We start from the raw sequence: 113,509 nt of genomic DNA on the forward strand, positions 1-113,509 counted from the left end.
CAGCGGTACGAACGTGTCCCCCAGGGCTGATGTTTCACTCAGACCAAGGATGTCAGTACACCAGTCGCAAGTTTCAAGAAGAACTGACCCGCCACGGCATTGTGCAAAGCATGAGCCATCGGGGACAGTGCTGGGACAACGCTCCAACAGAGCGTTTTTTCGGCACGCTGAAGTCAGAGTGGGTACCTCGCAATGGCTACAGCCTGATCGAGGAGGCAAAAACGGACATGGTGCGTTTCTTCATGTACTACAACCGCACCAGGCTCCACAGCTACAACAACTACCTGTCGCCAATAGCCATGGAGCAAAAAGCGGCATAAACACCGTAATCGGTGTCCGGGATTACTTGACCAGTTCAAGCTCGCTCCCACAGGTTCTTGATCGTTCTCCAAATGGAACGCTAAGGCCGGTTTTTGCCGTCTAGTGCTTCAAGGGGGTGGGTTTTAAGCTGTGTCCATTAAATCGCAGTACCTGATTTTGGAGACACGGCATGAAAAAAATCATCGGCCTCTACACCAGGCCACGGCCCCATTGGGTCGGCGACGGTTTCCAGGTGCGCACGCTGTTTTCCTACGACAACCTGGGCAAGCACATCAGCCCGTTCCTGCTACTGGACCATGCCGCTCCCACCGAATTCACGCCGACCAGCGAGCGTCGCGGCGTCGGCCAGCATCCCCATCGTGGGTTCGAAACCGTAACCATCGTCTACCAAGGCGAACTGGAACACCGTGATTCCACCGGCAGCGGCGGCAAGATCGGTCCCGGAGATGTGCAATGGATGACTGCCGCTTCCGGCATCATCCACGAAGAGTTCCACTCCGAAGCGTTTGCCCGCCAGGGCGGGTTCATGGAAATGGTCCAACTGTGGGTCAACCTGCCCGCCAAGGACAAGATGGCCCCGGCCGGCTACCAGACGATCCTCAAGGGCGACATTCCGAACATTGCCCTGAAGGACAGCGCCGGCAGCCTGCGCCTGATCGCCGGCAGTTTCGAAGGGCATCAAGGCCCGGCACGGACCTTCACCCCCATCGACGTTTGGGACATCCGCTTGAATGCCGGGAAAACCCTCACCCTTGATCTGCACGAAGGCCACAACACCGCCTTGGTGGTGCTGCGGGGCTCGGTCCAGGCCAATGGCCGCGAACGGGTCGAGGCCGGGCAGATGGCCCTGTTCGACCGGGCCGGCGACCAATTGAGCCTGCAAGCCAATAACGACGCGGTGGTGTTGCTGCTCAGTGGCGAACCGATCGACGAACCCATCGTGGGCCATGGTCCGTTCGTGATGAACAGCGAACAGGAAATCCACCAGGCCTTCAATGATTTCCACTCCGGGCGCTTTGGCCGGATGGACGATTGACGCTAGTCACGCAGGGCCAATGTGGGAGCGGGCTTGCTCGCGAAGACGGTGTGTCAGTGAAGTAAATGCCCGCTGACACTCCGCCTTCGCGAGCAAGCCCGCTCCCACAGGGAGTTTTGCGGGGATCTCTACAGCGTGTTCAATCTGTGCCAATCTTCGCCAATCGCCCTCCTGGAGCTGTCCCGATGCTGTTTCTGATCTCCGAGCACCCACTGCTCTGTGCCCTGGCGCTGCTGGTGTTCGACCTACTGATGTGGCATCTGGTCAGTGCGGATCGGATCTATTGGAAAGTCGGCGCAAGGCTGGTGATTTTTTCGTTGTTCAGCGTGCTGCTGTTCAACGAAGGCCTCAACCCCATGGTCCCGGCGCAGTGGGTCGACGATGTGCCGCGGCACCTGGCCGCTACCGGTTTGCAGATCACCTGGTGGCTGTTCGCCGCGCGAACCCTGACGGTACTGATCGTGGCGGCGATGATGCAACGGGTCGGCCACACCGGGCGGTTGTTGCAGGATTTGCTCGGTGCGGTAATTTTCCTGATCGCCGTTATCGCGGCATTGGCCTATGTGCTGGATCTGCCGGTCAAGGGCGTGCTGGCCACGTCCGGCGCCATGGCGATCATCGTCGGCCTGGCCTTGCAGAGCACCCTCAGCGACGTGTTCTCCGGGATTGTGCTCAACACCACCAAGCCCTATCAGCTCGATGATTGGATTTCCATCGACGGCACTGAAGGCCGGGTCACCGACATCGACTGGCGGGCCACGCGCTTGCAGACTGCCCAGGGCAGCATGGCGGTGATTCCCAACTCGTTGGCGGCCAAGGCCAAGGTCATCAACTTCAGTCGCCCCAGCGATGTCCATGGCCTGTCCATCAGCATCCAGGTCAGCCCTCACGCGCGGCCACAAACCGTGATCGACGCGTTGGAACGGGCCATGATCGGCTGTCGTTCCCTGCTCGCGACCCCGGCCCCCAGCGTTGCCCTCAAGAGTAGCGGCAGCGGCGGGGCGGAATATGAAATCAGCGGGTTTGTCGCCTCCATGGCCCTGAAACGCACGGTGCGCAACCAGTTGTTCGACCTGGCGTTCCGGCATTTGCAGGCGTCGGGCGTGAGCCTGCTGTCCACCAGTGAAAGCGCCACGCCCCAGGCGGTGTCGCGGCCCCGGGCATTGCTGGAAAGCTCGAGCATTTTCTCCACCCTGCGCCAGGATGAGAAAGACACCTTCAGCCAGAACATGACCCTGCAAACCTTCCGCGCCGGCGATGTGATCCTGGCGGCGGGGGAGGTCAGCGATCACCTGTTCATCATCGAGTCAGGGGTGGTCAGCGTCACCCTCATGCGCAACGGCCAGCCACTGGAGGGCGGACGCATGGGGCCGGGGGAAGTGATCGGCGAAGCCGGAATCGTCGCCGAGCAGGCGGCCCTGGCGACTTTTTCCGCCAAGACGTTCTGCACCCTGTACCGCATCGAAAACAGCTACCTCAAGCCGTGCCTCGAGGCCCGTCGCGACATCAACGACGCGATGAAAAACCTGCTGGACGTGCGCATGCACCTGGCCCAGAACCTCACCCGCGAACTGCCCAAGCCCGTCGCCAAGAAACGCTTCCTGCAGTGGCTGCGCAGCCGGGCCTGAAGCCTATCTTGAAGTCCCCATGTCCCCTGTGGCGAGGGAGCTTGCTCCCGCTGGGTCTGTAGGAGCTGACGAGCGAAGCGAGGCAGCGATCTTTCCACTGCCAATTGAGTCTGGCGCGAAAGATCAAAAGATCGCAGGCTTCGCCAGCTCCTACAAAGCCGAGCGGGAGCAAGCTCCCTCGCCGCAAGCGCCTCCAGCCCTCCTTCAGGTAAACCCCGACGCGTTCGCCATTGGCCACCCGAACTTCCCAACAATTGGCTATTTGTACCGCGCCACTGCACGGCTAACGTAGCGCTACACCTCATTGTTCTGGAGTTCACCATGCAACCGCGTATCGATTTCTACACCGCTTCCCCAGACGCTTTTAAAGCCATGCTGGCCCTGGAAAACGCCGCCTCGAACCTGGGCCTGGAGAAGTCCCTGCTGGAACTGGTCAAGCTGCGTTCCTCGCAAATCAATGGCTGCGCCTTCTGCATCGACATGCACACCGCCGACGCCCGCAAGGGCGGCGAGACCGAACGTCGCCTGTACGCCGTGACCGCCTGGCGCGAAGCGCCGTTCTTCACCGGCCGCGAACGCGCCGCACTGGCCTGGACCGAAGCCCTGACCCGCCTGAGCGACACCCACGCGCCGGACGCCGACTATGCCCTGCTGAGCGAGCATTTCAGCCCCAAGGAAATGGTCGACCTGACCGTGGCGATCAACGCCATCAATGGCTGGAACCGCTTGGCGGTGGGCTTTCGCAAGATGCCTGAGGCGTAAGCCGGGCGGCAATCAACCCAAGTAGGCTTTTGGCGTAAAGCCGGTCATTTGTTTGAAGAAGGCGATAAAGGCGCTGTCGCTGGCAAAGCCTAATTCGAAAGCGCTGTAACTCAGGCTGCGGCCGGTGGCGAGCAGTTCAATGGCGCGCATCAGGCGCCATTGTTGCCGCCACTGTTGATAACCCATGCCGGTTTCCCTTTGAAAGATTCGGCCAATGGTCCGGCCACTGGCCCCGATTTGCGCTTCCAGTACGTTCAATGTCGGCGGCAAATGCTGCAGTGCCGCGAGCAGAGGTGCCAGGCGTTTGTCCTGAGGCAGCGGCAGCAGCATCGGCTGTTGAGGTGCTTCGCGGATTTCATTCAGGCACAACCCCAGCAGATGCATGTTACGGCCTTGTGTCCAGTCGCTGTCGAACGCTGCGTCGGTGATCGGCTCAAGTACGGCGCGTAGCAATGGTGATACGTCAATGATGCACACGTGTGAAGGCAAGTCAGCGCACAGCGATGCTGTCAGGTAAATCGATCGATAGTCCACGCTCTGTTGCATCACGGCACGATGGGAGATCAACGGCGGAATCCAGGCCGCTCGCGATGGTGGCAGCAGGCACAGCTGCTGCGCCAGGGTAATACGTGTGCAGCCCTGCCGTGTGAACAGCAGTTGCCCGCGCTGATGTCGATGCACGCCGGAGTCATGGTGATCCAGCGTTGCCGCGAGACCGATCACCGGCGCGTCGTGGCGGTCGGGGTCGAATAGGGCATGAGCGTCGAGCCAGGCCATAACTTGTCCGATTTCAAGGATTATTTGTCGAGCTTCGGATAATACGACAGTCATGGCTTCATAGACTGGTCGCCCTTCTTGGAACGAGCTTGGCCTGCATGATTTCGCGACCTTCCCTTTGCCTGGCAATTGCCTTGGTAATGTTTCCGCAAATTGCCCAAACCCTCTACAGCCCAGCGTTGGCAGACATCAGCGCGAGTTTTGCCGTCAGCGCAGAAATGGCCGCGCAGCTGTCATCCACGTTTTTCTTGGGGTTCGCCCTGGGGGTAGCGGTGTGGGGACGGCTGTGTGACCGCATCGGTCGTCGACCCGCCATGTTGAGCGGGTTGGCCTTGTATGCTGCAGCGACGATGCTGGGGTTGAATGTCGACACCTTCGATGCGCTGCTGACCGTTCAGGCCCTGGCTGCGTTTGGGGCGGCAGTCGGTTCGGTGGTGACCCAGACGGTCCTGCGTGATCGCTACCAAGGCGCGCAACTGGGCCAGTTTTTTTCAGTGATCGGTATTGCCCTCGCCGCCAGCCCGGCGATTGGTTTGTTCAGTGGCGCCAGCCTGGTACGACTCTTTGGTTACCAGGGCGTACTCGGCGGCCTATTGGTGTTGTCATTGATTTTACTGGCGTGGTGCGCACGAGTCTTGCCCGAAACCCTGCCGGCCCGTCTCCCTGCACAACCCTTATTGAAGACGCTATGGCGCGTGCTCAAGGATCCATCCATCTGGCGCTCGTCGTTTCTGGTCGCCGCCTTCAACGTCGCGCTGTTCAGTTACTACAACCTCGCGCCGTTCCAGTTCGAACGACTTGGATTGAGCCCTGAGTGGTTTGGCTACAGCGGCGTGATCCTGGCACTGGGCTCGGGCTTGGGGGCTTGGCTGAACAAGCGCTTGCTGGCACAGGGGGGCGCCGGCGACCGATTATCGGCGATGGCGGCAGTGGCGCTGCTGATCGGTGGGACGAGCGTTCAGGTCTTGCTGGACAGTGGTGGTTTTGTTGTGGCGATGCTGTTGATCGTGCTGGCGTTTGGCATGGCGATACCCAACGTGCTGGGCGCCGCGCTGGTTCGCTATGGCGACTGCATGGGCACCGCTGGTGCGTTGTTTGGCTTGTTCTATTACCTGTTGATCGGCGGCGCGTTGATGCTCGCCGCCTGGTTTCAGGCGCTGGGTTGGACCTTGATCCTGTGTGGCGTTCTGGCGGTGTGCTTGACGTGCGCCAGACTTGGTCCAGCTAGAGGCCAGTCCATCTGACCTGTGGGAGCAAGCTTTGCTCCCACATAGACTTAATCCTCATCTTTAAAGCTTCGGACGACAGGCACCGTAATAGGTTTGCTTCGTATGAATAGTAACCATTACTATTCATGCCCCGTTTCCACAGCGCGCCGCGATGACCCCCAAGCTGCCCCGCAGACCCGGCTTTTTCGAGCATTACGAAGAGTTGATCGGCACCTGGACCCGTCGCCTGCGCAATCGCCAGCAGGCCGAGGACCTGGCCCATGACACCTTCGTGCGGGTGCTTGAGTCCGATTCGAGCGGGGTCGAGCAGCCACGGGCCTATTTGCATCAGACCGCGCGCAACATTGCAGTGGATGGCTATCGGCGCGAAGATCGACGGGGGGCCATGGAAGAGGCTGTCATCGAACCTGGTCAGTCGTTTTCGGGCGACCCGGAGCACTTCATGCACGCGATCCAACTGGCGGACTCGATCGAGCGGGCGCTTGCCGAGCTGCCGGCCAACTGCCGCACGGTGTTCGTCTGGCAGAAGATCGAAGGCCTGACCCAGGCGGAAATCGCCGAGCGCCTGGGCCTGTCAAAAAACATGGTGGAAAAGTATATGATCCGCACCCTGCGGCATCTGCGCGATCGCCTGGACGGACCAGGCCAATGATCCATCGTCTTCTTCCACCTGAGCCACAGGACCTTCCATGATGGATAGCCGTGAATGCCCGTGTGGGCAGGACAGGGTTCGCGATGCGGCGGCGCAATGGTTCGTGCGTTTGCAAGCGCCCGCCATGAGTGTCGAGGAGCGCCAGCGTTTCGAAGCCTGGCTGGACGAACACGCCAACCACCGTGACGAAATTCAATTGCTCCAGGGTATCTGGAGCGCCACGGACCTGCTGCCCAAGGAACGCCTGCGAGCGCTGTGCGAACCTCCCGCCGAACGTCCCAGGCGTCGGCCACTGCTGCGCTATGCCGTCGCCGCCGGACTGTTCGCGGTGGCGCTGGGGTTGGGGCTGTTCAGCGGTTTGAGTTCTTCCACCGACTACAGCGGCGAATACGCCACCGCCCTTGGCGAGCGTCGGCATATCGCCTTGCCGGACGGTTCGGTGATCGACCTCAACAGCCGCAGCCGGGTGCGTATTCAATTCGCACACCGTCAGCGCCGGGTGGAACTGGTCGAGGGCGAGGCCCTGTTCAGCGTCGAACACGATGCTGGCCGGCCATTCACCGTCAATGCGGGCAACGGCCAGGTGACGGTGACCGGGACGCGCTTCGATGTGCGCCGCGATGCCGACAAGACCCGGGTGGCGGTGGCGCAGGGCAGCGTCAAGGTCCAGGGCCGCGCCGCGCCCACGGCTCAGTCGGTCAGCCTGACAGCAGGCCTAGGCACCCAGATCGATGCCCAGGGCAAAGTCGCCACGCCTTACACGGTCAACACCGAGGCGCTCACCGCCTGGCGCCATGGCAAGCTGGTGTTCAACGACGCGCCGCTCAAGGACGTGGCTGAAGAAGTCTCCCGTTATCGCACCCAGCCCCTGCGGGTCGGCAGCGCGGCGGTGGGCAACCTGCGCCTGACCAGCGTGTTCCGCGCCGACGACCCCGAGGCGCTGCTCAAGGCGCTGCCGAACATCCTGCCGGTGGCCGTGCGTAACCTGGATGACGGCAGCCAGGAAATAATCGCACGATAGATTCAGGTTTTTTCCGAGTTCTTCGTCTTCTTGTCCAACTGCAACTGGTTTGCATTAACAGCCGCGTATTCTTGCGATCAACAGGACAAGGTTCGACGTGAAAACAACCGCCAAAAACAACAATCGTACCCACTTACGCTGGCTGGCCCGGGCCCTGACCCTGGCGGTCGGCGCCGCTGTGCCCCAGGCGTTCGCCGATCAGGCCGCCACCGCCATTCACATCCAGGCGCAACCGTTGGGGCAAGCCTTGACCCAGCTCGCCCAGCAGACCGCGTTGCAAGTGTTCTTCAGTGCCGAATCGGTGGCCGGCAAACAAGCGTCGGCGGTGGACGGCAACTTGTCCCCGGAAGCGGCCTTGCGCCAATTGCTGCAGGGCAGCGGCCTGCAATACCAGATCGATAAGGGTTCGGTGACCGTGTTGCCAGCACCTTCGGCGTCCAACGCCGGCCCGCTGGAGCTGGGGACGACTGAAATCCAGGTGGTCGGTGACTGGCTCGGCGATGCCAACGCCGAAGTGGTGCAGAACCACCCCGGTGCGCGTACGGTGATCCGCCGCCAAGCGATGGTGGAGCAGGGCGCCATGAACGTCGGCGACGTGCTGCGGCGGGTGCCGGGGGTGCAGGTGCAAGAGGCCAACGGTACCGGCGGCAGCGATATTTCCCTGAACGTCGGCGTGCGCGGCCTGACCTCACGCTTGTCGCCACGCTCCACGGTGTTGATCGACGGCGTACCGGCGGCGTTCGCGCCCTATGGCCAGCCGCAACTGTCCATGGCGCCGATTTCCCTGGGCAACCTGGACAGCGTCGACGTGGTGCGTGGCGCCGGCTCGGTGCGCTATGGGCCGCAGAACGTCGGTGGGGTGATCAACTTCGTGACCCGTGCCATTCCGCAGAAAGCCACCGGTGAAATCGGCACCACCCTGGAAACCTCCCAGCGCGGCGGCTGGAAGCACATCGACACGGCCTTCCTCGGCGGCACCGCTGACAACGGCCTGGGCGTGGCACTGTTGTATTCGGGCGTCAACGGCAACGGGTATCGCCAGAGCAACAACGGCAACGACATCGACGACGTGATTCTCAAGACCCATTGGGCGCCGACCGATGTCGACGACTTCTCGCTGAACTTCCACTACTACGACGCCAAGGCCGACATGCCCGGCGGCCTGACCCAGGCCCAGTACGACGCGGACCCGTACCAGTCCGACCGCGACTGGGACGACTTCAGTGGCCGGCGCAAGGATGTGTCGTTCAAGTGGATCCGCCAGATCAATGAGCGCACCCAGGCCGAAGTGCTGACCTATTACTCCGACAGCTACCGTGGCAGCACCATCGCCTCCCGGGACCAGCGCAACCTGGTGTCCTCCCCGCGCACTTATTACACCTTCGGCATCGAACCCCGGGTGTCCCACGTGTTCGACCTGGGCCCCACCACCCAGGAAGCCAGCGTCGGTTATCGCTACCTCAAGGAAGGCATGCACGAAGAGGCCAGCCGCCTGGCGTTGCGCAATAACGAACCGGTGGTGCGTCCGGGGGCCGATGGCCACGTCTACCAGGACCGTACCGGCGGCACTGAAGCCCACGCGGTGTATATCGATGACAAGATCGATGTCGGCCAGTGGACCATCACCCCGGGCATCCGCTTCGAAAGCATCAGCACCGAATGGCACGATCGCCCGGTGCTCGACACCGCCGGCCGCCCCGTGCAGGAGAAACGCCGCAGCATCGACAGCAACGAACCGCTGCCGGCCCTGAGCGTGATGTATCACCTGTCCGATGCCTGGAAGCTGTTCGCCAACTACGAGACCTCGTTCGGCAGCCTGCAATACTTCCAGCTCGGCCAGGGCGGCGACGGCAACAACACCGCCAACGGCCTGAGCCCGGAAAAGGCCAAGACCTATGAGATCGGCACGCGGTACAACGATGATGTGTGGGGCGGGGAAGTGACGCTGTTCTACATCGACTTCGACGACGAGTTGCAGTACATCAGCAACGACGTGGGTTGGACCAACATGGGCGCGACCAAGCACCAGGGGCTGGAGGCTTCGGTGAACTTCGACATGGCCGCGCTCGACCCACGCCTCGAAGGCCTCACCGCCAACGCCGGTTTCACCTACACCCGCGCGACTTACGAAGGCGAGATCCCGAGCTTCAAGGGCCGTGACTTGCCGTTCTATTCCCGCCAGGTGGCCAACCTGGGCCTGCGCTATGAGATCAACCGCTGGACCTACAACCTCGACGCTTTTGCCCAGTCCAAGCAGCGTTCACCGGGCAACAACGTGAACGCCGATGGCAGCTTCAGCGGCGACTACATCACCGATGGCACCGCCGATGGACAGTACGGCGACATGCCGGGCTACGTGCTCTGGAACGTGCGCGCCGGCTATGACTTCGGTGCACAGCTGTCGAACCTGAAAGTCGGCGCCGGGGTGAAAAACCTGTTCGATCACCAGTACTACACCCGCTCCAGCGACAACAACTCGGGTATTTACGTCGGCGCACCGCGTACGTTCTTTGTGCAGGCGAGTGTGGGGTTTTGATGAAAACCCAGGGTTGACGCGTATTCTTGTGGCGAGGGGATTTATCCCCGCTGGGCTGCGCAGCAGCCCAAAATCCTGCCGATGCGGTCTGTCTGGCATAGTGAGGTGACTGGTTTCAGGGCTGCTTTGCAGCCCAGCGGGGATAAATCCCCTCGCCACAGATAACCCCCCTTGTCACAGATAAATCTCCTTCCCACAAAGAGTTGTGTGGAGGCATCAGACCTTCAACACTTTGCCACTGGCCGCAACCGCCACCAGCGACAACGCAATCAACCCAAACGCAAAGCTCAGGCTGCTGCCATGGGCGACGAAGCCAATCAGCGCCGGACCGGCGAGGATACCGGCATAGCCGATGGTGGTGATGGCCGGTACGGCGATCGCTTCCGGCATCAGGGTCTGTTTGCCGACGGCGGTGTACAACACCGGTACGATGTTCGAACACCCGGCACCCACCAACGCATACCCCAGCAGCGCCGCTTGCCACATCGGGGCGAGGGTCGCCAGCAGGAATCCCGCGGCGGCGATCGACCCGCCATAGATGATCACGCGTTTGGCCCCCAGGCGATGCACCACCGAGTCGCCGGTCAGGCGGCCGACGGTCATGGTCAGCGCGAAGGCGGCATAACCCAGCCCGGCATAGGCGGTATCCACCGCGCGCTCGGTGGTCAGGAACACGGCGCTCCAGTCCAGCACCGCGCCTTCGGCCAGGAACACGATGAAACAGAGGATGCCGATAAACAGCACCACACCATGGGGAATGGCGAACGCCGGTCCCGAGCTTTCACTGCCGTAGGGCAACAGGTGCGGCGCCGCCTTGAACAACGCCACCAGCAGCACGCCATTGACCACCAGCGTCGCCCCCAGTGGCGAAAGCCCCAGGCCGAGCAGGGCGCTCACGCCGGCCGCGCCAATGATCCCGCCGAGGCTGAACATGCCGTGGAAACCCGACATCATGGTCTTGCCACTGGCCCGCTCGACGATCACCGCCTGCAGGTTCACGGTCGAGTCCACGGTGCCGAGCCCGGCGCCAAACAGGAACAGCGCCGCCACCAGCCAGGGCAGGGAAGTCATCGTCGCCAGCAACGGCAATGCCAGGCAGATCAGAATCGTGCCGCCGCTGAGTACCCGACGGCAGCCGAACCGCGTCGCCAGCGCGCCGGAAATCGGCATCGCCAGGATCGACCCGACCCCCAGGCATAACAGCAGCAAGCCGAGGGTGCCCTCATCCAGGTTCGCCCGCACCTTGGCATAAGGCACCAGCGGCGCCCAGGCGGCGATGCCGATGCCGGCGATGAGGTAGGCGATGCGGGTGGACATCTGTTCCAGGCGTCCGGGGACAAAGGTGGGCGGGGGGGTGATGGCAGTCATGAAACGTCCTTGGCTTTCGTGCAGTGCGGTGGTGCAGGCAGGGGCCTATGCTTGCATATCCACTGACCGCACCGCGACCCCCAAGGTGCCAAAGCCCTGCAGCCCCCTCCTTGGACACCGCGGGTCATTGGTCCTTGTACGGGTTCACCAGACAGTTGCGTATCTGTCGAACCTGACAGGTTACGGCGCAAAGATTTGGCTGTATGAAGCAGGCTTCGCCTAAACTATCGGCCCTTCTGGCTTCCCCCGGACCCGATGCATGGCACCGTTCTACGACGCACGCGGAAATCTCTATGGAGTCGTTTCACCGCAGCAGGTCCGTGACCATGGCATCGATCTGCCTCCGTCGGCCGCCCAGGCCGCGCAGACCCGCGAGGCCTGGGCAACGGCGGCCGTGCACGCGTTCTGCGCCTGGACGCCGGATGAGGCGCCGTCGGATGCCAAGGCGCATCGCAGTGATGGGTTGCTGATTGGCCCGTTCCAGAGTGAACCGCCCTTTGATCTGTTGATCGTCAATACCGATGGGACACTGGCCGAGCGCAGCGGCAATGGCCTGACGATTTTCTCCCAGGCCTTGCAAGAGCAGGGCTTGATGGCAGGGACCGGTGATTGCTTGCTGCAGGTCCATCACGATAAACCCGACGGCTTGTCACCGCTGCAAACCTCGGTTCGCGCCGCTGAATTCGAAGGCGCCCAAGGCTTCTGGCTGGACTTGGGCAAACCGCTGTTCGGGCCCGGTGCCGTCGGTGCCCAGGACGTCAAGCGTGTGATGTTCAACCAGTGCGACGTCAGCCGTGTGGCGGCGCTTGAACGGTTGAACCCGGCCTGGGGCAACAGCCAGTTCGTGAACATTGGCAACCCTCATTGCGTGACGCTGGTGGACGGAGCCGAGGCGTTGCCGAGCAATTCGCAGATGCGTGCTGCGGCGCTGTGCCAGAGCCTGACCCGTATCGCTTATGCTCCTCCGGGTGGGGCTGGAATGCCGTGCCCGATGGGGGTGAACCTGCAATGGGCCTGGCTCGAAGCTGAAGGGCGAATCGCCGCCCGGGTGTTCGAGCGAGGCGAAGGTCCCACCGCATCCTCGGGCACCAGCGCCAGCGCCGTGGCCAGTGCTGCCTGGCGGGTGGGCTGGGTGAAGGCGGGCGTGGTGAGGGTGGTGATGCCCGGCGGCACGGCGCCGATTTTGCTGGAAGAAGCGGCGGGCGAGTTGGTGCGGGTCAGGTTGTTTGGTACGGCGCGGCTTGTGCCGTAGGGCTTTCTGGAGGTTTTGTGGTGTGGCTTATACCGCTATCGCGAGCAAGCTCGCTCCCACAGGGGCCCTGTGTCGGACTCAACATTTATGTCCGCTGAAGATCCCCTTGTGGGAGCGAGCTTGCTCGCGATGGCGGCACTACATCCAACATCAATGCAACTGACCCACCGCCGTCGCGAGCAAGTTCGCCCACAGGGAAATCAGCCGGGCTGCTGCGCAAACTCCACCACCGGCATCTGCCGCTTCATCAGCACTTCGCCATTGCGAATCGAGTAGAGCGGCAAGCCCTGGCTGCGGATCACTTCGTAGTCGCTGTCCGCCGACAGGATCAGCAGGTTCGCCGGGCGGCCGGGCTCCAGCCCGTAGCGCTCGCCCAGGGCCATGGCCTTGGCGCTGTTGTCGGTGACCAGGTCCAGGGCGCTTTGCAGGTTGCGGTAGCCGAGCATGTGGCAGATATGCAGCCCGGCTTCGAGCACACGCAGGATGTTGCCGTTGCCCAGGGGATACCACGGGTCGACGATGGAGTCCTGGCCGAAACACACGTTCATCCCGGCTTCGAGCAGTTCATTGACCCGAGTGACCCCACGGCGTTTGGGGAAGGTGTCGAAACGCCCCTGCAGGTGAATGCTTTCGGTCGGGCAAGAGACAAAGCTGATGCCCGAATGCCCGAGCAGGCGGAACAGCTTGGCGCAGTAGGCGTTGTCGTAGGAACCCATGGCCGTGGTGTGGCTGGCGGTGACGCGGGCGCCCATGTCGCGGCTGCGGGCTTCTTCGGCGAGCACTTCGAGAAAGCGCGAATGCGGGTCGTCGGTTTCGTCGCAATGCACATCCACCAGGCAACCGGTGCGTTCGGCCAGGTCCATGAGGAATTTCACCGAGCTGACGCCCTGGTCGCGGGTGTACTCGAAGTGGGGAATGCCGCCCACCACGTCGGCGCCCATGCGGATCGCCTCTTCCATCAGTTCGCGGCCATTGCGGTAGGACTCGATGCCTTCCTGGGGAAACGCAACGATCTGCATGTCGATCAGGTGACGGCTTTGCTCGCGCACTTCCAGCATGGCCTTGAGGGCCGTCAGTTCTGGGTCGGTCACGTCGACGTGGGTGCGCACATGCTGGATGCCATGGGCGGCGAGGGCCTGGATGGTTTTCTTGGCGCGGGTGCTGGTGTCTTCCTGGGTGATGGTGGCCTTGCGTTCGCCCCAGCACTCGATGCCTTCGAACAGCGTGCCGCTCATGTTCCAGCGCGGTTCACCGGCGGTGAGGGTGGCGTCCAGGTGGATGTGCGGTTCGACGAAGGGCGGGACCACCAGGTTGCCGCCGGCGTCGAGGTCTTCCGGGCCCAGGCTGGGGGCTTCGGTCTGGCGGGCGATGTTGGCGATCAGGCCGTTTTCCAGGTGCAGTTCATGCAAGCCTTCGCGGTTGCGCAGGCGGGCGTTGATGATGTGCATCGGGCAAATCCTTTATAGGTCTTGTAGAGGTGCGTCAGCGGTGCGAATACCCATTACGCCGATCAATAGCACATACGTTAGCGCGCCGGTGGCGATTCCTACCAGTGGCGCGACCCACGGCGAATTGAACGCGGCGACCGTGCCGAGCCCATAGGCAAACAGCCCAGGCCAGTTGAACGCCGGCAACCGGGCTTCGGCCAGGCGTGGATAACGGCCGCGCCAGCGGAAGAAGAAATCGGCCATGATCACCCCGCCAATCGGTGGGATGACGGTGCCCAGCAGAATCAGGTAAGGCACCAGCAGATCGTACATGCCCAACAGGGCCAGCAGCGTGCCGATCACCGCGCCGCAGAGGGTCACGGTCTTGCGCCGGCGGGTGCGCAGCAGGTTGCAACCGGCCACGGCGAAGTTGTAGATGGTGTTGTCCTGGGTGCTCCAGATGTTGAGCAACAGCATCGCCATCGCCGCCATGGCGAAGCCCTGCAGCAACAACACTTCGACCACGTCCGGTTGCTGATAGACGATGGCCCCGTAGGCGCCGATCAGCACCATCAGGCCGTTGCCGAGGAAGAAGCCGATCAGGCTCGCCAGCACCGCGACCTTCGCCGAGCGGGAGAACCGCGTCCAATTGGTGGCCTGGGTCGCGCCGCTGACGAAGGTGCCGAACACCAGCGTGATGGCGGTGGACCAATCGAGGCTGCTCGTAGGCACCACCGCCAGCAAGCCTTCGAAGCCGCCGACTTTCACCGTCGCCACCCACATCGACAGCATCAGCAGCAACATCATGGCTGGTACGGCGATGTACGAAAGGATTTCCAGCCCGCGATAACCGACGTAGGCGGTGGCGCAGAACCCCAGGCCGAACAGCACCATCAACCCGAGCACGGTGCTCTCGCTCAATTCGAAATACTTGCCCAGCACCACGGCGGCGGTCGCCGTGCCCCAGGCGTACCAGCCGATCTGGGTGAACCCGAGGATCAAGTCACTGAGCTTGCTGCCCACCTCGCCGAAACAGAAACGCCCCATCAACACCGAATTGAGCCCGCTCTTGAAAGCGATGTAACCCAGGCCGGCGGCATAGAGGCCCAACAGCAGGTTGCCAATCACAATCACGGTGAGCATCTCGGCAAAACCGAACGCCACCCCCAGCTTGCCGCCGGCAAACATTGTGGCGGTGAAAAAAGTGAAGCCCAGCAGCACCATGGCCGTGGAGGCCAGACCCTTGCGGGCATGCATCGGGACTTCGCTCAAGGGGTAGTCGTTGCCCGGATCGTTCTGAGTCATGTGGCGGTCCTTGCGGATGAGGGGAATATCGCAAGCGTGCAGCGGCCGTGCCAAACGGGTGATCGCGAGGTTATTTATAGACAATCCTGGGGGATTGGGTGGGCGCAGGGATCGAAAGCGGTGCGCGAGTGATTCAAGTTGGAACACAGATCTCATTGCGCATGCAGATCCCCTGTGGGAGCGGGCTTGCTCGCGAATGCGGTGCGTCAGGTACGAATATATTGGCTGACACACCCCCTTCGCGAGCAAGCCCGCTCCCACAGGGATGCGGTTTCTTCAGGTGCAAGAGGACAATGGCAGAAACCGCAACAGCGCCGCCACGATGGCTTCCGGCGCGTCTTCCTGGACCAGGTGTCCGGCATTTGGAACAGGGTGAAATTGTGCCCCCGGGATCAGCCGTTGCAGGGCCCGGCCGCGTTCGATGGGGATCCACTGGTCATCCTCGCCCCACAGGATCTGGGTCGGACAGCGCACGTTCGGATACAGGCCCTCGGCTTCACGGGTGTAGCGTTCGTCCATCTGTGCGATCTGCCGGTAGAACGCCGCCTGGCCGGGCTCGCCCAGCCATGGCCGCACGTAGGGCGCCAGTTCGTCGTCCGGGATGTCCCGTTTGATCGCGCCGCGGACATAGGTGGGCACGATGGCCCGCTGAATGTAGTCGGGCAGGCCGCTGAAGGCCGCTTCATGCTGGCGGACATGCTGCACAAAGGGCGAACCCCAGGGCGACAGCGCCACGGGGTCGATCAGGGTCAGGCTGCGGTAATCCTTGCCGTTGAGCAGGTGCGTGCGCAGGGCCGTGGCACCGCCAAAGTCATGGGCCACCACGTCCGGGCAGTCCAGGCGCCAATGCTCCAGCAATTGTGCGAGCAACAGGTTTTGCACGCCGAGGGACACGTCGGCGTCGGGTTGCGCGGATTGGCCATACCCCAGCAGGTCGAAGTAATGCACCCGGTGGGTGGCGAAGAACAGCGGGGCGATCCGGTGCCACACGTAGGAAGAGAAGGGCGTGCCGTGGACAAACACCAAGGGTGGACCATCGCCGTGGATGGCGTAGCGGATGGGGTGTCCGTTGAAGTCGTAGGTTTGATCCAGCGGCCAGTGGGTCATGCTCGATACTCCCCTGAAAATGGCTCAGGGGAGCAAGCATAGGCCAATGCCATTTACTTTGGAAAAACCGATTGTTGCGAGGAAGCTTGCTCCCGCTGGACCTGTAGGAGCTGCCGAGCGAAGCGAGGCTGCGATCTTTCCCCAGACAATTGAGTCCCAAGCGAAAGATCAAAAGATCGCAGCCTTCGGCAGCTCCTACAGCGCAGCCCAGCGGGTGCAAGGAAAGTGGTTATTCGCCGTGGTAGATGCAACCGCTGGTGCAGGTCTCATGGATGCGGATGGCACTGAGCTCCGGCAGCAACGGCTTCAACTCGTTCCAGATCCACTTGGCCAACACTTCGCTGGTGGGGTTTTCCAGGCCGGGGATGTCGTTGAGGTAGTTGTGGTCCAGGCGCTCGTAGAGGGGCTTGAAGATCGCCTTGATCTCCGAGAAGTCGCGAATCCAGCCGGTGTGCGGGTCGATATCGCCGCTCAGGTGGATCGCCACCTTGAACGAGTGGCCATGAAGGCGGCCGCACTTGTGGCCTTCCGGCACGTGGGGCAGGCGGTGGGCGGATTCGAAGGTAAATTCTTTGAAGATTTCCACAGGTTCGGGCTCTTTGAAGGTAGCGGTCGCGAGGCAGGCGGCGGAGTTTATCAGTTTGATAACGGCGTTGCGCGACCGTGCTGACTAAAGGGTCAGCAAACGCTCGCCCAAGCCACCGTTGGCCGTCAGCTCCAGGAACTCGTCGCCGAGCCGGCGGCTCTCGTCCATCGCCGTGCGCCAATATTTGCGGCGGCTCGGGTCATCGCCCATGAAGCGCTTGAAGTCGTTGCGGTCTGGCAGTTTGCCGTAGGGCAGGCGTGCCAGGTATTCCCGGGACGGTGCCAGCAACAGCACGTCCTGCAGACGGTCGACGTTGCCCCGACGCCACGGCAGGCCCTTGTCGAACCAGCCGGGAATGACCCGGTCGGTGAAATGCGGGTAGAGCACGATGTCCTCGCCGCTGTAGGGCAGGTCGAGGTGATAGTCCAGCAGACCGCCGTCGCGGTAGGTGCCGGCACCGGCGCCCGGCAGGTCGCGCACGCCTTCCATCACCATCGGGATCGAGCCTGACGCCAGCAGGGCCTGGCGCAGGTTGCCGGCGGCCAACGGCACGAAACGCGACGGAAAGTCATTCAGCGGATGCAGGGGCGGGGCCAGGCGCGGGTCATGGATGATCAACCGCTCGAAATGCCGCGACAGCCGGGCACGGCCCCGCAGGTTGTCGGCGATCACCGACGACAGCCCCAGGCCCAGCCGGCCGCGATGATCCTGGGCGAGCAGGCCGTGGCTCTTGACGACCATGATGTTGAGCCGATACCGCGGGTTATCGAGGATCGAGGTGTCGCGGCCGTCGAGCAAGTCATCGAGCATGCGCTGCGAGCTCTGGCTGACACCGGCCATGGTCACGCCTTTGGCGAAGCTTTGTTCGTTGTACAAGGTGCCCAGGCGCCGGATCCCTTCGGCGGCGTCCGGCAGGCAGGCGCTGGCGAAGCGCCAGGCCCCCACCGAGGCCCCGATCAGCGAGCGTTCCCGGGGCGCGGCGGGCAGCCATTCGCCGAACAGCGCCAGGTCCAGCCCTTGGATGCCCAGGGCCTTGGGGCCACCGGCGGCGCCGGGCAGGATGCCGACGTCGGCGGCGTTCAGGCCGGTCTGGCGAATCCGCCCGAACGCACGGGGGCCGGCCTTGAGGGTGAGGGCGGGGAACTTGATGTGGATGGCGGTCATACCGGTCTCGAATACGGGTAAGCGGCTGATTATAACGACACAAAACCCTGTGGGAGCGAGCTTGCTCGCGATAGCGGCGGCACATCCTGCATCGTTACAAGCTGACCCGCCGCCATCGCGAGCAAGCTCGCTCCCACATTATTGATGTGGGTTCCATGATGGCGATTCAGTTTCAGTTAAGTTCACCCCGATACAGTCGCCCCCGTGAAAGATTATAAAAAAGGAGACAACCCATGAACCGCCTGACTGCCTTTTTCATCGCGACCCTCATGGCCCTAGGTACGAGCCTGGCTCAGGCACGAGACCTGAACGCGGACGAAGCCCGCAAACTGCAAGACGCTGGTACCATCCTGTCCTTTGAAAAACTCAACGCCAAGGCCCTGGCCAAACATCCCGGTTCCACCGTAACCGACACCGAGCTGGAGGAAGAGTACGGCAAGTACCTCTACAAGGTGGATTTGCGCGATGCCAAGGGCGTCGAGTGGGACTTGGAATTGGATGCCGTCAACGGCGAGGTACTCAAGAATCATCAGGATACGTAATGAAGCTTAATCTACGCGCCCATGGTCGATGGGCGCTGGCGCTGCTGGCGTTTTGTTCTCTGGCCATGGCCCGGGACCTGGATCAGGACGAGGCCCTGCAACTGCGTCAGCAGGGCGTGATCCTGCCGCTCGAACAGCTGCTGCAACAGGCGCTGGACCTGCACCCCGGCGCCAAACTGCTGGAAGCCGAGTTGGAGGAGAAACACGGCGTCTATATTTATGAGGTCGAGCTGCTGGACACCGACGGCGTCGTGCGCGAACTGGACCTGGAGGCCAAGACCGGCCGTTTACTCAAAGATAAGGAAGACTGATGCGCCTGCTTCTGGTGGAAGATCACGTGCCCCTGGCCGATGAACTGATGGCCGGGCTTGCACGCCAGGGCTATGCCGTCGACTGGCTGGCCGATGGTCGCGACGCGGTGTACCAGGGCAGCAGCGAGCCCTACGACCTAATCATCCTCGATCTCGGCCTGCCGGGCGTGCCGGGGCTCGACGTGTTGGCCCAATGGCGCGCTGGCGGCCTGGCCACGCCGGTGCTGATCCTCACTGCCCGCGGGTCGTGGGCCGAACGTATCGAAGGCCTCAAGGCCGGGGCCGACGACTACCTGACCAAACCCTTTCATCCTGAGGAGCTGCACCTGCGGATCCAGGCGCTGCTGCGCCGCTCCCATGGCCAGGTCAACCAGCCGACGCTCAAGGCTGCCGGATTGCACCTGGACGAGAGCCGCCAATGCGTGGTCCGCGACGGCACCGACATCCAGCTCACGGCCGCCGAATTTCGCCTGTTGCGCTATTTCATGCTGCATCCCGAGCAGATACTTTCCAAAAGCCATCTCGCCGAACACCTGTACGACGGTGAGACCGAGCGCGATTCCAACGTGTTGGAAGTCCACGTCAATCACCTGCGGCGCAAGCTGGGGCGCAGCGTGATCGAAACCCGTCGCGGCCAGGGTTACCTGTTCGGCGGGCAGGCACAGTGAGATCCATCCAGCGGCGCCTGAGCCTGGGCCTGATCGGTGTGATGGTGGTGGTCGGCCTGGTCCTGGCGCAAACCAGCCTGTGGTTGTTCGAGTTGGGCCTGCAGCGCTACCTGGAAGCGGGGCTGCGTAACGACAGCGAGAACCTGCTGGTGGCCCTGGTGCGCGGCCCCCAGGGCTTGCAATTGGATGAGCGCCGCTTGTCGCCGGCCTATCAGCGGCCGTTTTCCGGGCATTATTTCCGCATCGATTTTGCCGATGTGCACTGGCGCTCCCGCTCCCTGTGGGACCAGGAATTGCCTCGGCTCGACCACCCCGGCCTGCACAGCAACCTGCAACTGGGCCCAGAGGGCCAGAAGCTGCTGGTACTGCGCACCGACTATCGGCGCCTGGGCCAGGCGATTTCCATCAGCGTGGCCCAGGACTACACGCCCGTGCGTGACAGCTTCCGCCGGATGCAACAGATCGGCCTCGGGCTCGGGTTGGCGGGGCTGTTGCTGATTCTGTTGCTGCAACGCATCACCGTGCGCCGAGCCTTGCGTCCCCTGGACCGCGCCCGGGAGCAGATTGCCCAGTTGCAGCGCGGGCAGCGTTCGCAACTCGACGAGCAGGTGCCACGGGAGTTGGAGCCGCTGGTGACGCAGATCAACCATCTGCTGGCCCACACCGAAGACAGCCTCAAGCGTTCGCGCAATGCCTTGGGCAACCTCGGCCATGCCTTGAAAACCCCGCTGGCGGTGCTGCAAAGCCTGGCGTCGAACGAGAAACTCGACCCCTATCCCGAGCTGCGCAAACTGTTGCTCGATCAACTGGAGCAGGTCCGCCAGCGCCTGAACCGCGAACTCAACCGCGCCCGCCTGTCCGGCGATGCCTTGCCCGGCGCGCACCTGGACTGCGACGCCGAGCTGCCGGGGTTGCTGGCCACGCTGAACATGATCCACGGCGAACACCTGCACCTGAGCTACGTCGCCCCGCCAGGCCTGCACCTGCCCTGGGACCGTGAAGACCTGCTGGAATTGTTGGGCAACCTGCTGGACAACGCCTGCAAATGGGCCGATGCCGAGGTCCGCCTGACCATGACCGAGACGGCCGAGGGTTTCAGCCTGGCCGTGGAGGACGACGGCCCGGGCATCCCCGCGGACCGCCGCGACCAGGTGTTCAGCCGCGGCACGCGGTTGGATGAACAGACCGATGGACACGGCCTGGGCCTGGGCATCGTGCGGGACATCGTCGACACCTGGGGCGGGATTCTGGCGTTGGACGACAGCGAGTGGGGTGGCTTGAAGGTCGTCATCGAGCTGCCCAAACGCTGATCTCATGGCACCGCCCCCCTGTGGGAGCGAGCTTGCTCGCGACAACAATCTATCGGTGGCTATCTATGTGGCTGAACGGACGCCATCGCGAGCAAGCTCGCTCCCACAGGGGGGCGGTGGTGGTAGTCAATATTGCGAGACTTGAAAACCCGCCCCACGGCCCTTGCAGCTTGCCGCCGCTTGCTGCAAAGTCGCGACCTTTTTGTCCGGTGGCTCTCCATCGCTGTGCTTTGAGGTAACGATGATAAATGCAGTAATTGCCGCGGTTGGCGTCATGCTGGTGCTCAGCCTGTCCCGCGTGCATGTGGTAATCGCGCTGATTGTCGGCGCATTGGTGGGTGGCCTGGTCGGCGGCCTGGGCATCGAGGCGACGCTCAAGGCGTTCAACGCCGGCCTTGGCGGTGGTGCGACGGTGGCGCTTTCCTACGCCTTGCTCGGCGCGTTCGCCGTGGCGATCGCCAAGTCCGGCATGGCCCACGCCCTGGCGGACAAAGCCCTGGTCCTGGTGGGTCGCCAAGATGCCGCCGGTGGCACGGGCGTCAAGTGGGTCCTGATCGGCCTGCTGGGAACGGTCGCGGTCGCCTCGCAGAACATCCTGCCAATCCATATCGCCTTTATCCCGCTGTTGGTGCCGCCACTTCTCTATGTGCTGACCAAGCTGCAATTGGACCGTCGATTGATTGCCTGCGTCATGACCTTCGGCCTGATCACGCCGTACATGTTCCTGCCGGTGGGCTTCGGCAATATCTTTCTCAACGAGATCCTGCTGGCCAACATCGCCCGCAGCGGCGTGGACGTCAGTGGCATCAACGTCACCCACGCCATGGGCATTCCGGCGTTGGGCATGGTGTTCGGCCTGCTGCTGTCGTTGTTCAGCTACCGCAAGAAACGCGTCTACGACCTGAAGAGGATCGCCCGGGTCGAGCAGGTGGCGGTGCGCTACAACCCCATGACCCTGCTGGTGGCGGGGCTGGCGATTGTCGCGGCGTTCGCCATCCAGCTCTTGGTCGACTCGATGATCATTGGCGCCCTGGCCGGCTTCCTGATTTTCTCGGTATCGGGTGTGGTGCGCTGGCGTGAGACCGACGACCTGTTCACCGAAGGCATGAAGATGATGGCGATGATCGGTTTCATCATGATCGCCGCCTCAGGCTTCGCCGAAGTGATGAAGGCCACTGGTGAAGTCCAGAGCCTGGTGGAGACCTCGGCGGCCTGGATCGGCCACAACAAGGGCATCGGCGCGCTGATGATGTTGTTGGTGGGGCTGCTGGTGACCATGGGCATCGGCTCGTCGTTTTCCACGGTGCCGATCCTGGCGACGATTTTCGTGCCGCTGTGCCTGCAACTGGGCTTCAGCCCGCTGGCGATCGTCTGCATCGTCGGCACTGCCGGCGCCCTGGGCGATGCGGGTTCGCCCGCCTCGGACTCGACCCTGGGCCCGACCTCCGGCCTGAACATCGACGGCCAGCACCATCACATCTGGGACACTGTGGTCCCGACCTTTATCCACTACAACCTGCCGCTGCTGGCGTTTGGTTGGGTGGCGGCGATGGTGTTGTAGCCTCGAGACCGAGTCGCCTCAATCGCGAGCAAGCTCGCTCCCACAGGGTGCGGCGGTGTTCACAATGTTTGTGTTCACACCGATCCACTGTGGGGGCGAGCTTGCTCGCGATGAGGCTCGTGCATTCAACGACTCTGCCGACGAACCGTTCACCTTGTCCTACAGTTTTGCCGTGCGGTGCCGTTAATACAGCTAACCACGCCAATAAAACCAACAAGAGTGAACAGCATGCGCCTGAGCCTGAAGGCTAAAGTCCTGTCCCTTGCGATACTGCCGGTATTGCTGTCCGCCGTGATCATCAGCCTGACCACGGCTTTCATCTTGAAGGAACAAGCGGGTAAAGAGGTCCAGCAGACCCGTGAGCGCCTGCTCAGCGAGGCCAAGGCCACGCTGCAGAACTACGTGGCGGTGGGCCTTACCGCGATCAAGCCGCTCTACGATGCCGCCGCGCCTGGCGATAACGAAGCGCGTGCCCAGGCGATCAAGCTGCTGTCGAATATCAGCTATGGCAAGGATGGCTACTTCTTCGGTTACGACTCCGAGACCATTCGTCTGTTCAAGGCCAACAGCCCCGATGGCGTGGGCAAGAGTTTCAAGGACAACCGCGACCCGAACGGTGTCTACGTCAACCGTGACCTGGTGAAAGTCGCCAAGGACGGAACGCATTATCTGGAATACAGCTCGCCACTGCCCGGCAGCAAGGACTTGGTGCCCAAGCTCGGCTACACCGAATACCTGCCCAAGTGGGACCTCGCGGTCGGTAGCTCGGTCAACCTGGACGGCATCGAAGCCCAGGTGGCACTGGTGGAGGCCAAGGTCCACGATCGCCTGCAAGGCGTGATCTTGAGCATCGTCGGGATCGCCGCGGTGGTGTTGCTGGTGATTGCGGTGGTGGGCCTGGTGCTCGCCAACACGATCTTGCGTCCCCTGCACCTGATGAAGGACAACCTCGACGACATCGCCGCGGGCGAGGGTGACTTGACCCGTCGGTTGACCATCACCAGCCAGGACGAGCTGGGCCAACTGGCCGGTTCGTTCAACCGCTTCGTCGACAAGATCCACGGCCTGGTGCGGCAGATCACCGACATGACTTCGCAACTGACCGGCCTGGTGACGCAAGTTTCCGAGCAGGCCCAGCGCTCGGAGCAGGCCATGGAACGTCAGCGCCACGAAACCGATCAGGTGGCCACGGCGATCAACGAGATGTCCTCGGCTGCCCAGGAAGTCGCCCGCAGTGCCCAGGGCGCCGCCGTCGCGGCCCAGCAGACCGACGAAGAAGGCCAGTCCGCCAAGCGTGTGGTGGCCGGCAGCATCCAGCAGATTCATGCGCTGGTGAACGATATCCGCAGCAGCGGCGTGTCTCTGGACAGCCTGCAGCAGGACGTGGCCTCGATTGTCAGTGTGCTCGGGGTGATTCGTTCGATCGCCGAGCAGACCAACCTGCTGGCCCTCAACGCCGCCATCGAGGCCGCGCGTGCCGGCGAGGCGGGGCGTGGGTTCGCGGTGGTAGCCGATGAAGTGCGGGCTCTGGCCAGCCGGACCCAGCAGAGTACCCAGGAAATCCAGGGCATGATCGACCGTCTGCAATCCGGCACCCATGCGGCGGTGGAAGCGATGCGTCGTTCCAGCGAGGCCGGCGATGGCACCTCGGAGCGGGCCAACGAGGCGGGCGCCTCCCTTGACACCATGGCGCAGCTGATCGGCACCATCAACTCGATGAACGCCCAGATCGCCAGCGCCGCCGAAGAACAGACCGCGGTGGCCGAGGAAATCAACCGCAGCGTGCATCAGATCGCCGTGGCCGTGGACAGCGTCGCCGACGAAACCCAACTTGGCGCCCAGACCTCCCGCAGCCTGGCCGACCTGGGCCAGCGCCTGGGGCAACTGGTGGGGCAGTTCCGGATCTGACCCTCAGGAGCTGCCGAAGGCTGCGATCTTTCGCTCTCGATCCAGATGTTTTCACCTGGGCAACCGGGTCTTATCGGGAAAGAAGGATCGCAGCCTTCGGCAGTTTCTGCCGGGTAAGTCGTTCCGCCAACTCAAGTCATACACCATTGTGGCGAGGGGATTTATCCCCGTTGGGCTACGAAGTAGCCCCAAGGTAGATTACGTTGTGCATCAGGTAAGCCGTATTTGATTTTTTTTGGGGCTGCTTCGCAGCCCAACGGGGATAAATCCCCTCGCCACAGTTTCATGATCCGGCAGGCAACTCCCGCACATCCCGCATCAACAACCCAAACCGCAGATCCACCGCATCCGGGATGGGCAGGTAGACCACATGCCCATCCCCCGGTGCCACGTCGATGCCCTGGCCCTTGATGTTCTGCAACTGGTGCAGGTCGAAGTGAAAGTTGCCCTTGGGGGTCATCAGTTCCATGTGATCCCCCAGGCCGAAGCGGTTCTTGACCCGTACTTCGGCCAGGCGTTCGCGCCGCTCGCCGGTCAGTTCGCCGACGAACTGCTGGCGCTCCGAGACGGAGCTGCCGTTCTGGTAATTCTGGTATTCGTCGTGCACGTGGCGCCTCAGAAAACCTTCGGTGTAGCCGCGCTGGGCCAGGGACTCCAGGTCGGTCATCAGGCTGCGATCGAATTCCCGACCGGCCACCGCGTCATCGATGGCCCGGCGATACACCTGGGTGGTGCGGGCGCAATAGAAGTGCGACTTGGTCCGGCCTTCGATCTTCAACGAATGCACGCCCATGCGGGCCAGGCGTTCGACGTGTTGCACGGCCCGCAGGTCCTTGGCATTCATGATGTAGGTGCCGTGCTCGTCCTCGAAGGCCGGCAGGGAGGCGTCCGGGCGGTTGGCTTCCTGGAGCAGGAACACCTGGTCGGTGGGCGCGCCGAGGCCCAGGGTCGGTTCGGGTTGATAGGTTTGCACAATGTCGCCCACGGCGTTTTCCACCGCCGGTTGCGCCGAGTACTTCCAGCGACAGGCATTGGTGCAACTGCCCTGGTTGGCATCACGCTTGTTCATATAGCCCGAAAGCAGGCAGCGCCCGGAGTAGGCCATGCACAGCGCGCCGTGGACGAACACTTCCAGCTCCATGGCCGGCACCTGCTCGCGGATCTCGGCGATTTCCTCCAGGGACAATTCCCGGGACAAGATGATCCGGCTCAAGCCCTGCTGCTGCCAGAACTCGACGCTCGCCCAATTGACGGTGTTGGCCTGCACGGACAGGTGGATCGGCATCTGCGGGAAATGCCGGCGAACCAGCATGATCAATCCCGGGTCGGACATGATCAATGCGTCCGGCGCCATGGCGATCACCGGCTCCAGGTCCTTGAGGAACGTGCGCAGCTTGGCGTTGTGCGGGGCGATGTTCACCACTACGTAGAAGCGCTTGCCCATGGCCTGGGCCTCGGCAATGCCCAAGGCCAGGTTCGCGTGGTCGAATTCGTTGTTGCGCACCCGCAGGCTGTAGCGCGGCTGGCCGGCGTACACCGCATCGGCACCGTAGGCGAAGGCATAGCGCATGTTTTTCAGGGTGCCGGCGGGCGCCAGCAGTTCGGGGGCGGCAAGAGTCATGGTGGGGTCAGGTCGCAAAAAGCGGGGAGGGTACGCCAGGGCCGGCCGGGCCTTATTGACCTGAATCAATGTGCAGCGAAAACGTGAAGGCACTCCGGCGAGTCCTGGCGGACTAATGTGTATCCCGCCTTTGGACATGGAAAGCTGATGAATCGAAAGATGTTGCAAAACAAAGCCCAGATGTTGCTCCTGGTGCTGGTCACGGTCGCCTTCATCTGGATTCTGCTACCATTTTACGGTGCGGTGTTCTGGGCGGTGATCCTGGGTATCGTCTTTGCGCCGATGCAGCGCCGCCTGCAGCTGAAGTTCGGTTGGCACCGCAATGTCACCTCGCTGGTCACGTTGAGCATCTGTGTGGTCTGCGCGATCTTGCCGGTGATCATCATCAGTACGCTGTTGGTCCAGGAAGGCGCGGCGCTGTACAAGAGCCTGGAAAGCGGCGAGCTGGACATTGCCGATTACCTGGCCCGCTTCAAGGATGCCTTGCCGCCATACTTCCAGCACCTGCTGGACCGCTTCGGCCTGGGCAACCTGAACGGCTTGCGCGACAAGATCGTCAAGAGCGCGATGCAGGGCAGTGAGTTCTTCGCCACCCAGGCCTTCAGTTTCGGCCAGGGCACCTTTCAGTTCCTGGTCAGCTTCTTCGTGATGATCTATCTGCTGTTCTTCTTTCTGCGCGACGGCGCGGAGCTGGTGCGCAAAGTGCGCATGGCCGTTCCCTTGGGGGAGCATCAAAAGCGCCGCCTGCAGTTGAAATTCAATCGGGTGGTACGGGCCACGGTGAAAGGCAACCTGCTGGTCGCCATCAGCCAAGGTGCGCTGGGTGGGCTGATCTTCTGGATCCTGGGGATTCCGACGGTATTGCCCTGGGCGGTGCTGATGGCGTTCCTGTCGTTGTTGCCGGCGGTGGGGGCGGGCCTCGTCTGGGCACCGGTGGCGGTGTACTTCCTGCTCTCGGGGGCGATCTGGCAGGGCGTGGTGCTGACGCTGTTCGGGGTGTTCGTGATCGGCCTGGTGGACAATTTCCTGCGGCCGATCCTGGTGGGCAAGGACACCAAGATGCCTGACTACATGGTGCTGGTCTCGACACTGGGTGGGCTGGCGGTGTTCGGGCTCAACGGCTTCGTAATCGGGCCGCTGATCGCCGCGCTGTTCATGTCCTGCTGGGCCTTGTTCGTCGAAAGCACGCCGCGTGTGCAGTTGCCCTAGGCCCTCAACAGATAGGGCCCGATGCGTTGCGACAGTGCCTGGGCGGCGGGCAGTGAAGTCAGCGGACCGCTGATGGTCACGCCGTCCTGCACCAGGTACCAGCAGGCCAGCAGCCCGAGTTCCCGGAGTGGGGCGGGGACGGCGCTGCCAATGACAGACATGATTTGAACCTTGGGCATGGGAAACCTCCATCAATCGATGGGGCTACCTTACGGCTCAGGGTGAGGGACGGAAAATCAACTGGCTCAATAGTAGGAATCGATGCCGCTCAATCGACGACCAGATCGAGCATGTGCACCACTTCCTGCTCGTTGAGCAGGCCCTTGCGCACCAGGTTTTCCGCCAGCAGGGAAAGGAACTTGGCGCTGCGGTGGCCTTCCAGTTGCTTGAGTTCGGTCAGTACGTTGTACACCTTGCTGGAGGTGCACAGGCCGACAATGCGGTGAGGATTTTGCGTGGGCATAGCTTCGTCCTTGTTGTTTTGAAGCTGTTATTGGCGGACAGTGCGAGTGTGCAGCCCTGTCATGACGCTCACGTGACAGCTTGGGTTGTCGGAAAAAGAAAGCAGGATCCGGACCATATTGCCTTTTTGGCGCCGGATTATTGTTCCGGCAGCGACCTCGGCCAGGCTTATATGGCCATCCACTTGTTTTTCGCCCACAAAAAAGCCCCTGGATCTTTCGATTCAGGGGCTTTTTGGTGTTGCTGTCTGGCTCCACGACCTGGACTCGAACCAGGGACCCAGTGATTAACAGTCACTTGCTCTACCAACTGAGCTATCGCGGAATGGCGCGTATGTTACTGATTGGAAAAGAGAAGTCAAGCGTCTATTGGCGGACGGCGCATTCCCGGTGCCCATTGACGGTCAATCAGCGATTGGCAGTTACCGCAAGGGCGGGAGAGGGCTACCATGGTTGCCCGGAAGTGGCAGGATGCGCTGCCGGCCATTCGCCGACATTGAGGTACGCGCCATGAACCACCTGTTACCACTTCACACAGCCCGTTGCGCCGAGGTGTGTTTGTGAGCACCGCCCAGATCAGTTTGCCCAAGGGTGTGGGGCCTCACGCCGAGAAACTGTACGACGCCATCGCCCAGGCCAGCACGGCCGAAGAACTGAACCGTGCCGGGGGCAAGGCCGAGGGTTTTGTCCTGGGGTTGGAAAGTACCAAGGCGATCAAGAGCCAGGTGGCCGAGTCGTTGTATGTCATCTATGACGATGCGGCGAGCCAGCGGGCGACGGAGTTGTAGTCTCGATGCATTTGCTCGTATAGGAAATGCGGGGCTGGATGCTTTTTTGTGGCGAGGGGATTTATCCCCGCTGGGCTGCGTAGCAGCCCTGAAATCAGCAACGGATGTAGCAGGTTAATAACTTCAAGCACCTTGGGGCTGCTTCGCAACCCGGCGGGGATAAATCCCCTCGCCACAGGTTCTGGTGTGTGCCTGTTTTCATAGGCTTAGACAAAAAAACGGGAAGCCATGGCTTCCCGTTCTTCATCCCAACGACCTTCAGATCACCTGAACGATGGCCTTGGTCACCGCATCGATGTTGTTCTGGTTTAGTGCGGCCACGCAGATGCGGCCGGTGTCCAGGGCATAGATGCCGAACTCGTTGCGCAGGCGCGTCACTTGTTCAACGCTCAGGCCGGAGTAGGAGAACATCCCGCTCTGGCGGGCGACGAAGCTGAAGTCGTGCTGTGGGGCGGCCTTGGCCAGCATGTCGACCATCTGGTCGCGCATGCCGCGAATGCGCAGGCGCATTTCGGCCAGTTCGGCTTCCCACTGCGCCCGCAGCTCCGGGCTGTTGAGCACGGCGGCGACGATGCTGGCGCCATGGGTGGGCGGGTTGGAGTAGTTGGTGCGGATCACGCGCTTGACCTGGGACAGCACACGGGCGCTTTCTTCTTTCGATTCGCTGACGATCGACAGGGCGCCGACGCGCTCGCCGTACAGCGAGAACGACTTAGAGAACGAGCTGGAGGCAAAGAAGGTCAGCCCCGATTCGGCGAACAGGCGCACGGCCGCCGCGTCTTCGTCGATACCGGCGCCAAAGCCCTGGTAGGCCATGTCCAGGAACGGTACGTGGTTCTTGGCCTTGACCACGGCCAGCACGTTTTTCCAGTCTTCCGGGCTCAGGTCCACACCGGTCGGGTTGTGGCAGCAGGCGTGCAGCACAACGATCGATCGATCGGGCAGGGCATTGAGGTCTTCCAGCAGGCCGCTGCGGTTCACGTCGTGGGTGGCGGCATCGTAGTAGCGGTAGTTCTGCACCGGGAAGCCGGCGGTTTCGAACAGGGCGCGGTGGTTCTCCCAGCTCGGGTCGCTGATGGCCACGACCGCGCCAGGCAGCAGTTGCTTGAGGAAGTCGGCACCGATCTTCAGTGCGCCTGTGCCGCCCACAGCCTGGGTGGTGATGACGCGACCGGAGGCGATCAGCGGCGAATCCTTGCCGAACAGCAGGGTCTGCACAGCCTGGTCGTAGGCGGCAATGCCGTCTATTGGCAGGTAGCCACGGGAAACGTGCTGAGCCACGCGAATCGTCTCGGCCTCGACCACGGCGCGCAGGAGTGGAATGCGCCCCTCCTCGTTGCAGTAAACACCTACACCCAGGTTGACCTTATTGGTACGGGTGTCGGCGTTGAAAGCTTCGTTGAGGCCCAGGATGGGGTCGCGGGGTGCCAATTCGACAGCGGAAAACAGGCTCATTAGTGCGCGGCTCTGAATGGAGAATGAGGGGACGTGTGACGCTCCAGCCGAATGCACTAGAGCGGTGCACAAACGGGGAGCTAGTATAGAGGCCATCATCCGGCACGGCGACAGGCGATTCGGCTTTTAGGCTAAGTTTTTTCGATTTTTTTCGACCGTTAGTCCTTTCGCCGCGTCAAAGCCTTCAAGGCGTGTAGGACGTTCGTCTTGAAAGCGAAGGCATTCACCTCCACATTGTGTGCATCCCAGCTTTTTCCTCGGGCGACATCAGTCGTTTCGGTCTTTCTCGTTCCTGTCGGCTGGCCGACAGGGGTGAATCCAGAGGTTATGTCATGTCTGAATTCCAGCTAGTCACCCGCTTCCAGCCCGCCGGCGATCAGCCGGAAGCCATCCGCCTGATGGTCGAAGGCATCGAAGCCGGGCTGGCGCACCAGACGTTGCTCGGTGTGACCGGCTCGGGCAAGACCTTCAGCATTGCCAACGTGATCGCCCAGGTGCAGCGCCCGACCCTGGTCCTGGCGCCAAACAAGACCCTGGCGGCGCAGTTGTACGGTGAGTTCAAGGCGTTTTTCCCGAACAACGCCGTGGAGTACTTCGTTTCCTACTACGACTACTACCAGCCCGAGGCCTACGTGCCATCGTCGGACACCTTCATCGAGAAGGACGCCTCGATCAACGACCACATCGAACAGATGCGACTGTCGGCGACCAAGGCGCTGCTCGAGCGCAAGGACGCGATCATCGTCACCACGGTGTCGTGCATCTACGGCCTGGGCAGCCCGGAAACCTACCTGAAGATGGTGCTGCACGTGGATCGCGGCGACAAACTCGACCAGCGCGCCTTGCTGCGGCGCCTGGCGGACTTGCAGTACACCCGCAACGACATGGATTTCGCCCGGGCGACCTTCCGGGTGCGGGGCGATGTGATCGACATCTACCCGGCGGAATCTGACCTGGAAGCGATCCGCATCGAGCTGTTCGACGATGAGGTGGAGAGTCTCTCGGCGTTCGATCCGCTGACCGGCGAAGTGATCCGCAAGTTGCCGCGCTTTACGTTCTATCCCAAGAGCCACTACGTGACGCCCCGGGAAACCCTGCTGGACGCCATCGAGGGGATCAAGGCCGAGTTGCAGGAGCGCCTGGAGTACCTGCGTTCGAATAACAAATTGGTGGAAGCCCAGCGCCTGGAACAGCGAACCCGCTTCGACCTGGAGATGATCCTGGAGCTGGGCTACTGCAACGGCATCGAAAACTACTCGCGCTACCTGTCGGGCCGTCCGGCGGGTGCGCCACCGCCGACCTTGTATGACTATCTGCCGGCCGATGCCTTGCTGGTGATCGACGAGTCCCACGTCAGCGTGCCCCAGGTCGGCGCGATGTACAAAGGCGACCGATCGCGCAAGGAAACCCTGGTGGAATACGGCTTCCGCCTGCCCTCGGCGCTGGATAACCGGCCGATGCGCTTCGACGAATGGGAAAGCGTGAGCCCGCAGACGATTTTTGTCTCGGCCACCCCTGGCAACTACGAAGCCGAGCATGCCGGGCGGGTGGTCGAGCAAGTGGTGCGACCGACCGGGCTGGTGGACCCGCAAGTCGAGGTGCGTCCGGCGCTGACCCAGGTCGATGACCTGCTCTCGGAAATCAGCAAGCGCGTGGCGGTGGAGGAGCGGGTGCTGGTCACCACGCTGACCAAGCGCATGGCCGAAGACCTCACCGATTACCTGGCCGACCACGGTGTGCGAGTGCGTTACCTGCATTCGGATATCGATACGGTGGAGCGGGTCGAGATCATCCGCGACCTGCGCCTGGGCACCTTCGATGTGCTGGTGGGCATCAACCTGCTGCGAGAAGGCCTGGACATGCCGGAAGTGTCGCTGGTGGCGATTCTCGACGCCGACAAGGAAGGTTTCCTGCGCTCCGAACGCTCGTTGATCCAGACCATCGGTCGCGCGGCGCGTAACCTGAACGGTCGGGCGATTCTGTACGCTGACCGCATCACCGGCTCGATGGAGCGGGCCATCGGCGAGACCGAGCGCCGTCGCGACAAGCAGATCGCTTTCAACCTGGCCAATGGCATCACCCCCAAGGGCGTGTTCAAGGACGTCGCCGACATCATGGAAGGCGCCACCGTGCCAGGCTCACGCAGCAAAAAACGCAAGGGCATGGCCAAGGCGGCCGAAGAGAGCGCCCGCTACGAGGCCGAACTGCGCTCACCGAGCGAGATCACCAAGCGTATCCGTCAATTGGAAGAGAAGATGTACCAGTTGGCCCGGGATCTGGAGTTCGAAGCGGCGGCGCAAATGCGTGATGAGATTGGCAAGTTGCGGGAGCGGTTGCTGACCGTCTGAGGTTGTGTGGCGACCTTAAGGGCCTCATCGCGAGCAAGCTCGCTCCCACAGGGGATCATTGGGTGGCTCGATCGAACTGTGGGAGCGAGCTTGCTCGCGATGGGGGTAACTCGGTCTGACGACTGACCACACAAATCCCGCTCTCACTGGAGCCGGCCCGCCATCGCCTGTTACCATTCGCCCCCTGTTTGACCTTCGCTTTTCATATTCTTTTTGAGACATGCCATGACCACCGTCCGCACCCGCATCGCGCCTTCGCCCACTGGCGATCCCCATGTCGGCACCGCCTACATCGCTTTGTTCAACTATTGCTTTGCCAAGCAGCATGGCGGCGAGTTCATCCTGCGGATCGAGGACACCGACCAGTTGCGTTCGACTCGCGAGTCCGAGCAACAGATCTTCGATGCCTTGCGCTGGTTGGGGATCGACTGGAGCGAAGGCCCGGACGTCGGCGGCCCGCACGGTCCGTACCGCCAGAGCGAGCGTGGTGACATCTACAAGCAGTATTGCCAGCAGTTGGTGGACATGGGGCATGCGTTCCCGTGTTTCTGCACCGCCGAAGAGCTGGACCAGATGCGTGCCGAGCAAATGGCCCGCGGCGAAACCCCACGCTACGACGGCCGGGCGCTGCTGCTGTCCAAGGAAGAAGTCGCCCGTCGCCTGGCGGCCGGCGAGCCCCATGTGATCCGCATGAAAGTGCCGAGCGAAGGTGTCTGCGTGGTGCCGGACATGCTGCGTGGCGATGTCGAGATCCCGTGGGATCGCATGGACATGCAAGTGCTGATGAAGACCGACGGCCTGCCGACGTACTTCCTGGCCAACGTGGTCGACGATCACTTGATGGGCATCACCCACGTATTGCGCGGTGAAGAATGGCTGCCGTCGGCGCCGAAACTGATCCTGCTCTACGAATATTTCGGCTGGGAACAACCGCAGCTGTGCTACATGCCGCTGCTGCGTAACCCGGACAAGAGCAAGCTGTCCAAGCGCAAGAACCCGACCTCGGTGACGTTCTACGAGCGCATGGGCTTCATGCCCGAGGCGATGCTCAATTACCTGGGGCGCATGGGCTGGTCGATGCCGGACGAGCGCGAGAAGTTCTCGCTGCAGGAAATGGTCGAGCATTTCGACCTGTCGCGGGTCTCCCTGGGGGGGCCGATCTTCGATATCGAGAAGCTGTCGTGGCTCAACGGCCAGTGGCTGCGGGACCTGCCGGTGGAAGAGTTCGCCGCACGGGTGCAGAAGTGGGCGTTGAACCCTGAGTACATGATGAAGATCGCGCCCCATGTGCAGGGCAGGGTAGAGACCTTCAGTCAGATCGCCCCGCTGGCCGGCTTCTTCTTTGCCGGTGGCGTGACGCCGGACGCGAAGCTGTTCGAGTCCAAGAAGCTCTCCGGCGACCAGGTGCGCCAGTTGATGCAACTGATCCTGTGGAAGCTCGAAAGCCTGCGTCAGTGGGAGAAGGACAGCATCACTGCGACCATCCAGGCCGTGGTCGAGTCCTTGGAGTTGAAACTGCGCGACGCCATGCCGCTGATGTTCGCCGCCATTACCGGCCAGGCCAGCTCGGTATCGGTGCTTGATGCGATGGAAATTCTCGGGCCGGACCTGACCCGTTTCCGCCTGCGCCAGGCCATCGATCTGCTCGGTGGCGTGTCGAAGAAGGAGAACAAGGAGTGGGAAAAACTGTTGGGCGCGATCGCCTGATGGCCCTGTAGGAGCTGTCGAGCGAAGCGAGGCTGCGATCTTTCCCCAGCTAATTGAATCTCAAGCGAAAGATTAAAAGATCGCAGCCTCGCTTCGCTCGTCAGCTCCTACGAAACAGGCGAAGTCCCAGTTTTACTGGGGAGGGTGGTAAGTGATTGTTATCCCGGCAAAAAATTTTCAAATTTGTTGAAAATAAATTTGACAGACCTCCGATACGCCCTTAAGATTCGCCCCGTCCTCAGCGATGAGGGGCTATAGCTCAGCTGGGAGAGCGCTTGCATGGCATGCAAGAGGTCGACGGTTCGATCCCGTCTAGCTCCACCAATTTACACTTCAAGGCCTGGCCACACCGGTCTTGAAGCGATCAACACTCAGCGTTGATCAGTTGTATAGAAGGGTTTGCGTCCCCTTCGTCTAGTGGCCTAGGACACCGCCCTTTCACGGCGGTAACAGGGGTTCGAGTCCCCTAGGGGACGCCAGTTTTACAGAAGCGATGTTGCAAGATGTCGCTCCGCCGCGAGGCGAAAAATCCGGGGCTATAGCTCAGCTGGGAGAGCGCTTGCATGGCATGCAAGAGGTCGACGGTTCGATCCCGTCTAGCTCCACCAATTACAGGTTCAAGGTCTGGCCACACCGGCCTTGAATCGATCAGTTCTCAGCGCTGATCAAGTTAGAAGGTTTGTGTCCCCTTCGTCTAGTGGCCTAGGACACCGCCCTTTCACGGCGGTAACAGGGGTTCGAGTCCCCTAGGGGACGCCACGATTACCCGCTCTGCGGGATTTTATAAGGGTCATTCAATTCTTGAATGACCCTTTTGTTTGTCTGGCGTTTGGCCAATTCCCTTATCCTTTGAAAAAGTCTTCTGACCAGCGGTGAAATTTTCCGCTTGCGGAAAATTATTACATGGATAATATTTCAGTCGTAATATTCGGAGGCGACGATGAGCGATAAAAAGGCACAAACCCGTGAACGCATTCTCAAGGCCGCCAGCGATGCGTTGATCCAGCGTGGGCCGGCGGAGCCGAGTGTGGGCGAGGTGATGGGCGCGGCCGGGCTGACGGTAGGCGGCTTTTACGCTCATTTCGAAAGCAAGGATGCCTTGATGCTGGAGGCCTTCAAGCAATTGCTCAATCGGCGCCGCGGCTTGATCGCCGATATGGACGGTGAGCTGACAGGCGAAGAGCGGCGTGCGTTGGTCGCCGCATTCTATCTTTCCCGAAAGCACCGCGACTCCACCGAGCAAGCCTGCCCGATTCCGGCGTCGGTCGGCGAGCTCGGGCGGCTGCCGGATGCGTTTCGTGAGGTGCTCAATGAGCATATCGAGTTGATGGTCGCGCAATTGGCGGCCAGCCCGGAGGACGCCGACAAGGCCCTGGCCGACATCGCCTTGATGGTCGGTGGTTTGGCCCTGGCGCGGGCATTGGGCCCGGGAGAGTTATCGGATCGTTTGTTGCGCGCCGCCAAGTCGGCGGTGCGTTGAGCTGAGGCGCAAGCCCTGGAGATGAGCGATGGACAGGTTGAGTTGGATACGTAGTGTCAATGGCACGCTTGGCTGGGTGGCTCCGCGCCTGGTGGCGAAGCAGATGCGTTCGCTGTTCATGCGTCCTCGAAACTTGCCGCCGCGGGATTGGGAGCTGCCGATGCTGGCGACGTCTGAGCGTATCACCTTGCGTTTCGGTCTCTCGGCCTTGCGTTGGGGCAAAGGCCCGGCGGTCTTGTTGATGCACGGTTGGGAAGGGCGGCCGACCCAGTTCGCGGCGCTGATCACGGCCCTGGTGGGCGCTGGTTACACGGTCGTGGCGCTGGACGGTCCGGCCCACGGTCGTTCGCCGGGTCGCGAGGCGAATGTCCTGTTGTTCGCCAGGGCCATGCTCGAAGCCGCCGCCGAGCTGCCGCCGTTGCAGGCGGTGATCGGACATTCCATGGGCGGCGCCAGCGCCATGCTGGCGGTCCAGCTGGGGTTGCGTACCGAGACGCTGGTCAGCATCGCCGCGCCCGCTCGCATTCTTGGAGTGCTGCGCGGTTTCTCCCGGATGATGGGCCTGCCGCCCAAGGCGCGTTCGGCCTTCATTCGCCAGGTGGAAAGCGACGTGGGCATGCCCGCCTCGAAGATGGATGTGGCGCATTACCAGCTGGACGTGCCGGGGTTGATCGTCCATGCCGAGGACGACACATCGGTCTCGGTCAAGGAGTCGCAATTGATTCATGAGGCCTGGTTCGACAGTCGGCTGCTGCGACTGCCACAGGGCGGGCATCAGCGGGTGCTGGCCGATCCTCGTGTCATTGATGGGGTGTTATCACTGTTGGCCGGTCGCAGTCTGCAAGCGCGGCAATCGGCTTGACCTGTGGGAGCAAGGCTTGTCCGCGATGGCGGTCGAGCTAGGATCCGTTACACTGCCCCGATTCAAATTCGACCGGGAGAGGGGCATGGGCTGGGATCGGGCAACGCCATTCATCATTGATCTTCAGGTCAACGCCGAAGACATCGACGGGCTGGGCCACGCCAACAACGCGGTATACGTCACCTGGCTCGAGCGCTGTGCCTGGCGCCATTCCCAGCGCCTGGGCCTGGATCTGGTGGAGTATCGGCGCCTGGACCGGGCCATGGCGGTGGTGCGGCATGAAATCGATTACCTGGCGGCCGCCTATGAAGGCGACGAACTGCAATTGGCGACCTGGATCGTCGACTGGGACCAGCGCCTGAAAATGACCCGGCATTTCCAGCTGATCCGTCCCAGCGACAACGCCACGTTGCTGCGGGCCCAGACCACCTTCGTCTGCATCGAGCTGTCCACTGGCCGGCCCAAGCGTATGCCGCAGGAATTCATCGAGGGGTATGGTCCCGCCCTGGAACCGTCCGGCATCCTCGTGGACTGACCCACCGCCATCGCGAGCAAGCTCAGCTCCCACAGGGATTGATGGTGAATTCCGATGTCAGGGGCAAAATCCGGTAAACTGCCGCACGTTTTTTCGTTGAGTGTGTGTTTCCATGCAAATTGCCCTGGCGCCCATGGAGGGGTTGGTCGACAACATCCTGCGGGACGTCCTGACCCGTGTTGGCGGTATCGACTGGTGTGTCACCGAGTTCATCCGCGTCAACGATCGTCTGCTCACGCCGGCCTATTTCCATAAGCTCGCCCCTGAGCTGCTGACCGGTGCCCAGACCGCTGCCGGTGTGCCGTTGCGGGTGCAGTTGCTCGGCTCCGATCCGGTGTGCCTGGCGGAAAACGCGGCATTGGCGTGCGAGTTGGGCTCAGAGGTGATCGACCTCAATTTCGGTTGCCCGGCCAAGACCGTGAACAAATCCCGGGGCGGGGCGGTGTTGCTCAAGGAACCGGAACTGCTCAACGAAATCGTCGAACACGTGCGCCGCGCGGTGCCGAAACACATCCCCGTCACCGCCAAGATGCGCCTGGGTTTCGATAGCCCGGACGGCGCGCTGGTCTGTGCCACGGCGTTGGCCGAAGGCGGCGCGGCGCACATCGTGGTGCATGCGCGAACCAAGGTCGATGGCTACAAGCCTCCGGCCCATTGGGAGTGGATCCCCCGTGTGCAGGAGGTGGTCAAGGTGCCGGTGTTCGCCAATGGCGACATCTGGAGTGTGGAGGACTGGCGCCGTTGCCGTGAAATCAGCGGTGTCGAAGACATCATGCTCGGTCGCGGCCTCGTTTCCCGCCCTGATCTGGCCCGGCAGATCGCCGCCGCCCGGGCTGGCGAGGATGTGGTCGAGATGTCTTGGGCCGAGTTGCAGCCAATGCTCCATGACTTTTGGCAGCAAGTGGTCGAGCAGTTGACACCGCGCCAGGCCCCGGGCCGGTTGAAGCAGTGGCTGGCGATGCTGACCCGCAATTACCCCGAAGCGGTGGAGCTGTTTACTGCGCTACGCCGGGAAACCGACCTGGACGCGGTGGGGCATTTATTGGGTGTTCAGCGCACCGAAGCGGCCTGAAAAAAATTCAAAAAAACCTCTTGAAAAGTTTTTGGCGGACCCTAGATAGGGGTTACGCGATGCCGAATTCGGGTCGCGGAGACAAAAAAACTTGCTGAATTTTTCAGGAGATTTGAATCATGAGTACTGCATTTTCGCTGGCCCCTCTGTTCCGTTCCTCGGTAGGCTTCGATCGCTTCAACGACTTGTTCGAAACCGCCCTGCGCAACGAACCAGGCAGCAGCTATCCACCCTACAACGTGGAAAAACATGGTGATGACGAGTATCGCATCGTGGTCGCCGCCGCCGGGTTCCAGGAAGAAGACCTGGACCTGCAAGTGGAAAAAGGTGTGCTGACCATCAGTGGCGGCAAGCGTGAAGCCAGCAACGACAGCGTCACCTTCCTGCACCAGGGCATCGCCCAGCGTGCGTTCAAGCTGTCCTTCCGGTTGGCCGATCATATCGAGATCAAATCCGCCGGCCTGCGTAACGGTCTGTTGAGCATCGACCTGTTGCGAGTGGTTCCGGAAGAGGCGAAAGCCAAGCGCATCCCGATCAACGGTGCGCAGCAGCAACCCGCGCTGCAAAACTGATGCATCGCAACTGAAGAAGGGCGCCAGATGGCGCCCTTCTTCATTCTGGAGATCAGTGGAAGACTCATTGTGGCGAGGGGATTTATCCCCGTTGGGCTGCGAAGCGGCCCCAAAAAAGAACAGCCGACGCTGTTTAGGCCTGACACACCGAGGCGACTGCTTTTAGGGCTGCTTCGCAGCCCAGCGGGGATAAATCCCCTCGCCACACAGTCACGGCAACAACCGCTCAAACGCCTCCAGCGGCAACGGCCGGCTGTGCAGGTAACCCTGGTACAAATGGCAATCAAGCCCTTGCAAAAAATGCAACTGCTCCAGGGTCTCCACGCCTTCGGCGATCATCACCAGGTTGAGGCTGCGGGCCATGGCGACGATGGCGCGGATGATTTCGGCGTCGTTGGGGTCGCTGGTGGCGTCGCGCACGAATGACTGGTCTATTTTCAGCGTGTCCACCGGCAGGCGCTTGAGGTAGGTCAGCGACGAATAACCGGTGCCGAAATCGTCCATGGCGAAGCTCACCCCCAGCTTCTTGAGCCGGCGCATCTTGGCGATGGTGTCGTCCAGGTTCTGGATCACGATGCCTTCGGTGATCTCCAGTTTCAGCAGCGAGCAGGGCAGGCCGTGGGTGGCCAGGCTGCTTTCGATGCGTTCGACGAAGTCGCTCTGGCGGAATTGTCGTGGGCTGATGTTCACGCACAGGCTGAATCGCTGCGGATCGATCTTGCCCTTGGCGATCAGTTGCTTGAAGCCGTCGCAAGCTTCATCGAGGATCCAGGTCCCGACTTCGAGGATCAGGCCACTGTCCTCCAGCACTTTGATGAACTCGTTGGGCGATTGGGCACCGAGGTCCGGGTGATGCCAGCGCACCAAGGCTTCGGCGCCGATGATGCGGTTGTCCCGGGCATCGACCTGAGGCTGGAAATGCACGCTGAACTCGCCACGGGCCAGGGCCAGGCGCAAGTCGGTTTCCATGCGCAACCGTTCGCTGGCGGCTTTTTGCATGGTGGTGTGGAACATCTGCGAGGTGTTGCGTCCCGAGTCCTTGGCGCGATACAGCGCAATGTCGGCGCGCTTGAGCAGATCGGTAGGGGTGGAACCGTGGTCGGGGATCAACGCGATACCGATGCTCGGCGTGACCTGCAGTCGCTGGCCATCGAGAAACATCGGTTCCGAGAGCAGTTCGCGCAGGGTGTCGGCCAGGGCCTGAACCTGTTTGCTGACCTCGTTTCGCGAGCCCTCCAGGCCGCTGAGCAGCACCACGAACTCATCGCCACCCAGCCGCGCCACGGTGTCTTCCAGGCGTACGCTGGCTTCCAGGCGTGCGGTGATGATTTTCAGCACCGTATCGCCCACCGGGTGACCGAGGGAATCGTTGATGTGCTTGAAGTGGTCCAGGTCGAGAAACAGCAGGGCACCACGCAAGTTGTGACGCTTGAGCAGGGCGATCTGCTGGCTCAGGCGGTCCATCAGCAAGGCCCGGTTGGGCAGGTTGGTCAGCGAGTCGTGGTAGGCCAGGTGGCGGATCTGGGCTTCGGCGTTGCGCAGCAGGCTCACGTCTCGGGCTGTCAGCAGCAGACACTCGGTTTCATTGAGGGTGATGGGCTCGACCGAGACCTCCACCGTGAGGATTTCCCCACGTTTATTGCGCCCGAGCATCTCCTGGTGGTGCACGCGGCCCTTGAGTTGCAATTCGGCCAGCAGGGCGGCGCGTTGTTTTTCTTCGGCCCAGATCCCTACCTCGTAGACCGTATGCCCAATCACTTCGTCGGCGCGGTAGCCGGTCAACCGGCAGAAGCCGTCGTTGACCTCAAGGTAGCGACCGCTTTGGTGTTCGGTGATGGTGATGGCGTCGGGGCTGGAATGGAACGCCTTGGCGAATTTCTCTTCACTGGCCTTGAGGGCGGCTTCGGAGCGTTGCTGCTGCGTGATGTCGCGCAAGGTCGTGACGATGCACGGCTGGTTGCCGACGTTGATTTGCCGGCTGGAAATCACACAGGTCAGTGGCTGGCCGTTCTTGTGGTGGACGACGATGGCGACATTGTTCAGCGATTGTTCGCGGATCACCCGTTCGATGCGTTGCAGACTGCTGCCCGAGCCACCCCAGAGGCCGATTTCGTCGGCGCTGAGGCCAATCACGTCGCTGGTGGTCCAGCCGAAGGTCTGAGTGAAACTGGAGTTGATCTCGAGGAACCGCCCGCTGTCCTGGTGGGTGACGCAGATCGGGTCGGGACTGACCTGGAACAGCGTGGCGAATTTCTCTTCCGAGGCGGCCAGGCTTTGTTCGCGCTCCACCTGGTCGGTGATGTCCAGCAAGGTCCCGGCCATGCGCAAGGGGCTGCCATCGTCGTTGCGGTAGAGGCGGGCGCGGCTTTCCAGGTAGCGCGAGCTGCCGTCGGGCAGTTGCACGCGATAGGTCAATTGATAGTTGCCCGCCGGGCCTTCCCGCAGGCTGCGGTAGGCGTTGCGCATGTTGTTGCGTTCTTCGGTGGGAACCCCCTCGAAAAACGCATCGAATGATTCATGGAACGGCCTGGGTTCCAGGCCATGGAGCTGCGCGGCCCGGGCCGAGCCGTAGAGCATGCCGCTGGGAATGTGCCAGTCCCAGGTGCCCAGTTGCGCAGAGTCGAGGGCCAGGTCCAGGCGTTCCTGGCTGTCCTTGAGGGCCTGTTCGGCGAGCTTGCGCTCGGTGGTGTCGAGGAACGTGCTCAGCAGGTACGGCTGGCCTTCGAGCTCGACTTTCTGCGCACTCAGAATGCCGTTATGAATCTGGCCGTTGCTGGCCCGGAACTCCACTTCCATGCTGACCAGTTCGCCCTTGGCCTTGGTTGCCTCCACCAGTTTCGCCCGCTGCTTGGGGTCCACCCACAGGCCCAGTTCCAGGGTGGTACGGCCGATCACGTCATGCACCGGCCAACCGAACAGGCTTTCGAAATACTGGTTGGCCTCGCTGATCAGCCCGTCCTCCTGACGGGTCAGCAAGACCATGTTCGGGCACAGATGAAAGAGCGTGGCGAAGCGTTTTTCCGAACTGCGCAGCGCCTGTTCCCGCTCGCGCTGATGGGTGATTTCACGAATCACCCCGATCATGCGCGGCCGGCCATGCTTGTCGGGTAGCACGCTGCCACTGATTTCCAGCCAGTGCAGGCTGCCGTCGGGCCAGACAATGCGGTGATGCATCGCCTGTTCCAGCGGCGCCCCAGCCACTGCCGCGTGAAAGGCGCGCACGGCCCTGGCCCGGTCTTCGGGCAACAGCAGGTCGAGGTAGTCCACGTCCGCCGGCAACGGTTGGCGCGGATCGAAGCCGAACAATGCCTGGGTGCCGCGGGACCAACTGATCTGGCCGCTGTCGATGTCCCACGACCAAGCGCCCAGCCGCGCACCGTTCAGGGCGGCCAGTAACTGTGGCGCGCTGTCCCAGCTTTGCTCGGACCGCTTCGGGTCGAGCGCCTGAATACGCGGCAGGGGCGGGAGATGGTCAGCAGGTTTGGGCATTTCTAGCGAACCCTGGGCGGTTTTGGGCATTAAGCACAAGCATCCAAGGCCCTACAGGCGGCACAACCTATGCCTTTGTCCCTGGCAAATCGATTTGTGCGTCCAGTAAGGCCATGAAAGCCCGTGCGGCATTCGATAGCGTCCGTTCGGTGTGCAAGATATAGCCTAGCTGGCGACTGAGCTGTATGCCCGGCAAAGGAATGCGCGCGACCTGTTCGTCGAGCATGGTGCGCGGCAGAACGCTCCAGGCCAGGCCGATGGAAACCATCATCTTTATGGTTTCCAGATAATTCGTGCTCATGGCGATGTTTGGCGTCAGGCCCTGGGCCTCGAACAACCGTTGCACGATGTGGTGGGTAAAGGTGTTGCCTCCTGGGAACACCGCCGGATGCAAGGCAATGTCCGCCAGGCTCACCGCGCTGTTTTCCAGCAACGCATGCTCCGGGGCGACCACGAAATCCAGGGGGTCGTCCCACACTGGCGTGGCCCTTACCAGCGTGTGGGGCTCGGGGGCGAGGGTGATGACGGCCAGTTCCGCCCGGCCATGGAGGATTTCTTCGTAGGCCACTTCCGAATCCAGGAACTGGATATCCAGCGCCACCTGGGGATAACGCCGGGTGAACTCGCGCAATAAAGGAGGCAGGCGGTGCAGGCCGATGTGGTGGCTGGTGGCGAGCGTCAGGCGCCCGGTCACCTCGCCGGTCAGGTTGGTCAGGGCGCGGCGGGTGTCGTCCAGCACGTTGAGGATCTGGTAGGCCCTCGGCAACAGGGCCCGGCCGGCCTCGGTCAGGCCCACTTCACGGCCCAGGCGGTCGAACAGGCGCACCTTGAGTTGTTGTTCGAGGCCGGCAATGCGCTTGCTGATGGCCGGCTGGGTCAGGTGCAGGCGTTCGCCGGCGCCGGAGAAACTGCCCGTCTCGGCGATGGCAATAAAAGCATTGAGGTTGGCGAGGTCCATGGCGGTTCCGGTCGGATTCCAGTTGGTTATGCAAAGCATGAAAAATATGAATTTGAGTTATTTAATGTAACCCCATAGGATCAGCCTCACAAGCCAAGGGGTTATTGATTCGTTCAAGGCCCGGGGCATAGAAACAAGCTGATGAGGAAACCGTCTGATGGCCGGCAAAACGCTCTACGACAAGCTCTGGGATTCGCATTTGGTCAAGCAGCGCGACGATGGCTCGGCGCTGATCTACATCGACCGTCACATCATTCACGAAGTGACGTCGCCGCAAGCCTTCGAAGGCCTGCGCCTGGCCGGGCGCAAGCCGTGGCGCATCGATGCCAATATCGCGACCCCGGACCACAACGTACCGACCACGCCGGAGCGCAAGGGCGGCATCGAAGCCATTGCCGACCAGGTCTCGCGCCTGCAGGTCCAGACCCTCGACGATAACTGTGACGAATACGGCATCGTCGAATTCAAGATGAACGATGTGCGCCAAGGCATCGTCCACGTCATCGGCCCGGAGCAGGGCGCGACCTTGCCTGGCATGACCGTGGTCTGCGGCGACTCGCACACCTCGACCCACGGTGCTTTCGGCGCCCTGGCCCATGGCATCGGCACGTCCGAGGTCGAGCACGTGCTCGCCACCCAGTGCCTGGTGGCCAAGAAAATGAAAAACATGCTGGTGCGCGTCGAAGGCAAGTTGCCGTTCGGCGTGACTGCCAAGGACATCGTCCTGGCCGTGATCGGCAAGATCGGCACCGCCGGCGGTAACGGCCATGCCATCGAGTTCGCCGGCAGCGCGATCCGCGACTTGTCCGTCGAAGGCCGCATGACCATTTGCAACATGTCCATCGAGGCCGGTGCCCGCGTCGGCCTGGTGGCCGCCGATGAAAAAACCGTGGAGTACGTCAAGGGCCGTCCGTTCTCGCCCAAAGGCGCGGAATGGGACATGGCGGTCGAGGCCTGGAAAGACCTGGTCTCCGATGCCGATGCCAAGTTCGACACGGTGGTCGAGCTCGACGCGACGCAGATCAAGCCGCAAGTCAGCTGGGGTACCTCCCCGGAAATGGTCTTGGCCGTGGACCAGAACGTACCGGATCCGGCCAAGGAAATGGACCTGGTCAAGCGCGACTCCATCGTCCGTGCCTTGAAGTACATGGGCTTGAGCGCCAACCAGGCGATCACCGACATCCAGCTCGATCGCGTGTTCATCGGCTCCTGCACCAACTCGCGGATCGAAGACCTGCGCGCCGCTGCGGTGATCGCCAAGGGCCGCAAGGTGGCCTCGACCATTAAGCAGGCCATCGTGGTGCCGGGTTCGGGCCTGGTGAAGGCCCAGGCCGAAGCGGAAGGGCTGGACAAGATTTTCCTCGAGGCCGGTTTCGAATGGCGTGAGCCGGGGTGCTCGATGTGCCTGGCGATGAACCCTGACCGCCTGGAGTCGGGCGAGCATTGCGCCTCCACCTCCAACCGTAACTTCGAAGGCCGTCAGGGCGCCGGTGGCCGTACGCACCTGGTGAGCCCGGCCATGGCCGCCGCGGCGGCCGTCAACGGCCGTTTCGTCGACGTCCGCGAATTGATCTGAAGGAGCGCAGTATGAAAGCTTTTACCCAGCACATCGGTCTTGTCGCGCCTTTGGATCGTGCCAACGTCGACACCGACCAGATCATTCCCAAGCAATTCCTGAAGTCCATCAAGCGCACCGGTTTCGGCCCGAACCTGTTCGACGAATGGCGCTACCTGGATGTCGGCCAGCCGTACCAGGACAACTCCAAGCGGCCGTTGAACAAGGATTTCGTGCTCAACGCCGAGCGCTACCAAGGCGCCAGCGTGTTGCTGGCCCGGGAGAACTTCGGCTGCGGTTCGAGCCGCGAGCACGCGCCATGGGCCCTGGAAGAGTACGGCTTCCGTAGCATCATCGCGCCGAGCTACGCCGACATCTTCTTCAACAACAGCTTCAAGAACGGCTTGCTGCCGATCATCCTCAGCGATGCTGACGTGGATGAGCTGTTCCAGCAGGTCGAGGCCAACCCCGGCTATCAACTGCAGATCGACCTGGCCGCCCAGACGGTGACCCGTCCCGATGGCAAGGTGCTGGGTTTCGAGATCGATGCGTTCCGCAAGCACTGCCTGCTCAACGGCCTGGATGACATCGGCTTGACGCTGCAGGACGGCGAGGCGATTGCCGCGTTCGAGGCCAAGCACCGGGCGAGCCAGCCTTGGTTGTTTCGCGATGCATGATGGATTGATGTAGGCAGTACCGGCTTCATCGCGAGCAAGCCCGCTCCCACAGGTGTTTTGTGAACACCCAAAATCCCCTGTGGGAGCGAGCTTGCTCGCGATGGGGCCGCCCAGGCAATAAAAAACCATAAGGAAATCCCATGACCAGCACCGCCCACAGTCAGGTTGTACAAAAGCAATTCGGCGAACAGGCTTCGGCCTATCTGAGCAGTGCCGTGCACGCCCAGGGTGCTGAGTTCGCGCTGCTACAGGCTGCGTTGGCCGGTCGTGGCGATGCCCGTGTGCTGGACCTGGGTTGTGGCGCCGGTCATGTGAGTTTCCACGTGGCGCCCCTGGCCGGTGAAGTGGTGGCCTACGATCTGTCCCAACAGATGCTGGATGTTGTGACCGCGGCAGCGGCCGAGCGTGGCCTGGGCAACATCAGCACGGTACGGGGCGCCGCCGAGCGCCTGCCGTTCGCCGACGCTGAGTTCGACTTCGTGTTCAGCCGTTATTCGGCGCATCATTGGAGCGACCTGGGCCTGGCGTTGCGGGAAGTACGACGGGTGCTCAAGCCGGGCGGGATGATGGCGTTCATCGACATCCTGTCGCCGGGTACGCCGTTGCTGGACACCTACTTGCAAAGCATCGAAGTGCTGCGTGACACCAGCCATGTGCGCGATTATTCGGCCGGCGAGTGGTTGCGCCAGGTCAGCGAAGCGGGGTTGCACACCCGCAGCACCTCGCGCCTGCGCCTGCGCCTGGAGTACCACTCCTGGGTCGAACGCATGCGTACGCCCGAGGTGATGCGCGGGGCGATTCTCCAACTGCAGCGTTCGATGGGCAATGAAGTGCGAGAATATTTTGAGATTGAGGCCGATGGTTCGTTCAGTACAGATGTACTGGTGCTGTGGGCCGAGCGATAGCATTTTTCCCGGCCAGGTCTTGGGTACGCAACCCAGGCCCGTGTCGACAGAGCAAACGAGGAAAGCATGAGCAAGCAGATTCTGATTCTCCCAGGTGACGGCATCGGCCCGGAAATCATGGCCGAGGCGGTCAAGGTCCTGGAGCTGGCGAACGACAAGTATGGCCTGGGCTTCGAACTCAGCCACGACGTGATCGGCGGCGCCGCCATCGACAAGCACGGCGTGCCCCTGGCCGACGAAACCCTGGACCGTGCCCGTGCCGCCGATGCCGTGCTGCTGGGCGCCGTGGGCGGCCCGAAATGGGACAAGATCGAACGCGACATCCGCCCTGAGCGCGGCCTGCTGAAGATTCGCGCGCAACTGGGCCTGTTCGGCAACCTGCGGCCGGCGATTCTTTATCCGCAACTGGCCGATGCGTCGAGCCTGAAGCCGGAAATCGTCTCGGGCCTGGACATCCTCATCGTGCGTGAGCTGACCGGCGGTATCTACTTCGGTGCCCCGCGTGGCACCCGTGAGCTGGATAATGGCGAGCGCCAGGCCTACGACACCCTGCCGTACAGCGAGAGCGAAATCCGCCGTATCGCCCGGGTCGGCTTCGACATGGCCCGCGTGCGTGGCAAGAAACTGTGCTCGGTGGACAAGGCCAACGTGCTGGCTTCCAGCCAACTGTGGCGTGAAGTGGTCGAGCAGGTGGCCAAGGATTACCCGGACATCGAGCTGAGCCACATGTACGTCGACAACGCCGCCATGCAACTGGTGCGTGCGCCCAAGCAGTTCGACGTGATCGTCACCGACAACATGTTCGGCGACATCCTGTCCGACGAAGCGTCGATGCTCACCGGCTCCATCGGCATGCTGCCGTCGGCCTCCCTGGACGCCAACAACAAGGGCATGTACGAGCCGTGCCACGGTTCGGCGCCGGACATCGCCGGGCAGGGCATTGCCAACCCGTTGGCGACCATCCTGTCGGTGTCGATGATGCTGCGCTACAGCTTCAACTTGAACGATGCCGCCGACGCGATCGAAAAAGCCGTCAGCGTGGTCCTGGACCAAGGCTTGCGCACCGGTGATATCTGGTCGCAAGGTTGTACCAAAGTCGGTACGCAGCAAATGGGCGATGCAGTAGTCGCCGCGCTGCGGAATCTGTAATCTTTCGGGCCCACCGCTTCGACGGTGGCCCACTTTTGTATAGGTGTAGTTGCGATGAAACGTGTAGGTCTGATCGGTTGGCGCGGCATGGTCGGTTCCGTGCTCATGCAGCGAATGCTGGAAGAGCAGGATTTCGATCTCATTGAGCCGGTGTTTTTCACCACTTCCAATGTCGGTGGCCAGGGCCCGTCCGTGGGCAAGGACACCGGTGTGCTCAAGGATGCCTACAGCATCGAAGAGCTCAAGACCCTCGACGTGATCCTGACTTGCCAGGGTGGCGACTACACCAGCGAAGTGTTCCCCAAGCTGCGTGAAGCCGGCTGGCAGGGTTACTGGATCGACGCTGCCTCCAGCCTGCGCATGCAGGACGACGCGGTGATCATCCTCGACCCGGTCAACCGCAAGGTCATCGACCAGCAGCTGGACGCGGGCACCAAGAACTACATCGGCGGCAACTGCACCGTCAGCCTGATGCTGATGGGCTTGGGCGGCCTGTTCGAAGCCGGTCTGGTGGAGTGGATGAGTGCCATGACCTACCAGGCCGCGTCCGGTGCCGGCGCGCAGAACATGCGTGAGCTGATCAAGCAGATGGGTGCTACCCACGCCGCTGTTGCCGATGACCTGGCCAATCCGGCCAGCGCCATTCTCGACATCGACCGCAAGGTCGCCGAGGCGATGCGCAGCGATGCCTATCCGACCGAGAACTTTGGCGTGCCCCTGGCCGGCAGCCTGATCCCCTGGATCGACAAGGAACTGCCCAACGGCCAGAGCCGGGAAGAGTGGAAGGCCCAGGCCGAAACCAACAAGATCCTCGGTCGCTTCAAGAGCCCGATCCCGGTGGACGGCATCTGCGTACGCATCGGCGCCATGCGCTGCCACAGCCAGGCGCTGACCATCAAGCTGAACAAAGACGTGCCGATCGCCGACATCGAAGGGCTGATCAGCCAGCACAACCCTTGGGTCAAACTGGTGCCGAACAACCGCGAAACCAGCATGCAGGAGCTGAGCCCGACCAAGGTCACCGGCACCCTGAATGTGCCGGTGGGCCGTTTGCGCAAATTGAACATGGGTTCGCAGTTCGTCGGTGCCTTCACCGTCGGCGACCAACTGCTGTGGGGCGCGGCCGAACCGCTGCGCCGCATGCTGCGGATCCTGCTCGAGCGTTGATCGACTGCTGTTGTGAAAGAACCCGTGCCTTGTGAGAGGCGCGGGTTTTTATTGGGAGACGGTTGTGTGTCAGGGCTGGCCTCATCGCGAGCAAGCTCGCTCCCACAGGTTTTACAATCACTGAAGATCCCATGTGGGAGCGAGCTTGCTCGCGATGAGGCCAGCCCAGGCACTGCAACTCCCCTAGCCAATTGCCTGCATACCCACCACCCGGTAAAGTGCCGCTCCCCACGTTTACCTGAGGTAGACCCATGAGCCAGTCCTTTGATATTGCCGTGATCGGCGCCACCGGTACTGTCGGCGAAACCCTCGTCCAGATTCTCGAAGAGCGGGACTTCCCGGTCGGCAACCTGCACCTGCTGGCCAGCAGCGAATCGGCAGGCAGCTCGGTGATGTTTCGCGGCAAAAACGTGCGGGTGCGTGAGGTCGACGAATTCGATTTCAGCAAAGTCCAACTGGTGTTCTTCGCCGCCGGCCCGGCGGTGACCCTGAGTTTCGCCCCGCGGGCCACTGCGGCGGGCTGCGCGCTGATCGATTTGTCCGGGGCCTTGCCGCCCGAGCGGGCGCCGCAGATCGTGCCGGAAGCCAATGCCCAGGTCCTGGCCGGCTTGGGCAAGCCGTTGCAGGTCAGCAGTCCCAGCGCATCGGCCACGGTCCTGGCGGTCGTGCTGGCGCCACTGCGCGAGTGCCTCGATCTGCAGCGCATCAGCCTGACCGCCAGCCTCGCTGTGTCGGCCCAGGGGCGCGTGGCCGTGAGCGAGCTGGCGCGCCAGACCGCCGAGCTGCTCAACGTCCGTCCGCTGGAGCCGAAGTTCTTTGACCGGCAGATGGCGTTCAACCTGCTGGCCCAGGTTGGCGCTCCGGACGAGCAGGGCCATACGTCGCTGGAAAAGCGTCTGGTCCGTGAGTTGCGCCAGGTGCTGAATCAACCTTTGTTAAAGATTTCCGTCACTTGCATTCAAGCCCCGGTGTTTTTTGGCGATAGCTTTAGCGTGACCGTGCAGACTGCGAACGCCGTCGACCTGGCCAAGGTCAACGCGGCCTTGGAAGCGGCACCCGGTATCGAACTGGTGGAGGCGGGCGACTACCCGACTGCGGTGGGTGATGCGGTGGGGCAGGATGTGGTCTACGTTGGTCGTGTGCGCGGGGGGATCGACGATCCGGCTGAGCTGAATATGTGGCTGACGGCGGATAACGTGCGCAAGGGCGCGGCCCTCAATGCCGTGCAGGTGGCTGAGTTGTTGATAAAAGACTTGCTGTAAAAGATACTTGGCATCAATTTGTCGAATGATTCTAGCTGGGCGCTATGCTTGGCCGGAGTGCTGAAGGCGAACATCCCTCTGGGGGACTTTCCCGGGGCATGAGTGAAATGATCGCGCGCACCGTCGTTTAGGGGCTGCGCGCAATGCCTTACGGCAGCGGCATCAATACCTTCTCGCTGGCCGAGGAATGTTCAAACAAAGGAAGAGGCTATGGTTCAAGTTCGCAAACTGGTGTTAGCAATAGCGGCCGCCTCGGCGCTGTCCTCCGGTATGGCGCAAGCGCTCGGGCTCGGGGAATTGACCCTGAAGTCGACGCCGAACCAGCCCCTGGTCGCCGAGATCGAGTTGCTCGACGTCCAGCAACTGACCGCCGCCGAAGTCGTGCCGAGCCTGGCCTCGCCCGACGATTTCGCCAAGGCCGGGGTCGACCGCCAGGCTTTTCTCAATGACTTGAGCTTCACCCCGGTGATCAACGCCAACGGCAAGAGTGTCCTGCGGGTCACGTCCAGCCGACCGCTGTCCGAGCCCATGGTCAAGTTCCTGGTGCAGGTGATGTGGCCCAACGGCCGCCTGCTGCGCGACTACAGCGTATTGCTCGATCCCTCCAAATTCTCGCCGCAGGCCGCCGACGCGGCCCGGGCAAAACCGCCCCAGGTCGTGGCCACGCCGGTCACCGGGGCCACCAAGCCTTCCCAATACACCACCACGCCGCGCGATACCCTGTGGGAAATCGCCGCCAAGGTGCGCAACGGTGGGTCGGTCCAGCAAACCATGCTGGCGATCCAGGCGTTGAACCCGAACGCGTTCATCAACGGCAACATCAACCTGCTCAAGACCGGCCAGGTGTTGCGCCTGCCGGATCCGGTGCAAAGCACGGCGTTGCCGCAACCCCAGGCCATCGCCGAAGTGGCTGCGCAGAACGCCGCCTGGCGCTCGGGGCGTCGCGGCGTGGCGGGTGCTGGCAAGCAACAGTTGGATGCCACCAAGCGTGGCCGTGGCGAAGGCGCACCGGCACAGGCGGCCGGGCGTGACAACTTGAGCCTGGTGTCGGCCGACTCGGCGAAAGCGGGCGGCAAGGGCAAGGGCGCTGCTGGCGATGCCCAGGCGCTGGCCAACAAACTTGCGGTTACCCAGGAAAGCCTCGATTCGGCTCGCCGGGACAACGAAGAGCTGAAAAGCCGCATGGCGGATCTGCAGAGCCAACTGGACAAACTGCAGCGCCTGATCGAGCTGAAGAACAATCAACTGGCCAAGATGCAGGCCGAAGGTGCCGCGGTTCCGCCGGTAGGCGAGGCACCCCCGGCAATGTCCGCAGAGCTGACCCCTGCGCCAGCGGCACAGGCCCCGACGACTGCGCCTGCACCTGCGCCAGAAGCGACCCCGGAAGCGGCGCCACCTGCCATACCGGTCGAGCCGACGCCTGCCGCGTCCAACGAGCAAAAATACAACGACCTGCTGACCAATCCGATCCTGTTGGGGTTGATTGGCGGTGGCGCGCTGCTTTTACTGTTGCTGCTGTTGTTGCTCGCCCGTCGACGCAAGGCCCAGCAGGAAGCGGAAAAACACTTGCGCATGGCCCGGGCCCTCGAGGAGGAGGCTGACTTCTCCCCGGAGTTCGATCTGCCCCCGAGCAGCTTCGAGGGCATTGATGTTCCACCGCCTAGCGTAAAGCTTGAGCCAAAACCCGCGCCGGCTCCTGCGCCAGCACCCAAGCCGGCCCCGGTGGTCGCGCCTGTGGTGGTCACGCCGCCTATCGCCGCGCCATTGGTGGCTCCGGCGGCCGATCGCTCCGACGACGTGCTGCCCCAGGCCCAGTCCCATATGGACCGCGGTCGCTTGAATCAGGCCGCTGACCTGCTCGAGCAGGGCATCAAGGCCGAACCCCAGCGCAGTGACCTGCGCCTGAAGTTGATGGAAGTTTACGGTCTGCAGGGCGACCGCGACGCCTTTGTGGCCCAGGAGCGCCAACTGGTGGCCAATGGCGACAACTTCGCCCAGGTCGAACAGCTGAAAAGCCGTTTCCCGGCCATGGTGGTCGCTACCGCCGCCGGCCTGGCCGCGGCGGCAGTGGCTGCAGAGCTGGACGCGCAGTACGTCAAGGACCTGCTGGAGGACAAATCGCCCACCGACGAGGAGCTGGACAGCGCCTTCGACCTGAGCCTGGACGACCTGGAGACTCCGGTCGCGTCAGCGCCGGAGCCTGTCGCCGAGCTGGACGCTTTCCCGGAAGACGACGACCTGAGTTTCGAGTCGGTGCTCAAGCAACAGACTGAAGCCAACGAGAGCTTGGACGACCTGTCGGAATTCGACCTGGACCTGGGTGCAGACGCGCCGACTCCGGTCCCGGCGCTCGATGATGAAGACTTCCTGCTGGACCTGGGTGACGATCTCAAGGGTCTGGACCTTCCAGCAGCTGAAACGCCGGCCCTGGACGATACGCCGGCCGACGATCTCGAACTGCCGGCAGATTTTGATCTGTCCCTTGCCGACGAGATGGATGCCCATGACCGGCCGAAGGATGCTTTTGAATCCGAGCTGGACGATGTGAACGCCGAACTGGATCGTCTGTCCGACAGCTTGGCCCAGCCGACCTTTACCGCTGAAGATGCCCTGGTTGGTGCTGAAGACGAGCCGGACTTCGACTTCCTCAGTGGTACCGACGAGGTGGCGACCAAGCTCGATCTGGCCCAGGCCTACATCGACATGGGCGACCACGACGGCGCCCGCGACATCCTAGGCGAAGTCCTCAGCGAAGGCGATGCGACTCAGAAGAGCGAAGCGCAGGAGATGTTGTCGCGTTTGGTGTGAGTCAGCAGATAGACAGAAACGGCAGCCGGTGAGGCTGCCGTTTTTGTTTACAGCGGGATTTTTGGTGTCTGGGCTGGCCTCATCGCGAGTAAGCTCAGCTCCCACAAGGGATAGCACCCAGATCTCTGTGGGAGCAGATCCCTGTGGGAGCCGAGCTTGCTCGCGATGGCGCCCGTCGATCCAACCCAGGACCACCCTTTGCACTGGCATCCCGCCCCGCCGGCCTTATAATGCCCGCCTTTGCGTACTCAGCAGGCTGTAATTCCTTGGCAAACATAGACAACCCGGCCGCCGAAATGGCGGCCGACGGCTTTTTCCGGATCGCCTTGGGCGTTGAATACAAAGGCTCGCGCTACCGTGGCTGGCAGCGCCAGGCGTCTGGTGTATTGACGGTGCAGGAAACCCTCGAAAACGCACTGTCCAAAGTCGCCGACTCGCCCGTGTCGCTGCATTGTGCCGGCCGGACCGATGCCGGCGTGCATGCCTGCGGCCAGGTGGTGCATTTCGACACTCAGGTCGAACGCTCGATGAAAGCCTGGGTCATGGGCGCCAACATCAACCTGCCCCATGACGTCAGCGTCAGTTGGGCCAAGGTGATGCCGGCGCATTTCCATGCCCGCTTCAAGGCCATCGCCCGGCGTTATCGCTACGTGATCTACAACGATCAGATCCGTCCGGCGCACCTGAACGAAGAAATCACCTGGAACCACCGCCCGCTGGACGTCGAGCGCATGGCCGAGGCCGCGCAATACCTGGTCGGCGTCCACGATTTCAGCGCTTTCCGTGCGGGCCAGTGCCAGGCCAAGTCGCCGATCAAGGAGCTGCATCACCTGCGCGTGACCCGTCACGGCAAAATGATCGTGCTCGACATCCGCGCCAGCGCCTTCCTGCATCACATGGTGCGCAACATTGCCGGCGTGCTGATGACCATTGGCGCCGGCGAGCGGCCGGTGGAGTGGGTCAAGGAGGTGCTCGACAGTCGCGTCCGCCGTTCCGGCGGCGTCACGGCGCATCCGTTTGGCCTGTACCTGGTGCAGGTGGAATATCGCGATGAATTCGAGCTGCCGGAGCGTTACATCGGGCCACATTTCCTCACCGGCTTCTCGGAACTCGACGGCTGACGCCCTTCGTAGCATTTGTTACCATCCGGGACTTTCACGGATTTGCCTGAGGTTTTAGCCGCCATGCCCGTCGTTCGCAGCAAGATTTGCGGGATCACCCGCGTCGAGGACGCGCTGGCGGCGGTCGAGGCCGGGGCCGATGCCATCGGGCTGGTGTTCTACGCCAAGAGTCCGCGGGCGGTGACGGTGCAGCAGGCGCGGGCGATCGTTCAGGCCTTGCCGCCGTTCGTGACACCCGTGGGGCTGTTCGTCAATGCCAGTCGTTGCGAGCTGGGCGAGATCCTCGATGCCGTGCCGCTGGGCTTGTTGCAGTTCCACGGCGACGAAACCCCGGTCGATTGCGAAGGCTGGCATCGTCCGTACATCAAGGCGTTGCGGGTCAAGGCCGGTGACGACATCGCCGTCGGTTGTGCAGCCTTTGCCGGTGCCAGCGGCATCTTGCTGGACACCTATGTGGAGGGCGTGCCCGGCGGTACCGGCGAAGCATTCGACTGGTCGCTGGTGCCACAAGACCTGGGCAAGCCGATCATCCTGGCCGGTGGCCTGACGGCGGAAAACGTCGCCGCGGCCATTCGCCAGGTTCGCCCCTACGCGGTGGATGTGAGCGGCGGGGTGGAGCAGGGCAAGGGCATCAAGGACCCGGCAAAGATTCGTGCGTTCATGGCTGCTGTTCGCAACAGCCAGTAGTCAATGTGACGGCTGGCAGACTGCCGCCGTCCATACCTGCACTGTACAAAGCAGGCAGGCACCGCCTCCGGGTGGGCCGATAGCGTAGGGGCAACCGCAGTGCAGCGGTTGCCGGGATGGCTGAGGGGATTGGGCTGCACGCAGGTCATGTTTCGCGCTGACCGTGGTGGCCGTTCGACCCTCGCCGCACAATGAATTTAGCTCAAGGGCATACGCGGGGCCGCGAACCAGAGCGTTCGGGCCGCCGGTACTGGAGAAAGAAAGCATGAGCAACTGGTTGGTAGACAAACTGATCCCTTCGATCATGCGTTCCGAGGTGAAGAAAAGCTCGGTGCCTGAAGGTCTGTGGCACAAATGTCCATCCTGCGAGGCGGTGCTGTACCGTCCCGAGCTGGAAAAGACCCTGGACGTTTGCCCCAAGTGCAACCACCACATGCGCATCGGCGCGCGTGCCCGTATCGATATATTCCTGGACGCAGAAGGCCGCGTGGAGCTGGGCGCCGACCTGGAGCCGGTGGACCGCCTGAAATTCCGCGACGGCAAGAAATACAAGGATCGCCTGACCGCTGCCCAGAAGCAGACCGGTGAAAAAGACGCCCTGGTGTCCATGAGCGGCACCTTGCTGGGCATGCCGGTGGTGGTCTCGGCCTTCGAATTCTCCTTCATGGGCGGTTCCATGGGCGCCATCGTCGGTGAGCGTTTCGTGCGCGCCGCCAACCATGCCCTGGAAAACCGTTGCCCGATGATCTGCTTCGCCGCTTCCGGCGGTGCGCGGATGCAGGAAGCCCTGATCTCCCTGATGCAGATGGCCAAGACCTCCGCGGTGCTGGCGCGTCTGCGTGAAGAAGGCATTCCGTTCATCTCGGTGCTGACCGACCCGGTCTACGGCGGTGTTTCCGCCAGCCTGGCGATGCTGGGTGACGTCATCGTCGGCGAGCCGAAAGCCCTGATCGGCTTCGCTGGCCCGCGTGTGATCGAGCAGACCGTGCGTGAAAAACTGCCGGAAGGCTTCCAGCGCAGCGAGTTCCTGCTGGAGCATGGCGCCATCGACATGATCATCCATCGCCAGGAGCTGCGTCCGCGCCTGGGCAATCTGCTGGCGCAACTGATGGGCTTGCCGACGCCGACATTCGTCGCCGCACCGGTCGAGCCGATCGTGGTCCCGCCAGTGCCTGCCGGGCTATGACCCAACGCACCCTGGGCGACTGGCTTGCCTACCTCGAGCAGTTGCATCCATCGGCCATCGACATGGGGCTGGAGCGCTCGCAAACGGTAGCGTCCCGGATGGGACTGGCCAAGCCGGCGCCCCGGGTCATCACTGTCACCGGCACCAATGGCAAGGGTTCCACCTGCGCCTTCCTGGCCTCGCTGCTGCGGGCCCAAGGGCTGAGCGTCGGTGTTTACAGCTCGCCGCACCTGCTGCGCTACAACGAGCGGGTGCAAGTGAATGGCGTCGAAGCCACTGACGCTCAGCTGTGCGAAGCCTTTGCCGCGGTGGAAGCCGGACGAGGCGATACAACCCTCACGTATTTCGAGATGGGCACCCTGGCGGCGTTCTGGTTGTTTGCCCGTGCCGGTCTCGATGCGGTTGTGTTGGAAGTCGGCCTGGGCGGGCGGCTGGATACGGTCAACCTGGTGGATGCCGACATTGCATTGGTCACCAGCATTGGCGTGGACCATGCCGATTACCTGGGTGATACCCGCGAATCCGTGGCCTTCGAGAAGGCCGGCATTTTCCGCCAGGGCGCGCCTGCGCTGTGTGGCGATCTCAATCCTCCCCAGCCATTGCTGGACAAGGTTCGCGAACTGAGCTGCCCGTTCTTTCTGCGTGGTCGGGATTTCGACCTGGCGATGACCGAGCAGCATTGGCAATGGCGCGGCAGTGACCTGCACGGCAATCCGGTTGAGTTGCGCGACCTGCCGCTGCTGGACCTGCCGATGGAAAACGCTGCGCTGGCGCTCCAGGCCTACTTGTTGCTGGGCTTGTCCTGGAAAGCCGCTCAAATCGTCCAGGCGTTGCAGGCGACCCGTGTGGTCGGTCGCCTCGACCGCCGTCAGTTTGACTGGCAAGGCAAGCGCCTGAACCTGTTGCTGGACGTCGGCCATAACCCCCACGCGGCGCAGTACCTGGCCGAGCGCCTGGCGCGGCGGCCCGTGGCAGGGCGGCGCCTGGCAGTGTTCGGGCTGCTGGCCGACAAGGATCTGGATGGCGTTGTCGAGGCGTTGGATGATAGTGTCCAGCACTGGGCGGTAACGCCGCTGGATTCGCCGCGCTCGCGTACGGCGGCTGAGCTGCAGGAGGCCTTGCAGCGTCACGGTGCTCCAGTGCAAGCCTATGCCAGTGTGGCTGCCGCCCTGGAAGGGCAGTGCGCCCTGGCGACGGCCGATGATGAAATCGTGCTGTTCGGATCATTTTTTTGTGTTGCCGAGGCCCTTCAATGGTTGGCCCGGCGCTCCACGGAGGAAGCTGCAGATGGCATTGCTGGATAAGGCGTACAAGCAGCGCATGGTCGGGGCCCTGGTGTTGGTGGCCCTGGCGGTGATTTTCCTGCCGATGCTGTTTTCCCGCCAGGACGAGCAGCGCCAGGTCACGGTCGACGCCCCAGCCGCGCCCCAGGCGCCTTCGGTGCCGCCGGTGCAGGTCGAGCCGGTGGCCGTGCCCGAGCCCCAGGCGTTGCCTCAGGAACCGGTGCCAAGCGACGAGGAACTGGCCGAGCAACCTGCTGCGCCCTCCGCGCCGATTGCACCGGCGCCTGCCACGCCGGCTCCCGCCGCACCGAGCAAACCGGCTGTCGCCCCCGTGCCTGTTCCGGCGGCGCCGGCGATCAAGCCGGCCCCGAGCCAGCCGATCACCGCCGCTCCGGCCAAGCCGGACACGACCCAGAGTCGTGTGGATGCCAATGGCCTGTCGGTCAGTTGGTCGGTGCAACTGGCCAGCCTGACCAGTCGCGAAAGTGCCGAGAACTTGCAGAAAACCTTGCGCAGCCAGGGCTATAACGCCTACATCCGTTCCGCCGATGGCAAGAATCGAGTGTTTGTCGGTCCGCTGATCGAGCGCGCCGAGGCCGACCGCCTGCGTGACCTGCTCAGCCGCCAGCAAAACCTCAAGGGGTTCGTCGTGCGCTTCCAGCCAGAGCGTGGTTGACGGCGATTTAGCTGATTTGAATGACGCAGCTTACCGACAGCCCTGGGCTCTGCTAAAATGCGCCGCCTTATCCGTCTGTAGGCTGCACCGTGCCATTTACCTGGGTTGACTGGGCGATCGTTGCGATCGTCGCCATCTCCGCATTGATCAGTCTGAGCCGCGGCTTCGTCAAGGAAGCCCTCTCGCTGCTGACCTGGATCATCGCGGGAGTCGTAGCCTGGATGTTTGGTGGCTCGCTGTCCCAGTACCTCGCCGGATACATCGAAACTCCCTCGGCCCGCGTGATCGCGGGCTGTGCCATCTTGTTTATCGCCACCTTGCTGGTTGGCGCAATGATCAATTATCTGATCGGCGAACTGATTCGCGTCACCGGGCTTTCCGGGACGGACCGGTTCCTGGGCATGGCCTTTGGCGCGGCGCGTGGCGCGTTGCTGGTGGTCGTGGCCGTCGGGCTCTTGAGCCTCGGGCCGGTGCAGCAGGATACGTGGTGGCAGGAGTCCCGGCTCGTGCCACAATTTCTATTGGTCGCAGACTGGTCCAAAAACCTGATCCTGGGTTGGAGCAGTCAGTGGCTTGCCAGCGGTATCAGCGTACCCGCTGAAATACCGTTCAAGGAACACCTCTTGCCGACGGCCAAAACGCCGCAGTGAGTGTTGTTCAGTTCAGATCCATTAAGTAGGGGTTGCGTCGCATGTGTGGCATCGTCGGTATCGTCGGTAAGTCGAACGTCAATCAGGCGCTGTATGACGCGCTAACCGTGCTCCAGCACCGCGGCCAGGACGCTGCCGGTATCGTGACCAGCCATGACGGCCGGTTATTCCTGCGCAAGGACAACGGCCTGGTGCGTGACGTGTTCCACCAGCGTCACATGCAGCGCCTGGTCGGTCACATGGGTATCGGCCACGTGCGCTACCCGACCGCGGGCAGCTCGACGTCGGCTGAAGCCCAGCCGTTCTACGTCAACTCGCCTTACGGCATCACCCTGGCGCACAACGGCAATCTGACCAACGTCGAGCAACTGGCCAAGGAGATCTACGAATCTGACTTGCGCCACGTCAACACCAGTTCCGACTCGGAAGTGATGCTCAACGTGTTTGCCCATGAGCTGGCCCAGCGTGGCAAGTTGCAGCCTACCGAAGAAGACGTGTTCGCCGCCGTGACCGACGTGCACAACCGTTGCGTGGGTGGCTACGCGGTGGTAGCGATGATCACCGGCTACGGCATCGTCGGTTTCCGCGATCCCCACGGCATCCGCCCGATCGTGTTCGGCCAGCGTCATACCGACGAAGGCGTCGAGTACATGATCGCTTCCGAAAGCGTGTCCCTGGACGTGCTGGGCTTCACCCTGATTCGCGACCTGGCTCCGGGCGAAGCGGTCTACATCACGGAAGACGGCAAGCTGCACACCCGTCAGTGCGCGACCAATCCGTCCCTGACCCCGTGCATCTTCGAACACGTCTACCTGGCGCGTCCGGACTCGATCATCGACGGTATCTCGGTCTACAAGGCGCGCCTGCGCATGGGCGAGAAGCTCGCCGACAAGATCCTGCGCGAGCGTCCGGAACACGACATCGACGTGGTCATCCCGATCCCGGACACCAGCCGCACCGCCGCACTGGAGCTGGCGAACCACCTGGGCGTCAAGTTCCGCGAAGGCTTCGTGAAGAACCGCTACATCGGCCGGACCTTCATCATGCCGGGCCAGGCCGCACGGAAAAAATCCGTACGCCAGAAGCTCAACGCCATCGAGCTGGAATTCCGCGGCAAGAACGTGATGCTGGTGGACGACTCCATCGTTCGTGGCACCACTTGCAAGCAGATCATCCAGATGGCCCGTGAAGCCGGCGCCAAGAACGTGTATTTCTGCTCCGCGGCCCCAGCCGTGCGCTACCCGAACGTCTACGGCATCGACATGCCGAGTGCCCATGAGCTGATCGCTCATAACCGCACCACCCAAGACGTGGCCGACCTGATTGGCGCCGACTGGCTGATCTACCAGGACCTGCCGGACCTGATCGAAGCGGTGGGCGGTGGCAAGATCAAGATCGAACAGTTCGATTGCGCGGTATTCGATGGCAAGTACGTCACCGGCGATATCGACGATGCGTACTTGAACAAGATCGAGAACGCGCGTAACGATGCGTCCAAGGCCAAGACCCAGGCGGTCAGTGCGATCATCGATCTGTACAACAACTGAGTACGAACCGGCCCCGAGGGGCCGGTTTGCGTTTAACCGATTAAGGAGTGGCAGCATGAGTCAGGATTGGGATGCCGGTCGGCTGGACAGCGACCTTGAAGGCGTAGCGTTCGATACCCTGGCGGTTCGCGCGGGTCAGCACCGTACACCGGAAGCCGAACATGGCGATCCGATGTTCTTTACCTCCAGTTACGTGTTTCGCACGGCCGCCGACGCTGCGGCGCGGTTTGCTGGCGAGGTCCCGGGCAACGTCTACTCGCGCTACACCAACCCGACCGTGCGGGCATTCGAGGAGCGCATCGCCGCCCTGGAAGGCGCCGAGCAAGCCGTAGCGACCGCCACCGGCATGGCCGCGATCATGGCCGTGGTGATGAGCCTGTGCAGCGCCGGCGACCATGTGCTGGTGTCGCGCAGCGTCTTCGGTTCGACCATCAGCCTGTTTGAAAAGTACTTCAAGCGTTTCGGCGTGGAAGTCGATTACGTGCCCCTGGCGGACCTGTCCGCTTGGGATGCGGCAATCAAGGCCAATACCAAGCTGCTCTTCGTCGAGTCGCCTTCCAACCCTCTGGCCGAACTGGTGGACATCGCCGCGCTGGCGGAAATCGCCCACGCCAAGGGCGCCATGCTGGTGGTCGATAACTGCTTCTGCACCCCGGCACTGCAACAACCGCTGAAGCTGGGCGCCGACGTGGTGGTGCATTCGGCGACCAAGTTCATCGATGGCCAGGGTCGTTGCATGGGCGGTGTGGTGGCTGGTCGTGGCGAGCAGATGAAGGAAGTCGTGGGCTTCCTGCGTACCGCCGGGCCGACCCTCAGCCCGTTCAATGCCTGGATCTTCCTCAAGGGCCTGGAAACCCTCGGCCTGCGCATGAAGGCCCATTGCGCCAACGCCCAGGCCCTGGCCGAGTGGCTGGAGCGGCAGGACGGTATCGAGAAAGTGCATTACGCCGGCCTCAAGAGCCATCCGCAACATGACCTGGCCTTGCGTCAGCAGCGCGGTTTCGGTGCGGTGGTGAGCTTCGAGGTCAAGGGAGGCAAGGAGGGCGCCTGGCGTTTCATCGATGCGACCCGATTGATTTCCATCACGGCCAACCTGGGTGACAGCAAAACCACCATCACCCACCCGAGCACCACGTCCCACGGGCGCCTGTCGCCTCAGGAACGCGAGTCGGCGGGTATTCGTGACAGCCTGATCCGCGTCGCGGTCGGCCTGGAAGACGTCGCGGACCTGCAAGCCGACCTGGCCCGCGGGTTGGCGGCCTTGTGATTGAGCTGGCTACGCCGCCGAGCGGTACTCATGGCCGGGTTGCACTGGTTACGGGCGCCGCGCGGGGCATCGGCCTGGGCATTGCTGCCTGGCTGATCTGTGAAGGCTGGCAGGTGGTGCTGACTGACCTGGACCGCGAGCGCGGGTCCAAGGTGGCGAAGACCTTGGGCGATCATGCCTGGTTCATCGCCATGGACGTGGCGGACGAGGCGCAGGTCGCCACCGGTATCGCCGAGGTGCTCGGGCAGTTCGGGCGGCTCGACGCGCTGGTGTGCAACGCGGCTATCGCCGATCCGCACAACATCACCCTGGAGAGCCTCGACCTGGCTTACTGGAATCGGGTCCTGGCGGTGAACCTGGGCGGGCCGATGCTGCTGGCCAAGCACTGCGCGCCGTATCTGCGCGCTCACAACGGAGCTATCGTCAACCTGGCCTCGACCCGGGCCGCGCAATCGGAGCCAGACACCGAAGCCTATGCGGCGAGCAAGGGTGGCCTGCTGGCCCTGACCCATGCCCTGGCAATCAGCTTGGGGCCGGAGATCCGGGTCAACGCCGTCAGCCCTGGCTGGATCGACGCGCGGGATCCGTCCCAGCGTCGCGCAGAGCCGTTGACGGATGCCGATCATGCCCAGCATCCTGCGGGGAGGGTCGGCACGGTAGAGGACGTGGCGGCGATGGTGGCGTGGCTGTTGTCGCGCAATGCCGGTTTTGTCACGGGGCAGGAGTTCGTGGTGGACGGTGGCATGACCAAGAAAATGATTTATGAATGAACAGCCGCTACAAGTCGCGAGCTGCAAGCTGCAAGCGATTATGTGGTGTTGGCGCTTTTGACTTGCAGCTTGAAGCTTGCGGCTCGAGGCTGTTTTTGAAAAAAATTCAACCCTGCTATTGACTTAGCTTCGGCACCTGCGTAAATTTCGCGGCCTCAACGAAGCAAAGGGTGATTAGCTCAGCTGGGAGAGCGTCTGCCTTACAAGCAGAATGTCGGCGGTTCGATCCCGTCATCACCCACCATGTTTTACGAGAGTTTTGCGAAAGCAAAACGGAAGCTGTCAAAAGCCTCCACCGACGCGCAGCGGTAGTTCAGTCGGTTAGAATACCGGCCTGTCACGCCGGGGGTCGCGGGTTCGAGTCCCGTCCGCTGCGCCATATTTTCCGAAGCAGGTTCGCCTGGTTCGAGATTGAAGCCCAAGGGTTTTGATCAGACGAGTTAACTGGACGCAAGTCCATAGCGATACGCAGCGGTAGTTCAGTCGGTTAGAATACCGGCCTGTCACGCCGGGGGTCGCGGGTTCGAGTCCCGTCCGCTGCGCCATATCTGCTTCGAGGCCCACTGAACGCCTTGAAGCTACGAAGAAAGCTGCAAAGCTACTTCTAGTCGATAGCAAAGACCCTGGTCGAAAGACCGGGGTTTTTTGTTTTCGGAATAACGATCTTGGAACAAGTCCGTGGCGAGGGGGCTTGCTGTGGCGAGGGGATTTATCCCCGCAGGGCTGCGAAGCAGCCCTTGTTGTTGGCTGCTTCAGAACCCCAATTTATCCCGCAACCCATAATACCAAGCCCCCATCGCCGCAAACGGCGTGCGCAATAGCTGCCCACCAGGGAAGGGGTAGTGCGGCAGGTCCGCAAACGCATCAAAACGCTCAGCCTGGCCACGCAGCGCCTCGGCCAGGACCTTGCCCGCCAGGTGTGTGTACGTCACGCCATGGCCGCTGCAGCCCTGGGAATAATAAATGTTATCCCCCAGTCGCCCTACCTGGGGAAGACGCGAAAGTGTCAGCAGGAAATTTCCGGTCCAGGCGTAATCGATCTTCACGTCCTTGAGCTGCGGGAATGCCTTGAGCATCTTCGGCCGAATGATCGCCTCGATGTTCGCCGGATCCCTCGCGCCATAAACCACGCCGCCCCCGAAGATCAGGCGCTTGTCGCCCGTCAGCCGGTAGTAGTCGAGCAAGTAGTTGCAGTCTTCGACGCAATAATCCTGAGGCAGCAGGCTATGAGCCAACTCATCGCCCAATGGCTCGGTGGCGATCACCTGGGTACCGCAAGGCATGGACTTGGCTGCCAGCTCCGGCACCAGATTGCCCAGGTAGGCATTGCCCGCCACGATAATGAACTTGGCCCTGACCTTGCCTTGTGGCGTATGCACAACCGGGCTGGCGCCACGCTCGATACGCACCGCCGGCGATTGCTCATGAATCACCCCGCCCAGGGACTCCACGGCCGCTGCTTCGCCCAGGGCCAGGTTGAGCGGGTGAATATGCCCACCGCTCATGTCCAGCATACCGCCCACATACTCCTCGCAAGCCACCACCTCGCGAATACGCCGCTGATCCAGCAGCTCCAGCTGGGTATGACCGAAACGCTCCCATAAACGCTTCTGCGACTCCAGGTGGCCCATTTGTTTAGCGGTGAGGGCGGCGAACACACCGCCGTCCTTCAAATCACATTGAATCTGATACTTCGCCACCCGCTCACGAATGATCCGCCCACCCTCAAACGCCATATTGCCCAGCAACTGCGCCTGCTGAGGACCGACGCTGCGCTCGATCACGTCGATGTCGCGGCTATAACTGTTGACGATCTGCCCGCCGTTACGACCTGAAGCCCCAAAGCCCACCTTCGCCGCCTCAAGGACCGTGACCTTGAAACCGTTCTCCAGCAAAAACAGCGCAGAGGATAGACCGGTGTAACCAGCGCCGATCACGCAAACATCCGTCTCGACGTCATCCTGCAGGGCAGGGCGCGGAGGAACGGGGTTGGCCGACGCGGCGTAATAAGACTCTGGATACGGTGTGTTCGCCATTCTGGAACCTCTGTTTTATATTTTTTACGAATGCAGCGATCCTACCCGAGATAAAAATCGGCCGCCAGCCACCCCTTGAATCTTCGTCGTATTGGTGAAATTAAATATTTTGCATATTCATAGGGTTAGGTGAAAAAAAGGTATTGACACCCCTTTGGAATTCCGTAGAATGCCGCCTCACAGCAGGCACGTAGCTCAGTTGGTTAGAGCACCACCTTGACATGGTGGGGGTCGTTGGTTCGAGTCCAATCGCGCCTACCAAACAAAATCCGCTCTGCTGGGCGGTCTAGAAGGGGTTACCGGAAACGGTAGCCCCTTTTTGCGTTCTGCCATTTGCAAAACTTTTGCAAAACCCCCACCTCAGAACGCCAGTTCGGCGCACACCTCGATTGCTGGGTGTGTTGTCAGCCAGCGGCGCAATGATTTTTCTCATAAGTAAATTCAGTTTATTCACTTATTGGCCGATGGCTTCTTAAGGAATCAAGGAATCATCGGAATGAGAAATAATCAGCCGGTAACACAGCGTGAGATTTCACTCGCGCCTCAGCAGAAGCTCATCTCGACGACAAACGTTCGGGGGGTTATTACGTACTGCAATGATGCCTTTGTAGAGATCAGCGGTTTTGAGAGAGCCGATCTGATTGGTGCTCCGCAAAATATCGTCCGTCATCCTGACGTTCCCCCTGCCGTTTTCGCCCACATGTGGGCGGCTCTCAAGCAGGGCCGGCCATGGATGGGTATCGTTAAGAACCGCTCCAGAAATGGCGATCACTATTGGGTCAACGCCTACGTCACACCAATATTTGAAGGCAGCCAGGTGGTAGGCTTCGAATCGGTTCGAGTAAAACCGACAGCTGATCAGATACGCCGCGCGGAATCCCTCTATAAACGCATCAGTCAGGGAAAGCCGGAAACCCCTCGTCGAGACCGCTGGCTGCCCGCTCTAATGGGTTGTTTGCCGTATGTCGCCATAGGTTTGACTGGCTCCTCGTTAGGATTGTTCTTCAGCGCATCTGTGGCGATAGCCCTGACCATAGCCATAGCAGTGCCGGTGGGATTGCTCTCTTCACACTGGCAGAGCCGAGGCATTCTGCGTCTGTTGCAGATGGCTGAACCCTCTACCTCTGATTCACTCATCGCTCAGATGTATAGCGATGCGAGCGGACCACAAGCCCGTTTAGAAGCAGCCTTCGTCAGCCAGACTTCGCGCCTGAAGACTTGCCTGACTCGACTGCAAGACACCGCCGAACAACTTAGTGCGCTAGCCGAGCAATCCGACGTGCTCGCCACTGACAGCTCTAAAGGTTTGGACCGCCAGCGCCTAGAAACCGAGCAGGTCTCCGCCGCGGTCAACCAAATGGCTGCGACCACCCAGGAAGTTGCGAGCCATGTTCAAAGGACGGCCGACGCCACGCAACAAGCGAACCTCCTTACCGGTCGAGGCCGTGAAGTCGCTCGGGATACCCGTGTGGCTATTGAGCGCCTCTCTACCGTTGTAGGCGAAACAAGTTTGACAGTTGCCCAGTTGGCCAAGGACAGCAGCGAAATCAGTACGGTTGTCGATGTGATCAAAGGCATTGCCGATCAGACCAATCTGCTCGCACTCAATGCCGCGATCGAAGCAGCGCGTGCTGGCGACATGGGGCGAGGGTTCGCTGTAGTGGCTGATGAGGTTCGTCAATTAGCCCAGCGCACTGCGCAATCAACAACCCAGATTCATGACCTGATCACCAAGCTCCAGACGTCATCCAACAATGCAGTGGAGAAAATGGAAAGCGGTCACCGTCAAGCACAGGAAGGCGTTTCTTGGGTACTTGAGGCGGACAAGGCTTTACAAGGCATCAGCGAGGCCGTCTCCCACATCACCGACATGACCACACAGATTGCTGCCGCCACTGAGGAGCAAACAGCCGTCGCCGAAGAGATTAGTCGTAACATCACAACGATCGCTCACCTGGCCGACCAAACTTCTGAACAAGCAAACCAATCGGCAAATCTGAACAAGGAGTTGACCAAGACAGCGTCAACGCAATATTCGCTTGTCGAGCGCTTTAATCGCTAGCTGGCGTACTTTCGTGAGTAGCCCGTCCATGGCGGGCCTTGAGTTCAAGTGCCTGGCAGGGCGCCCCTGACGTTTGCTGCGACCACACCAAAGCTGTTTGACTCCCGGTGAGCCAACAAGCCATCATCTATTCATCCTGTCATTCCTGTGCACTGGAGTGCACAAAAAGCCCGGCCATAGTGTCGGGTTTTTTTGGATTTATCGAGTGCATAAGGACATGGTCATGCGGGTTGTCGCTTTCGTAACTTTTTTTGCTGCAGCCCTTACTGGTTGCTCTGGGATACCTTCAGTTCCATACGAAGAGCCTGCTCAATCCGAGGGATTGGCGCGTGTTCGCGTTATCACCAATTCCAGTGTGTATGGCGATAGCATCGTGGGCGGTTGCGCTCCTGCTACCCGTCATAAGATGGCTGAAGCCGGACGTTTCGGGCGGGACGGGACGGCGAACATCAACTATCCGCAGCACCCCCTGAAGTCGACGACCATTGACATGCCGAAAAGAGTTTCGCCCACTCTTACTCAGTACATTCCTGCTATTCGGATGGGCGAAGGGATGTATAAAGAGGTCGTAACCGAGTATCGCGTCAGGGCTGATTTGCCATTCCAGATTGCGACCCTGGGCGCGACCATCGGTAGCTATGGCAGCACTTACTCATCCTGCGGTGGCCAGGCGCTCGTTTACACGCTGGAACCAGGAAAAGACTACGAAGCTTTGGCAGGGGTGGGTAGCATGCCAAACAATGAAGGCGGGCAAGCGCTTCTTTGCATATTGGGGGTTTTCGAACTCGCCACTTTACCTGGCACGCCACTTGTAATTCCCAAAAAGCTGACGCCTGCTGCGCCTCCGCAGGTGGTCTGCAAGAACTAACAAGCACAGCCCGCCATTGACCGGGTTTTGCCTCTAATCAGAAGAACCGCATGACGAAACAGTCAGCAGACTCCAAAACGGCAACTGCGGCTGATATCGAGAGATCGATCCTGGCCCTCAATAAAATGGCTGAGCGTCTTTGGGGAGATGGTCGTGAAGCTGAAGCAAAAGCGCTTCTAGACGCCTTGGATGCGTTAAATCGCGCGCTCGATCGCATCAGGATCGGGGAGAGCCGCAGGGTTCTTCATTGAAACGAGTCCGCTACCTAAGATAAGGATGTCTCATGTACAAAATGGCAATGACGTTTTTGGCGGCGGTCACACTGGCTGGCTGCGCCTATCAGAAATCCCAATACGTTCTCGATGTCGAAAATGCACCCATTCCAACCGAACCGGCAGCAGTGGCCACTGAGTGCGCGCGCATTTACAGTGAAATCGACCAAAACAACCAAGCCATGGCTCGCAGCTACCAAGACGACAGCTTCACCATGAAAGCTCAGCACGAAAAGGACGCACGTAACGAGGCGCTGTCTATCAGGCGATTCAAGATTGGTTGCCCTCAGCGTTGATAGATGGGGCCTGCTGTGCTTAGGAGGTGTCGATGGGGTTGCTCGATTTCTTGTCCGCGCTTTTTGACGGGCTCGGTGAGATCCAGCCATACGAAAGGCCCCGAAGGGTTTTCACAAGAAGATTCGTTGCTTTCTGTGTGTTGGTCGCTGTGTTCGAGTTAATAGCACTGAACGAGTTCTATGGCGTTCGTGGATAAGGCTGGTGAGTGAATGGCTGCGTGCCCAGGCTGCGATAGAAGATTACGGATGACATCACTTGGCTCCAACGAGGTTTTCATCATCCGGCCGCAGATCGGCATCGGTCGTTTGCTCTTTGTCCCACTGCTTCGCCAGGCACCCTGGGGCATCACGGCAGTCTTCTGTATCAGCTTATCGACCGGGCTGTCGTTACCTGGGAGGCAATGGCCGGGTATCATCCTCGCAAGCCTTGTTGTGATGTGGTGGGTATATCGATTGGGCAGAGATATCAGCGAGCGTGCTTCACTGACTGTGGGATCGTCTGGTGTGGCTTTCCTCGGATGGTATCGGCTAACGAAACGTACACCGCTGCGAATAGTGCTCAAGCCCGACGGCCACGCTGCTGTTTTTCGCTCGTCCTACAGCAATTACATCGAGTATGAAAACGGGCGCTTGTTAATCGCTCGCCGTGTCGTTGGAAAAAAAGTCAATCAACAGAAACAGCTCGCCTGCGAACTCGCCGCGTTTCTGGGCGTATTTGCATACGTCGATGATGGCTCTGGACGACTGAAGAGGTTAGCCGGCCAACGGTGAGGTTCTCAGCGCAACCAAGCAAACGAAGCCCTGCTCAAGGCACATACCTACGCATTGCGGGCCAAGTCTTATAAGTTAGCGCCCTGTGAGTGATAACCTGCGAGCTCTTCTATGAGGATGCGGTTATGAAAAGCTGTTCGAGGACGCTCGGAGCTAATCTCGCTAACAGTATAGTGATCCCCGCCGCTTGGGTATCGGGGCTTGCGACGATAGGACTCTTGTGGGGTGTGGTACGGTTTTGGCCCGATCAGCTTACAGTCGAAGGACGTCAGCTCTTCGTCGCTTCCTGTTCTATTTTTTGCCTCGCCATAGGGTACTTGATATGGCGCAAGAGACGAGCAAAAGCACTTGTCGCATCCATCAACCTGAAAGAAGGTCTGAGCCTTGACGATACTCAACTGCTCGGCTATCCAAGCCCCCTATTTTTTGTCTTTGACCTTTCCAACAAGAAACTCGCTCAATGCCAAAGCGTCACCGGCGACTATCAAATTCGAGACTTCACGTGGGTAACAGGCTGGCAGTTTGAGTGGCTACGGATTGACAGCCGGGTGTCGGGCGGGGTTATGCAAGTAGTCGATGGGGCAGGCATGAGCGTTCCAGTCGATGAGCTTCGGCGTAGATTCATAAAATTCTCACTGGTTTTGACGGTTGCCGATACAAGTCATCCTCCCTTCCGTTTTCCAATGAACCGGAGCGCAGCTGAAGGGTGGTGTACCCGGTGCAATGTGCTTTTCAAGTGCTAACACGAAGCGAATGGGCAACGGGGAGCGCTAATGCCGTACAACTATACGAACGGCCGCTACCTGGTCTTCAAAGGCAGAGGCAGCGATGGGGCGCCCTTGGGCCGGATTCATCAGGACGGAAAAGTTCGAAATCTTCTGGGTGAGCCGCTGTATTACGTAGACATGGACGAACATGCGTTCTGTTCGGTCGATTTTATCTTTCAGGGCAATATACAAAAATGTCGCGACACGTTTTACGTGCTCAGCGACAAAACGCTTTTCACATTTTCCGAGATGAAAGTTAAGCCACTGGGAAACGAGACCGAGGAGCAGGCGCTTCACAGGGAGTTCAAAAGGAGGGCGCTTAGTTTGGCAGGGCTGATCGTCCAGGCGAAAAATGAGATGGTGCAGGCACGCTTGGATATAGCCTGGTCCAATTTAAACCCTTTGCGCCGTTTCCGTGCCTTCTTTACTGGCCGAGCCCGCAGGGAGCGAGCATCGCTAGGGTGGCGTTACAGTGGGTTGGATCATGAGTTCAAATCGAAGGCTTTCCCCATCCCCTCATCTTCACTCGCGGCAATGGTCTTGCGGGCTGCGGATGAAAGGGAGACGCGGGCAGACCACGACTATGAGACGGTCCGATTACACGTGAACTCAAATCGCGGTCTGTCCCCAGCTTTCTGGTTTCCGCCGATCGAGGTGGGTTGTATAGCGGCACTTACAGCAAGTCCTCGTCGTCGCTCACGCTGGGAAAGCATCCAATCAATTTATACCCCGCGTTTTTGCCCGGACACTCGCCAAATTGGTCGGAACTTATATGAGAAAAATAATTTTGGCATTCTCGCTGGTCACACTGGCAGCCTGCATGCCTTATCGATCGGTGACTTCGCCAGATCCAAATTGGATGCGTTGGGGTGGAGATGAGCCTGAAGGCTATCCAAGGACGTTTGTTGAAAACCTGAGCGGCAATTGCGCTCTGGTTACCGAGTCATGGTCTGATGGAAGAGTCAACGGTAGTCTTCTGTGGACCAAGAAGCAGTCTCGAAAGGCCGTTACTTGTCCATAAGTACCTGTATAAGCGCTGATTTCGTGAGTGGGAAGGGGACAGATTTTTTTCTGCATTGGACACTTTTATGAAAGCCGGAGCCAGGTAAGCCCGGGACGATTAAGTGCTTACGAGAAACAGTCCTCTATTCAGGAGGCGTCGGATGTCCCCTAACGTTGTTGCTGGCACTGTTCGGACTCGGGGTCGGATATGGATAGGCCGATGCTGTGCGATATCTGTCAAGGACAGCTATTCAACAATCGCCTTTTTGATATCCCCGTGCTTGTTTTGCAAGTAAATCGTGTAGGGCAAAACAAGCGTGTCAGCGAGCCCGGACAGCCCCATATCCAACGCAATTAGCGATGCAGAGGGCTGTCCGTCGAAGCCGGTGCTTTGACGAGGTGCAGCATCAAGCGTGCAGTAATCAAAAACAGCACCGCTATAGATTCTTGGCACCGAGTCGCAGTGCGAGTTCCAGCGGGCCAGCTTGTTGCTTGCGATGATGTCGTCGCGGAAGGTGGTATTGATGGTTCCACAGCCCGAAACTGACGTGGCTACGAGAAGCGCCCAAGCGGTTCTGAAATTCATCAGATTGGCTCCTTGCCAAAAAAACGAAGATTAGCCGAAGCCGTGACATTGCGCTTCAAGACGGCGCTTACTGGCATGTCCCCGGCTTCACACAGTGGTTACATCCGGTGCAAGCGGTCTCGATGATCATCAATCGATTCCTGCCCAGTGATTAGAGAGTTCCGCAGGCAGTGAGCATCGCCTCGTAATGAATTTACCGGCGGTCCGACCCTTTGGAATTACTGCCGCCCCGGGGGACTCCATTTATCGAGGAATATGTATTTCTCAATAGCGGTGAGCACCGCCCGAGGTAAATGGAATGACGTCGTTCGAAGAATTCAGGGCCACATCCCATGAGCTTCTCAAAGAGCTGGATGCCGCAACGATAAAAATGATGATGCTGGTTTCTGCGAAAGAGGTCTCCGGTCCTTCTTGGGAGGATGCCACCCAGCGCCATCATGACGCTGTGGATGCTTGGCATTCCTTTCTCAATATTCCTACGAATTTCGCGGCGGATCCGCCTCTTTCTTAGGTGAACTCGAAATTGTGGTCCGTCATCCACTTTTCGGAGAGCCGCTCAGGCGCGATGCAGCGCCGAGCGTCATCCGAGACGCAGATACCTGAACCAGACAGGGCCCGATACCGCGAGTGTGGTCTCTGCGGTGCGGTGCAAAATACCCAAGCCCGGCTCATCGTCTTCATGAAAGCCGGCAAAGACCGTACGTTGTCCCACGGCAGGCATAAGCAACTCCACTTCGGTTGCAGTCGAGTTACTGGTGTATCCCATGACTAATCTGACTTTTTGCCCTTCACGTGGGGAATGAGGTAGCTCCAGGTTTCCCGGCTTCCCATGCAAGTCTTCGCCGAGAGACCAGCGTTTTCTGGTGCCATTGACGAAGAACTTTGGGCGCTCCAGCAGGGCGCCCAGTAGGGTGGCAAGCCTGTCCTGCACCGCCACCCTGAATGTGCAATCTATTAAACGTATATCGCCATTCTGGCTGGCAGTGAGCAAGTCTCGATCATCATAGGTATCAACGATAACGGAGCCATACGCTTGGAGCAGGACTGGCGCAATGGGAGGTCGAGTGCCTAGGCAGTCGATCCTTGAGACGCAACCGCCTGTCATCGTGTATTCGCCTGGCGCTTGAGGCTTGAAGGCGATACCGTCTTCCTGAGCAAAACCACGACAGTTTCTTATGGAGGCTATCACTCGAAAATTCGCGTTATTGCCCTGTGTAGCAATGGCCTCACCCACCATGTTTTCCAGGTCGAGTTTGAGTGCGAACAGGCTTTCTTTTGAGGGGAGTCTGTCATCGAGATTTACATCCACGTTCAGGCCGGAGCCATGGGCATTGTGGACGGTGAGCTCCTCGCATACTGCAATGGACGCGTCGGCGAATTGAATTTTACCGGGCCTGACCCAGAGCCGTTGCGGCACATTCAATTGGGATCGATATTCAAGTCCATCGACAACGATCCTGCGCCAAAATCGATACTCGATTGGGGTCCCGGCGGGTTTTGCCGTGCCAGAGCTTTGTGTATGCAGAAGAAGCTCCAGATCGCCGACACCTTTATTGCTGATGATCGTGATGTCACGCATCAGGAGGTCGCCATCGCAGAACCCTCCCGTATCACCTCTTCCTTTCACAAACCCGTCGCTGCGGCTTGCCATATTACGGGCATGGAAGGTCACCGTATCGAGATCTAAAGTGCCGAGTGCCGTCACAAGAATCCCGCTATGTCCTACCACCATGTTGCGCAATCGCAACCATTCCATGAATGGTTGATGGAAATCCACACGGCTGAGCACGCCGTCTCGCAGGGTGACCCGTTGGCAAAGATTGTTACCGGTCGCGCCCCATCCTTCACCGTCGGCATGGGGCGTTATTTCTATGTCGTAGCAGGTATTGAGTTGGAAGTTATAAGCATAGTTGAAATTTTCGTTCCGGATCGCCCACTGCATCTCCGTGCGAGCCCTCACCTGACAGCATTCAGCAAAATAAACATAGGTTGGGTTGCGTGGCGTATAGATATTTTCATCCTGGATGAAGCGCACATCCAGATCGAGCAAGCTGGTGCTGACACGCACGTATTCGTTTGATTCAGCGTTGTTGCGGATGTCCAGCGTTAATCCCTTGACCGTGCGTCGTCGATCTTCCATTCGAAATACTTTCACAGAGGATACGTTAACGCCGGCCAGGGAATACCTTAGCGGCGAGGACACAACGCCATCCTTGTAGACTCTGTTTAGCTCGATCCTTTTTTTTGCCTCCGAGCGGTAGGTGTAAAAATCCTGTTCGGTATAGATGATGACAAAACTGTCGCTGACTTCCGGACGGCCGAACCAGCCCGAGAATCGTGACGAGCCTACATCGAGATCCTGAGAGCTCATCAAAAGCCTGACCACGGCAGAGTCTGGCCCGTAGGTCTCTGCGCTGTTTTTTCTGCCAAAGACAAAGCGCCCGGACCAAGCCGAACAGTCGAATACGGCGCCAGAGAAATCGCAATCGGTGGTGAGTTCAATGAGGCCGTTACCGAGGAGTTTGAACCGGCCCCTTGCAACCAGCGTCGCTTGCGCCTCGTTGGCCGCCCTTGCTGCTTTCTGCAAAGCGGGCACGCTATCTTCGTTGCCCAAGGGGTCTGCACCGAATGCCGCCAATGACATTCGCTCCGACGCGTCGGCAAGTACGCGAAGTTTCAGGCCTCCGGCAGTCACCAGATGAGGTTCGGCCGTTTCTGCCATGACTTCATACCGGAAGCCTTGCGCTAGAAGAGAGTCTCCTGCCGATATTGTCGAGTCATTCAATTCGACATCTTCCAGCATTTCGGAGACCGAACTAAACAACGCGCCGATGCGTGCAGACAGGTGGCGCACGAGTTTGGCTTCGGTAATTGAGTTGTCAGGTAATTCTTCAAGTTTAAAGTTCATGGTTCTATTTCCTACGTAATAAGTACCGAGGTACTACCTTAGGAATGAAATTGAATGCGGGGGTGCACCAGATTTTATGCAGTCAGTTTTCAGCAGGCGAGTTGAGTAAGTAACTGCTTATGTAACCTGTGATATGTTCGAGTGATAACTGTCAGGTATGGCAGAAGCGACAAGCGGTCAGTTGGCTGTGGTTGCTGCGGGTGAAGTCAAGAACACCTGATTCAACCGATACTTCGCCCCAGCACCCACTGACTAAAAGCCCGCACTTCCACCTGCCGCTCCCTTCCCGGCACGCACACCACCGTATACCGCGCACCCGCCAAGCGAACCTCGGGGCGATAATCAACCAGCTCCCCACGCGCAACCGCCTCAGCAACCAGCACATTGCTGGCGAGCACCAACCCGTGCCCGGCGATCGCCGCTTGCAGGGCATGCTGTTCTTCGTCATAGCGCCGCAAACGCGCGCGCTCCAGCCAGCCGAGGGTACCGGCCTTGGCGCACCATGCAGGCCAGTCGATTGCGACGTTTGCGCTGCTCAGCCATGGCACGTCGATCAGTTCAACAGGCGAGCCCGCCGCGGGTGGTTGCCAACCGGGGCGGCAATAAACGCCAAAATACTCATCCAATAAAGGCTGTTCGTACAGCTGTGGATCCGGCCTGAACAGGGCACGGATCGCCAGGTCGATGCTGGCGTCTCGTCGCAGATCCACCACGTCGTTGCTGCTGTGCAGCCTGACGTCGATTTCCGGGTGCAACCGATGAAAGTCCCCGAGCCGAGGTATCAGCCACAGGCTGGCGAACGCCGGCGTTGTGCTCACCACCAGGGATTGCGCGGTACACGATGGCGACAGTATCTGCAGGCCCTGCTGGATATCGAGCAGGGCGCGGTGCATATAAGGGTGAAGGCGCTCGCCGTCGGCGCTCAGGCGCACGTTTTGGCTGGAGCGATCGAACAGGCGCACGCCAAGGAAGGCTTCAAGGCTTTTGACTTGGTGGGAGATCGCCGCCGGGCTGACGTTCAGTTCCTGAGCCGCCGCCTTGAAGCTGCCCAGCCGTGCGGCGGACTCGAAGCCGCGCAAGGCGGTGAGGGGCAGTTTGGCGAACATGGGCGGGTAGGTTACTCAGGTTGAGCGTGGCTCAATTTAGCTCAATTGTGCGCGGGTGCTCAACTTGCCAGGCTGGGGGCTTCCAACTCGGCTCAGGAGCCCACCGATGCAAGGCACTCCCCGTAAAATCCTCCAGGCCATCCTCTACGAAGCCGGCGGTGTGCTGTTCGTGGCCCCGGCGCTCGCGCTGACCTACGAACAAGGGATGGGGTATTCAACCCTGCTGTCGCTGGTGATTTCTGCCGTTGCACTGGCCTGGAACATGCTTTTCAACGGCCTGTTCGAGTGGTGGGAGCGCCGCCAACCCAGCCGCCGTCGCAACTGGAAGCGACGACTGCTTCACTCCCTCGGATTTGAAGGCGGCTTGACGTTGATCCTCACTCCGGTGATTGGCGCATGGTTGGGCATCAGCCTGTGGCTGGCGCTGGTGACCAACCTGGGGTTGTTCGTATTTTTCTTTTTTTACGCGCTGGTTTTTCAATGGGTGTTCGATCGAGTGTTCGATGTTCCGCTTTCGGCGCAGACTGCAGCCAATGCCATGACTGGGCAGGACTGATTTGAGGTCTGTAGGCTTGGCTATCCAAATTCCCACGACTCAGAAACAACAAGCCCGCACACGCATGACGAGGTGCGGGCTGTTGATGAGCCGAGCCTGCAATCAGAGACGCATGCCTTTGAACGGGTTCCAGCCTTGCTCGCCCTTCACTTCTTTGAGGTAATACGCGTAGTTGGCCATGAGTGCGTACATCATCGACAGGGCGATGCTCAGGCCTGTGCTCAAAGGACGGGGAAACTCCATGCCGATGAGTGCGAAAATCACGCTCAATGCGATATTGATCGCCAGGAAAATACCCAGCAGGGCCAGGTTTTTCTTCCAGAGCCCCAGGACAAACAAATAGATAGGGCCGAAGAAAAACGCAATCACGTTGGCGTTGATGAGGATTTTCTTCTTGACGCCAGGCAGCGTCTTGACGGCTTCCTTGTAGCGCGGGTCGTTTGGCGCACCGTAGGTGTCAAAGAAGTCGAAGCGTTCCTGCCACTTGGCGCTGTATTTGCCCGTGCTTTGTACTTGTTCAGTCGTGCTCATTTTCAAGGCTCCTGTTTTCCATAAATAGTTGTCTTTCTTCCAAGAAATCCTGTGCTCTGGTCTAGAGCATTGGTTGCTTTGGTTTTATCGAAGATTCGAGCGAGTTGTCCGGGGTGTTTATTTTGCCGCTTTATGACCGTTGATGTGGAACATTCCGCATTGGCAGCTTGAGCGGTCGCTTGGTCTGTGACGCGCTTCACTCTATTGGTTTCAATGGCACCTACTGCTGCAAGGCCATCAGGTAGTCAGTTGCCTTGCGGTACTTTTCAATTCGATCCAGGTCTTTCTGGCTTGGCTCGCTTATGCGGGATAAATCGCTGTTTTCCGCAAGGTCGGCCAGCTTCACTCGACGCGCGATCGGGTCGCGTGCAGCCCGCTCGATAAAGGCCTGGTAAGTCTCGCCTTCGCGTTTGGTGAGCGCGTCGATGGCGCCCAGGATTGCATCGCTGAAGCCTTCATCGCGCAGGTCGGCGAGGGTTGTCGCGGTGTCTTCGACCACGTCGTGCAGCACCGCCACGATGCGCTCTTCGTCATGGGCCAGGCGCAGCATGACCCTCAGGGGGTGCAAAATGTAAGGAGCGCCGCCCTTATCCACTTGCCCTTCATGGGCCAGCGCGGCAATCGATATCGCTTTTTCAAGGGTGCTCATGGTATTCACCTATGGCGTAGTGGCAGTTTGAATGACGCCCATTTTGAATCGGGAAATGGGGCACGGTACGCGCTTATCGCGGGCTTTACGACGGATAGGATTCGCCAAGTTGACGGATATAGGTTCGCCAAGAAGTTTTCGCCATGAAGATTCAGCTTCATACTCCCAGCTTTTTCACCGTGAATAACCAGAAGAGGCGATGTTTTGTCGAGCGAACAACCCCATTTGCATGAGTTAAAGCTGAAGCACATTTACGACGGTTTCAAGCAACTGATCCCCCTCGCTCTTTTTGTCGTCGTGTTCGGCGTTGCTTTCGGCCTGGCGGCTGCGCAAACGGGCTTGAGCGATACGTCAGCCGTGCTCATGAGCACCTTGGTTTTCGCCGGCGCGTCTCAATTTGCCGCGTTGGATCTGTGGGGGCAGCAAGTGCCGGTGGTTCCGCTGATGATCACCGTCTTCGCCATCAACGCCCGGCACTTGTTGATGGGCGCGACGCTTTACCCGTGGCTGCGGGAGTTGCCCGTTGCCAAACGCTACGGTGTGATGCTGGTTGTCTCGGACGCCAACTGGGCCATGGCGATGCAGGCGTTCAGTCAGGGCAAGCCGGGACTGGGGATTTTATTTGGCGGCGGCATTGCACTGTGGGTCACTTGGATTCTGGGGAGTTGGCTGGGGCTTCATTTTGGCAGCGCTATCGAGAACCCGGTCAGTTTCGGGCTCGATATGGTGATGGGCTGTTTCTTGTTGGCGATGGTCGTGGGCGGGAAAAAGAACCTGCGCATGCTCATCATCTGGACCGTGGCGGCTTGCTCATCGCTGTTGGCCTATTGGTATTTACCGGCTAACAGTCATGTCGTGGTGGGGGCTTTGGCGGGGGGCATTCTGGGAGCACTGTGGATGGAGAAAAAACAATGAATATTGAAATGGCGGGGTATGGCACCTTGCTGGTCGTATTGATAATGGCCGCCGTGACATTGGCGACTCGGTGGGGCGGTGTTTTTGTGATGTCCTTCGTGCCGATCAACTATCGGGTGCAGCAGTTCATCACGGCCATGTCCGGCTCGGTGCTGGTGGCGGTGCTGGCGCCACTGGCGGTTAAAGGCGACAACGGTGCGCGGCTGGCCCTGCTGACCACAGCGGTCATCATGCTGATACTGAAAAAGCCCTTGCCGGCGATTGCCGCCGGCATCCTGGCCGCTGCTTTAGCCAGGCAATTGTGAAGCAGGGAGTCGCCCGCCCGCCGCGGGCGATGAATCCAATCGATGCGCAGGTCAGTAGTTGAGTGCAGCGGCCTCCCCGAACGAGTGCTCTTGCACACCCGCCAGGAGGTGCAGGGGGATGTCTGGTTTCGTCTCGTTGGACGCAATCTCGAAACTCCCCACCACCTGTCCCTGAAGCGCACTCAGCCGCATCGACTCTTCTTCCTTTGCCTTTGCCATTCTCGCGTGGTTCGCTGCGATTTCGTTGAGAGTTGACACGGTACATCTCCGTTTGCTGACCAAGCATTGATTGATTTGCCGCCGCGTCAGAATTACGTCGTTCTTGGCTGCTGGAGCAAGCCGGTGCAAACCCTAAGCCAGACTTTGTCGTCGGTTGGCCGTAACGTTCGACAAGCGACGAATGGCGGGCAAAGCACCCAGGCAGACGCGTACGACGCTGCAACGTTGCAACCATGCCTCAACAATAAGTCACTGATAATACAAACCGATCTATTCGAAACGATTGTGTGTGCCGGGCCGTTCCACGTCTTCGAGGCCCAGCTCGATCACTCCGGATCGACGCCATAGGCTGCCGGCGCGGGTGTCGTTTTTTTAAATGCCACGATCACTGCGATGCCGATCAGGCTGGTGGCGAATGCCAGCAGCAGGATCACCTGTTGCGTGCCGATAGGCGCGGCCAGCACTGCGACCAACAGGCCTGCCAGCGGTTGGGACAAGTTGTTGAGCAGCGTAATGACGCCAACGGTCTTGCCGAAATCCTGGGGCGGAATGACTTGTTGGCGGATGCTGCGCATGTACACGTTGAACATCTTGTCGAAGCCGACGACCAGCAGGAAACCGACCACATACCCCCAGGCATGGGGGCTGAACGCGGTGATGAACGCACCGGCGGCAATCAACGTGTAGGACAGGGCACCCAGCAATTTCAAGGGCAGCGTGACCCGCGCCAGGAAGAACAGGATGACGATGGTGGTCACGGCACCGGCCGCCTGCACCCCGGCGTAATAGTCCTTGCCGGCGCTGTATTGACCGATGACCATGGCCGCCGAAGTGGCGAGTGTGACACCGATGATCAAGTTGACGCCCACCGCCAGGCTGATGACTTTTTTCAGTTCCGCCAGGTTGCGGATATGGCCGAAAGCGATGCGCAACGGGTTGAGCCAGAGGTCGTGATGTTGCTCGAACGTTTCCAGGGTGACCGAACTGGTGCGCTGCCAGTACAGCATCGCCAGGTCCGCCAGCAGGAACAGTCCGGCAATCGCCAGCACCACCCAGTGCCACGCCCACACCTCAAGCATCAGCGCGGCGAGCAACGGGCCCAGCACCAGGCCGGTCTGGTCGGCGATTTGCGAGTACGACAGGGTCTTGGTGTAGGTGTAGTGCTTGAATATGTAAGGCATCACCACTTCGCGGGCCATGATGCCCTGGGTGGTCAGTACGCCACACAACGCCGAGAGGGCCACGATCCAGTAGATGCCGCCAAAGATCGCGTACAGGACCACTGCCGCGACACACGCCGCGGCGCGATAGACCTGGCTGATGTGCAGGATGCGGATGGGCGAGAACTTGTCGCACAGGGCGCCGCAAATCGGGAACGACAAGTAGCGCGGCAGGGACTCGACGAAGAAGGCCAGGCCCGCCCAGGAAACGCTATTGGTGGTCTGGAACACAATCAGCGGGACGATGAACAACAGTATCTGGTCGGCCAGCCGGGAGAGGAACATTGAGGTGAAAAAAGCCAGGTAATCCTTGCGCATGGTGTTCTCGTGTCGAGGAGCTGGGGAGCCGGTCAATAGGCAGAGCCGGACGCGTCATTCAGGTTGTGTCGCTCGTCGCCCTTGAGGGGCGGATTGAAGACGCTGACCAGGATCAGGTCCTGGTCTTTCCCGCCGCGCAGGTAATGACGGTCATGCTGGTCGAGTACGTAGATATCGCCGGGGCGAATCGGGCCGCGCCACGTAGCTGCGATCACGCTTGAGCCGCAGCAGTTCGTCCATGGACAGCTGCCGTCGCGCCAGGCCGGATTCATGCAGGCCGGTCACCTGTTCTCGCCTGATCACTTCGAGCACGTCGTCGGCACAGTTCGCGGGTTGGCTTTCGATCACGGCGGTGCCGCCAAAGAACAACGGCATCATGATGTTGTAGACGCCGTAGTCGGAAGCCAGGGTCGAGTAACTGAGGATGACATCGCTGGCGGTATTGCCCAGGTAATCGATGACGCTGGTCGCGGCCGCGATCATGATGGGGTGGTTGACCACCACGCCCTTGGGGTTGAAGGTGGATCCGGAGGTGTAGAAGATCGAGGTCGGCAGGCGTTCGTCGATAGCGGGAAGCGGTTTTTCCAGGTCGTCCGGCGTCAGTGCTTCCAGGGCTTTTCCAAGGCCGGGGGCGTCTGCCGGGAGGTCCTGGGGCGCACCGAATACAAGGATTGTCTCCAGCTTGGCCACCGAGTCCAGCACCCCTGGATCCTCATAGCGATCGGTGAGCAATACCCGGGCATCGGTGTGCTCCAGTTGGTAGAGCAGTTTGCTGCGGCTGTAGGTGGGGTGTGTCGCGGCAGTGATTGCGCCGATTTTCAATACGCCCAGAAAAGCCGCGATCAAGTCTGCGCTGATCCGCGAGTACAGGGCCACACGGTCGCCACGCTTGACGCCGCACTTGATCAGCAAAGCGGCGATCGATGTGGCGCGCTTTTCCAGGGTGTCATACCGAGTGTGGACACCGTCGATTACCAGTGCTGATTTACCAGGCGTAAGACGGGCATTGTTTTCGAAGAAATGATGAAAAAGAGGCATCAGCGATCCCTTTGCATTAACCGCCTGTCGTTTCAATTGAATCGAAGATTCACCAGGACGGCGATATTTATCGGCGAGAAGAAATACACGCCAGTGCAGGATCGAGAAGAGTATTCAGAGGCGATAGGCAGTGGGGCACCGAGAGGCGGCATAAGCATGATCTCCTTGTTGTTTTTATTGCCATCCATGATGAAGCTGTAGCTTGAAGTCGGCCTGATAGTTCCATTCGGAAGTTTGACTGTCAAGCTTGCCGGGCCGAGCTGGTGCAAGGTTTTTGTCACGGTATCGTGACAATATTAGATGTCCGAAGAAAGTGTGGGAAATTGCCTAAATATAAGTTTTCAACCTAAGTAAGAATATTCTTGAAACCCAGTAGGCCCGCGTACTGATAAAAACGGAATGTTGCCTCGGTTGTATGGGGCTTGTATCCGCGGTTGCGGCTGCACGAACCGATGACCGTGTTGATCGTCTACATTGACAGGGGGATATCCCCTTTCTTGAGAGCATTACCATGTTCACATCGCGCTCGTTGATTGCAGCTTTAACCTGCCTCGCCCTGGTGGCGGCTTCCGAGGTTGTCGTGGCGGACCCGGGTAACGGCAAGGGCAACGCCCAATTCGATCAAGGCCAGGGCCACGGGCAAGGAGGTAAAGGCGGGCAGGGCAACAAGGGCGGTCAAGGCAATCCCGGCAACAAGGGCAACCAGGGCGGCAAGGGAAACCAAGGTGGCGATTGGCAGAACGGCCCGAGCATTGACCGTGGCGGCATCCTGGGCGTGATTGGCGGTTATCGCGATTATTGGAGCCCTGGCCCGGCGCTGCCGCCGGGTATCCAGAAAAACCTGGCCCGAGGCAAGCCGTTGCCCCCCAGCATCGCCAAGAAGCTTGATGGCCGGCTGCTGGGGCGGTTGCCGCACTATGACGGTTATGAATGGCAGCAGGTCGGCACGGACCTGATCCTGGTGGCGATCGCCAGTGGCATCATCTATGAAGTGCTCAATGGCGCGTTCGACTGACCCCGTGTTCCAACTGAACCTCCTGTGGGAGCGAGCTTGCTCGCGATGGCCTAGTGTCAGTCATTTGATCATTGGCTGAACGGACGCTATCGCGAGCAAGCTCGCTCCCACCGTTTCGGTATTCACCACAAACACCTTGCGGGACAGGTTTTGTATCAGCTCTCAAGTTGTCGCAGGCGTTTGTACAGGGTATTGCGGCTGACGCCCAAGCGTCGTGCCAGGTGTGAAATGTTTCCGCCCACGGCCTGCAATTGGCGGTTCAAGTCTTCGGTGTCGTTGAGGTCTACCCTCAGCGGCTCCGGTGTTTCCACCGGCTCCATTTCCAGGTCGACAAAAAAGTCGTCGGGCAGGTGCTCCGGCCGGATCGGCTGTTCCTCGGCCATCGCCAGGGCCACTTGCAGCACGCTGCTGACCTGTCGCAGGTTGCCCGGCCAGGGATGGCGTTCGAACAAATCCAGTACCTCACGGCTCAGGCCGGCCCATTGGGTCGGTTCGCGGTGGTGTTCCCAGAGGCGTTTGAACAGCGCCTGCTTGTCGCTGCGTTCGCGCAGGGGCGGCAGTTCCAGGGTCAGGCCGCCGATGCGGTAGTACAAGTCTTCGCGAAACCGCCCCAGCTGCACCTGTTCGCGCAGCGAGCGGTTGGTGGCGGAGATGATACGGATGTCTACCGGGAATAACTCGGCGCTGCCCACCGGTTGCACGCAGCGCTCCTGCAAGACCCGCAACAGTCGGGCCTGGGTCGGCAGTGGCATGTCGCCGATTTCGTCGAGGAACAGCGTGCCGCGGTCGGCCTTGCGGATCAGGCCGATGCTGCCTTTCTGGTTGGCGCCGGTGAACGCGCCTTTTTCATAACCGAACAGCTCCGACTCCACCAACTCGGCGGGGATCGCGGCGCAGTTCACGGCAATGAACGGCTGCTTGCAGCGCGAGCTGGCCTGGTGCAGGGCTTTGACGAACACTTCCTTGCCGACGCCGGTCTCGCCATGGATCAGCAGCGGAATGTCCTTCTCCAGCAAGCGCTCGGCCTGGCGCACGGCTTTTTCCACACGGTTGTCACCGAAGTGCAGGGTATTGAGGCTGATGGTGTTGCTGGCGGGGGCTTGCGCAGGCGTCGCCTCGGTGAAGACCCGTGCCCTGATCGACACCTGGCTCGGACGCCTGAGCAAGCACTGGAATCGATTGCTGCCGGAGGCTTGCAGGGCGAACGGCAGGCCGTCGGGTTGGTTCAGCAGTTCCAGCAGCGAAACCTTGAACAGGCTTTCAATACTCACCCGTGACAGGCTCAGGCCCAGCAGGTTGTCGGCCCGGCGATTGGCTGACAGGACTTGGCCGCTCTCGTCGAAGATCAGCAGCCCCGCCCATTGGCTGTCGAGGTTGTTCAAGCCGGTGTTGAAGGTCAGTTGGAAGTGTTCACCGCGAAACAAGTTGAGGATCAGCCGGTTCTCCACGGTCTGGCTCATCATCTTGACCATGCCCAGGGTGTGGGAAGGCGGCAGGTAGCTGTCGCTGGAGACGTCCAGCACGGCGATGACCTTGCGCTCGGCATCGAAGATCGGCGCGGCGGAGCCGGTCATGAAGCGATTGGCCTTGAGGAAATGTTCATCGTGCTCGATGTGCACTGCCTGTTCGCAGGCCAGCGCGGTGCCGATGGCGTTGGTGCCGGTGCAGCGCTCCATCCAGCTCGCCCCGGCGCTGAAGCCATGGGCCAGTTTCGGCTCGATGAAGCGCTGGGTGCCCCAGGAGGTCAGCACTTGGCCCTGGTTGTCGGCCAGCATGATCAGGCAGTTGGAGTTGCTCAGGATGTTCTCGTAATACGGCAAGACTTCCTGGTGGGTGGTCTGCACCAGCGAATGCTGGCTCTCCAGCAACTGGGCGATGCCTTGGGCGGGCAATTGATCGAAGGCCGGCACGCTCTGGTGGTTCAGGCCAAAGGCACGGCAACGGGACCAGGAGGCCTGGATGATGGCCTCGTGGGACAAGGCAGGAGCAGGTGCGGCCATGGGGCACTCTCGCAGGTGCTGTTTTTTATTGTTGTGGCAAGTCTCGCACAGACTCCTTGTGCTGGGGCAGGCCTGAATAGCACGTAATAACACAGACCATTGTGGGAGCGGGCTTGCTCGCGAAAGCGCCGTGACAGCCGACATTTGTACTGACTGACACACCGCCTTCGAGCAAGCCCGCTCCCACAGGGATCGAATTCAGGCTAACCGAAAACGTTCATTCAGTGTTGTTCAAAATTGTTCATTGTCAACCCGTGAATTGTTCAGTTGTTCAGTCGTGGCTGTTCACTTGTGTTCATCTGCGAACGTGTTTTTCTCGGATTTTTTTACAAAAATAAGCAAGATCAAGGGGTTGTGATTTCTGGCACGGCTTTCGCTTTTAAGCTTGGGTCGCTTGACTCCAAATAATAAAAAGGCCGAGCCATGTCATTAAAGCTTGAGCACATCTGTCGCACCGTCGAAGGCCAGACCTGGATCGACGATGCCAATCTGAGTTTCGAACCCGGATCCTTCAACGTCCTGTTGGGCCGTACGCTGTCCGGCAAGACCAGTCTCATGCGTCTGATGGCCGGTCTGGACAAGCCCGACAGCGGCCGCATCCTGATGAACGGCGTCGACGTCACCAACCGCCCGGTGCGGCTGCGCAATGTGTCGATGGTTTACCAGCAGTTCATCAACTACCCGACCATGACTGTTTTCGAAAACATCGCCTCGCCGTTGCGCCAGGCTGGTGTGTCCGACGAAGTCATCCAGAGCAAGGTGCTGGAAACCGCCAGGATGCTGCGGATCGAGAAGTTCCTGCAGCGCCATCCGCTGGAATTGTCCGGCGGCCAGCAGCAGCGCACGGCCATGGCCCGGGCGCTGGTCAAGGACGCCGAACTGATCCTGTTCGACGAGCCCCTGGTGAACCTGGACTACAAGCTGCGTGAAGAGCTGCGCCAGGAAATGCGCGAGCTGTTCCAGGCCCGCCACACCATCGCTGTCTACGCCACCACCGAGCCTAACGAAGCGCTGGCCCTGGGCGGCACCACCACGATCCTGCATGAGGGCCGGGTGATTCAAAGTGGCAAGTCGTCTTCTGTCTATCACCAGCCACAAACCGTGCTGGCCGCCGAGCTGTTTTCCGAACCGCCGATCAACCTCATGCCGGGTCGTATCGCCGGCAACGAAGTCAGCTTCGCCAATTTCGTGCACTTCCCGCTGAACGTCGACCTGCGCCCGGTGGGCGAGGGCGAGTTCCGTTTCGGCGTGCGCCCCAGCCATATTTCCCTGGTGCCGAGCAACGACGACGACCTCGAACTGGCGGTGACCGTCGAAGTGGCCGAGATCAGCGGCTCGGAGACATTCCTGCACGTGCGCAATGAACATTTCCTGCTGGTGCTGCATTTGCCGGGGGTACATGAGTACGACGTGGATGCGCCGATTCGCATCTACATTCCGACCCATAAACTGTTTGTCTTCGACGCCCAGGGCAAGCTGGTCCAAGCCCCAGGGCAGCGTATCGCGAGGGTTGCCTGATGGCTGAAATTCGTTTGCAGAACCTCGCCCACAGCTACACCAGCACCCCGGCGGGCCCCGAGGATTACGCGATCCGCGAGATGAACCACATCTGGGAGCAGGGCGGCGCCTATGCGCTGCTCGGACCTTCGGGCTGCGGCAAGTCCACCTTGCTCAACATCATTTCCGGCTTGCTCAGCCCTTCCGAAGGGCAGGTGATGTTCGACAGCAAAGTCGTCAACGACCTGACCCCGGAACACCGCAACATTGCCCAGGTTTTCCAGTTCCCGGTGGTGTACGACACCATGACGGTGTTCGACAACCTGGCGTTCCCGCTGCGCAACCAGGGCATGGCCGAAGCGCGGATCCACACCAAGGTGCAGGAAATCGCCGAGGTCCTGGACCTGCAGAACCTGCTGGACAAAAAGGCCCGCAACCTCACCGCCGATGAGAAGCAGAAAGTCTCCATGGGCCGCGGGCTGGTGCGTGACGATGTGTCGGCGATCCTGTTCGACGAACCGCTGACGGTGATCGACCCGCACCTGAAATGGAAATTGCGGCGCAAGCTCAAGCAGATCCATGAGCAGTTCAACATCACCATGGTCTACGTCACCCACGACCAGTTGGAAGCCTCGACGTTCGCCGACAAGATCGCGGTGATGTACGGCGGCCAGATCGTGCAGTTCGGTACGCCCCGGGACTTGTTCGAGCGCCCGAGCCACACCTTTGTCGGCTACTTCATCGGCAGCCCGGGGATGAACCTGATCGAGGTCACGGTGCAGCCTGGCGGTGTCGGTTTCGCCTCGACCCACTTGCCGCTGTCGGAAACCTTGCAACGTCGTGTCGCCGAAGCCGAAGGCAAAAGCCTGAAGGTCGGTATCCGTCCCGAGTTCGTGCATGTCTGGGATGGCCCTTACGACGACGCGATGCAGGCTGATGTGGTGCATGTCGAAGACCTGGGCACCTACAAGATCCTGACCCTCAACCTCGATGGCGCACCGCTGAAGGTCCGCCTGGCCGAAGACAAGCCCGTGCCCGAAGGCACGGCGTACATCAGTTTTCCGGCCCAATGGCTGATGGTCTATGCCGATGAATACTTGCTGGAACCGTTGAGCGAGGTGCAGCCATGAACAAGGTGCAGAACAACAAGGCCTGGTGGTTGGTATTGCCGGTGTTCCTGCTGGTGGCCTTCAGCGCCGTGATTCCGATGATGACCGTGGTCAACTATTCGGTGCAGGACATCTTCGACCAATCCAGCCGCTACTTCGTCGGCGCCGACTGGTACAAGCAGGTGCTGCTCGATCCGCGGCTGCACGATTCGCTGCTGCGCCAGTTCATCTACTCGGCGTGCGTGCTGCTGATTGAAATTCCCCTGGGCATCGCCATCGCTCTGACCATGCCGACCAAGGGCAAATGGTCGTCCCTGGTGCTGATCATCCTGGCGATTCCGCTGCTGATCCCGTGGAACGTGGTGGGCACCATTTGGCAGATTTTCGGCCGCGCCGACATCGGTTTGCTGGGCTCGACCCTCAACGGCCTGGGCATCAACTACAACTATGCGGCCAACACCATGGACGCCTGGGTCACTGTGTTGGTGATGGATGTCTGGCACTGGACTTCGTTGGTGGCGCTGCTGTGCTATTCGGGGCTGCGAGCGATTCCCGACGTGTACTACCAGGCTGCGCGGATCGACCGGGCGTCGAACTGGGCCGTGTTCCGTCACATCCAGTTGCCGAAGATGAAGAGCGTGCTGCTGATCGCCGTGATGCTGCGTTTCATGGACAGCTTCATGATCTACACCGAGCCGTTCGTACTCACCGGCGGCGGGCCGGGCAACGCCACCACGTTCCTCAGCCAGACCCTGACGCAGATGGCTATCGGCCAATTCGACCTGGGCCCGGCGGCGGCGTTTTCCCTGGTGTATTTCCTGATCATTCTGTTGGTGTCCTGGCTGTTCTACACCGCCATGACGCACTCCGACGCCAACCGTTGAGGCCCGCGCAATGAGCAAGAAAAAGCTGATTCCGCTGTTGATCTACATCCTGTTCCTGCTGGTGCCCATCTACTGGCTGCTGAACATGTCGTTCAAGAGCAACACCGAGATCCTCGGCAGCCTGACCCTGTGGCCGCAGGATTTCACCTTCCACAACTACAAGGTGATCTTCACCGACCCAAGCTGGTACACCGGTTACTTGAACTCGCTGTACTACGTGAGCCTGAACACGGTGATTTCCCTGGGCGTCGCGTTGCCGGCCGCCTATGCGTTTTCCCGTTATCGGTTCCTGGGGGACAAGCACCTGTTCTTCTGGCTGCTGACCAACCGCATGGCGCCACCGGCGGTGTTCCTGTTGCCGTTCTTCCAGCTGTATTCGTCCATCGGGCTGTTCGACACCCATATCGCCGTGGCCCTGGCCCATTGCCTGTTCAACGTGCCGTTGGCGGTGTGGATCCTCGAAGGGTTCATGTCCGGGGTGCCGAAAGAAATTGACGAGACCGCCTACATTGACGGCTACAGTTTCCCCAAGTTCTTCGCCAAGATCTTCATTCCGTTGATCGGCTCCGGCATCGGTGTGACGGCATTTTTCTGCTTCATGTTTTCCTGGGTCGAACTGTTGCTGGCGCGCACGCTCACCTCGGTGAATGCCAAGCCGATCGCGGCGGTCATGACCCGTACGGTATCGGCGTCCGGTATCGACTGGGGGGTGCTGGCGGCGGCGGGGGTGTTGACCATCCTGCCGGGCATGCTGGTGATCTGGTTCGTTCGCAACCACGTGGCCAAGGGCTTTGCCCTGGGCCGGGTCTGAGGAGTCGATGATGGAATGGATGAACTGGACCGGCCCGACGGCGGCTTTTTTTGGGGTCATCGCCTTGCTGCTGGCAGGCATGACCACGTGGGAACTGCGTTCGCCGAGCATCCCTCGGCGTGGTTTCCTGCCGATTGCCACCACCCGTGGCGATCGGTTGTTTATCGGTCTTCTCGGTAGCGCCTACCTGCACTTGCTGGTGATCGGCGCCACCGACTGGAGCATCTGGATAGCGTTCGCGTTGTCTTGGGTGTGGCTGTTGGCAGTGATGCGGTGGGGCTAATCGCGACAATTCGACGATCAGGCTCTTAAACCCAAACAGGAGGTCTCTATGTTCGATAAAAACAATAAGCTGCGACATAGCGTTTCATTGGCAGCCATGCTGGCACTCAGCGGGCTGAGCGCTACGGCCTGGGCCGACGCCTATGAAGACGCCGCTAAAAAATGGATCGGCAGTGAATTCAAGCCGTCGACCCTGACAGCCGAGCAGCAGCTCGAAGAACTCAAATGGTTCATCAAGGCCGCCCAGCCGTTTCGCGGGATGAAAATCAACGTGGTGTCGGAAACCATCGCCACCCACGAATATGAATCCAAGGTGCTGGCCAAGGCTTTCAGCGAAATCACCGGGATCCAGCTGACCCACGACCTGCTCCAGGAAGGCGACGTGGTGGAGAAGCTGCAGACCCAGATGCAATCGGACAAGAATATCTATGACGGCTGGGTCAACGACTCGGACTTGATCGGTACGCACTTCCGCTACGGCAAGACCGAATCGATCACCGACCTGATGGCCAACGAAGGCAAGGACTTCACCTCGCCGACCCTGGACCTCAAGGACTTCATCGGTATTTCCTTCACCACCGCGCCGGACGGCAAGGTCTATCAACTGCCCGACCAGCAATTCGCCAACCTGTACTGGTTCCGCGCCGACTGGTTCGAGCGTGCGGACCTGAAGGCCAAGTTCAAGGAAAAATACGGCTACGAGTTGGGTGTGCCGGTGAACTGGTCGGCCTATGAAGACATCGCCAAGTTCTTCTCCGAAGACGTCAAGGAGATCGATGGCAAGCGCGTCTACGGGCACATGGACTACGGCAAGAAAGACCCGTCCCTGGGCTGGCGCTTCACCGATGCCTGGTTCTCCATGGCCGGTGGCGGTGACAAGGGCTTGCCCAATGGTTTGCCGGTGGACGAGTGGGGTATTCGCGTCGAAGACTGCCATCCGGTCGGCTCCAGCGTGACCCGCGGCGGTGACACCAACGGTCCCGCGGCCGTGTTCGCCACCACCAAATACGTGGACTGGATGAAGAAGTACGCGCCACCGGAAGCGGCGGGCATGACCTTCTCCGAGTCCGGCCCGGTGCCGTCCCAAGGCAACATCGCCCAGCAGATCTTCTGGTACACCGCTTTCACGGCCGACATGACCAAGCCGGGCCTGCCGGTGATGAACGCCGATGGCACGCCGAAATGGCGCATGGCGCCATCGCCACGCGGTCCGTATTGGGAAGAGGGCATGAAGCTGGGCTATCAGGACGTGGGTTCCTGGACGTTCATGAAGTCCACGCCTGAGAAGCAGAAACTCGCGGCCTGGCTCTATGCGCAGTTCGTGACGTCCAAGACCGTGTCGCTGAAGAAGACCATCGTTGGCCTGACGCCGATTCGTGAGTCGGACATCAACTCCCAGGCGCTGACCGACCTGGCACCGAAACTCGGTGGCCTGGTGGAGTTCTACCGCAGCCCGGCCCGCGTGCAATGGACCCCGACCGGGACCAACGTGCCGGACTACCCACGCCTGGCGCAATTGTGGTGGAGCCACATCGCCGAAGCTGCCAGTGGCGAGAAAACGCCGCAGCAGGCCCTCGACGGGTTGGCCAAGGACCAGGATGCGATCATGACCCGCCTGGAACGCTCCAAGGCCCAAGCCACTTGCGCACCTAAGATGAACCCTGAGCGCGACGCGCAATACTGGTTCGACCAACCGGGCGCACCGAAGCCGAAACTGGCGAACGAGAAGCCTAAAGGCGAAACCGTGAGCTACGCCGAGCTGCTGAAATCATGGGAGGCGGCACGCAAGTAAAGCCCCGGATGTGAAAACGAACGGCACCGAAAGGTGCCGTTTTTTTTGGGCCAGGGCTTACCGCAACAAACAGACCCGCCGCTGTCGCGAGCAAGCTCGCTCCCACAGGGTTTGGTGGTGACCCTAGATATTGCGTACACCCAAAATCCATTGTGGGAGCTGCTCCCACAGGATTTGGCGGTGTCCATGAATGCTGCATACACCACAGTTCCCCTGTGGGAGCGAGCTTGCTCGCGATGAGGCCGGCAAGCCATCCACATAAACCGGCAGGCAAAAAAACCGGCGTAACCGAGGTCGCGCCGGTGGTGGTGCCAGTGGCTGCACGGATATTCGTGGGTCCGTGCAGCCACCGTTGAACCCGTGTCGGTTATGCCCGTTCCAGCGCCAGGGCCACGCCTTGGCCGCCGCCGATGCACAGGGTCGCGAGGCCTTTCTTGGCGTCGCGCTTGATCATTTCATGCAGCAGCGACACCAGGACACGGCAACCCGACGCGCCAATAGGGTGGCCCAGGGCGATGGCGCCGCCATTGACGTTGACCTTGTCCATGTCCCATTTCAGTTCCCGGGCCACGGCCAGCGACTGGGCGGCGAAGGCTTCGTTGGCTTCGATCAGGTCCAGTTGGTCCAGCGACCAGCCGGCCTTGTCCAGGCAGCGACGGGTGGCCGAGACCGGGCCGATGCCCATGATTGCCGGGTCGACGCCGGCATTGGCGTAGGCACTGATTTTCGCCAGCACCGGCAGGCCCAGGGCCTTGGCTTTTTCCGCGCTCATCAGGATCACGGCGGCGGCACCATCGTTGAGCGAGGACGCATTGCCCGCGGTGACGCTGCCGTCCTTCTTGAAGGCAGGCTTGAGCTTGCCCAGGGATTCGGCGGTGGTACCGGCGCGCGGTTGTTCATCGGTGGCGAACGCCACGGGATCACCTTTGCGCTGGGGAATCAGGATCGGCGTGATCTCATCGGCAAACCGACCGCCCTCGATGGCGGCAACGGCCTTCTGCTGGGAAGCGGCGGCGAAGGCGTCTTGCTCCTCGCGACTGATGCCGTACTTGTCCACCAGGTTCTCGGCGGTGATGCCCATGTGGTAATCGTTGAAGGCATCCCACAAGCCGTCGGTGATCATGCTGTCGATCATCTTCGCGTGGCCCATGCGCAGGCCGGTGCGGGCGGCCGGCAGTACATACGGGGCCAGGCTCATGTTTTCCATGCCGCCGGCGATGATCACTTCGGCATCGCCACAACGAATCGCCTGGGCGCCCAGGTGCAACGCCTTGAGGCCCGAACCGCAGACCTTGTTCAGGGTCAGCGCCGGCACCGCATGGGGCAGGCCGGCGAGGATCGACGCCTGGCGCGCCGGGTTTTGCCCGGAGCCCGCAGTCAGCACCTGGCCGAGGATCACTTCATCGACCTGCTCGCCGGACAGGCCGGTTTGCTCCAGCAGGCGCCGAATCACCGCAGCACCGAGTTCCGGTGCGGGAATGGAAGCCAGCGAACCCTGGAAACTGCCAATGGCGGTCCGGGTAGCGGCGACAATCACGACTTCTTGCATCGAATCTCTCCTCACTGGGCAGCGAACTGCATTTCAGGCACGTGGTCCGGCACGACCAATTTGCCGGCGGTCTTGGCGACGATTTCCTCGACGCTGACGCCTGGGGCGCGTTCTTTCAGGATGAAGGCGCCGTCCTGGATTTCCAGGTAGGCCAGGTCGGTCAGCACGCGCTTGATGCAACCGGCGCCGGTCAGCGGCAGGCTGCAGCGCGGCAGCAGTTTCGACTCACCGTCTTTCGACGCATGGGTCATGGTGACGATGATGTTCTCGGCACCGGCCACCAGGTCCATCGCACCGCCCATGCCCTTGACCAGCTTGCCGGGAATCATCCACGAGGCAATGTTGCCTTCGACATCCACCTCGAATGCGCCGAGCACGGTCAGGTCGATGTGGCCGCCGCGGATCATGGCAAACGATTCGGCGGAAGAGAAGATCGAGGCGCCGATGCGCGCGGTGACCGTCTGTTTGCCGGCGTTGATCATGTCGGCATCGACTTCGGCTTCGGTGGGAAACGCGCCCATGCCGAGCAGGCCGTTTTCCGACTGCAGCATGACTTCCATGCCTTCGGGAATGTAGTTGGCGACCAGGGTCGGAATGCCGATGCCCAGGTTCACGTAGTAGCCGTCCTGCATTTCGCGGGCGACGCGTTGAGCCATTTGTTCGCGGGAAAGTGCCATGTTCTTATTCCTTCATTCGAGCCGGGGGCAGGGGATCACTTACGCACGGTGCGCTGTTCGATGCGTTTTTCGAACGTGCCGCAAATGACCCGGTCGACGTAGATGCCCGGGGTGTGGATCTGCGTCGGGTCCAGCTCGCCGGGTTCGACGATTTCTTCGACTTCCACCACGGTGATCTTGCCCGCCGTGGCGGCCAGCGGGTTGAAGTTCTGGGCGGTGTGACGATAGATCACGTTGCCGAAATGGTCGGCCTTCCAGCCTTTGACGATGGCGAAGTCGCCGGTGATGGATTCTTCCATCAGGTACTGGCGGCCGTGGAATTCACGCACTTCCTTGCCTTCGGCCACGGGCGTGCCAACGCCGGTGGCGGTGAAGAAGGCCGGGATGCCGGCGCCACCGGCGCGCATTTTTTCGGCGAGGGTGCCTTGGGGGGTGAGCACGACTTCGATTTCGCCGCTCAGCAGTTGCTGCTCGAACAGGGCGTTCTCGCCCACGTAGGAGGCGATCACCTTGCGGATCTGCCGGTCTTCCAACAGCACGCCGAGGCCGAAACCGTCGACGCCGCAGTTGTTGGACACCACGGTGAGGTCGCGGATGCCCTTGCGCTTGATCTCGGCGATCAGGTTTTCCGGAATACCGCACAGGCCGAAGCCGCCGGCGATGACGGTCATGCCGTCCTTCAAGCCTTCCAGCGCTTGCTCATAAGAACTCACGCGTTTGTCGAAACCTGCCATAGACACCTCTTTTATTCTTGATGGGGTCGCAATGAAATGCAGTGTTGCGCCAAGTCATATATTTGTTAAGTTGATTTTTAGGTTGGATTGATTGATAAAACTCAACAATTGCCTCCTTCTGTAGGTGCTGTCGAGTGCAACGAGGCTACGATCTTTCCAAAAACACTTGAATCCCAAGCAAAAGATCAAAAGATCGCAGCCTTCGGCAGCTCCTACCCCACCGGACACAAACACCCATGACCCTCAAGCAAATCCGCGCCTTCCTCGCCGTGGCCCAGAGCCTGAGCTTCGCTGTGGCCTGCGAGCGGCTGCACCTGTCCCAATCGGCCTTGAGCCTGACCATCAAGGCCTTGGAAGAGGGCCTCGGCGGTCGTTTGTTCAGCCGTAATACCCGCAACGTGGCGTTGACCCCGGAAGGAGAGTCCTTGCTGCCACTGGCCCGCCGGCTGGTGGCCGACTGGGACAACGCCGAGGACGAAATGCGCCAGCGCTTCACCTTGCAGCGCGGTCGCGTGACGCTGGCGGCGATGCCTTCGTTTGCCGGCAACCTGTTGCCGCCGATCCTCAAGACCTTCCGCGCCCGCTATCCGAATGTCAACGTCACGGTCAACGATGTGATCAACGAACAAGTGCTGGAAATGGTCCGTGATCGTCATGTTGAACTGGGTGTGGCGTTCGAGCCGATGCAGGGTTCGTCCCTGGCGTTCACGCCCTTGTACCTCGATCGCTTCGTCGCGGTGGTGCCGTTGGATTCAGCTTTTGCCCAGCGCGACGAAATCCACTGGGAAACCCTGCTGGAGCAGCCGTTCATCACGCTGCAACGACCCTCCACCGTACGGGTGATGCTGGAAGAGCATCTGCGAGCCCGGGGCATGAAGCTGCCGGTGGAGTTCGAGAGCCACCAGTTGGCGACCGTCGGCCGGATGGTCGCCAGTGGGCTGGGGGTCAGTGCCGTACCGGCATTGTGCGTCGGGCAGATGCATGAGCTGGGTGCCCGCTGCATCACCTTGAGTGACCCGGTGATCGAGCGAGCCATCGGGGTGCTGACCAAGCCGGGGCATGAACTGTCGGCGGCGGCGCAGGCGTTGTTCGATACGCTCAGGGATCAGGAGTTGGGTATGCAGTTGGCCGCAGGTTGACCCCGGCCACTGTGGGAGCGGGTGTTGCTAAAACGGGTGTTGTGTCAGCAATGGCAGTAATTGCTCACACGGCTCTTCAAGCTTGAGGTCCAGCAGCTCATCGGCCCGGGTCTTGCCTCGGTTGATCGCCAACAGCGGCTTGCCCTGGTCCTTGATGGCCCGGCACAGGCGAAACGCCGAATAGGCCATCAGCGACGAACCCACCACCAGCAGGCCTTCCGCTTGCTCGACGGCTTGCATGGCGCGGGTCGCGGTGAGGGGGGCGACGTTCTCGCCGAAAAATACCACGTCGGGTTTCAACCGCTCGCCGCCGCAATGGGGGCAATGGGGCACTTGAAAGCGCGCCTCGAACGCGGGGTCGAGCAGGGTGTCGCCATCGGGGGCCTGCACCGCATCGACACCGGCCAGATAAGGGTTTTCGGTTTCCATTAACCGTTGAATCTGCTGTCGCTCGCTGCGCTGGCCGCAATCCAGGCACAGCACGCGATGCAGGCTGCCGTGCAGTTCGATGACGTCCTGGCTGCCGGCCTGGTCGTGCAGGGTGTCGACATTCTGGGTAATCAAGCCGGTGATGCGTTGCTGCGCCTGCAACTCGGCCAAGGCTTCGTGAGCCACATTCGGCCTGGCCTGCCTGACCCGCGGCCAGCCCAGCATCGCCCTTGCCCAATAGCGCCGTCGTGCCTCGGGCTGGGCGAGGAACTCCTGGTACATCATCGGTTGTCGACCCCGACGGACCCCGTCGCTGTCGCGGTAGTCGGGGATGCCCGAAGGGGTACTGATGCCGGCGCCGGTGAGCACCAGGAAGCGGCGCCCGGCGGTGTACGCCAGTAACTGATCGATGGGTGCCTGGTGAAGGTCTTCGGGCATGGGAGGTGTCTGCGCTGGCCTTGGGCCGTTGAGGTTACCACTTGGATCGAGTCGACGCCTTTCGTCGCCCTGGGGCTGGTTTGTTCAAACTTTCCCCCGTGCCGCGCTATCCACTTTTATGTGCGGTACTTCAGAACCCCCGTATACCGAAGCCAAGCGCTGAGCAGCAAAGAGCGGCCGGTCCTGGGGGGCGACCGCTCCTGAAACTGCCGAGAGAGGAAACGTATGAAGCGGACCAAGGGTGAAGTACGGGCCATCAATCGAGAGAGTTCAATGGTGGGTGTGTACGTGAAGCAAGAGGACCGCCATACGGTGCTGAAGCTGAGTTCAGCCAGTGACATCGATATTGGCGACATCCTGGCGTGGGACAGTGGTACGGCCTTGGGTACCCAGTCCTATCACAACCTGACCAAGGGCTGGACTGCCGATGTGTATGTGGCCAACCACGGTGTTGCGGCGGCGAACCTTGATGTCCAGTTGTGACGACGCCTTCAGCCCGTGACCTCGGGAGAAAGAGCATGAGCAAATTAAAGTGCGGTTGCCCTGATTGCCAAGGCGAGATGGATCCGCAACGGATGTTCAACCACTAATCCGGGTATCGGCGACAGGGTATCCGGACGCCGCAAGCCGGTCAGTGCGGTGGTGCAGGACAACGCCGGCAGCCCGCGAGTTTTGGCTTCCTGGAACGGCGCGAGGCCAGGTGACGAGACCGGTGCAATGGGGTGCCGGCGTTGCTTGGCCTTTGGCGGACAGCGTGGAAAGACACGCACTGTTTTTAATGTTGAAGCGAGGCAGTTGTGGGAGCGAGATTGCTCGCGATAGCGTCGGATCAGCCTGCATTGATATGACTGACACACCGCCATCGCGAGCAAGCTCGCCCCACAGGACTGTCACTGGATGAAGTTTCGGTCTCGGCCTGTTTAATAGCCTGTTGCACTAAAGACCACGGCAGCGGCGATATGAATTGAGCATTGACCACTCGTCGCCGTTTGCCGCGTTTCCTTCAAACCTTGGCGGCGTCATGTTTTCCGAATAAGACGAGTCAGCAAGGCTCGTGGATATCAACTAAACGAGGTGAATGAAATGGCTAACACAGGTAATAACAACCCTGGCAATTTCGCTAACGATCGTGAGAAGGCATCGGAAGCCGGGAAAAAAGGTGGCCAGGCGTCGGGTGGCAACTTCGCCAATAATCCTGAGCGCGCCTCCGAGGCTGGACGCAAGGGTGGCCAAGCGTCAGGCGGCAATTTTGCCAACGACCCGCAACGCGCCGCTGAAGCCGGTCGCAAAGGCGGGCAAGCATCGGGGGGTAACTTTGCCAACGACCCTGAGCGGGCTTCGGAAGCCGGCCGCAAAGGTGGCCAGGCGTCGGGCGGCAACGTTGCCAATGACCGGGAAAAAGCCTCCGGGGCCGGCAGGAAAGGGGCTGAAAAAAGCCATGGCGGCGGTCGTAAATCGTAATGTCCCGTGGTCTCGCAGGTCCCGTGCCGTTGGCATGGGACCTGGTCCGGCCGTGATATTAAAAGTCGGGTACTGATGCCCGGCTTTACGGGTGTATTGATTGTTTAAAGATAAGCGGGTGAGCCAGAGTTGCAATTAACCACTGGTCTTCTGTCTTGAATAAAACTAAATGTTTAACTTCGTCAGACTTTCAGGGGATTGCCGTCGACGGAGTTCTCATGACGTGCGCCTGAGCGAGGCGTTCAATCATGTTTCCACATGACAAATGATTGCCGTACACCGTGCGTGTCGCTGAGCCTGATCCTGGACTTGCCGACCTGCTGCTCGATCCATCTGATGGCTGAAGGCGCGGACGATGTCCGACCCTGAAAGCGATCCCACTACGGGCGCCGACTTGGGTTCGAGGATGCAAGGTGACAAACTGTAAACCGATGGCGGGGGAGGCGACTCCCACGCCCGGTATTCCAAGCCATGACACGGCCAAGACTCCTAAGGACATTCGATGGACCAGCCCACCTCCCGGATTCGATCGCCCTGGCGCACCTGGCTGAACCCCGTGCAAGAGAACTGGCTGCTGGGGGTCACGTTCTGGCTCGGGCTTGCGTTGGTGGCCGCTTTGTTGCTCTACAGTGGCTACAACGCCCTGGTTGGCGCCAATCGTCAAAACCTGGGCTATGCCGTGCTGGGCGGTACATCGGGTTTTGCCGCCACCGCCCTGGGGGCGTTGATGGCGGTGGTGTTGCGGGATATCTCGTCGCGTACCCAAGACATCATGCTGGGGTTTGCCGCCGGCATGATGCTCGCCGCCAGTTCCTTCTCATTGATCCTGCCGGGCATCGAAGCGGCACAGGTCATCTGCGGCAATCAGTTGCTCGCCGCGTTTGTCGTCGTGGTTGGCCTGGGCTTGGGTGTCGCCCTGATGATCGGCCTGGACCGCTTCGTGCCCCACGAACACCAGTTGAGTGGGCGGCGCGGTCCCGAGGTCGAGCGCATTAACCGTGTGTGGCTGTTCGTGCTCGCCATCACCTTGCACAACTTGCCGGAAGGCATGGCCATCGGCGTCAGTTTTGCCGACGGCGACTTCAAGGTCGGCCTGCCCCTGACCACCGCCATTGCCATCCAGGACATCCCCGAGGGCCTGGCCATTGCCATGGCGCTGCGCGTTACCGGTATCAGCACTTTGCGTGCTGCGCTCATCGCGGTCGGTTCGGGGCTGATGGAGCCCCTGGGGGCGGTGATCGGCCTGGGCATGTCGTCGGGCGTGGCTGTCGCGTATCCCATCAGCCTGGGGCTGGCGGCGGGGGCGATGATTTTCGTGGTCTCCCACGAGGTGATTCCCGAGACCCATCGCAATGGCCATGAAACCCCGGCCACCCTGGGGTTGATGATGGGCTTTGCGGTGATGATGTTTCTCGACACGGCATTGGGTTGAAAGACTCACCGACACCCTGCGCCAACGTTTCGGCAAATGTCTGGAACATCCGGAGTTTCCCCCGGGTCGGTGTTGATGACATGGCGCCACTCCCGGTTTGATCACCCTATGTGCTCAAGGCCGGGTGGGTTGAATTGGCGATGTATACTCAACCCCGTGGATGACATGAATCCGGGGTGGCGCGATCGTGCTGCGTTCGCTGATGTTGGCCGTTGTGCTCGTTCTGGCGGGGTGTGCCACGCCCCAGCGCGGTCAACAGGCCACCCCGGTGGCGATTTCCCAGGACACTTGGCGACAGGTGGACCAGCAGCTCATCGCAGCCTCGAAAGGCGCCGTCGAACAGGCGGCACTCTACGCCCGCGGGTCGATGGAGCATTGGCGCACGTTGGTCTATGAGCGCACCGAGGTTGAATTCATCCCCTGGTTCAGCAGCTATTGGACCCAGGAGTGGCTGGCGGTGAAGGTCAGTTGGTACGCCGCCAGCGCCGAGGGCGAGACGGATTCCTCGGCCAGGCGCCTGGCGGTTTACCTGCAGGAAAAATATCGCGAGCAGGTGCTGGAACCGGTGGCGGTGGAAATCGATCCCGAGGCGATCAGAGCCAACGCCATAGGCTACTATCTGCGCCAGCTCAATCAGCAGGTCCAGGTCATCGCCCTGCGGCATCGCATCCCGAACGAACTGATGAACCGACGCCTGCATGGCATCCCGGCCATCCGCCTCGGCCCGCCCGCGGCGCGTGACGCTTCGTTGTACGAGGTGGTCCACACCGAACCGTTGAACACCCTGCCGGCCTATGCGGCCCTGATCGATCACGCCAACAAGGCTGCAACCACAGGTGCCGGCCCCTCGGAGGCGGTGATCGCCACGGTGGCGCAACGCACCAGCGAAAAAATCGAGGCCCAGTTCGCCACGCGTGGGGCAACCGGTGCGGCGGCGGCCGTGGCCGGGAAGGCGGCGGGGGCGTTGATCTCGGTGGGCGTGGCGGGCATTCGCGCGATCATCCACGAGGGCGAGCGGCCGGAAATGGAGGCGCAAATCCGCAAAAGCCTGAACGCTGCGTTCGACGAGGCGTGGTTCAAGTCACTCAAGCATCCCCTCAGCGGGGTGATGGCACCGGTGTACTACCTGGACGAGGAAATAGAAGGCAACCTGGTGGAGGCGGACCTGGCCAATCGAGCGGTGGCATTGCCGGACATCAAGCCGTGACGGGCCGGTTCATTCTGATCCGAGGGTGACGCGACAACCCTTGCGATGGCGGATCTGCTCGTCCGATGGGCGTTCCTTGATGAACTCGAAGCGCGGCTCGCCTTCGCTGTAGATCACCAGCCATCCCCATTCCAGTTCGCTTTCATCCTGCCCGGGCTGGGGCGGCGAGGCCCACCAGGGTTCTTTTTGCATGATCTGACGCATCGTCTACTCCTGCCGATTGATCCTTTGAACTATAGACCGCTCGATTTCGCGATAAGCGCTGGTGAAAGCCCATGAAACTTATGTGGCAGGTGGAGTCCTTGTGGCGAGGGGATTTATCCCCGCGGGGTTGCGCAGCGACCTCTCGAGGGCTGGTTGCGTTAAGTCTGTTAGACCCTTAGTGACAGCTCCAGGGGGCCGCTGCGCAGCCCAGCGGGGATAAATCCCCTCGCCACAGGACCTTGTTTGATGGGGCAGTGTGCTCTGACCCCGCCCACCAGCGTCTAGCGTCTGTATCCCCGCACTCGAACGGGGAATGACTGGACCCCGCGCATATGCAAGCACTGTTGAACGAGATCCTCGATGCGGTTCGCCCCCTGATCGGTCAGGGCAAGGTCGCCGATTACATTCCTGCCCTGGGCACCGTGGTGCCCAACCAGTTGGGTATTGCCGTGTATGGCAATGATGGCGAGTTGTACTGTGCCGGCGACGCCGAAACAGCGTTTTCGGTGCAGAGTATTTCCAAGGTGTTCAGCCTGGTGCAGGCCATCGGGCATTCCGGCGAAGCGATCTGGGAGCGCCTGGGTCACGAGCCATCCGGCCAGCCCTTCAACTCCCTGGTACAACTGGAGTTCGAGCGCGGCCGGCCGCGCAACCCGTTCATCAATGCCGGCGCGTTGGTGATTTGCGATATCAACCAGTCGCGTTTCGCCGCGCCGGCGCTGTCGATGCGCGATTTTGTGCGCCGCCTGTCGGGTAACCCACAGGTGATGGTGGACGGCAAGGTCGCCGAGTCGGAATACCAGCACCGCGCTCGCAACGCAGCGATGGCGTACCTGATGCAATCGTTCGGCAACTTCCATAACGACGTGGAAGCGGTGCTGCGCAGTTATTTCAGCCATTGTGCCTTGCGGATGAGTTGCATCGATCTGGCGCGGGCATTCTGCTTCCTGGCCAACGACGGTTTCTGCAAACACAGCGGCGAACAGATCCTCAGCGCCCGGCAGACCCAACAGGTCAATTCCATCATGGCCACCAGCGGCCTTTACGATGAGGCCGGCAACTTCGCTTATCGCGTCGGCCTGCCGGGCAAGAGTGGTGTCGGTGGTGGGATTGTCGCCGTGGTGCCGGGGCGCTTCACCGTATGCGTCTGGTCGCCTGAACTCAACGCCGCCGGCAACTCCCTGGCCGGCATGGCGGCGCTGGAGTTGATGAGCCAGCGGATTGGCTGGTCGGTGTTCTAGTTTCCTGCCGCATAAAAAAGGGCCCGCTCCTGATTCAGGAGCGGGCCCTTTTGTTAGGGGGATCAGCAGAGGCGGTCGATGACCCGGACCTCGGAAGTGTTCTGCATCGACTGCCAGGCCTGGGTTAGCGTTTGCAGCACGCGGCCCATGAAGTCTTTGTCAGCCGCGGCCTTCTTGCCGACGTAGCCCTGGCCGCGGCGGTACATCTTCAGCCGGGCACACAGTTCTTGCGTGTTCTTTTCGAACTCGTCTTCTTGGGTGTAGGGCGACAGGCAGTCCATATGGACCTGGCCAGTCTTGCTGATCCACAGGATATGGCTGTCGAGCGTGTCTTTGTGCGCTGCGAACATGCGAGCCAGTTCATCAATAGATGGTTGATTATTCAGATTCATGTGTAAGCCCCTTGACCATTTGGTTGATCTGTCTGGTGGTTCGCAAAAACTTCGCTTCTCGGTAAGTGCCTGCCTGCTACCGAAACCAGGCCGTCAGCGTTCGTCCGTCGAACTTCGACGGGGTCGTGCATCGGTTGTGTAGTGTTATCGAAGGGCTGCTACGCAAATGCGCTACAACGAAGAGAAACAGCGAAGAATCATCAGGCAGTGTCAACTTTCGAGGGTCGACCACGCGCGTCATGAGGATCTTCGCCGACGTTTCTCGTCCTTGTTACCGGACGGTCATGCCAGGTCAGCACCTTCAATCTGCCTTGTGGGCAGTCCCTTATCCAAAAAACAGCTCGGCGGTCAGACGAGCTTGCTCAAACAGTTGCCTGTACTCCCGATCGGGGAGACGTCTGCATCATGCAAGGGCAAATCGGAGGCGTCAACGGTTTTGTAGTGATTATTTTTGGTCACTACATATTGTCGGACAAAATGGTTTGGATATGAAAAATGGCAGAGAAGCTTGGCTGTGTTTTCTGTGGCGAGGGGATTTATCCCCGCTGGGGCGCGAAGCGGCCCGAATGGTTGGTGAGGTTATCCTGAGACACAGAGGCGTATGGCTTGGGTTGCTTCGCAACCCAGCGGGGATAAATCCCCTCGCCACAGGTTCTGTGTTTGCCAGATCACCTGATTGACGCTGACAGGCTCATGTCGCCTTGGCCTTGCTCGCCTTGCGCGGTGCGCCGCCGGTCTTGCGCTTGGCTGGCTTGCGTTTGTTTTTCCATGGCGCTGCGCCACGCCCGGCGGGGCTGGCCGGGCCGCTGATGGTCAGGTTCATGCCCTGGCAGCGGGCGACGTGCTTGCTCATCCAGGCGGCTTGCCGGGTCACGAATTCTTCCAGGCTCATTTCTCCGCTTTGCACCATGTCCAGGGCCTGCTCCCAGATGGCGGTGGTGCCCGGGTCGGCGATGGCCCGGGGCACGGCGTCGATGAGGCTGAAGGCCGCCGGTGTGGCGGACAGGGCCTTGCCATTCTTCACCAGGTAACCGCGGTCGAGTAGCCCCTGGATGATCGAGGCTCGGGTCGCTTCGGTGCCGATGCCCGTGGTGTCCTTGAGCTTCTGTTTGAGCAACGGGTCTTCCACCAGTTTGGCGACGTTCTTCATCGCCTTGATCAGGTCGCCTTCAGTGAAGGGCTTGGGCGGCTGGGTCCATAGGTCCTTGGGTTTCACCTCGTCCACCGTGCAATCGCGACCTTCGGCCAGTGCCGGCAAGGTTTGCGGTGCCGGTGCTTCACGGCCCTTTGCCGGCGCCAATGCTTCGGGCAGGGCGCGTTTCCAGCCGGGTTCGACGATCTGCTTGCCCACGGCACGCAGCGCCTGGCCGGCACAGTGGAAGTCGGCCTGGGTCCGGTCGTATTCGTGGTTGGGCAGGAACTGCGCCAGGTAGCGCGCGCGAATCAACGTATAGACCGCACGCTGCTTGCCGGCGAGTTTGTCGAGGTTCCTGGCGGCGGCGGTGGGAATGATGCCGTGGTGGGCACTGACCTTGGCGTCGTTCCAGGCCCGGGATTTGCGCTGCGGTTGCAAATGCTCACGCAGCGGCGCGAGGCTCGGGTCGGCCTGGGCGAGGGCGGCCAGGATGGCCGGTGCTTCGCTGTGCTGGCTCGAGGGCAGGAAACCGCAATCGCTGCGGGGGTAGGTGATGAGCTTGTAGGTCTCGTAGAGCGACTGGGCAATGTCCAGGGTTTCCTGGGCGCCGAGGCCGAGTTTCTTCGAGCAGACTTCCTGCAGGGTACCCAGGTCGAAGGGCAACGGCGCCGCTTCGCGCAGGCGCTCGGTACGCACCTTCAGTGTCCGGGCGGTGGCTGCGTTGCCCATGGCCTGGGCCGCGTCTCGGGCCAGGGCCTGGTTCAGGCAGCGTTCCTGGTCGTCGCAGGCATCCGGGTCGGCGTGCCACTGGGCGGTGAACGCCGTGCCTTCATGGCTGAGCTGCACATCGATGGCCCAATAGGCGACCGGCACGAAGTTGGCGATGCTGCGGTCGCGGTCCACCACCAGTCGCAGCGTCGGTGTCTGCACGCGGCCTACCGGCAACACGCCCTGGTAGCCGGACTGGCGCCCCAGCAGGGTGAACAGGCGACTCATGTTCATGCCGATCAGCCAGTCGGCCCGGGAGCGACCCAGGGCCGAGTGATACAGGTTGAAGGTTTCGACGCCCGGCTTGAGGGCGGCCAGGGCCTTGCGGATCGACGCTTCGTCCAGGGCGGACAGCCATAGCCGGCGGATCGGTCCGCGATACCGGCAATGCTCCACCAGCTCCCGGGCGATCATTTCGCCTTCGCGGTCGGCGTCGGTGGCGATCACCAGTTCCTTCGCTTCCCCCAACAGGCGCTTGACCGCCTTGTACTGGCTGGCGGTTTTCGGTTTGACGGTCATTTTCCATTGCGCGGGCACGATGGGCAGGTCGGCCAGGACCCAGCGCTTGTAGCGCGCGTCGTAGGCGTCGGGTGGGGCGGTTTCCAGCAGATGACCGATGCACCAAGTGACCGTCACGCCAGGACCCAGCCAGCAACCGTCGCCACGGCGCGTGGCACCGAGCACCGCGGCGATGTCCTTGGCCTGGGACGGCTTTTCACACAGGTACAGCTGCATAGCGCCCTTTTCCTGAGCAGATTTCATGGGGCTGTAGCATGGTCATGGATGCGCACAAGGGCAAGTTTTATCTGTATGGATATACAGATAAAAGCGTTGCGCTGCGTTGCCAAGGGGGGGCTGGCGCGACATTCGGCGGCCTGTCGGCATGCAGAATGAATTTCTCGCAGGGGTATGGCTCATAACTTCAAGGCGGTTGAAACCGCAAAGAAGGTTTATGAGGTCAAGGAGAGTCACTTTCATGAATTCGATGCCAAATGGCAATGGCCAGGCGACTACACGTTTGATTCTCGTGGTGGAAGATGATCCAACTATCCTGGAGTTTCTCTGTGAAATCCTCGAGGAAGAAGGATTTGTCGTGGAGCCTCAGAAAAGCGCTGACGATGCCTTGGAGTTCCTCGAAAGGAGCGCCCATTTCGTCGATCTGTTGCTCACCGACATCACCATGCCCGGCAAGATCGACGGTGCTGACCTGGCCAACCTGACCGGAGACCGCTGGCCGCAGATCCCGCTGTTGATCATGTCCGGCTTCGAAACGCCGGAAAGCGCCGGGATCAAGCACCACGCGTCGTTCATCGCCAAGCCCTGGGCCCTGGGCCAGATGCTGGATCTGGTGGAGAGCACGGTGAAAAATCACGCGATGCACTGAGTGATCCCAGAGGATGGCGGCGGCCAGGCACGTTTGGGTTGCAAGCGGCGATGGGCTCCATGACAATGCGATTCATTATCAGTCGCGAATTATTCCATTGCCATGCCCGCCAACGATCTGTCCTTACGCAGTGCTGTCGACGTTCTGTACAGTGATCATCACAATTGGCTCCAGGGCTGGTTGCGCAAGCGCTTGGGCAACACGTTCGATGCCGCCGACCTGACCCAGGATACGTTTGTGCGAGTCATCAAGGCGCGCACCGCGCTGGATATCCGCGAGCCGCGACCGTACCTGTCGATGATCGCCAAAGGGCTGTTGATCGACCTGTTTCGCCGGCGCTCGCTGGAGCAGTCCTATCTCGAAGCCTTGGCCGCCATGCCGCAAGAGCAGCACCCCTCGCTGGAAGAGCAGGCGATCCTGCTCCAGGCCCTGATGGAGATCGACCGTCTGCTCCTGGGGCTGGGGCCGCGCGTCAGGCAGGCGTTTATCCTGTCGCAGTTCGATGGCCTGACGTACCCGCAAATTGCCGAGCGCCTGGGTGTCAGCGTCCGCACGGTCAACAATCACATGGCCAAGGCCATGGAACATTGCTGCCTGATGCAAATTCAATTGCAGCTTTCATGAACCTGCCCCCCGACGAGTTGCAAGCCATTCGTGTGGCGGCGCGCTGGTACGCCCGTCTGCATTCCGGTATTGCGACCGACGCGGACCGGGCCGATTGGCGCGCCTGGCTGGCCGCCGACCCATTGCACAACCAGGCCTGGCAGCGCATGGCCGCGGTGGCCGAGCAGATGGCGAGCGTGCCGGGCGCCTTGGCGGCACCGACCTTGAGCGACACCCACCAGCGATCCCGGCGCCAGGTGTTGCGCAGCGCCTTGCTGCTGACGTCCGCCGGCGGCCTGGGCTGGCTGGGCTGGCGCAGCCCGGCAACCCAGAACCTGTTTTGTGATTACCGCACCGCGGTGGGCGAGCGTCGCGCGTTCCAGCTGGCCGATGGCAGCACGGTCCTGCTCAACACCGACACCTCGATCAATGTTCGTTTCGATGGACAGCAGCGGCGACTGGAGCTGTTGCGGGGGGAGGTGCTCGTGACGACAGCGGTCGATCCCCTGCGACGTCCGTTCAAGGTAATCACGGGGTCGGCCGAGGTGCTGGCGCTGGGCACGCGGTTTATCGTCCGCAGCCAGGCGCGGGGCGGCGAAGTGGCGGTGCTGGAGAAAGCGGTCGAGGTGAGCCTGTTGGCAAGTGGATCAAGGATGCGGGTCGAAGCCGGCCAGCGCCTGGGTTTCAACGAGCGGTCGTTGGGGACGCTGCGCGGCAACGATGTGTCGGTCGGTGCCTGGCAGAAGGGAAGCATCATCGCCATTGACCGCCCTCTGGCGGCGCTGCTGGAGGAACTGTCGCGCTATCGACCCGGTGTGCTGCGTTGGGATCCGGCGATTGGCGACTTGAAGGTTTCCGGTGTGTTTCCCATCGACAACACCGATCTCGCCCTGGCCGCGCTGGAAAGTGGCTTTTCGTTGCGAGTGACTCGCTACAGCCGATTCTGGGTCCAGGTCTCCGCTGGCCATCGGCGGTAATGCTACGCAATAAAAAAAATCAGCCCCTGCACTTTTCGTCCCCATCGTTCGGCTCTTCCTCAGTGAGTTTTTATCGACCGTTTTGGGGAGGGGAAATATGACGTGGGTGAGCGCGCCAGGGCGCCTGGTGTTTGCAGTGAAAATCGGCTTGCTGGCGGTCACGACCGCTGGCGCCACGGCCGTGAACGCCAGCCCGGTTCCAGCGGCTGCGGCGCAGCAGCGCGCAGTGCAGGCCTACGATATCGGCGCCGGTCGCCTGGTGGATGTGCTGACCCGTTTCTCCAGCGCCGCCGGCGTCGCCATTTCGTTTGAGGCCCGGCAACTCGGGGACTTGCAATCCCCCGGCCTGAAGGGGACTTTCGGCGTGGGCGATGGCTTTGCCCGCATTCTTGGCGGCAGTGGCCTGCAAGCCGCCCTCCAGGCCAACGGCACGTACGTGCTGCGCCCCGCGCCGGTCAGCGGTTCGGCATTGGAATTGGACGCCACCACCATCGAGGCACAGCGGCTCGGGGCGACCACCGAGGACAGTCACTCCTACACGACGGGGGCGGTCACCATTGGCAAGGGTGAGCACTCCCTGCGCGAAACGCCGCAATCGGTGACGGTGATCACCCGCAAGATGCTCGATGACCAGAACCTCAATACCATCGATCAAGTCATGGAAAAGACCCCTGGCATTACCGTCTACGACTCGACCATGGGCGGCAAGTATTTCTATTCCCGCGGGTTCCGCATGTCTGGCCAATATCAATACGACGGCGTTCCGCTGGACATGGGCAACAGTTATGTCCAGGCCGACAGTTTCAGCAGCGACATGGCCTATTACGACCGTGTCGAAGTGCTGCGCGGTGCCGCCGGGATGATGAAGGGGGCGGGCGGCACGTCCGGCGGCGTCAACTTCGTTCGTAAGCGCGGCCAGGCCACGACGCAGACCGAGCTCAGCCTGTCCGGGGGAACCTGGGACAATTACCGTGGGCAGGTCGATACCGGTGGTCCGTTGAATGACGCCGGCACCGTGCGGGGCAGGGCGGTGATCGCCGAGCAGAGCCGGCACTATTTCTACGATGATGCCCGGCGCAAGGACCAGATCTACTACGGCGCCCTGGACTTCGACCTGTCGCCCGACACGACGCTCGGCCTGGGCGTTGCCTATGAGGACGTCGATGCAAGTCCCTGCTGGGGCGGGCTTCCGCGCTACCGGGACGGCAGCGATCTGAAACTCAGCCGTTCCACTTGCCTGGACCCCTCGTGGAACACCTGGCGCAGCCAGCGGACCACGGTGTTCGGCGATCTCAAGCATCAGCTCAACGACGACTGGGCCGTGAAAGTCGCCAGTGTCTATACGAAAAATACCCAGGACATCAAATACGCGTTTGCATCGGGCTCGGTGGCGCCAGGCACCTCGACCACCAACATGCTGGGCAGCATGTATGACTATGACCAGGTCGATTACGGCCTTGACGCCTACCTGGACGGCAAGTTCGACGCCCTGGGGCAGCAACATGAGTTGATCGTCGGTTTCAACGCCAGTCGTTCGGACAAGGACGACTTCTTCTCCGTTGCATTGCTGCCACAGAAGCAGAACGTATTCGATCCGGATCGCCATATCCCCGAACCGGACGACAGTTACTTCATCGAAAACTCGACGCGGGGAGGTCCGGTCAAGACCGTGACCGAGCAGCAAGGCATGTATTCGACCCTGCGGCTGAAACTGGCAGACCCCTTGACGTTTGTCGTCGGTAGCCGGGTGAGTTGGTACAACTCCAAGACCGATTCGGTGTTCCTCACGGGCGGTACGGAGCACGCCAAGAGCACGGAGACGGGGCAAGTCACGCCGTTTGCCGCCGTGTTGCTGGACCTCAATGAGCACCTGACGGCCTACGCCAGCTATTCGGATATCTTCACGCCCCAGGGCAACTACCGCTCCGAAAGCGGCTCGGCACTCAAGCCCCTGGTGGGCGAGAGTTATGAGCTGGGGATCAAGGGCGAGTGGTTCGAGGGACGCCTGAACAGCGCCTTCAACCTGTTTCGCACGCTGCAGAAAGACCAGGCCCAGACTGACTACAACTCCAGTTGTGCGTCCTCGGACGGGTACTGCTACGAGAACGCTGGCAAGGTACGCGCCCAGGGTTTCGAAGCCGAGATCAGCGGTGAAGTCATCGAGCGCCTGCAACTGCTGGCCGGCTACACCTACACCCAGACCAAGACCCTCGACGACATTGACACCAGCCTCAACGGCGGCTCATTCAACAGCTACGTGCCGCGCCATGTGCTGCGCCTGTGGAGCGATTATGCCCTCGGCGGGGCGCTCGAACGGTTCAGTGTCGGTGCCGGGGTCAATGCCCAGAGCGACAATTTCCGCGTATCGCCGGCGACGGGCAAGAAGATCACCCAGGCCGGTTATGCCGTGTGGAACGGCCGCGTTGGCTACCGCATCGATGACACCTGGTCGGTGGCCCTCAATGGCAACAACCTGTTCGACAAGCGCTACTACACCACCATCGGCACTGAGAGCTTCGGTAACTACTACGGTGAGCCGCGCAACTTCACGATGACCTTGAAGGGGCGTTTCTGAACCGGTGGCGAGGGCTCCAATGCCCTCGCCACGGTTTTTGCCCTCAGTTGGTATCCAGGTCCACGTTGCGGGTTTCCCGCAGGCAGATCATGCCCACCACCAGGCTCACCCCGGTAATCACTACCGGGTACCACAACCCGTAGAAGATATCCCCGGTGTAGACCACCAGGGCGAACGACACGGTGGGCAGGAAGCCGCCGAACCAACCGTTGCCGATGTGGTAGGGCAGGGACATGGAGGTGTAGCGGATCCGGGTCGGGAACAGTTCGACCATCAACGCCGCCAGCGGTCCGTAGCACATTGCCGAGATGATGATCAGCGCCACGATCAAGGCGACGATCATCGGCCGGTTGATCTGCTGGGCGTCGGCCTGCTGCGGGTAGCCAGCCAGCGTCACCGCGCCGCGCAGGGCGGCTTCGTCATAGCCTTCGAGTTTCACGTCACCGACGCTGACCTGCACCGCGCTGCCGGCCGGGGCCGCGACGCTGCTGTAGGGCAGGCCTTGCTTGACCAGGAAGGTCTTGACCTTGTCGCACGGGCTGTCGAAACGCGCCTTGCCCACCGGGTCGAACTGGAAGGTACAGGTGGCCGGGTCGGCGACTACGGTGATCGGTGCCTGGCGGCTGGCCTGGTCGATGGCCGGGTTGGCGTAGTAGGCCAGGGTCTTGAAGATCGGAAAGTACAGGGCCGTCGCCAGCAGCAGGCCGATCATCAACACTGGTTTGCGCCCGACCTTGTCCGACAGCCAGCCAAAGAAGATGAAGAACGGTGCGCCGATTACCACGCTGACAATCAGCAGGCTGTTGGCCAGGGCCGGGTCCATCTTCAGGAACTGGGTGAGGAAAAACAGCACGTAGAACTGCGCGGCGTAGAAGGTCACCGCTTGCCCGGCATTGATGCTGAACAGGGCGATCAGCACCACCTTAAGGTTTTCCCATTTGCCGAAGGATTCGCGGATCGGTGCCTTGCAGCACTTGCCTTCTTCTTTCATTTTCAGGAAGGCCGGCGACTCGTGCAGGCTCAGGCGAATCCAGGTGGAGATGCCCAGCAGCAGAATCGACAGCAGGAACGGAATGCGCCAGCCCCAGACTTCGAACTGATCGCCGGTGAAGTAGCGGCAGCCCAGCACCACCAGCAGCGAGAGCAGCAGCCCCAACGTGGCGGTGGACTGAATCCAACTGGTATGGAAACCGCGCTTGCCCATCGGCGCATGCTCGGCGACATAGGTCGCCGCGCCGCCGTACTCACCGCCCAGGGCCAGGCCCTGGAGCATGCGCAACACCACCAGGATGATCGGCGCGGCGATGCCGATGCTGGCGTAGTTGGGCAGCAGGCCGACGCAGAACGTCGCCAGGCCCATGAGGATGATGGTGGCCAGGAACGTGTACTTGCGCCCGATCATGTCCCCCAACCGACCGAACACCAGTGCCCCGAACGGCCGCACGATGAAACCGGCGGCGAAGGCCATCAGGGCGAAGATGAACGCGGTGGTGTCGTTGACCCCGGCGAAGAACTGCTTGCTGATCACCGCCGCCAGGGCGCCATAGAGGAAAAAGTCGTACCACTCGAACACCGTCCCCAGGGACGAGGCGAAGATGACTTTCTGGGTTTCCTGGCTGGTGCCGGCGCTGCGCGTGGCTTCCAGGGGCTGAACATGCTCGGACATAGCGGTATCCCTCACAGTGATTGTTTTTGTTGTTCCACTGCGACGCCGGGTGGCGTCTCCTGATTTGACACACTTTCCTTGAATCGACACATTTGTTCACTGTGGGAGCGGGCTTGCTCGCGAAGGCGATGTGTCAGTCGCCATAATCGTTGACTGTCTGATCGCATTCGCGAGCAAGCCCGCTCCCACAGGAGACTGAGTTGTTCTTCAGACCGTAGCAGGTGCTTTTTCGATGTCGGTGCTCCTCGTCGCGGGGTTGAGCATCATCTGCGCCGCCTTCTCGGCAATCATCAGCGTCGGCGAGCAGGTGTTGCCCGAGGTGATGCGCGGCATGATCGAGGCATCGGCGATGCGCAGGCCCTTGATGCCGTGGACGCGCAGTTGCGCATCCACCACCGCGTCGCGATCCTGGCCCATGCGGCAAGTGCCGATCGGGTGGAAAATCGTCGTGCCGATCCGGGCGGCGGCCTGGTGCAGTTGCTCTTCGGTTTGCAGGCTGGGGCCCGGCAGGTATTCCACCGGTTTGAACGCGCTCAGGGCCGGGGCCGCGACGATGCGGCGGGTCAGGCGGATGGCGTCGGCGGCGACCCGCAGGTCCTCGGGGTGGCTCAGGTAGTTGGGCTGGATCAGCGGCGCTTCGTGCGGGTCGGCCGAGCGAATGTCCACCCGGCCACGGCTTTGCGGGCGCAGGTCGCAGACCGACGCGGTGAACGCCGGGAAGCTGTGCAGCGGTTCGCCGAAGCGTTCCAGAGACAATGGCTGCACGTGGTATTCGAGGTTGGCCGAGGTCTGTTCCGGGCCCGAGCGGGCGAACGCGCCGAGTTGGCTGGGGGCCATGGACAGCGGGCCGCTGCGGTCGTACAGGTAGCGCAGGCCCATGCCCATCTTGCCCCACAGGGTGCCGGCGATCTGGTTCAGGGTGCGGGCGTTTTCCAACTGGTAGATCAGTCGCAGTTGCAGGTGGTCCTGCAAGTTGCCGCCGACACCGGGCAGTTCATGGGTCACGCCGATGCCCAGGCGTTGCAGCAGGCTGCGCGGGCCGATCCCGGAGCGTTGCAGGATCCCCGGCGACCCCACGGCCCCGGCGCACAGGACGATTTCCTTGCGGGCCTTGAAGGTCATGCCCTTGCCTTGCCAGCGCGCGCTGACGGCGTGGGCGCGGTCGTCACGCAGCAACACGCGGTCGACTTCGACATCGGTCAACACCGTGAGGTTGGCGCGCTGGCGAACCGGCTTGAGAAACGCCTTGGCCGCGTTCCAGCGCACCCCGGCTTTCTGGTTGACCTGGAAGTAGCCACAGCCTTCATTGTCACCGCTGTTGAAATCGTCGACGTTGGGGATGCCGCTCTGCTCGGCGGCACTGCGGAAGGCATCGAGAATCGGCCATGACAGGCGCTGGCGTTCGACCCGCCATTCGCCGCCGGCGCCGTGAAATTCGGACGCGCCGGCAAAGTGGTTTTCGCTCTGGCGGAACAGCGGCAGCACGTCTTCCCAGGCCCAGCCGGGATTGCCCTCGGCGGCCCAGCCATCGTAGTCCGTGGCCTGGCCGCGCATGTAGATCATGCCGTTGATAGAGGAGCAACCGCCCAGGACCTTGCCGCGCGGGTAGCTCAGGGCCCGCCCTTGCAGGCCCGGTTGTGCTTCGGTCTTGAAGCACCAGTCGGTGCGTGGGTTGCCGATGCAGAACAGGTAGCCGACCGGGATGTGAATCCACGGATAGTTGTCGCGCCCGCCGGCTTCGAGCAGCAGCACCCGGTGTTGCGGGTTGGCCGAAAGCCGATTGGCCAGCAAGCACCCGGCAGGGCCGGCGCCCACGATCACGTAATCGTATTCATCGACGACAGGTTGCATTCGCGACCTCATTCTTGTTGTTGTGGGATCCATCCTAGTTGTTAGTTTTCGTCAAAAGAATGTTAGTTTTTGCGCAGTGGCTGTGCGTTTATAAACAGTCATGCCTTCAGGCGTGTTCAAGGATCGCTTCATGTTCGACTGGAATGACCTGCGCTATTTTCTGGAACTGCAACGCAGCGGGCGTTTGTTGACGGCTGCACGGCGCCTGAACACCACCCACGCCACGGTGGCCCGGCATATCGAGGCCATCGAGAAAAGCCTGGGCACAGCATTGTTCGTCCAGCATGCCCAGGGCTATGAACTGACCCCGGCCGGCGAGACGTTGCTCAAGCACGCCGAAGCCATGGAAAACGTGGCGTTGCTGGCCCAGGAGGACATCACCCAGTCCAGTGCGCCCCTGGGCAAGATCCGCCTGGGGGTGACCGAAGGGCTGGGCATCATGTTTCTCGCCAGTCGCATGGACGGGTTGTTCCAGCGCTATCCGGGGCTGGAGGTGGAGCTGGTGGCGGTGCCGCGCTTTGTCAGCATCCTCAACCGTGAGGCGGAAATCAGCATCCACCTCGAACGCCCGGCGGCCGACCTGTTGGTGACTCGCAAACTCACCGACTACAGCCTGGCGCTGTACGCCAGCCCGGCCTACCTGGACCGCTCGCCGGTGTTGCGCAGTCGCGAGGACCTGGCGCGCCACGCCTGGATCGGTTATGTCGATGACCTTTTGTTCAGCCAGGAACTGATGTTCCTCAACAGCTTTTGCCGCAATCCCCGGGTGGTGTTCCACAGCACCAGCGTCATCGCCCAGCAACAGGCCGCGCGCTCGGGCCTGGGGATCGCCGTGTTGCCGTGCTACATGGCCAGCGGTGACCCGACGCTGGTGCCGTTGCTGCCAGACGAAACCATTCGCCGCAGCTATTGGATCAGCACCCGCCGCGAACTGCACAAGTCCGTACGCCTGCGGGTGTTGTGGGATTACGTGGTGCAGTTGTGCGAGCGCGAGCAGGCCCTGCTGTTGCCCTGACCACGCAGTACCCCTGTGGCGAGGGGATTTATCCCCGCTGGGCTGCGCAGCAGTCCCAAAACGTTTACCTGAAATACCGAAGCGACACATTAGGGCCGCTACGCGCCCCAGCGGGGATAAATCCCCTCGCCACAGAGTCATCGACTCTCCAGTGCTGGCCGCCCAAGCCCCCTTTTATGGCCCCCAATGACCTCAAGCCGACGCGGTGGCGTGCCTTAGTGTGGGAGCTGCCAGACCCATAACAAGAAAGGCGCAACCCTTGCGCCGCCAAGAGGGGCCTTATGTCGGCAATCACGCCTTCCTTCCTGCTTCGAACCGCTGCCGTCGTCTCGTTCGGCGCGTTGCTTGCCGCGTGTGGCGATGAGACCAAGCCGCCCGCGGCCACGGTATTCATGGCCATGCCCAGCGATGCGGCCCTGGCCCAGGTCTACGACAGCAGCTGCAAGCTCTGCCACGCCAACCCCGGTGCCGGGGCACCGCTGACTGGCGATACGAACGCCTGGGCCCCGCGGGTCGCCCAGGGCGCCGACACCCTGCTGGACCACGCGATCAACGGCTACAACGGCATGCCGCCGATGGGCCTGTGCATGCACTGTTCCGAAGAGCAGTTCCTGGCCTTGATCGCCTTCATGTCCGGTCAATACTTCCAATAATGAATACGGGGATTACGGCATGACGATGGACTACTCACGGCGTCGGTTGCTGCAACAGGCCGGCGTTGTCGCCGCCTTCACGGCGCTGGGCAGCCAGGGCGCCCTGGCCGAGCTGATGCGTGCGCCGCGGTTGATCCCGTGGCGCAACTGGTCCGGTGCGCAGAGTTGCCTGCCGGCGGCGCGCCTGGCCCCCAAGGACCTTGATGAACTGGTGCAGGTGGTGCGCCGTGCCGAAGGGCGGGTTCGTCCGGTGGGTTCCGGTCATTCCTTCAGCGCCCTGGTGCCCACCGATGGCACCTTGTTGTCGCTGATTTTTTTTCAGTGGCCTGCTGGATCACGACGAGGCCAGCCTGCAAGCCGCGTTCGGCGGCGGCACGCCCATGTCGCGCATGGGCCCGGCGCTCAAGGCCATCGGCCAGGCACTGC

Annotated in this window: 101 protein-coding genes, 9 tRNA genes and 4 pseudogenes (1 of these 114 cut by a window edge); 80 read left to right on the forward strand and 34 right to left on the reverse strand. The window is 61.1% G+C overall.

Features of this window, described 5'->3' with window-relative positions; translation table 11 throughout:
• The 4 genes from BLP82_RS09185 to BLP82_RS09205 form a co-directional block, all read left to right on the forward strand.
• A partial coding sequence (locus BLP82_RS09185; protein WP_139197836.1) for an integrase core domain-containing protein occupies window positions 1-320 on the forward strand: 320 nt, incomplete at its 5' end.
• A 170-nt stretch (window positions 321-490) separates the two neighbouring features.
• Entirely contained in the window at window positions 491-1,357 is an 867-nt protein-coding gene (locus BLP82_RS09190; protein ID WP_092166873.1) for a pirin family protein, read from the forward strand.
• Window positions 1,358-1,542: 185 nt separating this feature from the next.
• Window positions 1,543-2,985: a mechanosensitive ion channel family protein gene (locus tag BLP82_RS09195; RefSeq protein WP_092166876.1), complete on the forward strand. Its 1,443-nt coding sequence runs from the start codon at window positions 1,543-1,545 to the stop codon at window positions 2,983-2,985.
• Between the two features lie 321 nt (window positions 2,986-3,306).
• Window positions 3,307-3,747, forward strand: a complete 441-nt coding sequence (locus tag BLP82_RS09205) for a carboxymuconolactone decarboxylase family protein (RefSeq protein WP_060741412.1) — start codon at window positions 3,307-3,309, stop codon at window positions 3,745-3,747.
• A gap of 12 nt (window positions 3,748-3,759) precedes the next feature.
• Here BLP82_RS09205 and BLP82_RS09210 read toward each other — a convergent pair whose 3' ends face one another.
• A complete protein-coding gene (locus tag BLP82_RS09210) occupies window positions 3,760-4,524 on the reverse strand; it encodes an AraC family transcriptional regulator (protein ID WP_092166882.1) in 765 nt (254 codons plus the stop codon).
• Window positions 4,525-4,622: 98 nt separating this feature from the next.
• Between BLP82_RS09210 and BLP82_RS09215 the strand changes: the two genes are divergently transcribed.
• The 4 genes from BLP82_RS09215 (at window position 4,623) to BLP82_RS09230 (ending at window position 9,962) form a co-directional block, all read left to right on the forward strand.
• Window positions 4,623-5,768, forward strand: coding sequence for an MFS transporter (locus BLP82_RS09215; protein WP_092166884.1), 1,146 nt, complete (start codon window positions 4,623-4,625; stop codon window positions 5,766-5,768).
• Between the two features lie 136 nt (window positions 5,769-5,904).
• Complete coding sequence (locus tag BLP82_RS09220) at window positions 5,905-6,405, forward strand: sigma-70 family RNA polymerase sigma factor (RefSeq protein ID WP_092166887.1); 501 nt, start codon at window positions 5,905-5,907, stop codon at window positions 6,403-6,405.
• A 37-nt stretch (window positions 6,406-6,442) separates the two neighbouring features.
• Window positions 6,443-7,426, forward strand: coding sequence for a FecR family protein (locus BLP82_RS09225; protein ID WP_092166889.1), 984 nt, complete (start codon window positions 6,443-6,445; stop codon window positions 7,424-7,426).
• Window positions 7,427-7,523: 97 nt separating this feature from the next.
• Complete coding sequence (locus BLP82_RS09230) at window positions 7,524-9,962, forward strand: TonB-dependent siderophore receptor (RefSeq protein ID WP_092166891.1); 2,439 nt, start codon at window positions 7,524-7,526, stop codon at window positions 9,960-9,962.
• A gap of 216 nt (window positions 9,963-10,178) precedes the next feature.
• Here the strand turns inward: BLP82_RS09230 and BLP82_RS09235 are convergent, their stop codons facing one another.
• Complete coding sequence (locus BLP82_RS09235; protein WP_092166894.1) at window positions 10,179-11,330, reverse strand: MFS transporter; 1,152 nt, start codon at window positions 11,328-11,330, stop codon at window positions 10,179-10,181.
• A 259-nt stretch (window positions 11,331-11,589) separates the two neighbouring features.
• On the opposite strand from BLP82_RS09235, the gene BLP82_RS09240 reads away from it, so the two are divergent.
• A complete protein-coding gene (locus BLP82_RS09240; protein WP_092166896.1) occupies window positions 11,590-12,582 on the forward strand; it encodes a diaminopimelate epimerase in 993 nt (330 codons plus the stop codon).
• Window positions 12,583-12,782: 200 nt separating this feature from the next.
• Here the strand turns inward: BLP82_RS09240 and codA are convergent, their stop codons facing one another.
• From codA to BLP82_RS09265, 5 genes are all read right to left on the reverse strand, one after another.
• Entirely contained in the window at window positions 12,783-14,030 is a 1,248-nt protein-coding gene (gene codA, locus BLP82_RS09245; RefSeq protein ID WP_092166899.1) for a cytosine deaminase, read from the reverse strand.
• Window positions 14,031-14,042: 12 nt separating this feature from the next.
• Window positions 14,043-15,314, reverse strand: coding sequence for a cytosine permease (gene codB, locus BLP82_RS09250; RefSeq protein WP_092166901.1), 1,272 nt, complete (start codon window positions 15,312-15,314; stop codon window positions 14,043-14,045).
• Between the two features lie 276 nt (window positions 15,315-15,590).
• Window positions 15,591-16,421 (reverse strand): alpha/beta fold hydrolase, encoded by an 831-nt coding sequence (locus BLP82_RS09255; protein ID WP_092166904.1) that lies wholly within the window; start codon window positions 16,419-16,421, stop codon window positions 15,591-15,593.
• Between the two features lie 229 nt (window positions 16,422-16,650).
• Entirely contained in the window at window positions 16,651-17,007 is a 357-nt protein-coding gene (queD, locus tag BLP82_RS09260) for a 6-carboxytetrahydropterin synthase QueD (RefSeq protein WP_025212792.1), read from the reverse strand.
• Window positions 17,008-17,091: 84 nt separating this feature from the next.
• Window positions 17,092-18,171: a hypothetical protein gene (locus tag BLP82_RS09265; RefSeq protein ID WP_092166906.1), complete on the reverse strand. Its 1,080-nt coding sequence runs from the start codon at window positions 18,169-18,171 to the stop codon at window positions 17,092-17,094.
• Window positions 18,172-18,404: 233 nt separating this feature from the next.
• On the opposite strand from BLP82_RS09265, the gene BLP82_RS09270 reads away from it, so the two are divergent.
• The 7 genes and pseudogenes from BLP82_RS09270 to BLP82_RS31960 all read left to right on the forward strand — a co-directional run.
• Window positions 18,405-18,713 (forward strand): PepSY domain-containing protein, encoded by a 309-nt coding sequence (locus BLP82_RS09270; RefSeq protein WP_092166909.1) that lies wholly within the window; start codon window positions 18,405-18,407, stop codon window positions 18,711-18,713.
• Window positions 18,713-19,024 (forward strand): PepSY domain-containing protein, encoded by a 312-nt coding sequence (locus BLP82_RS09275; RefSeq protein ID WP_092166911.1) that lies wholly within the window; start codon window positions 18,713-18,715, stop codon window positions 19,022-19,024. The genes BLP82_RS09270 and BLP82_RS09275 overlap by 1 nt, the downstream gene beginning before the upstream one ends.
• A complete protein-coding gene (locus BLP82_RS09280) occupies window positions 19,024-19,692 on the forward strand; it encodes a response regulator transcription factor (RefSeq protein ID WP_053123507.1) in 669 nt (222 codons plus the stop codon). Before BLP82_RS09275 ends, BLP82_RS09280 begins: the two co-directional genes overlap by 1 nt.
• Entirely contained in the window at window positions 19,689-21,002 is a 1,314-nt protein-coding gene (locus BLP82_RS09285) for a sensor histidine kinase (RefSeq protein ID WP_092166914.1), read from the forward strand. Before BLP82_RS09280 ends, BLP82_RS09285 begins: the two co-directional genes overlap by 4 nt.
• Window positions 21,003-21,246: 244 nt before the next feature.
• Complete coding sequence (locus tag BLP82_RS09290; protein ID WP_170842294.1) at window positions 21,247-22,563, forward strand: Na+/H+ antiporter family protein; 1,317 nt, start codon at window positions 21,247-21,249, stop codon at window positions 22,561-22,563.
• Window positions 22,564-22,791: 228 nt separating this feature from the next.
• A pseudogene (locus tag BLP82_RS31955) lies at window positions 22,792-23,565 on the forward strand (cache domain-containing protein); the annotation flags it as partial.
• 312 nt (window positions 23,566-23,877) lie between these two features.
• Window positions 23,878-24,471, forward strand: a pseudogene (locus tag BLP82_RS31960) (methyl-accepting chemotaxis protein); the annotation flags it as partial.
• Window positions 24,472-24,754: 283 nt separating this feature from the next.
• Here BLP82_RS31960 and yegQ read toward each other — a convergent pair.
• Complete coding sequence (yegQ, locus tag BLP82_RS09300) at window positions 24,755-26,092, reverse strand: prephenate-dependent tRNA uridine(34) hydroxylase TrhP (protein ID WP_092166918.1); 1,338 nt, start codon at window positions 26,090-26,092, stop codon at window positions 24,755-24,757.
• 147 nt (window positions 26,093-26,239) lie between these two features.
• Here yegQ and BLP82_RS09305 point away from each other — a divergent pair, with 147 nt between their 5' ends.
• Window positions 26,240-27,301: an AI-2E family transporter gene (locus tag BLP82_RS09305; RefSeq protein WP_060741429.1), complete on the forward strand. Its 1,062-nt coding sequence runs from the start codon at window positions 26,240-26,242 to the stop codon at window positions 27,299-27,301.
• Here BLP82_RS09305 and BLP82_RS09310 read toward each other — a convergent pair.
• From BLP82_RS09310 to BLP82_RS09320, 3 genes are all read right to left on the reverse strand, one after another.
• Window positions 27,298-27,480 carry a hypothetical protein gene (locus BLP82_RS09310; protein WP_046063464.1) on the reverse strand — a complete coding sequence of 61 codons (183 nt, stop codon included), beginning with the start codon at window positions 27,478-27,480 and terminating at the stop codon, window positions 27,298-27,300. The genes BLP82_RS09305 and BLP82_RS09310 overlap by 4 nt on opposite strands.
• An 89-nt stretch (window positions 27,481-27,569) precedes the next feature.
• Window positions 27,570-27,764, reverse strand: a complete 195-nt coding sequence (locus BLP82_RS09315; protein WP_003203896.1) for a hypothetical protein — start codon at window positions 27,762-27,764, stop codon at window positions 27,570-27,572.
• Window positions 27,765-28,011: 247 nt separating this feature from the next.
• Window positions 28,012-28,087: transfer RNA gene (locus BLP82_RS09320), tRNA-Asn, on the reverse strand.
• A gap of 235 nt (window positions 28,088-28,322) precedes the next feature.
• Between BLP82_RS09320 and BLP82_RS09325 the strand changes: the two genes are divergently transcribed.
• A complete protein-coding gene (locus BLP82_RS09325; protein WP_060741430.1) occupies window positions 28,323-28,550 on the forward strand; it encodes a hypothetical protein in 228 nt (75 codons plus the stop codon).
• A 258-nt stretch (window positions 28,551-28,808) separates the two neighbouring features.
• Here the strand turns inward: BLP82_RS09325 and BLP82_RS09330 are convergent, their stop codons facing one another.
• On the reverse strand, window positions 28,809-30,005 hold the full coding sequence (locus tag BLP82_RS09330; RefSeq protein WP_092166921.1) for an amino acid aminotransferase: 1,197 nt from the start codon (window positions 30,003-30,005) through the stop codon (window positions 28,809-28,811).
• 332 nt (window positions 30,006-30,337) lie between these two features.
• Here BLP82_RS09330 and uvrB point away from each other — a divergent pair, with 332 nt between their 5' ends.
• The 11 genes from uvrB (at window position 30,338) to BLP82_RS09385 (ending at window position 38,581) form a co-directional block, all read left to right on the forward strand.
• On the forward strand, window positions 30,338-32,353 hold the full coding sequence (gene uvrB / locus BLP82_RS09335) for an excinuclease ABC subunit UvrB (protein ID WP_092166923.1): 2,016 nt from the start codon (window positions 30,338-30,340) through the stop codon (window positions 32,351-32,353).
• Between the two features lie 225 nt (window positions 32,354-32,578).
• Window positions 32,579-34,060 (forward strand): glutamate--tRNA ligase, encoded by a 1,482-nt coding sequence (gene gltX, locus BLP82_RS09340; RefSeq protein ID WP_041023763.1) that lies wholly within the window; start codon window positions 32,579-32,581, stop codon window positions 34,058-34,060.
• Between the two features lie 248 nt (window positions 34,061-34,308).
• A tRNA-Ala gene (locus tag BLP82_RS09345) sits at window positions 34,309-34,384 on the forward strand.
• A gap of 79 nt (window positions 34,385-34,463) precedes the next feature.
• Window positions 34,464-34,539: transfer RNA gene (locus tag BLP82_RS09350), tRNA-Glu, on the forward strand.
• Between the two features lie 53 nt (window positions 34,540-34,592).
• Window positions 34,593-34,668: transfer RNA gene (locus BLP82_RS09355), tRNA-Ala, on the forward strand.
• Between the two features lie 75 nt (window positions 34,669-34,743).
• Window positions 34,744-34,819: transfer RNA gene (locus BLP82_RS09360), tRNA-Glu, on the forward strand.
• A 181-nt stretch (window positions 34,820-35,000) separates the two neighbouring features.
• Window positions 35,001-35,540, forward strand: coding sequence for a TetR/AcrR family transcriptional regulator (locus BLP82_RS09365; protein ID WP_058546579.1), 540 nt, complete (start codon window positions 35,001-35,003; stop codon window positions 35,538-35,540).
• Window positions 35,541-35,568: 28 nt separating this feature from the next.
• A complete protein-coding gene (locus BLP82_RS09370) occupies window positions 35,569-36,402 on the forward strand; it encodes an alpha/beta fold hydrolase (protein WP_092166926.1) in 834 nt (277 codons plus the stop codon).
• Between the two features lie 85 nt (window positions 36,403-36,487).
• Entirely contained in the window at window positions 36,488-36,937 is a 450-nt protein-coding gene (locus tag BLP82_RS09375; protein ID WP_092166929.1) for an acyl-CoA thioesterase, read from the forward strand.
• Window positions 36,938-37,049: 112 nt separating this feature from the next.
• Entirely contained in the window at window positions 37,050-38,009 is a 960-nt protein-coding gene (locus BLP82_RS09380) for a tRNA dihydrouridine synthase (protein WP_092166931.1), read from the forward strand.
• A 119-nt stretch (window positions 38,010-38,128) separates the two neighbouring features.
• Window positions 38,129-38,581 (forward strand): Hsp20 family protein, encoded by a 453-nt coding sequence (locus BLP82_RS09385; RefSeq protein WP_053123476.1) that lies wholly within the window; start codon window positions 38,129-38,131, stop codon window positions 38,579-38,581.
• Between the two features lie 210 nt (window positions 38,582-38,791).
• Here the strand turns inward: BLP82_RS09385 and BLP82_RS09390 are convergent, their stop codons facing one another.
• Window positions 38,792-42,070: a PAS domain S-box protein gene (locus tag BLP82_RS09390; RefSeq protein WP_092167324.1), complete on the reverse strand. Its 3,279-nt coding sequence runs from the start codon at window positions 42,068-42,070 to the stop codon at window positions 38,792-38,794.
• A gap of 67 nt (window positions 42,071-42,137) precedes the next feature.
• Window positions 42,138-43,028 (reverse strand): LysR family transcriptional regulator, encoded by an 891-nt coding sequence (locus BLP82_RS09395; protein ID WP_060741438.1) that lies wholly within the window; start codon window positions 43,026-43,028, stop codon window positions 42,138-42,140.
• 157 nt (window positions 43,029-43,185) lie between these two features.
• On the opposite strand from BLP82_RS09395, the gene leuC reads away from it, so the two are divergent.
• From leuC to BLP82_RS09490, 19 genes are all read left to right on the forward strand, one after another.
• Complete coding sequence (gene leuC / locus BLP82_RS09400) at window positions 43,186-44,604, forward strand: 3-isopropylmalate dehydratase large subunit (protein ID WP_003203866.1); 1,419 nt, start codon at window positions 43,186-43,188, stop codon at window positions 44,602-44,604.
• Window positions 44,605-44,615: 11 nt separating this feature from the next.
• Complete coding sequence (leuD, locus tag BLP82_RS09405; RefSeq protein WP_092166934.1) at window positions 44,616-45,260, forward strand: 3-isopropylmalate dehydratase small subunit; 645 nt, start codon at window positions 44,616-44,618, stop codon at window positions 45,258-45,260.
• Between the two features lie 140 nt (window positions 45,261-45,400).
• The gene (locus tag BLP82_RS09410) at window positions 45,401-46,165 is read left to right on the forward strand and encodes a class I SAM-dependent methyltransferase (RefSeq protein ID WP_092166936.1); all 765 of its coding nucleotides are present in this window, start codon (window positions 45,401-45,403) and stop codon (window positions 46,163-46,165) included.
• Between the two features lie 66 nt (window positions 46,166-46,231).
• Window positions 46,232-47,314, forward strand: a complete 1,083-nt coding sequence (gene leuB, locus BLP82_RS09415; RefSeq protein WP_060741441.1) for a 3-isopropylmalate dehydrogenase — start codon at window positions 46,232-46,234, stop codon at window positions 47,312-47,314.
• 54 nt (window positions 47,315-47,368) lie between these two features.
• Window positions 47,369-48,481 (forward strand): aspartate-semialdehyde dehydrogenase, encoded by a 1,113-nt coding sequence (gene asd, locus BLP82_RS09420; RefSeq protein WP_053185893.1) that lies wholly within the window; start codon window positions 47,369-47,371, stop codon window positions 48,479-48,481.
• A gap of 251 nt (window positions 48,482-48,732) precedes the next feature.
• Window positions 48,733-49,743: an aspartate-semialdehyde dehydrogenase gene (locus BLP82_RS09425; protein WP_092166939.1), complete on the forward strand. Its 1,011-nt coding sequence runs from the start codon at window positions 48,733-48,735 to the stop codon at window positions 49,741-49,743.
• 210 nt (window positions 49,744-49,953) lie between these two features.
• The gene (locus BLP82_RS09430) at window positions 49,954-52,551 is read left to right on the forward strand and encodes a FimV/HubP family polar landmark protein (protein ID WP_092166941.1); all 2,598 of its coding nucleotides are present in this window, start codon (window positions 49,954-49,956) and stop codon (window positions 52,549-52,551) included.
• A 296-nt stretch (window positions 52,552-52,847) separates the two neighbouring features.
• Window positions 52,848-53,672, forward strand: a complete 825-nt coding sequence (gene truA, locus BLP82_RS09435; protein ID WP_092166943.1) for a tRNA pseudouridine(38-40) synthase TruA — start codon at window positions 52,848-52,850, stop codon at window positions 53,670-53,672.
• A 63-nt stretch (window positions 53,673-53,735) separates the two neighbouring features.
• Window positions 53,736-54,359: a phosphoribosylanthranilate isomerase gene (locus tag BLP82_RS09440; protein WP_092166945.1), complete on the forward strand. Its 624-nt coding sequence runs from the start codon at window positions 53,736-53,738 to the stop codon at window positions 54,357-54,359.
• 265 nt (window positions 54,360-54,624) lie between these two features.
• A complete protein-coding gene (accD, locus tag BLP82_RS09445; protein WP_072407026.1) occupies window positions 54,625-55,545 on the forward strand; it encodes an acetyl-CoA carboxylase, carboxyltransferase subunit beta in 921 nt (306 codons plus the stop codon).
• Window positions 55,542-56,849 (forward strand): bifunctional tetrahydrofolate synthase/dihydrofolate synthase, encoded by a 1,308-nt coding sequence (folC, locus tag BLP82_RS09450; protein ID WP_092166947.1) that lies wholly within the window; start codon window positions 55,542-55,544, stop codon window positions 56,847-56,849. Before accD ends, folC begins: the two co-directional genes overlap by 4 nt.
• Window positions 56,833-57,504 (forward strand): SPOR domain-containing protein, encoded by a 672-nt coding sequence (locus BLP82_RS09455; protein ID WP_092166949.1) that lies wholly within the window; start codon window positions 56,833-56,835, stop codon window positions 57,502-57,504. Before folC ends, BLP82_RS09455 begins: the two co-directional genes overlap by 17 nt.
• 89 nt (window positions 57,505-57,593) lie before the next feature.
• Window positions 57,594-58,154 carry a CvpA family protein gene (locus BLP82_RS09460; protein ID WP_030142022.1) on the forward strand — a complete coding sequence of 187 codons (561 nt, stop codon included), beginning with the start codon at window positions 57,594-57,596 and terminating at the stop codon, window positions 58,152-58,154.
• A gap of 41 nt (window positions 58,155-58,195) precedes the next feature.
• Window positions 58,196-59,701 (forward strand): amidophosphoribosyltransferase, encoded by a 1,506-nt coding sequence (gene purF / locus BLP82_RS09465; protein ID WP_053123453.1) that lies wholly within the window; start codon window positions 58,196-58,198, stop codon window positions 59,699-59,701.
• Between the two features lie 55 nt (window positions 59,702-59,756).
• Window positions 59,757-60,968, forward strand: a complete 1,212-nt coding sequence (locus tag BLP82_RS09470) for an O-succinylhomoserine sulfhydrylase (protein WP_092166951.1) — start codon at window positions 59,757-59,759, stop codon at window positions 60,966-60,968.
• Window positions 60,965-61,738, forward strand: coding sequence for an SDR family oxidoreductase (locus BLP82_RS09475; RefSeq protein ID WP_092166953.1), 774 nt, complete (start codon window positions 60,965-60,967; stop codon window positions 61,736-61,738). The genes BLP82_RS09470 and BLP82_RS09475 overlap by 4 nt, the downstream gene beginning before the upstream one ends.
• A 168-nt stretch (window positions 61,739-61,906) precedes the next feature.
• Window positions 61,907-61,982, forward strand: a tRNA-Val gene (locus BLP82_RS09480).
• Between the two features lie 58 nt (window positions 61,983-62,040).
• A tRNA-Asp gene (locus BLP82_RS09485) sits at window positions 62,041-62,117 on the forward strand.
• An 89-nt stretch (window positions 62,118-62,206) separates the two neighbouring features.
• A tRNA-Asp gene (locus BLP82_RS09490) sits at window positions 62,207-62,283 on the forward strand.
• 207 nt (window positions 62,284-62,490) lie between these two features.
• Here BLP82_RS09490 and BLP82_RS09495 read toward each other — a convergent pair.
• Complete coding sequence (locus tag BLP82_RS09495; protein ID WP_092166955.1) at window positions 62,491-63,774, reverse strand: NAD(P)/FAD-dependent oxidoreductase; 1,284 nt, start codon at window positions 63,772-63,774, stop codon at window positions 62,491-62,493.
• 184 nt (window positions 63,775-63,958) lie between these two features.
• On the opposite strand from BLP82_RS09495, the gene BLP82_RS09500 reads away from it, so the two are divergent.
• The 7 genes from BLP82_RS09500 (at window position 63,959) to BLP82_RS09535 (ending at window position 69,689) form a co-directional block, all read left to right on the forward strand.
• Window positions 63,959-64,035 (forward strand) — tRNA-Val (locus BLP82_RS09500).
• Window positions 64,036-64,270: 235 nt separating this feature from the next.
• Window positions 64,271-65,836 (forward strand): methyl-accepting chemotaxis protein, encoded by a 1,566-nt coding sequence (locus BLP82_RS09505; RefSeq protein WP_092166957.1) that lies wholly within the window; start codon window positions 64,271-64,273, stop codon window positions 65,834-65,836.
• A gap of 223 nt (window positions 65,837-66,059) precedes the next feature.
• Window positions 66,060-66,704, forward strand: coding sequence for a hypothetical protein (locus BLP82_RS09510; protein ID WP_092166959.1), 645 nt, complete (start codon window positions 66,060-66,062; stop codon window positions 66,702-66,704).
• A 50-nt stretch (window positions 66,705-66,754) separates the two neighbouring features.
• Window positions 66,755-66,955 (forward strand): hypothetical protein, encoded by a 201-nt coding sequence (locus BLP82_RS09515; protein ID WP_092166961.1) that lies wholly within the window; start codon window positions 66,755-66,757, stop codon window positions 66,953-66,955.
• 32 nt (window positions 66,956-66,987) lie between these two features.
• Complete coding sequence (locus BLP82_RS09520) at window positions 66,988-67,272, forward strand: hypothetical protein (RefSeq protein ID WP_092166964.1); 285 nt, start codon at window positions 66,988-66,990, stop codon at window positions 67,270-67,272.
• 246 nt (window positions 67,273-67,518) lie between these two features.
• Window positions 67,519-68,043 (forward strand): hypothetical protein, encoded by a 525-nt coding sequence (locus BLP82_RS09525; RefSeq protein WP_092166966.1) that lies wholly within the window; start codon window positions 67,519-67,521, stop codon window positions 68,041-68,043.
• A 773-nt stretch (window positions 68,044-68,816) separates the two neighbouring features.
• Window positions 68,817-69,689 (forward strand): hypothetical protein, encoded by an 873-nt coding sequence (locus BLP82_RS09535; RefSeq protein WP_170842291.1) that lies wholly within the window; start codon window positions 68,817-68,819, stop codon window positions 69,687-69,689.
• A 370-nt stretch (window positions 69,690-70,059) separates the two neighbouring features.
• On the opposite strand, the gene BLP82_RS09545 is transcribed toward BLP82_RS09535, so the two are convergent.
• Complete coding sequence (locus tag BLP82_RS09545; RefSeq protein ID WP_092166974.1) at window positions 70,060-70,398, reverse strand: YceK/YidQ family lipoprotein; 339 nt, start codon at window positions 70,396-70,398, stop codon at window positions 70,060-70,062.
• Between the two features lie 298 nt (window positions 70,399-70,696).
• On the opposite strand from BLP82_RS09545, the gene BLP82_RS09550 reads away from it, so the two are divergent.
• Complete coding sequence (locus tag BLP82_RS09550) at window positions 70,697-70,909, forward strand: hypothetical protein (protein WP_092166977.1); 213 nt, start codon at window positions 70,697-70,699, stop codon at window positions 70,907-70,909.
• Between the two features lie 69 nt (window positions 70,910-70,978).
• Here BLP82_RS09550 and BLP82_RS09555 read toward each other — a convergent pair whose 3' ends face one another.
• Together BLP82_RS09555 and BLP82_RS09560 are read right to left on the reverse strand one after the other, a co-directional pair.
• Window positions 70,979-73,306 (reverse strand): hypothetical protein, encoded by a 2,328-nt coding sequence (locus BLP82_RS09555; protein ID WP_092166980.1) that lies wholly within the window; start codon window positions 73,304-73,306, stop codon window positions 70,979-70,981.
• Window positions 73,307-73,527: 221 nt separating this feature from the next.
• Entirely contained in the window at window positions 73,528-74,412 is an 885-nt protein-coding gene (locus BLP82_RS09560) for a LysR substrate-binding domain-containing protein (RefSeq protein ID WP_092166982.1), read from the reverse strand.
• Window positions 74,413-74,518: 106 nt separating this feature from the next.
• Between BLP82_RS09560 and BLP82_RS09565 the strand changes: the two genes are divergently transcribed.
• Window positions 74,519-74,968: a PACE efflux transporter gene (locus BLP82_RS09565; protein WP_092166984.1), complete on the forward strand. Its 450-nt coding sequence runs from the start codon at window positions 74,519-74,521 to the stop codon at window positions 74,966-74,968.
• A gap of 102 nt (window positions 74,969-75,070) precedes the next feature.
• On the opposite strand, the gene BLP82_RS09570 is transcribed toward BLP82_RS09565, so the two are convergent.
• On the reverse strand, window positions 75,071-75,499 hold the full coding sequence (locus tag BLP82_RS09570; protein WP_060741463.1) for a DUF2628 domain-containing protein: 429 nt from the start codon (window positions 75,497-75,499) through the stop codon (window positions 75,071-75,073).
• A 220-nt stretch (window positions 75,500-75,719) separates the two neighbouring features.
• Entirely contained in the window at window positions 75,720-76,148 is a 429-nt protein-coding gene (locus tag BLP82_RS09575) for an HD domain-containing protein (RefSeq protein ID WP_092166986.1), read from the reverse strand.
• Between the two features lie 204 nt (window positions 76,149-76,352).
• On the opposite strand from BLP82_RS09575, the gene BLP82_RS09580 reads away from it, so the two are divergent.
• Together BLP82_RS09580 and BLP82_RS09585 are read left to right on the forward strand one after the other, a co-directional pair.
• Window positions 76,353-77,063 carry an AzlC family ABC transporter permease gene (locus tag BLP82_RS09580; protein ID WP_092166989.1) on the forward strand — a complete coding sequence of 237 codons (711 nt, stop codon included), beginning with the start codon at window positions 76,353-76,355 and terminating at the stop codon, window positions 77,061-77,063.
• Window positions 77,060-77,368: an AzlD family protein gene (locus BLP82_RS09585; protein WP_092166991.1), complete on the forward strand. Its 309-nt coding sequence runs from the start codon at window positions 77,060-77,062 to the stop codon at window positions 77,366-77,368. The genes BLP82_RS09580 and BLP82_RS09585 overlap by 4 nt, the downstream gene beginning before the upstream one ends.
• 51 nt (window positions 77,369-77,419) lie before the next feature.
• Here the strand turns inward: BLP82_RS09585 and BLP82_RS09590 are convergent, their stop codons facing one another.
• From BLP82_RS09590 to BLP82_RS09605, 4 genes are all read right to left on the reverse strand, one after another.
• A complete protein-coding gene (locus tag BLP82_RS09590; protein ID WP_092166994.1) occupies window positions 77,420-77,626 on the reverse strand; it encodes a hypothetical protein in 207 nt (68 codons plus the stop codon).
• A gap of 287 nt (window positions 77,627-77,913) precedes the next feature.
• Window positions 77,914-79,125 (reverse strand): MFS transporter, encoded by a 1,212-nt coding sequence (locus BLP82_RS09595; protein WP_092166996.1) that lies wholly within the window; start codon window positions 79,123-79,125, stop codon window positions 77,914-77,916.
• Window positions 79,126-79,157: 32 nt separating this feature from the next.
• The gene (locus BLP82_RS09600) at window positions 79,158-79,340 is read right to left on the reverse strand and encodes an ectoine synthase (RefSeq protein WP_256574135.1); all 183 of its coding nucleotides are present in this window, start codon (window positions 79,338-79,340) and stop codon (window positions 79,158-79,160) included.
• Window positions 79,276-80,163 carry an AMP-binding protein gene (locus BLP82_RS09605; RefSeq protein ID WP_256574136.1) on the reverse strand — a complete coding sequence of 296 codons (888 nt, stop codon included), beginning with the start codon at window positions 80,161-80,163 and terminating at the stop codon, window positions 79,276-79,278. Before BLP82_RS09605 ends, BLP82_RS09600 begins: the two co-directional genes overlap by 65 nt.
• Before the next feature lie 511 nt (window positions 80,164-80,674).
• Here BLP82_RS09605 and BLP82_RS09610 point away from each other — a divergent pair.
• Window positions 80,675-81,178: an anti-virulence regulator CigR family protein gene (locus tag BLP82_RS09610; RefSeq protein WP_092166998.1), complete on the forward strand. Its 504-nt coding sequence runs from the start codon at window positions 80,675-80,677 to the stop codon at window positions 81,176-81,178.
• Window positions 81,179-81,333: 155 nt separating this feature from the next.
• On the opposite strand, the gene BLP82_RS09615 is transcribed toward BLP82_RS09610, so the two are convergent.
• Entirely contained in the window at window positions 81,334-83,178 is a 1,845-nt protein-coding gene (locus BLP82_RS09615) for a sigma-54-dependent Fis family transcriptional regulator (RefSeq protein ID WP_092167000.1), read from the reverse strand.
• Window positions 83,179-83,601: 423 nt separating this feature from the next.
• Between BLP82_RS09615 and BLP82_RS09620 the strand changes: the two genes are divergently transcribed.
• Genes BLP82_RS09620 through BLP82_RS09645 form a run of 6 tightly spaced genes read left to right on the forward strand, consistent with a single transcriptional unit; the run spans window position 83,602 to window position 89,553 of the window.
• The gene (locus BLP82_RS09620; protein WP_092167002.1) at window positions 83,602-84,696 is read left to right on the forward strand and encodes an ABC transporter ATP-binding protein; all 1,095 of its coding nucleotides are present in this window, start codon (window positions 83,602-83,604) and stop codon (window positions 84,694-84,696) included.
• Window positions 84,696-85,805 (forward strand): ABC transporter ATP-binding protein, encoded by a 1,110-nt coding sequence (locus BLP82_RS09625; RefSeq protein WP_092167004.1) that lies wholly within the window; start codon window positions 84,696-84,698, stop codon window positions 85,803-85,805. The genes BLP82_RS09620 and BLP82_RS09625 overlap by 1 nt, the downstream gene beginning before the upstream one ends.
• Window positions 85,802-86,668: a carbohydrate ABC transporter permease gene (locus tag BLP82_RS09630; RefSeq protein WP_030142069.1), complete on the forward strand. Its 867-nt coding sequence runs from the start codon at window positions 85,802-85,804 to the stop codon at window positions 86,666-86,668. Before BLP82_RS09625 ends, BLP82_RS09630 begins: the two co-directional genes overlap by 4 nt.
• A 10-nt stretch (window positions 86,669-86,678) precedes the next feature.
• Complete coding sequence (locus BLP82_RS09635) at window positions 86,679-87,479, forward strand: carbohydrate ABC transporter permease (RefSeq protein ID WP_092167007.1); 801 nt, start codon at window positions 86,679-86,681, stop codon at window positions 87,477-87,479.
• A gap of 10 nt (window positions 87,480-87,489) precedes the next feature.
• On the forward strand, window positions 87,490-87,762 hold the full coding sequence (locus BLP82_RS09640) for a DUF2160 domain-containing protein (protein WP_053123382.1): 273 nt from the start codon (window positions 87,490-87,492) through the stop codon (window positions 87,760-87,762).
• Between the two features lie 48 nt (window positions 87,763-87,810).
• The gene (locus BLP82_RS09645) at window positions 87,811-89,553 is read left to right on the forward strand and encodes an ABC transporter substrate-binding protein (RefSeq protein WP_092167009.1); all 1,743 of its coding nucleotides are present in this window, start codon (window positions 87,811-87,813) and stop codon (window positions 89,551-89,553) included.
• Between the two features lie 367 nt (window positions 89,554-89,920).
• On the opposite strand, the gene BLP82_RS09650 is transcribed toward BLP82_RS09645, so the two are convergent.
• Genes BLP82_RS09650 through BLP82_RS09660 form a run of 3 tightly spaced genes read right to left on the reverse strand, consistent with a single transcriptional unit; the run spans window position 89,921 to window position 92,513 of the window.
• On the reverse strand, window positions 89,921-91,102 hold the full coding sequence (locus BLP82_RS09650; RefSeq protein ID WP_092145523.1) for an acetyl-CoA C-acetyltransferase: 1,182 nt from the start codon (window positions 91,100-91,102) through the stop codon (window positions 89,921-89,923).
• Window positions 91,103-91,113: 11 nt separating this feature from the next.
• Window positions 91,114-91,779, reverse strand: coding sequence for a CoA transferase subunit B (locus BLP82_RS09655; RefSeq protein WP_092167011.1), 666 nt, complete (start codon window positions 91,777-91,779; stop codon window positions 91,114-91,116).
• A 35-nt stretch (window positions 91,780-91,814) separates the two neighbouring features.
• Window positions 91,815-92,513 carry a CoA transferase subunit A gene (locus BLP82_RS09660; protein WP_060741476.1) on the reverse strand — a complete coding sequence of 233 codons (699 nt, stop codon included), beginning with the start codon at window positions 92,511-92,513 and terminating at the stop codon, window positions 91,815-91,817.
• A 236-nt stretch (window positions 92,514-92,749) separates the two neighbouring features.
• On the opposite strand from BLP82_RS09660, the gene BLP82_RS09665 reads away from it, so the two are divergent.
• Entirely contained in the window at window positions 92,750-93,652 is a 903-nt protein-coding gene (locus BLP82_RS09665) for a LysR family transcriptional regulator (protein ID WP_092167014.1), read from the forward strand.
• Between the two features lie 27 nt (window positions 93,653-93,679).
• Here the strand turns inward: BLP82_RS09665 and BLP82_RS09670 are convergent, their stop codons facing one another.
• Complete coding sequence (locus BLP82_RS09670) at window positions 93,680-94,519, reverse strand: NAD-dependent protein deacetylase (protein ID WP_092167016.1); 840 nt, start codon at window positions 94,517-94,519, stop codon at window positions 93,680-93,682.
• A 225-nt stretch (window positions 94,520-94,744) separates the two neighbouring features.
• Between BLP82_RS09670 and BLP82_RS09675 the strand changes: the two genes are divergently transcribed.
• From BLP82_RS09675 to BLP82_RS09695, 5 genes and pseudogenes are all read left to right on the forward strand, one after another.
• The gene (locus tag BLP82_RS09675; protein ID WP_060741479.1) at window positions 94,745-95,002 is read left to right on the forward strand and encodes a hypothetical protein; all 258 of its coding nucleotides are present in this window, start codon (window positions 94,745-94,747) and stop codon (window positions 95,000-95,002) included.
• 600 nt (window positions 95,003-95,602) lie between these two features.
• Window positions 95,603-95,980 (forward strand): con-10 family general stress protein, encoded by a 378-nt coding sequence (locus BLP82_RS09685; RefSeq protein WP_092167019.1) that lies wholly within the window; start codon window positions 95,603-95,605, stop codon window positions 95,978-95,980.
• Window positions 95,981-96,249: 269 nt separating this feature from the next.
• A pseudogene (locus BLP82_RS31965) lies at window positions 96,250-96,321 on the forward strand (hypothetical protein); the annotation flags it as partial.
• Window positions 96,322-96,482: 161 nt separating this feature from the next.
• Window positions 96,483-97,412, forward strand: coding sequence for a ZIP family metal transporter (locus tag BLP82_RS09690; RefSeq protein ID WP_092167021.1), 930 nt, complete (start codon window positions 96,483-96,485; stop codon window positions 97,410-97,412).
• 187 nt (window positions 97,413-97,599) lie between these two features.
• Window positions 97,600-98,619: a hypothetical protein gene (locus tag BLP82_RS09695; protein ID WP_092167024.1), complete on the forward strand. Its 1,020-nt coding sequence runs from the start codon at window positions 97,600-97,602 to the stop codon at window positions 98,617-98,619.
• Window positions 98,620-98,628: 9 nt separating this feature from the next.
• Here the strand turns inward: BLP82_RS09695 and BLP82_RS09700 are convergent, their stop codons facing one another.
• The gene (locus BLP82_RS09700) at window positions 98,629-98,823 is read right to left on the reverse strand and encodes a hypothetical protein (RefSeq protein WP_053123348.1); all 195 of its coding nucleotides are present in this window, start codon (window positions 98,821-98,823) and stop codon (window positions 98,629-98,631) included.
• Window positions 98,824-99,155: 332 nt separating this feature from the next.
• Between BLP82_RS09700 and glsB the strand changes: the two genes are divergently transcribed.
• The gene (gene glsB, locus BLP82_RS09705; protein ID WP_060741483.1) at window positions 99,156-100,064 is read left to right on the forward strand and encodes a glutaminase B; all 909 of its coding nucleotides are present in this window, start codon (window positions 99,156-99,158) and stop codon (window positions 100,062-100,064) included.
• A 62-nt stretch (window positions 100,065-100,126) separates the two neighbouring features.
• On the opposite strand, the gene BLP82_RS09710 is transcribed toward glsB, so the two are convergent.
• Window positions 100,127-100,456 carry a hypothetical protein gene (locus tag BLP82_RS09710; RefSeq protein WP_060741484.1) on the reverse strand — a complete coding sequence of 110 codons (330 nt, stop codon included), beginning with the start codon at window positions 100,454-100,456 and terminating at the stop codon, window positions 100,127-100,129.
• 691 nt (window positions 100,457-101,147) lie between these two features.
• Window positions 101,148-103,094 (reverse strand): DNA topoisomerase III, encoded by a 1,947-nt coding sequence (locus tag BLP82_RS09715; RefSeq protein WP_092167026.1) that lies wholly within the window; start codon window positions 103,092-103,094, stop codon window positions 101,148-101,150.
• A gap of 241 nt (window positions 103,095-103,335) precedes the next feature.
• Between BLP82_RS09715 and BLP82_RS09720 the strand changes: the two genes are divergently transcribed.
• The 4 genes from BLP82_RS09720 to BLP82_RS09735 all read left to right on the forward strand — a co-directional run bounded on the left by BLP82_RS09720 (window position 103,336) and on the right by BLP82_RS09735 (window position 107,898).
• A complete protein-coding gene (locus tag BLP82_RS09720; protein WP_060741486.1) occupies window positions 103,336-103,743 on the forward strand; it encodes a response regulator in 408 nt (135 codons plus the stop codon).
• Between the two features lie 102 nt (window positions 103,744-103,845).
• On the forward strand, window positions 103,846-104,367 hold the full coding sequence (locus BLP82_RS09725; RefSeq protein ID WP_060741487.1) for a sigma-70 family RNA polymerase sigma factor: 522 nt from the start codon (window positions 103,846-103,848) through the stop codon (window positions 104,365-104,367).
• The gene (locus tag BLP82_RS09730) at window positions 104,364-105,323 is read left to right on the forward strand and encodes a FecR domain-containing protein (protein WP_092167029.1); all 960 of its coding nucleotides are present in this window, start codon (window positions 104,364-104,366) and stop codon (window positions 105,321-105,323) included. Before BLP82_RS09725 ends, BLP82_RS09730 begins: the two co-directional genes overlap by 4 nt.
• Before the next feature lie 97 nt (window positions 105,324-105,420).
• Window positions 105,421-107,898, forward strand: a complete 2,478-nt coding sequence (locus BLP82_RS09735) for a TonB-dependent siderophore receptor (protein ID WP_092167031.1) — start codon at window positions 105,421-105,423, stop codon at window positions 107,896-107,898.
• Window positions 107,899-107,941: 43 nt separating this feature from the next.
• On the opposite strand, the gene BLP82_RS09740 is transcribed toward BLP82_RS09735, so the two are convergent.
• Window positions 107,942-109,564 carry an MFS transporter gene (locus tag BLP82_RS09740; protein WP_092167033.1) on the reverse strand — a complete coding sequence of 541 codons (1,623 nt, stop codon included), beginning with the start codon at window positions 109,562-109,564 and terminating at the stop codon, window positions 107,942-107,944.
• Window positions 109,565-109,771: 207 nt separating this feature from the next.
• Window positions 109,772-111,415, reverse strand: a complete 1,644-nt coding sequence (locus BLP82_RS09745; protein WP_092167036.1) for a GMC family oxidoreductase — start codon at window positions 111,413-111,415, stop codon at window positions 109,772-109,774.
• A 130-nt stretch (window positions 111,416-111,545) separates the two neighbouring features.
• Between BLP82_RS09745 and BLP82_RS09750 the strand changes: the two genes are divergently transcribed.
• From BLP82_RS09750 to BLP82_RS09760, 3 genes and pseudogenes are all read left to right on the forward strand, one after another.
• Window positions 111,546-112,430: a LysR family transcriptional regulator gene (locus BLP82_RS09750; protein ID WP_092167038.1), complete on the forward strand. Its 885-nt coding sequence runs from the start codon at window positions 111,546-111,548 to the stop codon at window positions 112,428-112,430.
• A gap of 281 nt (window positions 112,431-112,711) precedes the next feature.
• Window positions 112,712-113,083 carry a c-type cytochrome gene (locus BLP82_RS09755; protein WP_092167041.1) on the forward strand — a complete coding sequence of 124 codons (372 nt, stop codon included), beginning with the start codon at window positions 112,712-112,714 and terminating at the stop codon, window positions 113,081-113,083.
• A gap of 115 nt (window positions 113,084-113,198) precedes the next feature.
• Window positions 113,199-113,509: pseudogene (locus tag BLP82_RS09760) on the forward strand (FAD-binding protein) (its annotated part continues 305 nt past the right edge of the window); the annotation flags it as partial.

Source organism: Pseudomonas sp. NFACC37-1 (assembly GCF_900101575.1).
GTDB classification, from domain to species: Bacteria; Pseudomonadota; Gammaproteobacteria; order Pseudomonadales; family Pseudomonadaceae; genus Aquipseudomonas; species Aquipseudomonas fluorescens_AA.

What these genes read in the sequence shown, in the direction of transcription:
- BLP82_RS09205 (WP_060741412.1), top strand. Translation starts at nt 3,307, where the DNA reads ATGCAACCGCGTATCGATTTCTACACCGCTTCCCCAGACGCTTTTAAA.
- BLP82_RS09380 (WP_092166931.1), top strand. Translation starts at nt 37,050, where the DNA reads ATGCAAATTGCCCTGGCGCCCATGGAGGGGTTGGTCGACAACATCCTG.
- BLP82_RS09675 (WP_060741479.1), top strand. Translation starts at nt 94,745, where the DNA reads ATGAAGCGGACCAAGGGTGAAGTACGGGCCATCAATCGAGAGAGTTCA.
- BLP82_RS09635 (WP_092167007.1), top strand. Translation starts at nt 86,679, where the DNA reads ATGAGCAAGAAAAAGCTGATTCCGCTGTTGATCTACATCCTGTTCCTG.
- BLP82_RS09625 (WP_092167004.1), top strand. Translation starts at nt 84,696, where the DNA reads ATGGCTGAAATTCGTTTGCAGAACCTCGCCCACAGCTACACCAGCACC.
- BLP82_RS09620 (WP_092167002.1), top strand. Translation starts at nt 83,602, where the DNA reads ATGTCATTAAAGCTTGAGCACATCTGTCGCACCGTCGAAGGCCAGACC.
- BLP82_RS09525 (WP_092166966.1), top strand. Translation starts at nt 67,519, where the DNA reads ATGACATCACTTGGCTCCAACGAGGTTTTCATCATCCGGCCGCAGATC.
- BLP82_RS09270 (WP_092166909.1), top strand. Translation starts at nt 18,405, where the DNA reads ATGAACCGCCTGACTGCCTTTTTCATCGCGACCCTCATGGCCCTAGGT.
- BLP82_RS09430 (WP_092166941.1), top strand. Translation starts at nt 49,954, where the DNA reads ATGGTTCAAGTTCGCAAACTGGTGTTAGCAATAGCGGCCGCCTCGGCG.
- BLP82_RS09255 (WP_092166904.1), bottom strand. Translation starts at nt 16,421, where the DNA reads ATGACCCACTGGCCGCTGGATCAAACCTACGACTTCAACGGACACCCC.
- BLP82_RS09220 (WP_092166887.1), top strand. Translation starts at nt 5,905, where the DNA reads ATGACCCCCAAGCTGCCCCGCAGACCCGGCTTTTTCGAGCATTACGAA.
- BLP82_RS09700 (WP_053123348.1), bottom strand. Translation starts at nt 98,823, where the DNA reads ATGCGTCAGATCATGCAAAAAGAACCCTGGTGGGCCTCGCCGCCCCAG.
- BLP82_RS09655 (WP_092167011.1), bottom strand. Translation starts at nt 91,779, where the DNA reads ATGGCACTTTCCCGCGAACAAATGGCTCAACGCGTCGCCCGCGAAATG.
- BLP82_RS09740 (WP_092167033.1), bottom strand. Translation starts at nt 109,564, where the DNA reads ATGTCCGAGCATGTTCAGCCCCTGGAAGCCACGCGCAGCGCCGGCACC.
- BLP82_RS09310 (WP_046063464.1), bottom strand. Translation starts at nt 27,480, where the DNA reads ATGCCCAAGGTTCAAATCATGTCTGTCATTGGCAGCGCCGTCCCCGCC.
- BLP82_RS09265 (WP_092166906.1), bottom strand. Translation starts at nt 18,171, where the DNA reads ATGACCGCCATCCACATCAAGTTCCCCGCCCTCACCCTCAAGGCCGGC.
- BLP82_RS09545 (WP_092166974.1), bottom strand. Translation starts at nt 70,398, where the DNA reads ATGAATTTCAGAACCGCTTGGGCGCTTCTCGTAGCCACGTCAGTTTCG.
- BLP82_RS09365 (WP_058546579.1), top strand. Translation starts at nt 35,001, where the DNA reads ATGAGCGATAAAAAGGCACAAACCCGTGAACGCATTCTCAAGGCCGCC.
- BLP82_RS09610 (WP_092166998.1), top strand. Translation starts at nt 80,675, where the DNA reads ATGTTCACATCGCGCTCGTTGATTGCAGCTTTAACCTGCCTCGCCCTG.
- BLP82_RS09645 (WP_092167009.1), top strand. Translation starts at nt 87,811, where the DNA reads ATGTTCGATAAAAACAATAAGCTGCGACATAGCGTTTCATTGGCAGCC.
- accD (WP_072407026.1), top strand. Translation starts at nt 54,625, where the DNA reads ATGAGCAACTGGTTGGTAGACAAACTGATCCCTTCGATCATGCGTTCC.
- BLP82_RS09330 (WP_092166921.1), bottom strand. Translation starts at nt 30,005, where the DNA reads ATGAGCCTGTTTTCCGCTGTCGAATTGGCACCCCGCGACCCCATCCTG.
- BLP82_RS09565 (WP_092166984.1), top strand. Translation starts at nt 74,519, where the DNA reads ATGCAAGGCACTCCCCGTAAAATCCTCCAGGCCATCCTCTACGAAGCC.
- leuB (WP_060741441.1), top strand. Translation starts at nt 46,232, where the DNA reads ATGAGCAAGCAGATTCTGATTCTCCCAGGTGACGGCATCGGCCCGGAA.
- BLP82_RS09225 (WP_092166889.1), top strand. Translation starts at nt 6,443, where the DNA reads ATGATGGATAGCCGTGAATGCCCGTGTGGGCAGGACAGGGTTCGCGAT.
- BLP82_RS09550 (WP_092166977.1), top strand. Translation starts at nt 70,697, where the DNA reads ATGACGTCGTTCGAAGAATTCAGGGCCACATCCCATGAGCTTCTCAAA.
- BLP82_RS09755 (WP_092167041.1), top strand. Translation starts at nt 112,712, where the DNA reads ATGTCGGCAATCACGCCTTCCTTCCTGCTTCGAACCGCTGCCGTCGTC.
- BLP82_RS09440 (WP_092166945.1), top strand. Translation starts at nt 53,736, where the DNA reads ATGCCCGTCGTTCGCAGCAAGATTTGCGGGATCACCCGCGTCGAGGAC.
- BLP82_RS09385 (WP_053123476.1), top strand. Translation starts at nt 38,129, where the DNA reads ATGAGTACTGCATTTTCGCTGGCCCCTCTGTTCCGTTCCTCGGTAGGC.
- BLP82_RS09560 (WP_092166982.1), bottom strand. Translation starts at nt 74,412, where the DNA reads ATGTTCGCCAAACTGCCCCTCACCGCCTTGCGCGGCTTCGAGTCCGCC.
- BLP82_RS09650 (WP_092145523.1), bottom strand. Translation starts at nt 91,102, where the DNA reads ATGCAAGAAGTCGTGATTGTCGCCGCTACCCGGACCGCCATTGGCAGT.
- leuD (WP_092166934.1), top strand. Translation starts at nt 44,616, where the DNA reads ATGAAAGCTTTTACCCAGCACATCGGTCTTGTCGCGCCTTTGGATCGT.
- BLP82_RS09745 (WP_092167036.1), bottom strand. Translation starts at nt 111,415, where the DNA reads ATGCAACCTGTCGTCGATGAATACGATTACGTGATCGTGGGCGCCGGC.
- BLP82_RS09555 (WP_092166980.1), bottom strand. Translation starts at nt 73,306, where the DNA reads ATGAACTTTAAACTTGAAGAATTACCTGACAACTCAATTACCGAAGCC.
- gltX (WP_041023763.1), top strand. Translation starts at nt 32,579, where the DNA reads ATGACCACCGTCCGCACCCGCATCGCGCCTTCGCCCACTGGCGATCCC.
- BLP82_RS09190 (WP_092166873.1), top strand. Translation starts at nt 491, where the DNA reads ATGAAAAAAATCATCGGCCTCTACACCAGGCCACGGCCCCATTGGGTC.
- BLP82_RS09425 (WP_092166939.1), top strand. Translation starts at nt 48,733, where the DNA reads ATGAGCCAGTCCTTTGATATTGCCGTGATCGGCGCCACCGGTACTGTC.
- BLP82_RS09370 (WP_092166926.1), top strand. Translation starts at nt 35,569, where the DNA reads ATGGACAGGTTGAGTTGGATACGTAGTGTCAATGGCACGCTTGGCTGG.
- BLP82_RS09275 (WP_092166911.1), top strand. Translation starts at nt 18,713, where the DNA reads ATGAAGCTTAATCTACGCGCCCATGGTCGATGGGCGCTGGCGCTGCTG.
- BLP82_RS09390 (WP_092167324.1), bottom strand. Translation starts at nt 42,070, where the DNA reads ATGCCCAAACCTGCTGACCATCTCCCGCCCCTGCCGCGTATTCAGGCG.
- BLP82_RS09235 (WP_092166894.1), bottom strand. Translation starts at nt 11,330, where the DNA reads ATGACTGCCATCACCCCCCCGCCCACCTTTGTCCCCGGACGCCTGGAA.
- BLP82_RS09710 (WP_060741484.1), bottom strand. Translation starts at nt 100,456, where the DNA reads ATGAATCTGAATAATCAACCATCTATTGATGAACTGGCTCGCATGTTC.
- uvrB (WP_092166923.1), top strand. Translation starts at nt 30,338, where the DNA reads ATGTCTGAATTCCAGCTAGTCACCCGCTTCCAGCCCGCCGGCGATCAG.
- BLP82_RS09495 (WP_092166955.1), bottom strand. Translation starts at nt 63,774, where the DNA reads ATGGCGAACACACCGTATCCAGAGTCTTATTACGCCGCGTCGGCCAAC.
- BLP82_RS09730 (WP_092167029.1), top strand. Translation starts at nt 104,364, where the DNA reads ATGAACCTGCCCCCCGACGAGTTGCAAGCCATTCGTGTGGCGGCGCGC.
- BLP82_RS09690 (WP_092167021.1), top strand. Translation starts at nt 96,483, where the DNA reads ATGGACCAGCCCACCTCCCGGATTCGATCGCCCTGGCGCACCTGGCTG.
- BLP82_RS09375 (WP_092166929.1), top strand. Translation starts at nt 36,488, where the DNA reads ATGGGCTGGGATCGGGCAACGCCATTCATCATTGATCTTCAGGTCAAC.
- codB (WP_092166901.1), bottom strand. Translation starts at nt 15,314, where the DNA reads ATGACTCAGAACGATCCGGGCAACGACTACCCCTTGAGCGAAGTCCCG.
- BLP82_RS09715 (WP_092167026.1), bottom strand. Translation starts at nt 103,094, where the DNA reads ATGCAGCTGTACCTGTGTGAAAAGCCGTCCCAGGCCAAGGACATCGCC.
- BLP82_RS09215 (WP_092166884.1), top strand. Translation starts at nt 4,623, where the DNA reads ATGATTTCGCGACCTTCCCTTTGCCTGGCAATTGCCTTGGTAATGTTT.
- BLP82_RS09605 (WP_256574136.1), bottom strand. Translation starts at nt 80,163, where the DNA reads ATGCCTCTTTTTCATCATTTCTTCGAAAACAATGCCCGTCTTACGCCT.
- BLP82_RS09455 (WP_092166949.1), top strand. Translation starts at nt 56,833, where the DNA reads ATGGCATTGCTGGATAAGGCGTACAAGCAGCGCATGGTCGGGGCCCTG.
- purF (WP_053123453.1), top strand. Translation starts at nt 58,196, where the DNA reads ATGTGTGGCATCGTCGGTATCGTCGGTAAGTCGAACGTCAATCAGGCG.
- BLP82_RS09520 (WP_092166964.1), top strand. Translation starts at nt 66,988, where the DNA reads ATGTACAAAATGGCAATGACGTTTTTGGCGGCGGTCACACTGGCTGGC.
- BLP82_RS09535 (WP_170842291.1), top strand. Translation starts at nt 68,817, where the DNA reads ATGCCGTACAACTATACGAACGGCCGCTACCTGGTCTTCAAAGGCAGA.
- leuC (WP_003203866.1), top strand. Translation starts at nt 43,186, where the DNA reads ATGGCCGGCAAAACGCTCTACGACAAGCTCTGGGATTCGCATTTGGTC.
- BLP82_RS09240 (WP_092166896.1), top strand. Translation starts at nt 11,590, where the DNA reads ATGGCACCGTTCTACGACGCACGCGGAAATCTCTATGGAGTCGTTTCA.
- BLP82_RS09210 (WP_092166882.1), bottom strand. Translation starts at nt 4,524, where the DNA reads ATGGCCTGGCTCGACGCTCATGCCCTATTCGACCCCGACCGCCACGAC.
- BLP82_RS09510 (WP_092166959.1), top strand. Translation starts at nt 66,060, where the DNA reads ATGCGGGTTGTCGCTTTCGTAACTTTTTTTGCTGCAGCCCTTACTGGT.
- BLP82_RS09575 (WP_092166986.1), bottom strand. Translation starts at nt 76,148, where the DNA reads ATGAGCACCCTTGAAAAAGCGATATCGATTGCCGCGCTGGCCCATGAA.
- BLP82_RS09505 (WP_092166957.1), top strand. Translation starts at nt 64,271, where the DNA reads ATGAGAAATAATCAGCCGGTAACACAGCGTGAGATTTCACTCGCGCCT.
- asd (WP_053185893.1), top strand. Translation starts at nt 47,369, where the DNA reads ATGAAACGTGTAGGTCTGATCGGTTGGCGCGGCATGGTCGGTTCCGTG.
- glsB (WP_060741483.1), top strand. Translation starts at nt 99,156, where the DNA reads ATGCAAGCACTGTTGAACGAGATCCTCGATGCGGTTCGCCCCCTGATC.
- yegQ (WP_092166918.1), bottom strand. Translation starts at nt 26,092, where the DNA reads ATGACTCTTGCCGCCCCCGAACTGCTGGCGCCCGCCGGCACCCTGAAA.
- BLP82_RS09670 (WP_092167016.1), bottom strand. Translation starts at nt 94,519, where the DNA reads ATGCCCGAAGACCTTCACCAGGCACCCATCGATCAGTTACTGGCGTAC.
- BLP82_RS09685 (WP_092167019.1), top strand. Translation starts at nt 95,603, where the DNA reads ATGGCTAACACAGGTAATAACAACCCTGGCAATTTCGCTAACGATCGT.
- truA (WP_092166943.1), top strand. Translation starts at nt 52,848, where the DNA reads ATGGCGGCCGACGGCTTTTTCCGGATCGCCTTGGGCGTTGAATACAAA.
- BLP82_RS09595 (WP_092166996.1), bottom strand. Translation starts at nt 79,125, where the DNA reads ATGCGCAAGGATTACCTGGCTTTTTTCACCTCAATGTTCCTCTCCCGG.
- BLP82_RS09395 (WP_060741438.1), bottom strand. Translation starts at nt 43,028, where the DNA reads ATGGACCTCGCCAACCTCAATGCTTTTATTGCCATCGCCGAGACGGGC.
- BLP82_RS09570 (WP_060741463.1), bottom strand. Translation starts at nt 75,499, where the DNA reads ATGAGCACGACTGAACAAGTACAAAGCACGGGCAAATACAGCGCCAAG.
- codA (WP_092166899.1), bottom strand. Translation starts at nt 14,030, where the DNA reads ATGCACATCATCAACGCCCGCCTGCGCAACCGCGAAGGCTTGCATGAA.
- BLP82_RS09720 (WP_060741486.1), top strand. Translation starts at nt 103,336, where the DNA reads ATGAATTCGATGCCAAATGGCAATGGCCAGGCGACTACACGTTTGATT.
- BLP82_RS09725 (WP_060741487.1), top strand. Translation starts at nt 103,846, where the DNA reads ATGCCCGCCAACGATCTGTCCTTACGCAGTGCTGTCGACGTTCTGTAC.
- BLP82_RS09735 (WP_092167031.1), top strand. Translation starts at nt 105,421, where the DNA reads ATGACGTGGGTGAGCGCGCCAGGGCGCCTGGTGTTTGCAGTGAAAATC.
- BLP82_RS09585 (WP_092166991.1), top strand. Translation starts at nt 77,060, where the DNA reads ATGAATATTGAAATGGCGGGGTATGGCACCTTGCTGGTCGTATTGATA.
- BLP82_RS09470 (WP_092166951.1), top strand. Translation starts at nt 59,757, where the DNA reads ATGAGTCAGGATTGGGATGCCGGTCGGCTGGACAGCGACCTTGAAGGC.
- BLP82_RS09195 (WP_092166876.1), top strand. Translation starts at nt 1,543, where the DNA reads ATGCTGTTTCTGATCTCCGAGCACCCACTGCTCTGTGCCCTGGCGCTG.
- BLP82_RS09630 (WP_030142069.1), top strand. Translation starts at nt 85,802, where the DNA reads ATGAACAAGGTGCAGAACAACAAGGCCTGGTGGTTGGTATTGCCGGTG.
- BLP82_RS09660 (WP_060741476.1), bottom strand. Translation starts at nt 92,513, where the DNA reads ATGGCAGGTTTCGACAAACGCGTGAGTTCTTATGAGCAAGCGCTGGAA.
- BLP82_RS09665 (WP_092167014.1), top strand. Translation starts at nt 92,750, where the DNA reads ATGACCCTCAAGCAAATCCGCGCCTTCCTCGCCGTGGCCCAGAGCCTG.
- BLP82_RS09280 (WP_053123507.1), top strand. Translation starts at nt 19,024, where the DNA reads ATGCGCCTGCTTCTGGTGGAAGATCACGTGCCCCTGGCCGATGAACTG.
- BLP82_RS09750 (WP_092167038.1), top strand. Translation starts at nt 111,546, where the DNA reads ATGTTCGACTGGAATGACCTGCGCTATTTTCTGGAACTGCAACGCAGC.
- BLP82_RS09515 (WP_092166961.1), top strand. Translation starts at nt 66,755, where the DNA reads ATGACGAAACAGTCAGCAGACTCCAAAACGGCAACTGCGGCTGATATC.
- BLP82_RS09315 (WP_003203896.1), bottom strand. Translation starts at nt 27,764, where the DNA reads ATGCCCACGCAAAATCCTCACCGCATTGTCGGCCTGTGCACCTCCAGC.
- BLP82_RS09615 (WP_092167000.1), bottom strand. Translation starts at nt 83,178, where the DNA reads ATGGCCGCACCTGCTCCTGCCTTGTCCCACGAGGCCATCATCCAGGCC.
- BLP82_RS09410 (WP_092166936.1), top strand. Translation starts at nt 45,401, where the DNA reads ATGACCAGCACCGCCCACAGTCAGGTTGTACAAAAGCAATTCGGCGAA.
- folC (WP_092166947.1), top strand. Translation starts at nt 55,542, where the DNA reads ATGACCCAACGCACCCTGGGCGACTGGCTTGCCTACCTCGAGCAGTTG.
- BLP82_RS09305 (WP_060741429.1), top strand. Translation starts at nt 26,240, where the DNA reads ATGAATCGAAAGATGTTGCAAAACAAAGCCCAGATGTTGCTCCTGGTG.
- BLP82_RS09640 (WP_053123382.1), top strand. Translation starts at nt 87,490, where the DNA reads ATGGAATGGATGAACTGGACCGGCCCGACGGCGGCTTTTTTTGGGGTC.